We start from the raw sequence: 115,343 nt of genomic DNA, 5'->3' as shown, positions 1-115,343 counted from the left end.
GGCTCTTCGCCAAGCTGGAAGAAGAACGGAAGGCGCTCCAGGGCAAGGTCTTCGACGTGCTCGGGCAGGCGTTCGAGGACCGCCCGCTCAAGGAGATGCTCATCGAGGCCATCCGGTACGGCGACAGGCCAGAGGTGCGCGCGAAGCTGTTTGAGAAGGTCGAAGGCGCTCTCGATCGGAAGCACCTCCAGGACATCATCGACCGCAACGCCCTCACGGCCGATGTCTTCGACCAGTCGCGCCTCTACGCCGTGAAGGAGGCGATGGAGAAGGCCGAGGCGAAGAAGCTTCAGCCCTTCTACTTGCGGCGGTTCGTGAGCGAGTCGCTCTCGCGGTTCGGCGGCGAGCTGAAGGAGCGCGAGTCCGGCCGGTACGAGATCAAGCACGTGCCGGCGACCGTTCGCCGCAAGCACGCCATCGACGGAAGCCGGAAGCCGGTCCTCGAGCGCTACGAGCGCATCACCTTCGACCGCGGCCTGATGCGCATCCTGCACAAGCCCGTCGCCGATCTGGTGCATCCCGCGCATCCGCTGATGTCGGCACTGATCGACATCGTCCTCGACACCGACGAGAAGTCGCTCCACGCGGGCACCGTGCTCGTCGACCCCACCGATCCGAGCACGACGCCGCGCCTCATGTTCATGCTCGACCACGGCATCCGCGAGGGGACGAGCATGACGCGGCTCGTGTCGCGGAAGATGCAGTTCGTTGAGATCGACGCCGAGGGGCGGGCCCGCCACGCGGGCGCTGCGCCATACCTCAGCTACGACGCCCCGTGGCCCGAGTACCGCGCCGTCGTCGACCGCGTGCTCGCCCAGCCGTGGCTCAAGCGAGATCTGTCGAGCGTCGCCCTCACCTGGGCGAGCGCTCATCTCGTGAAGGAGCACTACGACGAGGTCACCGTGCGCCGGAAGGCCGTCGTACGAAAGACCCTCGAGGCGGTTCACGAGCGGCTCACGCGCGAGATCAATCACTGGTCGAAGCGCGCCCTGGAGCTCACCGCCGAAGTGAAGGCGGGCAAGCAACCCCGGATGCAGCCCGAGAATGCGAAGAAGCGGGTAGAAGACCTGAAGGCGCGGCTCGAGGCGCGGCGGCGAGATCTCGAAGGGCAGCTCGAGCTCGCGAGCAATCCGCCGACCGTCGCCGGCTGCGCGCTCATCATACCCCAGGGGCTCATCGACGAGGCGCAAGGCAAGGCGCCTGCCCCGGAGGCCGACGCGGAAGTGCGCCGGCGGGTCGAGCTCATCGCGATGAACGCCGTGATGGAGGCCGAGAAGAAGCTCGGCAACCTGGTGAAAGACGTCAGCGCGGACAAGTGCGGCTGGGACGTCACCGCCATCACCCCCGCCGGAGAGAGCCGGCACATCGAGGTGAAGGGTCGCTACATCGACGCGGACACCTTCGTGGTCACCGCGAACGAGGTCCTCGAGGCGCTGAACCAGGGCGACAAGTTCTTCCTCGCGATCGTGCGCGTCGACGGCGACACGGTCGACGGCCCGCACTACATCCGCGCGCCCTTCACGAAGGAGCTCGAAGGCAGCGTCGTGAGCGTGAACGTCGCGATGAAGACCCTCTTGAAGCGGGCGAAGGCCCCGCACCTCGCGTGATGATGGAGGATGCTCTCGACAGACTCGAAGCGGCGCTCTCGACACCGCTGGCATCACTGGCCCTGCCGGCCAGGCTCGCGAACTTCGTCGAGCGCCGGGGATATCAGTCCGTTGCGGACCTCGCGCGCCTGTCGCCCGAGGAACTTCTCGTCGAGCGGAACCTTGGGAGAAAGAGCGTCTCCGACGCACGTCTCGCCATTCAGGGTGCCCTCGGCGCGAGCTGGGAGGAAGCGCGCCGAGAGCTCCTGCGACGGGAACCGGGACAGGCGAGTCTCGTCCCAGCCTCGGTCGAGCCGATCGGCGCGCCCGAGGGAGGCAAGGCCACGCGCTGGGAGAGCTACCGCACGCGCTTTGCTGGCGTGGGCCATGCACCGCTGACCGACTTCGAGTTCCCGGCGCGCGTCCACACGTTCGCGAGTACGCGACGGCTAAGGACGCTCGGCGAGCTCCTCGCCGTCCCGTGGGAGGACTTTTCGAAAGCCAAGAACGTCGGCCGAGGGACGGTCGCGGCGACGCTCGCCGTCCTGGAGTCCGCACTCGAGCGCCTGGGCATTCCGCCGCTGGAGTCCGCGAAGACGCTCGGGACCGACGCGGACGTTCCACCCCCGAGCCTGAGCCCCGTCATCCCAGACGGCGCCCGCTGGACGTCGCTCCTGCGCGAGGGCCTTTCCCAGCTCGAGGGGAAGGAGCGGATCATCGCGACGCAGCGCTCGGGGCTCGCCGGCACGATCCCCACCCTTCACGAGCTCGGAGAGTGCTTCGGCGTCTCCCGTGAACGCATCCGCCAGCTCGAGTCGCGGGCGATCGACCGGCTCCGCCGACGCGTTGCGCGCACCGAGGCGTCCCGCCGCCTCTCCGCCGCATGCGAACTTCTCGTGTCCGAACCCGAGTCCGTCGCGACGCGCGACGCGCTCTTCGCCTTCGACGCCGAGGAGGTCCCGAGCCTCCTCTTCTTCGTGAACGAGCTCCTCGCGGGCGACACCCACGCGCTCCTCCTGAACGATCGGCTCGTCTACTCGCGCGCAGAGCAGGCGGCCCTCGCCACGCACCTGCGTCGTGCTCGGACGCTGGTGGAAGCGGCGACCTTCCCCATCGAGGAGGACGAGCTCGCGCGGTCAGTCGCGTCGGCGCTCGACATCGGGGTAGCCGACGCGCGGGCGCTCTTCGGGTACCTGGACCAGCCCGTGCTCAAGGAGGGCACGCGCATCGTCGGCTTCGGCCGAACGCGTGAAGATGCCATCCTCGCCACGCTCCGTGCCGCCGAGGGCCCGCTCGAGCGGTCGGCGATCGAGGCGCAGCACGGTCGCGGGCGCTTGCCGCCGGAGGCCATCTTCGTCGACCACGGGCTCGTTTCCGTCCCGGAGAAGATCGAGGGTTGGGAGCGCTGGGCGCGGCGCCTGCCCCCGCTCGCGCGACGGGCGATCGAGCGCGAAGGACCGGAGCGCCAGTGGTCCACGGCCGAGCTCGTCGAGGTCCTCGCGACCGAATGCGATCTGCCCGAGTGGATGAACGCGTGGACGCTCGGCTCGCTCCTCAAGCGATCGCCGGAGCTCGTGTACCTCGGGCGCAATGTCGTGGCGCTTGCCTCTCGAGAGGGGACGGAGGTTGTGGAGGACGTCGAGAGCAAAAGGGTGCACATCGGGCCGGCGCTCGAAGAGATCCTCCGAGCGCACGGCGGCCCGATGCCGGACGATGAGGCCCGTGAAGCCCTGGCGAAGGTCCGCGGGGTCTCGGACAACACCTGGAACATGATGCGCATGAAGCGCCCCTTCCTCCTGCTCGACGGCGGAACGCTCGGCCTCTATCCCCGCGACGTGCCGGGGGGCGAAGCGCGCTCGGACCGTGTGCTGGGAGCGCTCTACGAGTGGCTCCATGCGGAGCAGCGAGGCATGCCCGGCCCGGAAGTGGGCCGCTTCGTCACGGAGCTCGGCGACGTCGCCGAAGGCATCACGCCGCGCATGCTTCGATCGCTCGCGCGCATCGACGGACGCTTCCGCCTCAGCGTCTCCGGCGCCATCGGGCTCGCCGAGTGGGACTCCGTGCGCGTGCCGACGCAGGCCGAGGCGCTCGAGGCGTTGCTCGACGAGGGCAGTGGGAGCGTCGCCGTCGAGACTGTCCGCGCCAACATCTGCACGGCGACGGGCGAGCCTCTTCCCCGGTCGCAGCTCGTGAACCTCGCGATCTCCGTTGGCGCGCGTGTCGCGGGCGACGTCGTCGTGAGGAAGACCGAGACCGCGAAGGTCACCCGTTCCGAGCTGGTGACGCGAGCCGTGACGGCGCTGCCGGAGCGCACGGCGCAGGTGTTCGAGCGCCTGCTCGACGAGGTCCTCGCGCAGCCGACTCCGCCAAGCGCTGCGAGCGTCGAGGCGGAGCTCGAGGCGTGGGCAGCGAACCTTCGCAGCCACGCAGCGACGGACTGCCCCCACATCGAACTGGACCAAGTCGCCGGCATCGTGAAAGGCGCACGCGTTCTTCTCCGCATGCTCGACGCGCTCGAGGGTGACGCGAAGGCCCTCGCGCGGACGGCGATTGCCTACGTCCTCTGCACCGACGACGCGGACACGGACCTCGCCGTCGGAGGACTCGATGACGACGAGGCCGTGCTTGCGCGTGTCTCCGCCGCGCTCGGCGTTCCCGACTCGAATCTCGGACAGGAAGACTCGCCCCGATCATGACGCTGCCGAAGATCATTGCCCCGAAGAAGCTCATCGAGGTCGCGCTCCCGCTCGACGAGATCAACAAGGCCGCCGCGCGCGAGAAGTCGATCCGCCACGGTCACCCGTCGACGCTGCACCTCTGGTGGGCGCGCCGGCCTCTGGCGGCGGCGCGCGCGGTGCTCTTCGCCCAGCTCGTGAACGATCCGTCGTGGAAGTACACGGACGAAGAACTGAAGAAGAACCAGATCAAGGGCGCGATCACGAAGAAGAGGAACGAGCTCTTCAAGCTGATCACCGAGCTCGTACAGTGGGAGAACACGACGAACGAGGACGTCCTCGAGCGCGCGCGCAAGGAGATCCGCGCGTCGTGGAAGGAGACGTGCGAGGCGAACAAGAACCACCCGAACGCCAAGACGCTCTTCGACCCGAACAAGCTCCCGGCCTTCCATGATCCTTTCGCGGGTGGCGGAGCGATCCCGCTGGAGGCCCAGCGCCTCGGGCTCGAAGCGCATGCCAGCGACTTGAACCCGGTGGCCGTCCTCATCAACAAGGCGATGATCGAGATCCCGCCGAAGTTCGCTGGACGCCCGCCGGTGGGGCCCATTCCGAAGGGCGAGAAGCAGACGAAGGCAAAGGCTGCCGAGGACTGGTCGGGCGCCAAGGGGCTCGCAGAGGACGTCCGGCGCTACGGCGCCTGGATGCGTGAGGAGGCCGAGAAGCGGATCGGACACCTCTATCCGAAGGTCGAGATCACGAAGGAGATGGCCAAGGACCGGCCGGACCTGAAGCCGCTCGTGGGCCAGAAGTTTACGGTCATCGCGTGGCTCTGGGCGAGGACAGTGAAGAGCCCGAACCCGGCGTACGGAGAAGTCGAGGTGCCGCTCGCATCGTGCTTCGTGCTCGCATCGCAAGCGGGCAACTCGGCGTATGTGGAGCCCGTTGTTGAGAAGAAGTCCTACCGCTTCGCTGTCCACGCCGGTCCAGCACCAGCGTGGGCGCAAGTGGGGACGAAGCTCGGTCGCGGCGCGAACTTCCGCTGCATCATGTCCGACGTGCCGATCACGCCCGAACATGTGAAGTCCGAAGCGTCAGCCGGGAGGATGAAGGAACGGCTAATGGCGGTGGTCGCGGAAGGCGACCACGGACGGGTCTATCTCTCGCCAACCGACGAGATTGAATGCCTCGCGCGGAGTGCAACGCCGTCTTGGCGTCCTGGTCAAGAGCTGCCGAAGAATCCTCGTTGGTTCTCGCCTCCCGACTACGGCCTCCGTACATATGGCGAGCTCTTCACCGCACGCCAAGTTGTGGCGCTCAGTACCTTCGCCGACTTGGTCCAAGATGTGGTTGGGAGATGCCGTGCTGATGGCGTAAGTGCTGGCTTCGAGGACGACGACCGGCCCCTCGAAGCGGGCGGACGCGGTGCGCGAGCGTATGGCGAGGCGGTTGCGCTGCTGCTCGGCTTTACGGTAAGTCGACTCGCCGACCGTTCCTCAAACATCTGTACGTGGGACATCAGAGACGGGCAGGGTAGGAAGCCCGGAGTTCGGAATGTGTTCTCGCGGCAAGCGATCCCCATGTCGTGGGACTTTGCCGAGGCCAACCCTTTCTCTGGGATAGCTGCAAGTTCGGACAGTGCAGTCGACCGAGTCGTGGACGTCTTGAAGCGCCTCACACCCGGCCCGGCTGGAGAAGCGGTCCTCGCTGACGCTCAGTCTCAGGAGCGTACAAAGCTGAAGGTTTGCTCCACGGATCCACCCTATTACGACAATATCGGGTACGCGGATCTGTCGGACTTCTTCTACGTGTGGCTTCGGAAGGGTCTGAGCCCTGTGTTCCCCGAGCTGTTCGCGACGCTCGCTGTTCCGAAGGCCGAAGAACTTGTCGCGACGCCATACCGCCACGGCGGGAAGAAGGAAGCGGAAGCGTTCTTTCTCGCCGGAATGACGCGTGCGCTCCACAACCTGGCGGAGAGTGGTCGGCCGGACTTCCCGACCACCATCTATTACGCTTTCAAGCAGTCGGACACGAAGGGGGACGAGGGAACATCGAGCACCGGCTGGGAGACGTTTCTTCAGGCCCTCCTTGATGCTGGGTTCGGTCTCACGGGGACATGGCCGATGCGCACGGAGCTCTCGAATCGCCTCGTCGGCTCCGGCACGAACGCGTTGGCTTCGAGCATCGTTCTGGTGTGCCGGCCGCGCGCCGCTGCAGCCACAACGGTGGCTCGCAAAGACTTCCTCCGCCAGCTCGAGCGCGAGCTGCCGAAGCACCTCGCGGAGATGACCGCCGACCCGGAAGCCGCCGTCGCACCTGTCGATCTCCCGCAAGCAGTCATCGGTCCCGGAATGGCGATCTTCTCGAGGTACAAGGCCGTCCTCGAAGCCGATGGTTCGCCGATGAGCGTGCATAGTGCCCTCATCCACATCAACAAGGCAGTCGACGCCTACTTCGGGGAGGACGACGATCTCGACCCAGACACGCGATTCTGCGTCCATTGGTTCGGGTTGTTCGGGTTCAGCGCCGGACTCTTCGGGGATGCGGACAAGCTCGCGCGCGCGAAGGGGACCGCCGTTGATGGTGTCGTTGAAGCCGGTGTCCTCGACGCAACAAAAGGCAAGGTTCGCCTCCTTCGCATCAAGGAGTACCCGAAGAAGTGGGACCCCACGAAGGACGACCGCGTTCCCGTCTGGGAAGCCTGCCACCAGATGTGCCGCGCGCTCGGTGAGAGCGAGCACGAGGCCGGCACGCTCCTCGCGCGCATGCCCGAGAAGCAGGACGCCATCCGCCAGCTCGCCTATCGCCTCTACACGCTCTGCGAACGGAACAAGTGGGCGGAAGAAGCCCGCCCCTACAACGAGCTCATCACGTCGTGGCCTGCGATCGTCGAAGAGAGCCACAAGGTCGGCCACAAGGGCACCCAGCTCGGCCTTCTCGGAGGCGACGCGTGAGCTTCCGCAGATGGCCGCGAACAAGCGCTTCGGCCGAGCAAACGTTCAGTCACTCCCATCGGCTCGACCTGATCGGAGCGGCCTCGATGGGAGCATGCGGGGAGGAGTAGCCATGCGGAAAACCGTTCTCATCGCCCTTTCGTTCTCGGTTCTCGCTGCGGGTGCGTCCTGCGGAGCTGAAGGTCCGCCCGGGCCTCCAGGCCCGCAAGGGCCTGCGGGCGACCCCGGTGGAAGTGGTGCGGCCGGCACCAACGGCGCGAACGGTGCCGATGGCGCGAACGTCACCGATCCGAGCGACGCCGGCGTCGTGGATGCGAGCCTGCCGCCGCCGAAGGACGGCACCCGGGTCAAGGCGCGCAAGAGCACGGTGACCACGACCACGACGACCTCCGACGGGGCGGAGACGGTGACGTCCTATCAGCTGAGTGGCTGGTTCGACACGTCGCGAAACGAGCCCTGTACCTTCACGATGGCGGCAGACGACAAGACGCGCTGCCTGCCTACGACGCTTGCCGTGCGCGACTACTCGAACGGCTCCTACTTCAACGACGCGTCGTGCACGCAGCCCCTCGCGTTCACATCGAAGCCAAGTACCTCGTCCTGCGGTCCGACCACCGTCCCCGGTCCCCCATCGCCGAAGTACATGCTCTTCTCGAAGACAGGCAGTTCCTGCGGTGGCAGCGGGATCCGCCTCCTCGGGACGCCCGTGGTTCCCGGCGCGAACATCTACTTGAAGAGCGGGGCGAACTGCTTCGGAACCTCGCCCTCAGGCTCGTACGACTACTACACCGTGACGTCCGAGATCTCGCCGACAGAGTTCGTCGAGTCTTCCACCACGACCGTGATCACCAACTGACTCGAGAGACGAGCAGCATGCCCCTTCTCCCCTGGCGCGAAGTCATCACCCCGCATCCCGACGTGCTCGAAGGCAGCTTCCAAGAGGCATCCTTCGCGGCCGACCTCACGAAGGTCGCGCTCGGCGTCGCGTCGCCCGAGTACCAGGATCCCGAGAAGTTCTTCGAGCGCACGGTCATCACCGAGGGCATGAGCCTTCTTCTTCAGTCTGTCCTCAAGCGCCTGACGGGGAAGGGGGGCGATCCCGTGGTGCAGCTCCAGACCGCATTCGGCGGTGGCAAGACGCACACGATGATGGCGGTGATGCACGTCGCCGGCGGCAAGGTCCCGGCGAAGAAGATGCTCGGCATCCCCGAGCTCCTCGACAAAGCGCGTGTGAAGGAGCTCGTGAAGGCGCACATCGCGATCCTCGACGGCAACGCGCTATCGCCGTCGCACCCCCAAGAGCACGGGAAGGTGAAGGCGAACACCCTCTGGGGCGAGCTCGCCTGGCAGCTCGGCGGCGAGGACGGCTACGAGCTCGTCGCCGCGTCGGACAAGGACGGGACGTCGCCCGGTAAAGACGTCTTGAGCAAGTTGTTCGAGAAGTTTGGGCCCTCGATCGTCCTTATGGACGAGACCGTCGCCTACATCCGCCAGCTCGAGCCGAACAAGAGCTACAAGGGCGGCACCTACAACTCGAACCTCTCCTTCCTCCAGGCCCTCACGGAGGCGGCGTCCCGCGTCCCGAACGCGATGGTGCTGGCCTCGCTTCCCGAGAGCGACATGGAGATCGGCGATCAGCGTGCCGAGAACGTGCTCGCCGCCGTGCAGAAGTACTTCGGCCGCATCGAGGCGGTCTGGAAGCCCGTGGGCACGGACGAGGCCTTCGAGATCGTGCGCCGCCGCCTGTTCGGTCCAGTGCAGAGCGACAAGGCGCGCGACGAGGTCTGCCGGGCCTTCGCCGACGTCTACGCGCAGGATGCGGAGAAGTTCCCGGCCGAGGCCCGCGACGGCGCGTACCTCCGGCGGTTGAAGGCGAGCTTTCCGATCCATCCCGAGGTCTTCGCGCGCCTCTACGAGGACTGGTCGACGCTCCCGAAGTTCCAGCGCACGCGCGGCGTGCTCCGGCTCATGGCCAGGCTCGTTCACTCCCTCTGGCGCGGCGACAACCGCGACCTCCTGATCCTTCCCGGATCCATCCCGCTCGACGACCTCAACGTCCGCAACGAGCTCGTGAAGTACTTGCCGGCCGGATGGGACCCGATCGTCGACAAGGATATCGACGGCGCGAACGCCGAGCCGCGCCTCATCGACGACAGCACACCGGCCCTCGGCAGCATGCAGGCGTGCCGCCGCGCCGCTCGGACCATCTTCCTCGGAAGCGCGCCGTCGGTCTCCGGACAGAAGGTGCGCGGCATCGGCATCGAACGCGTGCGGCTCGGGTGTGTTCAGCCGGGTCACTCCGTCTCGAAGTACGACGACGCCCTCCGCCGGTTGAACGATCGCCTCCACTACATGTACTCGGGCAACGACCGCTTCTGGTTCGACCAGCGCCCGAACCTCCGCCGCGAGATGGAGGACCGCATGCAGCGCTACGACAACAAGCTGCACGTCTACCCGGAGGTGCAAGAGCGCCTCGAGAAGGTGGTGAAGAGCGGTCTCTGCTCGGCGGTGCACGTCTTCCGCGAGGCGAAGGACATCCCTGACAAGGTCGATCTCCGCCTCGTCGTCCTCGACCCCGACCAGGGCCACAAGCGCAAGGACCCCGAGAGCCGCGCGGTGAAGAGCGCCGAGGCGATCCTCTCGAAGCACGGCGACAAGCCGCGCGAGTTCCAGAACCGCGTCCTCTTCCTCGCGCCTGATGCGAACTCCACGCAGACGCTCCGCGACCAGGTTCGCCGGTTCCTCGCCTGGCAGTCGATCGTCGAAGACGCCGACCAGCTCAACCTCGACAAGCACCACGAGAAGGAGGCGAAGAAGAATCGCGACGAGGCCGCGGCGCGCGTCGACGCGAGCATCCGCGAGACCTACCGCCTGCTCCTCGTCCCCATGCAGGACCCGGAGGCGGAGAACGGCCTCTCGACCATTCACTGGGAGGACGAAGCCCTCCAGCTTTCGGGCTCGTCCTACGACAAGGCCATCGAGACCACCACGCGCGAGCGCGAGTGGGTGATCAGAGGATGGGCGCCGCCGCACCTCGCCGCCCTTCTGTCGAAGTGGTTCTGGAAAGACGATCGCCCGACCGTCTCGATGAACAAGGTGTGGTTCGACACCTGCCGCTACCTCTACATGCCGCGCCTCTCGTCGGCCGACGTCTTCACGAAGACGGTGACGGACGGCATCGCCCACAAGGACTGGTTCGCCTACGCGGGCGCCGAGAAGGACGGGAACCTCGAAGGCCTGCTCTTCGGCACGTCCGCCGGCGGCGTCTACCTCAACGACACCGCCGTGCTCGTCCGCTCCGACGCCGCCGAGGCAGCCATCGCCAAGGCGCAGCCGGCACCCCGCAGAACGCCTGCGCCGTTTCCGGCGGCCGGCGGCAGCGGCACGAGCGGGAGCAGCGACCGCCCCCCGCCTTCAACTTCAACAGGTACGGCGAGGACCCCATCGAAGCCCGCCGCCTCGGCGACCTTCAGCAGGTTCCACGGCTCGATCGACGTGAAGACAGACGACCCCATCGGCCACTTCGCCGAGGTCGTCCAGAACGTCATCGAGCACTTCACCGCGCAGTACGGCACGGAGGTCACAATCTCGATCGACGTTTCCGCGAAGAGCCGCAGCGGCTTCGACGTGAAGACCGTGCGCGTCGTTCGGGAGAACGCCTCGACGTTGAAGTTCAAGATCGCCGACTTCGAGGTGGAGTGATGTCGATGGTCACGTTGGAGTGCATGAATCTGGCGCTCGGCGACCCCGAGAACAAGCGGAACTTCCTCGACGTCAGCGCCGACATCATGGAGCGGGTCGACCCGATCTTCTTCGGCGACGCGAAGACCGCCGCGATGAAGGTCCTGGGGGCCTGACGATGACCGCAACGAAGCCTCCTGCCTACGCCAATCTCCCTGCGGCCAAGCCGCGCGCCGCGCGTGGCGGGCCTGAGCTGCGTGAGCTGCGCGTTCGGCTGGAGGTCGTCACGCCGATCATGGGTGGCAGCCACCAGACACGCGCCATCGACGATGTCGACGTGATCCGCGTGCCGTCGGTGCGCGGGCACCTGCGCTTCTGGTGGCGGGCCCTGTACGCCGCGCAGTACGCGAATCCGACCGCCTTGTACGAGCGCGAGAGTGTCTTGTGGGGTCGCGCAGCGAACGATGATGGTGGGCGGTCGGCGGTGGAGATCCGCGGCAACGTCGAGCGGGTCGGAGGCACGGACAGCAGCGAGGTCCGACTGTTCTCGAGCCGAGACCAGCAGGCGACGCCGGGCGCCTACGCGCTCTGGCCTGCGCGCGCGGAGACGGCACCTCGTCGCCGACCCGGCACCCAATTCCAGCTCACGCTCAAGGTGCCCGCCGCCGACGAGGCCGAGGTCAAGAACGCCCTGCGCGCGTGGATTCTCTTTGGCGGCTACGGCGGGCGTACGCGACGCGGGCTCGGAAGCCTCAAGGTGCTGGAGGACGCAAGCTCGTGGTTGCCGTCTGCCGGGACGCGCCAAGCGCTGACGGGCCTGTTCGGGCGCGACGTCTTCGAGCCCTCCACGAGGACGCCATGCGATGTGCCGTGGTTCGGAGGGGCCGCCATCCATGTGGGCCGCACGGATCGCAACGCGCAGACGGCGTGGACGACGGCGCTCGACTGGCTGAAGGAGTTCCGCCAAGGCACGACTGGCCAGCAAGGGAGCCGCGCCCGCGAACCCGGAACCGGCAAGGCCCAGCCGCAACGCCCTTCGATCTCGAACTGGCCCGAGGCAGACAAGATTCGGCTCATCAAGAACAAGACGACCGCGCACGCGCCTCGGCACAACGCGACGGCCGCATGGCCGCGCGCTGGGTTTGGGCTGCCGATCATCGGTCAGTTCCAGAAGACCGACCGCAACAACAATCGCAACGGCTACGACGAGCCGGGCCCTTTCGAGCTGCGCTGGCGCGCGGGCAACGTCGAGCACGATCGCCTCGCGAGCCCGCTCATCGTGAAGGCGCTGCCGCTCGACGACGGGACCTTCGCGCCGTGCGCGCTGTGGCTGAACCGCGCGCATCCCACGAACGGCGAGGTGGTGCTGCGCAACACGAACAATTCGCAGGCCCCGTTTGATCGCTTGGTGGCCAGCGGTGATACCGCGCGCTTCTCGGCGCTCGCGAACAAGACCAGCCTTCGCCAAGCGTTCCTCGATTGGCTCCACAGCAAGTACCAGACGACGGTGGTGGCCCCATGACCGCGCATCTGCTCCTCGTCACGCTCGGTCCGGTGCAGGACTTCATCGCGCAGGCACGACGCACGCGCGATCTCTGGTACGGCAGCTACCTGCTCTCGGAGCTAGGGCGAGCCGCTGCGCGGGCTCTCGTCGATGGCGGCGCGAAGCTCGTCTTCCCGTCGCTCGCTACCGGGGACCCGCAGCTCGTCACGTGCCTCGCGCCGCTGCGCGACGACAACACACCGCCGCAGAACATCGCGAACAAGCTCCTGGCCGAGGTGCCGGAGGGCATCGAGCCGCAGCAGCTCGCGAAGGCCGCTCGTAAGGCCGTGGCGGACTGCTGGCGTGACCAGGTCGCAGCCCCCGTGAAGAGGAAGTGCTCGGGGCTCCTCGCCCAGAACATCGACCCGGTGTGGAACGAGCAGATCGACAGCTTCCTCGAGTTCGCCGCGAGCTGGCTACCGCTCGGCGGGTACGCAGCGACGCGCCGTCAGCTCGAGCAGGCCGTCGCTGGCCGCAAGCTGCTGCGCGACTTCGACCCTTGGACGCAGGGGCGCGGCAACGTGCCAAAGTCGAGCCTCGACGGCGCGCGCGAGTCGGTCCTCCTGCCTCCTCGCCAACGCGCGATCGACAACGCTGGACGCTACCGCATCGCCGACGGCGAGCAGCTCGACGCGGTGGGGCTGGTGAAGCGCGCAGGTGGTGAGCCGGACCAGTTCGTGCCCGTGGTGAACGTCACGCTGGCCTCGTGGCTCTCGCGCGCGAGCCAGGTGGCATCGACCGAGCTCGCTGCCCTCGAGACGGCGTGCCGAAACGCAGGCGTCTCGCGTGTCGCGCGCACGGATCTGCCGTGCGTGTCGCCCTTCGCCTTCGACGGTAGCGTCTTGCTCCAGAGCCGTTGGCGCTCCGTCTTCGACGAGCAGGGACTTCAAGGTGACCCGGAAGCGTGGGGCCGTCGGCACGTCAGGCCTCTCTTCCGAAAGCTCGACGAACCGTATCCCTACGTCGCCTGCCTCGTCGCCGACGGCGATCGCATGGGGCGCGCCATCGACAGCCTCGGCTCCGCAGACGCGCACCGTGCGTTCTCCAAGGCTCTCGCGGGCTTCGCCGACGCGGCGCGCAAGGTGGTCGAACAGCAGCATCGCGGCGCGCTCGTCTACGCAGGTGGCGACGACGTGCTCGCCTTCGTGTCGCTGCCCGAAGCGCTCGCTTGCTCCGACGCGCTGCGCACAGCCTTCGAGAGCGCGATGGACACGGCGTGCGGCTCGCTCGCGCCGGACAAACGCCCGACCTTGTCGGTGGGCCTCGGGATCGGCCACGTCATGGAGAGCATGGGCGACCTGCTCACGCTCGGACGTCAGGCCGAACGCGAGGCGAAGCGTGATCGCAACGCCCTCGCGGTGCTCGTCGACAAGCGCTCCGGCGGCTCGCGCGTGTGGCACGCGCAGTGGAGCACCCACCCCGTCCGCAAGCTGAACGAGGCGGCCATGCTGCTCCGCGACCGCATCCCCGCACGCAAGGTCTACGAGATCGCCAGCATCCTCAGGCGCCTGCCCAAGCCCGACGACGCGAGCGGTGACGGCTGGCCGCGTGTGCTCGCGCTCGACGTCAAACGCTCGCTCTCTCGGATCGAAGGCGCGGACCTGCGCCCCGAAGGCGTCGGGCTCTCCCTCGACCCCAACACCGGTTACGCGGCCCTGTACGCGCAGATCGAGGCGTGGGTCGCGCGGCTGCTCATTGCGCGCACATTCGAGCGCGCTGCGATCCGCGAACGCCGCAGCCCTGAGGGCGCAGCATGACGACGACCACGACACGCCTCGCGCTCGTCCCTCGTGACGGCTTCTTCGCCAAGGATGGTCGGGGCTGGCACACGAGCGCGTCTGGACGCGGCCACGGGCTCGACTGGCCCTGGCCTTCTACGGTACTGGGGGCGCTCCGCTCGCTGTGGGGGCGCGGCGAGGAGACGCGGTCGAACACCACCTTCACGCCGGACGACTGGCGAAGCCGCACGCAGCCCATTCACCTCGGACGAACCCTGGTGCTTCGTCGCGAGCATGGTGCGGCTTGGCGCGTGGAGGACGCGACCTGGCCCGTGCCTCTCGATGCGCTCTGGCTCGAAGGTCGACAGGAAGTGCATCGCCTCGATCCTGTGAAGCCCATTGCGCCGACGCTTGGACGGGACGACGACGAAGTTCGCGAGTCACTCTGGCGTCCAGTGCCCGACGACGCGCAGAAGCCGCTCGCCGCTCCTCGCTGGTGGAGCACTGAAGAGTTCGTCTCCTGGCTCGCTGGCAAGTCCGTGAGCGTGCGCCGTGAGGCGCTCACGACGACGAGACGCGTTCAGGTCCACGTCGGCATCCGCCCAGAGGAGCTGACCTCCGACGACGGAGTCCTCTTCTCGCACGACGTCGTCGAGACCCTCGACCCCGGAGGCGAATGGGCACTCGGCGTCGAGGTCGCGTTGCCTGCAGGCGAACTGCCCAAGGTCGCCACGCTTGGCTCTGACTCGCGGCTCTCGCGCGTCGAGCCTTTACCCACGACGCTGTTCGATCCTCCGGCGCGCGTGCTCGAGGCGTTCCGTGCGTCGAGCGTGGGACTTCGCCTCGTCGCGACCTCGCCGATCAGCTTCGAGAAGGGCTGGCTGCCCGATGGCTTCGTGAACACCAATGGTGAGTATCGCGGCCGGCTCGCCGGGCTGAACGTCGTCCTGCGCGCGGCGTTCGTGCCACGTCCAATCCATGTGTCGGGCTGGGACATGGCTAAGGGCGAGCCCAAGCCGACCTCACGCATGGTGCCCCCGGGCGCCGTTTACTTCTTCGAGCGCACCGACGGTCAGCCCTTCGGCGACGCGGAGGCCAAAGCGCTCTGGCTTACCGCGCTCGGCACGCGCACCGACGAGGGCTTTGGCCGCGTCGTCCCCGGCGTCTGGCGCCCCACAAGGAACAACCCATGAACACGAGACCCTTCCTCCTCCACGCGCTGTCGCCTCTTCACGCTGGCACCGGGCACACGCCGGACATCATCGACCTGCCGACGGCGCGCATGAAGGCGACGGGCATCCCGTTCCTGCCCGGCTCGTCGATCAAGGGCGTGCTGCGCGACGCGCGACGCGCGACCGATCGCGAGAAGACGGAGGCGGTGTTCGGGCCGTGGGACGATCCCGCCGCGCACGCTGGTGCGCTGGTCGTCGGCGATGCCCGCCTGCTCGCGTTGCCGGTGAGGAGCTTCCGGGGCACGTTCGCCTGGGTCACGTCGCCGCTCCTGCTGACGCTCGCCAAGCGTGACCTCGAAGACGCGAGCCTTGCCATCCCGAGCATCGACGGTCGCGGCGCGCGCCTCGCGCAGGGAACCGTCTGCGTCCACAACGACAGGCTCTACCTCGAAGACCTCGACCTGGCAGCCACCGTGGCCGCTGAGGCGACCGCGTGGGCGCAGCGCCTTCAGCCGCTCGCCTTCCCCGGCGACGACATCTTCACCAAGCGGTTCGCCATCGTCGACGACGACACGATGGCGTTCCTCTGGGAGACCGCGACGCAGGTCGACGCGCGCGTTCGTGTCGATGAGCGGACGCGCACCGTAGCGAAGGGCGCGCTGTGGCTCGAGGAGAGCCTGCCGCCCGAGACGTTGCTTATCGGGCTGCTGGCGGCGGACCGAAGCCGTCGCCGCGACGTGAAGATGACGCCCGAGGAGGTCCTCGGCTTCGCGCTCTCGGGCGAAGAGGTCCACCAGCTCGGAGGCAAGGCGACGACCGGGCGTGGTCGCTGCCGCATCGTGCCCTTCATGAGAAACGGAGCTACTCATGCCGCTCCGTGATCAACAACGCGCGCTGCACGCCTACAACGCGGTCGCTGCGGTTCAACGCGGACAGCAGGCGGACTACGTGATTGCCGTCAACGATCTCGGCGCCAACATCCTGCGGAGTGGCCTCTGCGCGGCGATCGCCTCGTTGCAGCGGCGGGACCGGGGGAATGTTCTCCTCGGTCATCTCGCGAACGCGGGCGTGCCGGGGCTGGAGGGCGCGACGGCGCGGGACCTGGCGCAGCGCGTGCGTGGGCTCGACGCCGACAGCTACATGATGGCCACCCGCGAGCTGCTGGAGGTCGCGACCTGGCTCAAGCGCGCCGTGCAGGCGACCTTCGAGGAGACCTGACGATGCGCCAGGTCCTGAGGGATTCGATCGGCCGCGATGTCCCAGACCATCTTGGTCTCGCGTACGACGCGTGGGCGCCCACGGAAGTTGCCGATGGCAAGATCAGCGATGTCAACCGACGTCCGTGGCTGGACAAGCTCGCCGAGCTTGCAGTGTCGCCCGACTACGCAAGCAGCTTCGAGCGCTGGAAGGCGAGCTTCTCGGCGGCCGGAGATCGCCTCGCCGAGCTCACCCTCGCGAGCCGCCTGCTCATCGGACACGGCAACGCGAGTGCGATGGATGTCGGCCTCACGGTGCATCACACGTGGGGCGTACCGGTCATCCCCGGCTCAGCGCTGAAGGGCCTCGTCGCGCACTACGTCGACGCGACCTACGGGCCTGCCGAGCCCAACAAGAAGCCCTGGGAGCAGCAAGGCGACGAACGCGCACGAGCCGACTACCAGGGCGTGACGTGGAACCGGCGACGCATCGAGCGCGGGCCCGGCGCTGTCTACAGGGCGCTCTTCGGCGCGCCCGACGCACGTGAAGACGAAGCGATGCGGGAAAACGGCTTCGCTGCGGGGGCGGCGGCTGGGCTCGTGACGTTTCACGACGCCCTCTACGTGCCCGGCAGCCTCGCCGACAACAAGCCCTTCGCGACCGACGTGCTCACGGTGCATCAGAAGGGCTTCTACGACTCCTCGGGCCAGAACCTGCCGAACGACTACGATAGCCCGACCCCGGTCGCATTCCTCACGGTGCGGCCCAAGTGCCGCCTCCTGCTCGCCCTGGGTGGGCCGAGCGAGTGGACGGAGCTTGCCGCGCAGCTCCTCGCCGATGCGCTCAAGAACTGGGGCGTCGGCGGCAAGACTGCCGCTGGCTACGGGCTCGGCACGGTGGGTGACTGGAAGGCCCCTGAGCCGCGGCGTTCGAGGGCCGAGCAGGCCGTTGCCGACATGGCGAAGTACGGCAAGGACGCCCTGAGCGGCGACATCGAGAAGTGGCTGAGAGGCGAAGCCGCCACGGGGCCCATGCGTGAGCTGCTCTCCGCTGCACCCGACGCTACGACCAAGGAGCACCTGCACGTCGTTCGAGCGATCGGCGCGAAGTTCGACCTGCGCGCCGCGTGGACCAACCGCCTCACGAACAAGAAGGCCGACGAGCAGAAGAAGGCTCGGGCGCGTGCCCTCATCGAGGCGTGGGACAAGCTGTTCTCGGCAGGAGGGCGGACGTGAGCGGCTCGACCCTGTTGATCTGCACCGTCGGAGGCAGCCCGGAGCCGATCGTCGCGGCGCTCAAGCAGTGGCGCCCCGTGCGCGTCAGGTTCGTTCACACTCCTGCCACCAAGGGGAAGATCGCCGAGATCCTCCCCAAGGCGCGTGAGGAGGGCGTGGACCTCGACGCTGGGCGGTACGACCTGCTCGAACTCCCGGACGAACAGGACTTTACGAGCTGCGTCGAGCACCTCCGAGCGCTCACCGACGAGGTGCGTGCGTGGGCAGCACGCGGCGACGGTTGCCAGGTCGTCGTGGACATCACGGGTGGTACGAAGTGCATGACCGCAGCGATGGCCATCCAGGCGAGTCACTGGCCGTGCTTGTTCTCATACGTCGGCGGCAAAGAGCGCACGAAGGACGGGGTGGGCATCGCGGTCTCCGGATCGGAGATCGTCCGTCACGCTCAGAACCCGTGGGACGCACTCGGCCACCAAGCCGTGGACGAGTTCGTCGTGCTGTTCGACCAGCACGCTTACCTCGCGGCGGCAAACGTCGCGGCCGCAACGATGCGGCGCGTGAGCCGCCCCGACCGCAAGCGCGAGCTGTCGTCCCTCGAGCAGCTCGCGAAGGCGCTTGAGGCGTGGGATCGCTTCGATCACATGACCAGCAAGAACCTGCTCGAGAGCGTCAGCAAGTCGGCGAACGATCTGCGTGCCGCGCTCGGCCCCACGAGAGGCGATCGTGTGCTCGCGGGCGCTGCTCAGCTTGTGACGCATCTCGGGCAACTGGGACTGGCGCAGCCTCCGAGTCGTCACCACGTGCTCGACCTCCTGGCCAACGCGAAACGCCGGAGCGACGAGGGCCGTTTTGATGATGCGGTGGCGAGGCTGTACCGCGCCACCGAAGCCATTGCGCAGGTAGCGCTCAAGGAAGGCCACGGGGTCGAAAGTACCGAGAAGGTCCCGCTGGAGCGGATCCCTGAGTCACTGCGCATCACCTGGGCGCCGCGGGCGGACAACGGCCTCATCCCGCTCGGCCTTCAAGACGCTTATGCGCTGCTCGCGGTCCTGAACGATCCCCTTGGGACCACGTTCCAGGGCGTTGGGCTGAGCGGTACGAAGTCGCCACTCGTTGCGCGCAACCGCTCGATCCTCGCCCACGGCTTCGAGCGCGTGTCCGACGCCGTCTTCGACAAGCTCTGGACCTCCGCGCTCTCGCTCGCGAATGTCGACGTTGCGAGCCTGCCATCCTTCCCCACGCTCGTGGATGCCGAGGGCAAGTCATGATCGAGCGCCCGCTGCTGATTTCCACCTGGGGGAAGAGCTCGCTCACGAGCGGCGCGAGCGCACACGACCGTGCGTGGCTGACGTCGCCCAAGGTCACGGCGACTCACTCACGACGTGGCGATGGCGACGGTGCGGCTCGGCCGACAGGGATGGGAAGGGTGCGTGACGAGACGTCGCGTCAGCGGGGTGCCCGAGCGAAGCCGAACCGAGAAACCAAGTCGTCTCCGGTCAAGAGGCGACCGTGAGGCCGTGACGAAGCGCTCGCGCAAGAGGCCCGCGATGGCGCGCACGACGAAGACGCCGACGGCGACTCGTCCGGTCATGCTCACGCGTGCGCCTGCCGGGTACGGGGAATGGCTCGCCGATCTGAAGGCGCGCATCCACGCGGCGCAGCAGCGAGCGGCGCTTGCCGTGAACCGTGAGCTGCTCACGTTGTACTGGCAGCTCGGGCGAGACATCCTCGATCGGCAACAACGTGCAGGTTGGGGCGCGGGGATCGTTGACCGTGTGTCCGCCGATCTCCGAGCGGCGTTCCCTGCGATACGCGGCTTCTCGCGCGCGAACCTCATGTACATGCGGGCGTTCGCGGAGGCGTGGCCGGAGGTTGGAGCAATCGTCCAACAGCCTGTTGGACAACTTCCATGGGGCCACAACCTCGTGCTTCTGGCCAAGCTGAAGACGAGGTCGGCGCGCCTCTCCTACGCGGCGAGCGCCTTGGAGCGCGGCTGGTCGCGCGCGGTGCTCGTGCACCACATCGAGATGCGGACCGTGGAGCGACAGGGCAAGGCGCTCACGAACTTCGCCGAGCGCCTGCCCAAGCCGCAGTCCGACCTCGCGCGCGAGACGCTGAAGGATCCGTACCGCTTCGACTTCCTCGGCATCGGCGCCGAAGCGAACGAGAACGAGCTCGAGGGCGCGCTCGTGCAACACATCACGAGATTCCTCCTCGAACTCGGCGCAGGCTTCGCCTACGTCGGTCGGCAAGTACACCTTCAGGTAGGCGAAGAGGACTTCTTCCTCGACCTCCTCTTCTACCACTTGAAGCTTCGCGCCTACGTCGTCATCGAGCTCAAGGCGACCAAGTTCAAGCCCGAGTACGTCGGCCAGCTCGGGTTCTACATGACGGCGGTCGACCGGCAGGTGAAGGCGCCGGAGGACGCTCCGACGATCGGCCTGTTGTTGTGCAAGAGCAAGGACAAGGTCGTCGCCGAGTACGCGCTTCGCGACTCGAGCAAGCCGATGGGCGTCGCCGAGTACCAGCTCGTGCAAGCGCTCCCGGCGCAGCTCGAGGCGAATCTCCCGAGCATCGACCAGATCGAGTCCGAACTCGGTGCCACACCAGTGTCCCTCGCAGACGCCTCGTCGCTGCCTATTGCATCGAAGGCGAAACCGAAGGGACGCAAGCAGTGACAAGCCGCAAAGGCGCGCTGACGTCCCTGGTTTCCGAGCACCGTCCGCGGCTAGTTCAAGCCGCACGAAGCTCAGTAGCAGGTGAGCTCCTTCTCGAGCAGAGACTTCGCAATGTTCATGGCCCTCGACATGTCGAGGTCACCGCCGCGATCGGGATGATGACGGAGCGCCGCCTCGCGGTAGGCGCGCTTCAACTCGTCGAGCGTGCACGGGTATGATCGCTCGACCTTGGACGCCGAGAACGTCTTCTACAACCCCGGCGACGCGGGAGGGAAGTTCGACTACGGCTACCGGGGCTCCCCGAGCATCGTTGAACTCGGATTCGATGCTTCCGAATCCGCTCACCGATTCGCTATCGAGTGGGGGCCCGACGCGATCCGTTGGCTCGTCGATGACCGGCTTGTCCACGAACGGGTCAACTGGAATCGCGCGCGCGGAGCAGGAGGCCCTTGCGTTTGTGCAGACTGGGCCGCGTCTGCGGGCAATCAGCTCCGGTTCTCGGAACGCCCGTGGTGGCGCCGGGCCGCCAAAGGCATCTGCGGCGAGGGGTATCCCCAGAGGGGTCGACGTGCTCGGTCGAGAGCCAACGCGGCTGCTGCCGATGGACGGGTCAACTTGCGAGGTAGAGCCCCCAGAGTTGGTGCGGTGGCCCAGTCCGATCGCTCACGGTCCAACGTGCCGTTCGGGACGCGCTCGGAGTCGCCGACCATGACGAAGTCGTCCGACGAAACGCCCAAGGGCGAGCTCATCGTCTACCAGACCGAGGATGGCCGCACGCGCGTCGAATGTCGCTTTGAGGGCGAGACAGTCTGGCTCACGCAGGCGCTGATGGCCGAGCTGTTCCAGACGACGCCGCAGAACATCACGCAGCACCTCCGCGAGATCTACGCGGAGGGCGAGCTCGACGAGGCGGCAACCTGTAAGCCGTTCTTACAAGTTCGCACCGAGGGCGCGCGTCAGGTCTCTCGCAACCTCCGCTTCTACAACCTCGAAGCGATCCTCGCCGTCGGCTTCCGCGTGCGGAGTCATCGGGGCACCCAGTTCCGCAAGTGGGCGAACGCGCGCGTGTCGGAGTACCTGGTCAAGGGCTTCACGATGGACGACGAGCGGCTCAAGAACCCGCCCGGGCCGGGCCAGACCGACTACTTCGACGAGCTGCTCGAGCGGATTCGCGACATCCGTGCGTCGGAGCGGCGCTTCTACCAGAAGGTCCTCGACATCTACGCGACGAGCGTCGACTACGAGCCGGACGCCGCGCTCTCGCAGCAGTTCTTCGCGACCGTGCAGAACAAGATGCACTGGGCCGCGCACGGGCACACGGCCGCCGAGATCGTCCACGAGCGCGCCGACAGCGACAAGCCCTTCATGGGCATGCAGACGACGCGGCCGGGAGGCGTGGTCCGCAAGGCGGACGCCGCGATCGCCAAGAACTACCTGACCGAGCCCGAGCTGCAGGTCCTCAATCGGATCGTGAACCTGTACATCGAGTTCGCCGAGCTCCAGGCGCTCGAGCGCAGGCCGATGACGATGCGGGACTGGGTCGACAAGCTCGACGACTTTCTCAAGGCGTCGGGCCGCAAGCTGCTCGACCACGCCGGGACGATCTCGGCCGAGGTCGCGAAGGCGAAGGCCGATCGCGAGTACGACCGCTACCGGGCCCTTCAGGACGCGAAGCCCCGCATGATCGACGCGGCCTTCGAGGCGACCGCCAAGCAGCTCAAGAAGCCCGAGCCGCAGCGAAGGCCGAAGAAGGAGCGCGGTCGGTGATGAGCACGAGCGTTCGCGCCGATGAAGGTTCGGGGCCAGGCCCTTCCACGGGCGCGCAACTCACACGGCCACCCTCATCACGACGACGGGCCAGACGTCCTCGAGGTCGACGACGCTCGGGAGCCACGGCGAGCGCGCCGGGCCCAGGGGCACGAGGCCTCCAGCCTCCGTACGTTCCGCTCCCCCTTGGGGACGCCCAACGAATCGCGGAAGTGGTCCTGATTCCGTGAGCTTAGCTAGAACGGTTTTCGCGATTCTCGGCCGAAAAGCCGAAACTCCGCCAAACCCTCGGGCGCTTCCTCGGCCACGTCTTCGCCCAAGAGCGAGGCCGGTAGCGGCGGGTGCGGCTGGCCAAACTTCGCGGACAGGGACGACGCGGCGGCCAGGTAGCGGCGCACTCGGCCGTCGCGGAGCATGACCGGCGAGGTGCAGCGGCACGTGGCGAGGAGCGGGGTCATGTGTTGCTCCGCCACTTCCTTCTGCCAGGTCGAGCTCGCCGAGGACGACCCGTCCGATGAGACCGAACGGGCGCCTTCCTCCGTGGCGAGGGGCGTGACGGGTGAGTGGCCACTCCACGGACCAGAGAGGTTTGGTCCTTCGACGCGCCCGGCGTCAGGACAGCGGACTACACACCGTCGATGCGCCGGCGGAGCTCGGTGCGGTCGTGGACGTCGAGGCGGCGATACACCTCGCGAAGGTGCACGCGCGCCGTCGCGAGGGAGATGCCGAGCTCCTTCGCGACGCTCGGCAACGATGCCCCTCTGGCGGCCCGCGAGGCGACCGCGCGCTGGGCGGGCGTCAGGAGGAGGAGGAGATCCTCGTTGCGAGCGTCGGGTGGCGATGGGCAAAGCGCGAAGAACGTCCGCGACGCGACTTCGCCTCGCGGCTTCGGACCGGAGCGCTTCGGATCGACGCGCGCGGCCTCGAGACGAACCTGCGCGTTGAGAGGAAGCGGGCGCGGCGGGCCCGGCGAATCCGCGCCGGCATCGAGACGTCGCGCGCGCTGGACGAGCAGCGTACGGAATCGACGTCGTTCCGCGGCGCTCTCGACGCCGAGATGCGTCGCGACGAACGCTTCGATCCCCGGCGCGAGGTGGACGGACTCGCTCGGCAGATCGACCCATCCCACGGGCACCGGTCCGTTCTCACCTTCACTCGCGAACGCGGCGCGCGGCAGCGCGGTCGCAAACGCAGCGCTGAGATGCGGATGCAGCAGCTTGAGGAGCACCGCGTCGTCGTCGTCGAACTCGCGTGCGCCGCGCGCGCGATAGAAGGCCATGAAGTGCGGCGCGCCGATCGCGTGAACGAGCGAGATCGCGGCGTCCTCGAAGTAGAACTCTCCGAGCCCGCGGAAGAGCGGGCTGCGACGCTCCTCCTCCGACGAATGCGTCTTCACGCGGAACGGCGCCCCGCGCGACGTCGCGAGGAAAGCCGGGGAGCGATCCCACGCGATGTTGCGCGTGTGGTGCGCGCGCCAGGCGTCCTCGACGTTCTCGACGTGCGCGAGCGGCGAGAAGCCGAAGCCCGGACCGAACGAGAGCGCCTGCACGTCGAGCGTCTTCATCAGCAGGCTGGCGAGCTCCGCCACGTCGCGTTCGTCAACGAGCCCCCGGTCGAGCAGGGCGAGCAGCGCGCGCAGCGCCGGCCGATCCATGACGTCGAGGCTATCGGACATGCGCGCCCTTGCTCTACTCCGTTGAGGTATTCCGCCCGCACGGCGGTACGGGCTTCGATCGTGCGATGAGCCGTGACGGTCTGAGCCGCCGAGGATGGAGCAACGGACCGCCTTGCCACAGGCTGGACGAGCGTCCGGCCGAATAGAGAGGGAATCGTATGTCCAAAATTGCTTTCATCGTCTTCCACGGACTCGTGGTCAGTCGCTTGCTCCGGAGATGTACGCACACGTTCGGGCGAAGCCCCTTGCGCCTTCGTCCGCTCACGGGGGCCATGGTGGGGAGCCTTTCGCGCGGGCGTCGGCTGGCTTCTGTTCTCGGATCGCTCCTCGTGGCGACGACGCTGGCGCGTAGCGCGAGCGCTGCGCCGCCGCTTCGCGTCGTGGCGATCGCCGACGGCAAGCACACGTACGAGGGCCATACGAGTCCGCTCTATACGATCAAGTATCCGATCCTTCTCGGCGCGGATGGGGAGGTGGCGTTCGACTCGGAGCCTGCGTTCGGCACGCCGATTATGGAGAAGGGCGGCAAGCTCGTCACCGTCGACACCGTCACGAGCGGCACTGGGAGCCTCCTCTCCCGCTTTGGCGATCTCGTATTCTTCCAGCACTTCGAAGGGAAGAACTACATCCAGGCGCGCGATCCGGACGGGACCGTGTCGACGCTCCTGGAGGAGGGCGAGGCCATCGAAGGGCAGGTCGTCGGACTCTTTTCCAACATTCGCACCAACGAGCGCGGCGACGTCATCGTCGCCGACGGCAACGCGGGCGTCTTCTCCAGAGCCTACAAGGGGCCCAAGAAGGCCCTTTCGATGCCCCCGAACATTGGCGGCGGCGCACACTGGCTCGACAAAACGGGCAAGTACTACGCGGTCCTGAACAACGACACGCCGATTCCGCCCGCGCCCGCCCTGGCCCCCAACGGGATCGCTGTGTGGACCGGCATGAGCGGCGCGGCTGGCACGAAGCAGCTCTGGTGGGAGGAGGCCTATCCCGGGAGCCCTCCGAACGCGCCGTCGTATCCGACGCCCATCGGGGTCGGGCGGACGGGCATCGTCGTCGCGTGGGCCAGGGCCCAGGCGGGAGACGGCTCGACCGTCAACCACGTCCTTACCGGCTCGGTCGGCGCTCCGGCGAAGGTCTTCGAGCGCCCGGGGCCATTGACGCTGAAGGCGGCCGATCCATACGCGGGCGGCCACAGCGTTTGCATGATGCGAAACAACGACTTCGCCTCCGACGAGTCGAATGCGGAGGGCGAAACTCAGGTCATGATCGTGGAGGGTGGCTCCCCCCGCGTCCTTGCAGGCAAGGACACGACGGTCGACGGGTACCACTTCGTGAGCAGGCACACCGCCGGCTGGGCGTCGAACGACGTCGGACAGCTCGCATTCGTGCACGACGTGACGAACGGCAGCGAGACGGTGCTCGGCCTCTTCCTCTACACGCCAGGCAAGGGCATCGAGACCATCCTCCGCGTGGGCCAAGAGGTCGAAATCGAGCCCGGGAAGAAGGTGACCGTCCACGGTATCGCCATCTCGAGCGCATGCAACGGCGGCGAAGCGATCACGCTCGACGACCAGGGGCGGATCGCGGCCGGGATCGACTTCAACGGAGATACGGGCGCGAGCGCGAACGCCGTCGTCGTCTCGGGGGCAACCTCTGCGCTCGGCACCGCCGACCTAGAGCTCGGCGAGCCGCGAAACCTAGTCGCGAAGACCAAACGGTACCAGATGGGTGTTGGATACCAATCTTGGGTGGATCTCGAGTTCGACATCCCGGCGAAGAACTTGGGCCCGGAGGCGGCGTCCACGACCTCGCTCGACGTCGTCCTCGGCGACGAGACCGGTCCCGACGGGAAACAAGTCGTCTCCCGCACCGAGTTCAGCTCCGTAAGCGAGGGAAACGCTCCGGTCTGCGAGCGTAAGGTGGGCGGCGGATACTCCAACCGCGACATGTCCTGTGCGCTCAAAGCCTTCGAACCTTCGCGCGAGCGTTTGATCCACCTCGTGATGTTGGTGGTCGTGTCGTCCAACAGCCACGTCGGAAAGGAGGTCTCGTTCGAGCTCGTCCTGAATTCGCCGAACGAGGGCCGATTCGACAACAACACACGCCGCGTGACGTTCAAGGTGCCGCCCGACCAGAACGCGCTGGGAAGCAGCGAGGCCGGCTGCTCGACGCTCGCGCCGCCGCACACCGACGGCTTTGGCCTCGGAGCTGGCCTCGCCGCCCTCGGCCTTCTCTGGGGTGTTCGGCGCCGGCGCCGAACACCCTGAAAGCAGTGCGCCCGTAAGATTCGAACTTACGATATCCGGCTTCGAAGAACGACTCGTTCCGCCATTTCGTCAGGGGTTTCTTGGGATTCGTGACAACACTACGACCACGTGTCCCAACCACGCCGCTTGCGCTTTACGAGCTACGCCACGAGCTCCACGACCGGCCTGAGCTCGAGGCACGCGCGGGTGACCTCGTCGCGTGGACAACCGTCGTCGTCTCCTTGGGGACGCTGACGGCTGTCCGCAACGAGCGGCGGACCCCCGTGCGGGGTTCTGGCCGGGTCTCGGGCGGCACGGCCGCGCCCAAGAGCGAGGCCGGCAACGGCGGGTGCGGCGTGCCGAACTTGGCCGAGAGCGACGACGTGGCCACGTCCGTGTGACCTGCGACCGTTAGGCGCCCGGTCGAAATTAACATATAGGCGATTGCACGTCGGCCGCCACTCGCGGCGGCCGACGTGCAATCGCCTATATGTTAGCTTCCCGTCGTAGTCGACGTTCCACGGCGCGACCGATGCGGCCGAACGGTTCGTCGCCGGTGCATTCCCATCGCAATGCGGCGACGCCGTCAGGTTCCTGCTGCTCTCCGGCCGGCGGCGTCGGTACCACTCACAGGCGCCCAGTCGGCGGATGACGCTCGATCGTCGCTCGAAAGCACTCACGCGCGGCGCGTCGGAGCCCTAGACGATGGGATCCAACGGAGATACGCGCACCTGGGCGTCATCCATCGGCAGCCGTGCCGGCGCTCTCCACGACCCCGACGCAAGATACGTCAGCCTCGTGTGGCGGCAGCACCACGTGCACCGGCCAACTCAGTTTGAGCTGGTCGAATGGATCAACTTGCAGGTGAAGAAGGCCCACGCAGCTACGACCGTGCGCTCGCGAGTGGTTGCCGTCGTCCTTCCGATCGACTTCGTGCCACGGTCGGACGACGCGGGCGCGGCGCGCCGCCGATGATCGCGTCGTCTCGCTGCCATTCCTGGCGACGCCCCTCGAAGGTGGCGGGGTCATCTCTGGCGAATCACTCGGGGCTGCGACGGTACTTCGCCGTGTCCTCGGTGATCCCGTCTTCCGACGCCATGAGGTATTCACCGTCTTCGTCGGTGCCGAGGACGTACTGCTCCTCCCAGCCTGGGGTGGATGCCCAGTCACTCCAGGTTTCCCCCCTGTCGTTGCTGGTCTGGGAGAGGACGTCCGAGTAGAAGATTCGACCGCTCTCGGCCCGGTAGCTGCCCTTCATCGTGCGGTCGCTGTTGGCTATCGTGCCGCGGACCACCACGACGGTCAGCCAAGTGCTGTTGTCGTAGTAGTGCGTGATGATGGAGACGCCGCCCCCTACGAGGGACCAACTGCCCACGAGCTGCGGGTCGATCGCCCCGGGGGTCGTCGGCGGAGCCGTGGCGCCATCGCCCCCCTCCGTGGCGCCATCGCCCCCTTCCGTGGCGTTGCCCGCATCGCTCCGGCTGTTGGTCGCGCTCTCGTTCGACGTCGTCGAGCTGCAGCCGATGGTGGCGGTCCCCGCCGCCGCGGCCGAGGCTGCGATTGCCACCGTGAACAGAACGAGCTTCTTCGGATTCATCAGCTTCTACTCCGCGGGTACACGCTCGTTGGCAGAGAGGGCCATCGTTCGATGGCCACGCCTCCCCTAGGGATTCTTTCGTGCACCCGTCCGAATGTCTCTGACGAAGTTGTTTACGTTTACGGTGCATCTGAGCCAGCGCGGCGCCGTGGAGGCCGCCGTCCGCGTCGGCGTCGAGGACGAACGCCGCGTAGTACTCGGCGCCGTAGCTGGGCCGCGGACCCGGCGGTCCGTTGTCCGTCCCGCCGTTGGCCAGCGCCGCCTCGAAGAATGCGCGTACAGCTCCCTCGTCACTGGCCACGAAGGCGAGATGGACTTGGCTCGGAGCCTCGGCGACGCCGAAGTAGAGGACGGGGCTGCCAGGCTTGTCGAAGCCGACCTCGTAGAATGTCCGTGTGGCGGTGGTGTCGGCGATAGGAATGCTGATGTGGTCCATGATCGGTCCGTCGAGCGTCGTGTCTCCGCTAAGGGGAGTGTCAAGACTCGACTTCAATCTCGGCGCGGCCGGCGAGGTAACGGCGTGTCTCGACGAGGCGACGGACCTGCGTTTCCAGCTTCTTGGATTCTCGCGGTGGATGGAATTGCTGCCAGTGGCTTCGCGGAGCTCGCCGCGATCCGTTCGCCCGGCTCCTCGTCGCTCCTCACGCGCGCCTTGGCTGTCCGGGCCTCTTGGGGCAGCTCGTCCTCCCGACGGGCTCGGTCGTGGCGATCGATCCGATGCACCTCCAGAACGAGGACGTCGCGCCGTTTGCGCGTGCCGTTCCACCAGCCAAGTATGACGTCGAGCTCGCCGTCGCCGGCGGCCGCGTCTGCGCAGTGAGCATCATCGTCCGCGCGAAAGCGGTCGATCGGTGGGAAGTCGCCCTCCCCCGCGGCATGTCGTCGCTCGTCCCGCCGAGCCGCCGCAAGGTCACGGCCAAGCCCGCGTATGGCTACCCCGTCGACGTCGCCATGGGCTCATTCATGGACGCGAAGGCGCTTGAGCTCCTCAAAGAAGAAGACGAGCACGAGCTCGATCTCGCTTCGAGGACCAAGGCACTCGGCATCCATGACGTCGGCGAAGGCGGTACCGCCGCCGTGTTCGAGACGGCTACGGCGACGGATACTACGGCACCTACTACGGGTTCGCTGGCAACGAGCTCGTGTGCCTTACGACCGACTTCCTCGTTGGGCGTAGATCGTCAACCTCGCTCGAGACCCGAGCGACGAGTGCAGCTACTTCGGGCACGGTGGCGGTGAGGGGCACGCGCCCGCCGCGGGCTTTGGGAACGTCTGATTGCAGCGCGAGACCGCGACGAACTCGTTCGTTCCCAGGAAGTCGACTGGCTCGCCCGTCCAGCCGCGCACGATGCCGTCTTGGGCGCTGTTCTCGATGCGCGTGTGGGCGATGAACGGCGCCGCGGCCGGGCCGCCGAAGATGATGACGGCGCCGCGGTTCGAGAAGCCGCGCTCGTCGGGGGTGACGAAGCAGTCGTAGCTCGAGATGCCGGAGTCGCCGCCGGCGTAGGCGATCGTCGCGTGCTCGATGCGGTTGTTCGGCGACGGCGTGCCCTTGAACGTGATGCCGACCCAGTCCCCCGGCGCCGGCGTCGCGGAGTCGGACGTGAACACGATCGGCTTGTCGGACGTGCCGATCGCGCGCAGCGTCCCCGTGGCGCTCTCGCTCGTCGTGTACGCTTCGACGTTCACGCCCGACCCCGGCTGGAAGCGGAGGGTAACGCCAGGCTCCACGACGAGCGTGCCGGGCTTCTTGTCGTTGTCGGTGCCGCCGACGCGCAGCGGGGAGCTGATCACGTGGTACGAGAGACCACGATCGCGCAGCGTGACCTCGCCCACGATCGGGGAGCCGCCCGCCTCGAGCAGGATCTGATCGTCCTGGTTGCCGGCGTACGCGCCCGTGGGCAGGCTCGAGGCGGCGCTCAACCAGGTGCGGATCGGCGCCGAGCCGCTGCCGGTCACGGTGAGGTCGAGCGAGTCGTCGGTGAAGGCGCCGTTCTCGGTCAAGAGCACGCCGAGCGTCTGCGACCCCTCGATGGTGACGTGGTCCACGCGTACGAGCGGCTGGGCGCCCGTAGGCGAGCGCAAGTCGCCGCCGACGTAGAGCGTCGCCGTCTCGTTCGGACGGTTGTTGCTCAGGTGCCCGCCACCCGCGAGCGTCGCGTAGGCGAAGCGTGCGCGCCCGGTGTCGGAGACGCGGACGTACTCCCACGGCTCGGCCCCCGCGCGCTCGAGCGAGATCCGCTGGTCGGCCGCGCCGTCGGCGATCAGCTCGCCGTCGACGAGCACGCTCATTTTGGCCTCGAGGCGGACCACGGCGCACGGCTCGATCGTGAGCTTCTGTCCGGCGCGGATCGTGACCGGAACCGTGACGACGTGCGGGCTGCCCGCGGCGGTCCACACCTCGACGTCCGAGGCGAGAGCGGACGAGGAGTGGACCGTCCCTTCACCCGTCGGAGCGACGCACTTCGGCTCCACCGATCCTGCGTCTGCGTCTGGAGCCACGGGGGCTGGCCCCGCGGAGCTGCTCTCGCAAGCTGCAAGCCCGGCCACGCAGAGCGCAACCATCCGCACCAAATCGTTCCGTGTCATGTGAACCTCGCCGTCGCGACTCTGTCACAGGCCGACGGGAAGCACGTCCTAGTGGTTGTAAACGTAAACAATTTCGTCGAGCCCGCGGCTCGAGGAGCGGCGCGTCTATCCGCCGCGCGCGGCTCGTTCGGAGTAGGCTCGCGCGCGTTCACACTCCGCTTCGAGGGCGGTGGCGAGGGCCTCTGCGTCGTCGACGACGACGACGGGCCCTCCGAGCTCGTCTTCGAGCTGCTGTGCTCTGGCGAGCGTCTCCTTGCTCGTAACGAGCCCATCGCCGCTGTCCGGGAGGATCGCCATCTGCCCCGCCTGCGCCAACTCGAACAAGACATGACACGCGACGCGGAGGTCTCCGATCACCTTGACGAGATCGCCCTCCGCGTCGAACCCGGAGAACTGGAGCGCTCCCCCTTCGAGACGAACGAGACCGCCGCCGTCCTCGTCGAGCCGTCCGCCGTGTCGGGCGAGAACGGCCAGGCAGGCTCGCAGCTCGGTTTCGGTCATCACGAGGGGAGTCTCCATCTGGAGCTGGCCCGTGAACGGGCTTCGGACCTCCCTCGGTGACGCGCGACGTGTGGCTCGAAGCAAGAGCTCGAATCCCATCGCCGCCACCCTATCACGTGGGTTTTTCCTCTCAGAGGAAGAGCGCGTTGACGAGCTTGCGGTAGGCGGCGGCGACGAGAGGGAAGGGGGACACGAGGCTCGACGAGAAGTCGTAGAAGTCGAGCAGGTCGCTGACACGGTCTTCCCCGGCGCGGACGCGGCACACGCTCGCCATCGGCGTCACGAACTCGGGGCCGACGACCATGCCGAGCCGCATGACGTACGTGAGCGTGAAGGCGCGGTCGTCTCCGTCGATCCGAAAGCTGTCGAAGGCGACCGTTGGGTACTGCTTGAACATCCGCACGAAGAGCTCGCGGAACGCCGGCATGCCGTGCGTCTCGCGGAAAGGATCGCGGAAGTGGATGTCGTCGGTGAAGTGCTCGCCCAGCCGATGGAGCGCGCTCTCGCGCTCGCTCGCGAACCCCTCGTAGTACTTCTGCAGGCGCGTGGCCACGGCCGCGGATTTGGAGGGCAAGCCCATGCGCGATCGACTCTACCCTCGGCGTTCGAGCGGCGCGCCGGGGGAAGAGCTTACGTAAACTCCGTCGGCGCGCCGAGCCCCGACGCCCAGCGCGCTCCGCCAGTACGGCGTGAGGAAGACGTCGCTGGGGTCGAGCCGCGCGCGAAGGTCGAGGAAGTCGTCCCAGCGCGGCGTCTGACGGCGCAGGTAGCGCCAGCCGAGCTCGGGATCGGCGGGCAGGTGCTTTCCCCAGTGCAGCCTGTACCCGAACGGACGAAGCAGCTCCCAGAACTGCACGAACCAGCCGCGGGTGGGATCGCCGGGGTTCCGAGCGAACCAGAACAGGTCGATCCTGAGCGAGTCGCGCTCGTACCCCGGATGCATCCACGATCGCGTCGCGCGGGCGGCGTAGATCTCGCAGATGAACGCGCCGGTCGCGGCGTACCCGTGGCGGTCGTAGTGGGCGCGCAGCGCGCGGAGCACCTCACCCGTACGATCGAGCGGGACCCAGATCTCGGTGAACTCCGTCGGCAGGCTCGACTCGGACATCTGGTTGTCCATCGGCAGTCCGTGGCAGCCGCGATCCCAGAACTGCTGCGCGCCGACGGGCACGAACGGACGAAGCACCGCCGGGAGCACGCGCCTCGTGAACGCCTCCCCCGCGATCTCCTTCGCGCGACGTCCGATCGGCGAGGAGATCGCTCGCCGCGCGCCGGGGACGGTCGCCGCCCAGGCTCTCGCGCGTGAGGTCGGCGAAGCGAGCGCGACGGAGTCGTAGAACAGGCCTCCGAGCATCTGCCCGCCGGCGTTGGCGACGCGCGACAGGCGCGCGCTCTCGATGGCGTCGCCGAGGACCGAGTACGGCTTCGGTCGAAACGCGCTCGGCGGACCGGTGCGTGTGTCGTAGTCCTGCGGTCGCATCCGGCGCGCCTGCCAGGTCACGACGCGCCGCACGTGCTCCTGCGGCCACCACATGAGGCGCGCGTACTCCGTCCGGCGAAGGAATCCCTCGAGGCCGCGCTCGCCGTCACCGAACAGCTCGTACGCGCAGTCGGGCTCGTCGGTGACGTCTTCCCGGCCGAGGATGTCGTAGGCGCGGACGCACTGGAACGTGATCGTCGAGACGACGCCGAGCAGGCCCATCGAACAGAGCGCGGCGAAGAACGGCGGATCGTCCTCGCGCTCGAGCGTGTGGACCGTGCCCGTGCCGTCGATCAGGCGGAGCGCGACGACCGACTCCTCGATGGAGTGGACCACCGAACCTCCGCACGAGCCCGTCATCAGGAAACCCGAGACGGTCTGGTGGGTAACCCCGCCGAGATCGGGGAGCGCCCACCCTCGCGCCTCGAGCTGCGCCAGGAGCGACGTCTCCCACGTCGAAGAGCGCGTCGGATCGCGCGGGTCGAGGCCGAGGTGACACCCCGCCTGCACCGTCACCCGCATCCGCGGATCGTTCAGCTCGACGACCTTCGCGTAGCGATCGAGCATCACGTCGACGTGAGGACCTCCACCCCCCTCCCCGGCGACGGAGGGATCGGTGTAGATGGCGCGGGCGATGGAGTGCGCCGAGCCGCGAACGCGCAGTCGCACGCCGGCGCGACGAGCATGGCGCACGAGCGCGCGGAGCTCGTCTTCGGTCGACGGATGGAAGAAGCCATCACGCCCCCGCATCGCGTGCACATTCATCGCGTCGTCGATATTCGACTTGGGCTCTGCGATCGGTGTGACGAAAAGGGTTTACGTAAACCCGTCGATCGAACGAGCGCTCGTGCAGTCGTATTACCGTCGACGTCACGTTGGTCGCTCCCATGCTCCGCGCCGGAATGGGCCGCGCGGATATCACCGTCTACGAACGCGGGATGTGCATGTTCGGCTGGGGCCAGCCGGAGAACGTCGCGCTGGGCGTCGCGCTGCCGCTCTACGCACGGGCGCTCGTCGTCGAGTGTCCGAACACGAGGCGCCGCGTCGGCTACGTCTGCGCGGACCTCGGCTTCATCTCGCAGCATCTCCGGCAGAAGGTGCTCGAGCGCATCGCCGAGCGAGGCGTGATGCTCGACGAGCACGACGTCATGATCACGGCGACGCACACGCATAGTGGTCCGAACGGCTATTCGACGTACCTCTTCTACAGCGTCACCGGTCCCGGCTTCGCGCCGCGCGTCGTCGACGGGTTGGCGCGCGGGATCGTTCGCGCCCTCGAGCGGGCCATCGCGACGCTCGCCCCGGCGCGGCTCACCCTCCACACGACCTCCGTGCCGCTCGTCGAGACCGTCAGCTTCAATCGATCGATCGCCGCCTACAACCTCAACGACGACGTCCGGCCGCTGCCGCCCGACCGGAGCGACGAGGCCGTCGACCGCGCGCTCACGCTGCTGCGCGTCGACGACGCTTCGTCCGGCAGGGCGCGCGGATTTCTGTGCTGGTTCCCGGTGCACGGCACCAGCATCCACTTCGAGAACACGCTCCTCCACCCGGACAACAAGGGCGTCGCGGCGCGCGACTGCGAAGAGCGCGCCGCGCGTGTCGAGCCGCGCTCCGGCAGCGACGAGCGGGACTCCTTCGTCGCGATCTTCGCGCAGGAGTCGGCGGGCGACGTGACGCCCAATTTCCGCTGGAGCCCGAAGCGCCGGCTCCTCGTGGGCAAGCACGACGACGACTTCGAGAGCGCGGAGCACGCCGGGCGGGTGCAGGCGCGGCACGCATGGGACGCGTTCCGCGAGGCGCCGTCCCGCGGCGTGGAGCTGCGCGGCGCGCTCTCGGGGCAAATTCGATATCGGGACTTCGCCTCGATCGCGGTCGATCCGGATTTCGCGAGGGGCCGCGAGGGACGGGCGACCTCGGTCGCGTGCCTCGGCCTCGGCTTCGCTTACGGGACGCTGGAAGGCCCGGGCCCCGCGTTTGCGCTGCGCGCCGTCAACCCCGTCCTCTCGAAGCTCGTCGCGTGGTGCAGGCGGCGTCGAGGTCGCGACTGGCGAAGCATGCACGGCTCGAAGGTCCGCTTCTTCGATCTCGGGTACGGCGCCCGCGGCAACGTCATGACCTCGCTCTCGACGCGGCCGCCAGGCTTCCAGCTCCTCCCCGATTCACGTGTTGCCTATTACTGCCGCGTCCTCGACAGCGGGCGGCTCGGGGACCATCCGTGGGTGCCGCAGGTCTTGCCGACTCAGATCCTGCTCGTGGGGTCGCTCGCGATCGTCGGCATCCCCGCCGAGCCGACCACCGTCAGCGGCCGGCGCATGCGCTCCACCGTCGCGTCGGCGCTCGCGCCGATCGGAGTCGATCGCGTCGTCGTCAACGGGTACGCCAACGCGTACGCCGCGTACGTGACGACGGAGGAAGAGTATCGACTCCAACACTACGAGGCGGCCTCGACGCTGTTCGGCCGATGGACGCTGGCGGCGTGGCGCACGGAGCTTCGGAGGCTCGCCGGCGACATGGTTCATCGCCGGCAGAGATCTCCCAAATTCGATTCGCTGCGACCTGCGCTGGGAGACGAGCCGCTCCGCTTTCGCGATCACGAGCTGCTTCCCTCCGTTTGAGCCGTCGCCGGCGCGTATTTGCCATACCAGGGCGCGTCGGCGCCGGCCTCCACGAGCACGACGGGCCGGCCGTCGAAGCGAACGCGCCGCCCCGGGAACACGTACGTCCGGAACAGATAGGCCGGCAACGACGGCTCGATCAATCGAGGATCGGTGTGCGGCACGACGAGCCGCTCGTGGGCGGCAGGGAGCAAGCTCCAATGCAGACCAGGCCGCAGGTGATGGACGGCGTGAAAACCGTTATTGAACGTCAACCAGTTGACCGTTTTGCCAATGAAGCTCCGCGAGTGATTGTGCGGCGAGTCGGTGTCGGCGCCGTCGTGCTGGAGGAGGTTCATCGTCACGACGCCCCACGCCGCGTACACGTGAGGGATGACGACGCACCACAATAGCCGCTTGTAGTCGACCGCCGCGAGCGCGAGCGCCGCCACGACGAGGACGCACGACTCGAGGACGAGCTGCCGCCGCCAGCGCGCACGACGTCGCCACGCGAAGCGAACGTAGCCGATCTCCGAGCGCAACATGGCTCCGCTGATGGAAGGGAAGAACGTCACGATGTTGATCAGGTTCCAACGCGCGCGCGCCTTGCTCGTCCGCATGACGTCGGCGCGGGTCTCGAGGTGACGGTGATGCGAGAGGTTGTGGCCGGGGACGAAGGAGCCGATCGGGTGCCCGTAGGCGAGGGTGAGGACGCACTTCCACAGCGCCTCGAGCGTGCGTGAATGGAACACCGGGCAGTGAATCGTGTTGTGCGTCGCGACCGCGGCGAGGAACGCGCCCACGCACGCCGCCGAGAACAGGCCCGCGGTGAGCCATGGATGACCGTCGATGCTCCAGAGCGCGGCCTCCACGACGAACCAGGAGCCGACGATCGCGAGGGTCCGTCGGTCGGCCGAGTATCGCAGCAGGCCCACGACGCGAGCCTACCGCGCGGTCCTCGCGACGCAGAGCGAGCTCGGGTTTACGCGTTTACGCGTCGTCGCCCGGAACGCTTCGCTTCACGAGCTCGTCGAAGCGCGCGATCGCGTCCTCCCGGGTCGGCGCTCCGAGCTTCCGTGCCGCACGGTGGAGGAGCACGCGGACGGTCGACGCGGAGAGCCCGAGCTCGTACGCGATCACCTTGTTGGTGTGTCCGAGGTGGGCCTGGGTCATGATCTGATGCTCGCGCTCGCTCAGGTCCCGGCGGGGCGCCCGCGTCGGCGGTCGGTTCTCGACGGCGACGAAGACGCGCCGTCCGTCCGAGTCGAACTCGTCGAGCACCGACCAGCGCGAGAGCACGAGAGGCCTCCACGCGCGCGTCGCTCGGTCCACGTCCCGGCGCCCTTCCTGCGAGCGCGCTCGGTCGAGCGCCTTCGCCGCGCGACGCAGCATGGAGCGCGCGTCCTCTCCGACACCCTCGGTGCGTAGCGTGTCGCCGTCGGCCGAGAGCACGTCGCCGTCGGTCGAGAGGAGCACGTCCGATCGCCCCCGAGCCGGCTGGCCGTTGCGCCGCAAGCGGCACGCCGCGCGGAGATGCGCCGCGACTCGCTCGAAGAGCATCACGAGATCGCCGGGCTCCTTCTCGATCCGCGGCCACGGTGCGCCGAGCCAGAGGCCGTAGCCGCTCGCGTCGAGGGCGTTCAGCGCGAACACGTCGCGAGCGCCGCCGAAGTGTTTGAAGAGCGGAAGGAACGCTCGCATCTTCGGGATGGTGCTCACCTGCGCGCAGGTGAGGTTGGACCACGCACGAAATCCGGTCGGGTGCTTGCTGCTCGCCTGATCGAGCTGAGCGGCCTCGACGGACCGATAGAACGCTTGGAGCCACGCTGGATCGAAGCGGTTCGAGAGCCCCACGTCCCCCACGACGGGGCGCGCCGCGTCGCGAGCGTCGTACGTGTACGCGACGACGCCCAACCCGCGATCGAGCAGCGGCACCGCGTGCTCGACGAGGTTGCGACGTACTCCCGATCGCCGAGCTCCAGCCGATAGCTTGCGGTGAGGAAGTCGAGGAGGAGGGCCGCCTGCTTCATCGTCCCCGCATCTTCGTGCCGCGCGGCGCACGTTGCAATCGTCGACGCTACGGTGCTCGCGGGCGCCCTGCATCGTCCGCGCAGGGCTCACAGCCGCTGCTGCCCGGCTGCCTGAATCCCGTGCAGAGCGCCTAGACGGGAGTCACCATTGCAATTGCAAATCACCCGCAGCGCGGCCCCGCACGAGACTCCTCGACGGGGTCGACATTGACGAGTGACCGCTTCGACATCAAATAGTCGATTGTCACTGCCGCGTACAACCCCACGCTACTGCGGGCAGGGCACGGGACTGGGGCAGCTTCCGTTGACGTCGGCGCCGCGTGGGTGGGTTTGCCAGCAGCTCGCGACGTTGGCGAACTCGTTCGTCGCCAAGAAGTCGATCGGGTCGCCTCGCCATCCGCGCGTGATGCCGAATTTCGCGCTGTGCTCGATGCGCGTGTTCGCGACGAACGCGGACGGCGGGCCGGCGGCGCTGGTGGCGAAGACGATCGCGGCGTCGTCTCCGCTCGTCGTCTCTCCCGGAGCGACGCAGTCGTAGCTCGAGTACGTCGAGCCGCCGCCCGCGTAGGCGATCTTCGCGTGCTCGATGCGGTTGTTCGGAGAAGGTGCACCCTTGAAGATGATCCCGACCCAGTCGCCTGCCGCCGGCGTCGCCGAGGCGGAGGTGAAGACGATGGGCTTGTCGGCCGTGCCGACGGCGCGGAGGGTGCCGGTGGCCGCCTCGCCGGTGGACTTGGCCCACACGTGGAGCGACAGCTTCGGATCGAAGCGGAGGGTGACCCCAGGCTCGATCGTGAGCGTACCCGCGCTCTCCGAGCTGCCGACGCGCAGGCTCGCGTACGTCACGCGGTAGGGCAGCCCGCGATCGTGCAGCGTGACGTCGCCGACGATCTCGTAGTCGCCGAAGTCGCCGCCGTCGATCAGGAGCTCGTCGTTCTGGTTGCCCGTATACGTGCCCGTGGGGAGGCTCGACACCGCGCGCTGCCAGAGGCGGACGGGCGCCGATTGGCTGCCGGTGATGGTCAGATCGCGCGAGTCGTCGGAGAAGCTGCCGTTCTCGACGAGGAGCGCGCCGAGCGTCTCCGAGCCTTCGATGGTGAGGTGGTCCACCCGTACGAGCGGCTGCACTCCGACCGGCGAGTGAGGATCGCCGTCGACGATGAGCGTCGCGGTCCGGTCGGGCTGCGAGGTGCTGATCAAGCCGCCGCCCACGAGCTTCGCGAAGGCGAAGCGCGCGCGCCCCTCGTCCTGGACGCGGATCCTCCCCCACGCCGTGTCGGCGGCGCGCTCGAACACGATCGGACGATCTTGCTCGCCGTCGGCGACGAGCTCGCCCGACACGCCGATGTCGACCCCGCGTTTGAGCTGCACGACCGCGCACGGCTCGACGGTGAGCTTCTGGCCCTCTCGGATCGTCAGGCTGAAGTCGATCACGTGTGGGCTTCCGGCGGCGGTCCACACCTCGTCGTCCGACTCGAGGGCTTGTAGCTTGTGGATCGTCCCGTCGCCGGTCGGTGCCACGCACTTCGGCGCCACCGGCCCTGCGTCTGGCTCCGCCGGATCCTCCGTGGAGCTGCTGCTCTTGCAAGCAACGAGTCCGACCAAGCAAAGCGCAACCATCCGCACCGCGTCGTTCCGTGTCATGGCCTCGGAACTTTGTCACAGGCCGACCGGAGGCACGCCCAAGTGCCTGTAAACGTAAACACTTTCTAAGGTTCGGGCTCTTCGCGATCGTGAGCCGACGCGAGCGCGGCGAAGCGCGCGAGCGCGTCTTCGCGCGTGGACGCACCGAGCTTTCGCGCGGCTCGATGGAGAAGCACGCGGACGGTCGAGTCCGAGAGGCCGAGCTCGTACGCGATGCTCTTGGTCGAGCGACCCATGTGCGCTTGGGTCAAGACCTGGTGCTCACGCTCGCTGAGGTCGTTGCGTGGCGGCCGCGTCGGCGGCGGGTTGGCGACGGCCACGACGAAACGTCGTCCGTCCGAGTCGAAGTCGTCCAAGAGCGACCAGCGCGAGAGGACGAGCGGACGCCAACGACGCGTCGCGAGATCGACGTCGTCACGCATCTTCTTCGTGCGCGCCTCGTCGAACGCGAGGGCCGCGCGCCGGAGATCCTCGCGCGCGTCGACGACACCTTCCTCGCCTTCCTCGGCATGGAGCAGCGCTCCGCTCGGCGCGAGGATGGCCGCCGGTCTCGGCTTCGTGGCGCTCCTGCGGAGGCGCACGGCCGACGTGAGGTGCGCCGCGAATCGGGTAAAGAGGGTGAATTGCTCGCGCGGCTCCCTCACCGTGGATGGCAAGGGAGCGCCGAGCCAGAGCCCCTGACCGCTCGCGTCCAGCGCGTTGACGGCGAAGGCGTCGCGCGCGCCGCCGAGGTGCGCGAAGAGCGGGAGGAAGGAGCGCATCTTCGGGACCGCGCTCGCCTGCCCGCACAACATGTGCTCCCACACGTGGAAGCCCGCCGGATGCGATGGGCTCCCGACGTCGAGCGCCGCGGCTTCGATGGCCGCGTCGAACGACGGGAGCCAGCTCGGATCGAAGCGCTTCGAGACCGCGAAGTGGTCGATCGTGGGGCGCGCGCGATCGCGCGCGTCGTACGTGTAGGCGATGACGCCGAGCCCGCGATCGAGCAACGACGCCGCCGCTTCGGCGAGCTGGGCCACGTACTCCGCGCCGTCGAGGTCGAGCCGGTAGCTCGTCGCGAGGCAGTCGAGAAGGCAGGCCGCGTCCTTCATCCACGAAGATCGCATGATGGAGCGCCCAGACACCCACCGCAACGCGGCCCACGTGCGCATGCGAAGGCCCCTGGGGGGGTGGAGCATTCGTACCACAGCAGAACCCAATGTAGGCATCAGCGAGCACCAGAATTCGCGCACTTAGCTGACTTTTGGAGGACGCGAGGCGCGGCACGGAGCTTGTTTGAAGAGCCCACATGGTGCGCATCGGTCTCGTGGTTGCGGCTGTCGCGGCGCTCGTCGGGTGCGGCGCTCTGAGCAACACGGCCGAGAGCCCTGCGTTCAGCGGCCGCGCGTCGGGCAAGGCGGCGGTGCTCACGGTGGAGTGCGACCGCGGAGCGCCGGCGTCGTCGGCGGCGTCGGCGAGCGTGAGCGGCGACAAGATGAAGGCGCTCCTCGAGTCGCGTCGCATCGATGTGGTCGCGCCGTCGGATCCCGCGCTCGTCTGCACGACGTATGGGCGCGGCGCCGGCGGCATCGACGGGTTCGACGTTCCTGCGAGCGTCGCGTCGATGATCCGCGAGACGGCGAAGGCGTCGCGCGCGGAGACGGTCCTCGTCAACGTCGCGACGTACGAGCGTCACTGCAGCGACAGCGAGCCGAAGTGTGACAAGAGGATCGTCGGCGCGACGGTCCGTGACTTCCTCTTCTCCGCCGACGGCGTGATGCTCTGGAAGAAGTGGGACTTCGCTCCGGAGAGCGCGGACGGGGCGGAGCGCGCGTTCGCGACGATGTTCGCCGACGTCCCGGTCGACAAGCTCGTCACCGCATCGGCCGCGCCCGCCGTGAACGGCGACGCGAAGCCGGCGGCCGCCCCGCTGGTCGCCGCGGCGCTCCCGTCGCCGGAGCCCGCTCCGGCCCCCGAGACGCCGGCCACGCTGCTGGCGCAGGTGAGCTCCAGCGCGGACAGCACGTGCGTGGGCTACGCGAAGCTGACCTGCGACCGGACCACGCTCGACGCGTGCCGCGACGCGGTCGCCTTCGTGAACACGCGACCCTCCGCCGCGAAGTGCAAGGTGCTCGCGAAGCGCGTCAAGGCGCGCAAGGTCGCGACGCGCTGAGCGAGTGAGTTCGGGCGAACGAACATTCGTTGACGCGCTCGCGGGGCGGTAGGGTACCGTCGAGAGTTCATGCTCTCGAGTTCGGAACCACCCGAGTGGTTCGCGTCGGGGGCGGCCTCCGCTGAATAGGGCGTATTATCCCGTGGCGTTTCTATACGATTTTGGCGTTTCTCCCGTCCAGCGCTTGAAGGCGCGGAAGAACGCGGCGGGCTCCGAATAGCCGAGTAGGAACGCGAGCTCGCTGGCGCTGAGGGCGGGGTCGGCGATGAGGAGGAGGGCGCGCTCGCGGCGGGCTTCGTCGACGAGGGACGCGAAGTTGGTCGACTCTCCTTCGAGCCGGCGATGGAGCGTCCGCTCGGAGACGCCGAGGCGCTTCGCGACGTCGGGCAGGCGAGGCTCGCCCTCCGCCAAGAGGAGCCCGATCTCACGGCGCGCGCGCGCGGCCCAGCTCGCCTCCGGCGGCAGCGCGGCGTGGAGGTCGGCGGCGCGGCGCGCGAGGTAGCCGAAGAGCTGCGCGTCGGAGCGCGGGAGCGGAGCGTCGAGCAGCGCCGCGTCGAACGCCACCTCGAGCGCGCTCGCGCTCCACGCCACCGGGCACTGGAAGAACTTCTCCTGCCGCGACGGCTCGGCGGGACGGGACAACGGCAGCGCGACGAACGCAGGTCGGAGCGGATCGCCGATGAGCCGGCGCATCATCGCGACGATCGCGGAGGCCTGCGCCTCGACCGGCTCGCGGAGCATGATGAACGGCGGCGCGATCCTCCGCGTGAACACGACCCGCGATCCGTTCGCGTCGTCGCGGCGCTCGAAGGTGGGGACGACGTCGGGGTGGAGCACCGCGCGGTAGCGGCGCTGGAACGCGAGCGCGTCGCCGACGGTCGCGCCGTGCTGCATCGCGTAGCCGATCACGCCCATGCCCGCGATGCCGAGGCGCGCGCCGAGCTCGAGCCCGATGGGCTTCTTCGACAAGAGCTCCCACATCCGGAAATGGGCCTGGAGCGGCACGCGGCCGTCGGGATCGGCGAGCACCGCGGAGTCGAGGCCCGCGTCCTTCACGATGCCCTCGGTGTCCACGCCGAGCGCGCTAGCCGCGATCAGGACCTCCTGCGTGAGCGCGGCAAGGACCGTGTGACCGTCCATCGCGCGCAGTATCCCCTGGTTCGCGCCCTGGTCACAATCGGGAGCCCTGGCGGGCAACGTCACAACGCTGGCGGCGCCGGTCATCACCGGCGTCGTCGGCCGATGCCATGGTGAGGGCATGAACATCGAGGCACTCCACGTCATCGTCGTCGGCGGGGCGATCGCCGGCACCGCCGCTTCCATCCTCCTCGCGCGCGCCGGCGCCAGGGTCACGCTCCTCGAGCGCGTCGCCGATCCCAAGGGGGTCGGCGCCGGGATCGGCATCGCCGAGAACGGGCTCGCCGTGCTCGAGTCGATCGGCCTCGGCCCCGCGCTCGCGGCGGTCGCGGTCCGCGTCCCCGCCCCGCGGATCGTCGACGGAGCTGGACGCGTGCTGTTCGTTCCACCGGGCACGACGCCCAAGGTGATGATGGTCCGGCGGGCCGACCTGCAGCAACTGCTGCTCGACGCGGTCCTCGCCGAGCCGAACATCGAGCGCCTCTTCGGCGCCGAGGTCATCAGCAGCGATCGGACCGGCGGGATCACGGTGCGCATGGACGGAGGCGCTCGCACGCGCCGGCTGCGCGGCGACTTCGTGATCGGGGCCGACGGCGTGCACTCGCGCGTTCGTGAAGCGGGCGATCACGAGGCGAGCGTGAGCCGGCCGGGCCTGAGCTACGTCCGCGCGGTCGTCGCGGGGGTGGAGCCGCGCGGCGAGGAGGCCTGGACCAGCGCCGGTCTCTTCGGGAGCTTCGCCGTCCCCGGCGGCGCGTACGTCTACGCGTCGGCGGGCGGCCGTGACGTTCGCCGCGCGCTCGCGGACCGCGACCTCGAGCGATTCCGTTCGGCCTGGGCGCGCGCGTATCCGCCGGCCGCGTCGATCCTCGCGCGCCTCGAGCGCTGGGAGGACCTCCTCGTCAACCCGGTCCTCTCGGTCCATTGTCTATGGTGGTGGAGCGAGCGTCAGGTGCTGGTCGGCGACGCCGCGCACGCGATGGCACCGAACCTGGGGCAGGGGGCCAACAGCGCGCTCGTCGACGTCGCGGTCTTGCTCGACGAGCTGCGTCGTGCGACCAGGCTGGAGAGCGCGTTCGCGAGCTACCAGGCGCGCCGGCAGAGCGCGGTCGGGCGGGTGGCCCGGATGTCGGCCCGCCTCGGCGCCCTGGCCGAGATCACGAACCCGCTCGGCCGCTTCCTTCGCGATCGCATGTTGATGCCCGCGCTGTCGCTCGCCGCTCGCACGTCGACGCCGACCGACGTGCTCCAGGAGCCAACGGCGAAGCTCCTCGCCATCGGCCGCGCATAGCGCGTGAGCGCTCCGGCTGCGCTTTGTACCGTTCGCTCTGCGCGGTAGCGTTTCGTGTGATGCAATCGCGCTTTTTCATGAAATTGACACTTACACTCATGCTCGCCGGGGCGTGCAGCGATCGGTCCGCGCCGGACGCGAGCGCCGCGATCGACGGAGGCGGACTGACGGACGTCACGTCGCCGCCGAGCGCCGACGATCCGGCGGCGCGCTTTCGGAGCCCGGCGCGCCTGCGGCACGAGCAGTCGAGCTTCGGTTCTCTCACGCAGTGCCCCGGGTCGGCGTACGACGCGAGATCGATGACGGTCGACTTCGCCGCGAAGACGATGCTGGTCGACGCATGCGAGAGCCTCGTGGACGCCGGCGCCGATGCGGGAGACGCGCGGACCACCTTCACGGTCACGCTCACCGACGACGACGCGGCGGCGCTGCGCGCGCTCGTCGAGGCGCTCCGGGAAGACCTCGCCGCGGCCGACGCCGGCTGCGCGGGGTACGACGGCTCGAGCCTGTCGATGGAGCTGACGGTGGCGGACGCTTCGGCCCCGTTCACGTTGCGGGCGGAGCACTCCTGCTCCGCTCCGCGTCCCGACGTCATCGTCGAGCGCGCCGGCTTCCTCGCGCTGCGAGAGAAGCTCAACGTGCTCGCCGGGCTGAACCCCGCCGTTCCGCCGACCTGACCGCCGGCGCGGTCTTCTCCGCGACGGGGTGACCGGGTATGGTCTCTCTTCGTGATGGGGCGGCGGCGAGCCAGCGGCACGGTCGCGGCCTTCGTGGGGCGCCGGCAAGAGCTCCGGCGGATCGCGCTCCTCGCGAAGGAGCAGCGCACCGCGCTCGTATGGGTGCACGGGCCCGGCGGGATCGGCAAGACGTCCTTGCTGCGCGAGGCGGAGCGGCACCTCGTGGCGGCCGGGCGCCCGGTCGCGCTCGTGCGCGTCGACCAGCTCGAGCCGAGCCCGGCGCAGCTCGTCTGCGCCTTCGCGACCGCGCTCGGCGTGCGTCCTCCGGCGCGGCTGCGAGCGCTCCTCGGCCACCGCGCGCGGCCCATCCTCATGCTCGACGCCTTCGAGGTGGCGGCGGCGCTCGAGGGATGGCTCGCGGACGAGATGAGCGCGGCGGGGGAGAGCGGCGGGCTCGTCGTCGTCGCGTCGCGCGATGCGCCTTCGCGTGAGTGGCGCGGCCCCGGCCTCGCCGAGCGCGTGCACGCGATGCCGCTCGAGAACTTCAATCCCGCCGAGTGCGAGACCTTCTTGCGCGGCTCCGGGATCGCGCGGCGACACCACGCGCGCCTCGCGTCGTTCACCGGCGGACACCCGCTCGCGCTCGCCGTCGTGGCGGAGGATCCCGACGGCGCGCTCCCCACCTCCGCCGGGGCGCCGAAGCCCGACCTCCTCCGCGCGCTGCTCGACGGGCTCGTGGAGCGATCGCTCACGGAGCGTCAACGGCGCGCGCTCGAGTCCGCCACCGTCGTCCCCGCGCTCACGCAGTCGATGCTCCAGCACCTGACGAGCGACGGGGAGGCGCTCGCGACGTTCCGCTGGCTCCAGCGACGGCCCTACGTCCGGTGCAGCCCCGAGGGGATCGTCGTGCACGATCTCGTCCGCGACGTCGTCGAGTCGGAGCTCCGATGGCGAGAGCCCGATCGTCACGCCGCCCTCTCTGCCCGCGCCGTCGAGCGATATTGCGACGAGCTCGGTCGCGGCGAGCTCGCGTCGCGGATGCGCGCGAGCGTGAGCGCCCTCGCGTGGATGTTCTGCCGCCAGCCGTCCATTCGTCGCACCTTCGAGGCCGCCGCGCACGACCTCTACGTCGACGAGCTCCGCGACGACGACGTGCCGGTGCTCGCGCGGCTCGTCGACGAGGTCGACGGCGCCGGCGCACGACGGGCGTGGGAGCGCTCGCTCGCGTGGCAGCGGGGAGCGACGACGGTCGCGCGCGACGCGAGGCGGCGCCCGCGCGGCATGTGGGTCGAGCTCGTGCTCGCTCCAGGAGAGATCCCCGCCGACCACGAGTGCGATCCCGCGATCGCGATCGCGCACGCCGAGATGAGCCGCCTCGGGCTCGCGCCGCACGAGCGCGGTTCGCTCCAGCGCCTGCAGCTCGACTGCGCCACGCGTCGCGACATCGGACCGACGATCCAGCTCCGCGTCGCGCACGACGCGCGTGTCCTGCTCACGACGCCGAACCTCGCCGTGCGCTGGATCGTCGCGCCGAGCGGCTTCCGGTGGGCGCGCGTCTGGGAGTCGCGCGGCTACGTAGAGCTCCCTCGGCCCTTCGAGATGAGCGGCAAGGCGTTCTCGCTGTGGCAGCTCGATCTGCGCGGCACCCGCACCGCGCAGTACGTCTGCGCGGCGTACGCCGGCGCGGGCGCGGTGAGGAGCCTGCCGTCGAACACGGAGATCGCGACCGTCGGGCTCGGCGATCTCCGCGCGGCGCTCCGAGCGGCACGCGATCCGAAGGCGTTCGCGCGCACCTCGTTCGCCGCGCGCTTCACGGGACACGGCGCGCCGGGTGAGGTCGCCTTTCGCCGGACGGTGGAGCGAGAGCTCGCCGCGATGGCGACCACCTCCCGCGGCGCGAGGTGGAAGAGCGCCATCGAGGCGACCTACCTCGCGCCGCGAGGCGACAAGCAGGAGGCGATCGCCGAGGCCCTCGGCTTGCCGTTCCGCACGTACCGAGACAACCTCACGCACGGCCTCGCGGAGCTCGCGCGCCGGCTGTCGGAAGATGCGCCGAGGGCGGCCGCCGCGACCGGAGCTACATGAGCTTGGACTCGTATCGCTGCGTGGTGGGGCGCTCCGGGACGGGCGTCGGGGAGAGCTTCGGGAGCTTGAACGGGTCGGTGCGCGGCGGGCCGCTGCCTGCGCCCCCGCTCTTGACGCTGAGGCTCGTCGGCTCGATGCGCACCGTGAGGATCGCGCCCATCTTGAACATCTCCGGCTTGAGCTTGAGCGAGAGGCTGTGCGTGCGGACGCGATAGTCCGGCCCCCACTCGAACAGCGCGGTCTGCTCGTGTTCGCTCGTCCCCGTCTTCGACTCCACGACGAGCTTGCCGCTCGGGAAGCCGCACGGCGTGGTCCCCGCGTTCTCTCTCCGGTCCTCCCACGAGAGCACGATGGCCACGGTGCCCTCTTCTCCCACGGTGATCTCGGGCGGGTTCGCCGCGAGCTCGAACTTGGTGAATTTGAGCACGCCGCGGTCGTGGCATACGCGCCCGAGCGTCGACGGGAACGGTCGCGGCGCTCGGCTCTGGAGCGGAACAGGCTCGCGATCGCTGCCATGCACGAGCACGGGCACCGAGATCATCACGAACACGAGAGCCGCGAACTTGTACTTGCTCGACATGGCGCTTCCTCCGTCCCAGAGGATCGAGCGCGCGACGGTGCATCGCCAGACGGATCGATGATGGCTCGATGATGGCTCGCTTCCATCAACGTTCCATCATCGGACCGTCTGGAGATCCTGTCGGGATGCACGACGATCGACCGCATGTCCCGTCGCGTCGCGTTCCTCTTCGCCTTCGTCCTCATGCTCGTCCATGGCTGCGCGAGCGACGACGACCCGGGCGGAGGTCCCGCAGGCGACGCCGGCGTGACGGACACGGGGCCCGCGCCGCTCCCGGACGGAGGCCCGACCCCCGAGCGTGACTCCGGCGCGGACGCGGACGCCGAAGAGGAGGGCGGCGTCACCGGCGCGGCGAGCTTCGACGTGACCTTCACCACGTCCCCCGAGGGGTACATGGAGTTCGGGACGTGGTCGTGCGGAGCCGCGAGGCCGCCGGCGCAGACGGTCACGGTGACGAACTCGGGTCCCGTGGCCGGCGCCTTCGACGTGACGAAGGGCCCCTTCTACGGCGACTGGTTCGAGCTCGGCGGATCGGCGGGAGGGACGCTCGCGCCGGGCGCCTCGACGACGTTCACCGTGCGTCCGATCGACCCGGGGATCCCGACCAACGCGAACCCCATCTCCGAGCGGATCGACGTCGTGCCGCTCGGCACCGCGACGGGCGGGGTCACGATCTCCGCGCGGTTCGCGCGGAGCGGTCCGGCTGTGATCGTGCAGGGCGCGATCGACTTCGGGGACCGCCCGATCGGCTCCACCGCGGGCTTCCCCTTCGGGGTCTCCAACGTCGGCAACGAGCCGGTGACGCTCGCGATCCACACGGTCGCTCATGGTCCGTTCGACGTGTCGATCCCCGGCGCGTCGGGCGGCACGCTCACGCTCGCGGCAGGAGCGTCCATCACGGGCACGGTCACGTTCGCGCCCGTCGTGAACGCGTCGGGCGACTTCTCGGGCTCGACGACCTTCGCGCCGACGGGGACATGCAGCGCGGCCGGCGGTGTGGTCACCTACTCGGGGAGCACGCGCACGGGGTCGCTGCAGGTCTCGGGAGATCTCGACTTCGGCGAGACGAGGTGCCACGACACGGCGGTCGCCAAGACGGTCACGCTCTCCAACAGCGGTGGCTCCTCGCTGTCCTGGACCGCCGCGCTCGGACGCGGCGCGACCTCGTCGTTCTCGATCACGCCTGCGTCCGGGACGCTCGCGGCCGGTGGGACCGCGTCGATCACGGTCACACCGAAGGCGATCCCGTCCAACCTCACCACGCTCCCTGCGGACTACGGCGACCTGCTCACGATCACGAGCACCGTCCCCGGCGACGCGGACCGCACGATCGCGCTCCGCCAGCGCGCGGGCGGCGCGGTCCTCCGCTGGGTCGACTCGCGCCACGCGGAGCTCACCGCGGTCGCCGGCGTCACGACGGCGTCGGAGACGTTCACGCTCGAGAACCGAGGTAACGCGGCGATCCCCATCACGTTCGCGACCTCGTCGTCGACCGCGGTGACCATCGACGGCAACCCGAGCGGCACCCTCGCGCCGGGCGGGCGGGCCACCGTTCGCGTCAAGTACGCGCCCGCCGCCGGCGCCACGCCGGAGCGCGTCGACGTGCGCGTGCAGGCCGCCGGCGCGTGCAGCATGCCCGACATCGCGACCGATCCCGCCGTGCTCGCGCGCTCCGTCTCGGACGCGGATCTCATCGTGTCCACCGATCGCATCGTCATGGAGACGGGCTGCGGGACCGATCCCGTCCCCCAGTATCTGTCGCTCACGAACACGAGCGGCACGCCGATGACGATGGATTACACCCGCGCGGGGCCGTTCTCGTTCGGCCTGACGCTCGATGACGTCCCGCTCACGATCGATCCGACGACGCTCCGGGGCACGCTGACCATCCCGCCTGCCACCACGAAGCTCGTTCGCGTGGCGGCGCCGCCGCGCGCGGGGAGCGGCTACGAGTACCAGCACGAGAACCTCTTCCTGATGCGCCCCGGCGCGACCGAGTGGAGCCGGATCTTCCTCTTCTCGTATCGCGGCGGGGGCATCCTGAGCGCGACGGGCGGCTCGGTCGGCGATCGCACGGCAGGTGCTCGGGTCCAGGAGGTCGTCTACCTGACGAACGGCGGGAACCAGGCGGTCGAGGTGTTCGCGGAGCACCTCCAGACCGGCGAGTTTGTCTCGGTGACGGTGCCGCGCGGCACGAGCGTCCCGGTGCGGTTCTGGCGCACCGTCCCGTCCGGCGCGTTCACCGACACGATCCGCTTTCATTCAGGCGCGACCGGGACCCTATGCGGCGGCGTACCCGCCGACGTCACGGTCACGGGAGAAGGCAAGGTGCTGCCGCTCTCCGTCGACGTCGCGAGCGTCGAGCTCGACGACGCGACGTGCGGCAGCGCTCTGCCGCAGGGCCGCACGTTCCAGCTGACCAACCACTCGGCCGTCGCGGTCCCGTTCAGCGTGTCGGTCGAGGCCACGACGCCGCTGTTCGACGTCAACCCGCCGTCCGGCACCCTCGCGCCCGGAGAGTCGGTCACCGTCCGCGTCTTGCCGAAGCTCTCCTTCGATTCCACGATCGGCTACTTCGCCGCGCCCGGCGAGCATCGACAGCTCATCGCGATCACCGCCGCGTCCGCGAACACGTTCCTCGCGATCCCGGCGCAGATCAACGTGCGCGGGATGGTCGTCACCGGGAACGCCGGGACCTACGACCTCGGCGCGATCCCGGTCGGCGAGACGCGAGATTTCTGGCTCGTGAGCACCGTCGTTCAAGGCAACGACATCCATCCGCTCTCGCTCACGAGGGTTCAAGACCCATCGAACGAGGTCCGCGTGGAGCAGTTCCCGAACGGCTTCGGCAATGACATCTGGCAGCACGCAGCGTGGTTCACGCCGGCTCTGGCGGGGCCGCGGAGCGCTCAGGTCAAGCTCTCGGCGCCGCCGGGCACACCCCTCTGCGCGCCGCTCGCGAGCGGGAACCTCACGTTTCTGGCGCAAGGCACGGGGGCGCTATCGATGGACGTGTACCCGCGAGAGATCGATTTCGGCGAGGTCGATTGCGGAACGACCCCGTCGCCGCGAGGGTTCGTCATCAAGAACACCGGAACGGCGCCGCTCCCCTTCACCGTCGAGGCGGCCGAGAGCGGCAGCTGGCTGACCCCGAGCCCAGCGAGCGGCACGATCGCGGTGGGCGCGAGCCAGACGATCACGCTGAGCTCCGCGCCTGTACCTCGGGCCTACTTTGGTGAAGCTCGGGTCGACTTCCGGCGTACGCACGCCGAGCTCCTCTACGTGCATAGCGGGAACATGACGCACTCCGTCGCCACGAGGACCACGGCGACGGGCGTCGTCTATGGAGGCATCGCCACCCTGGCTCCCAGAACGCAAGCGGGGACCGTCGACCTGCGGTACTGGAGCGCTCTCGCGCCGAACGGTGGTTTTACGTTCCCGGCGACGATCGATCCCTCGTGTACCCGGCTCGAGGATCATCCGGTCCCCGACGCCTCCTTCCCCAGCGATCGCGCTCGGCATCACGTCGTGTGTCCGTCTGGCACCGCTTCGATGCTGTCCGTCTCCGCGCAGGTCGTCCCCGGCCGCGCTGCGTGCTCTCCGACCGGCGTAGTCTTCACCTACCCGTAGCTCGGCAGCCAATTTGGGTGTCGCCGTCCGGCTCGCTACACTCTCGAGTAGCGACGGAAGAGGCGCGAGTGAAGCTGTCGGACGAGGAGAAGCGGGCATTTTACGGAGGTGGGTTCGTCGTTCGGCGCGGGGTCTTCCGCGAGGACGAGGTCCGCGCGGCGCGGGCGGCGCTCGAGCGGCTCTACGCGACCGCGCAGACGCTGCGCGCGACGGGGGACCACGACGGCGCGTTCTTCGCGCTCGGCGTCCCGGAGGAGGGCGGGCCGGTCGTGGTGCAGCGCGTCGTGTGGGCCGGCGGGGCGGAGCCGGTGCTCCTTCGCCTGAGCGAGGACCCGCGCCTCGTCGAGCCGGCGCTCGAGCTGCTCGGCGCTCGCCGCTGCGAGCAGCTCCTCTGCCAGGCGCACTACAAGATGCCGAACGACGGCGTCGCCTTCGACTGGCATCAGGACATCCAGCACCGCGACAAGGGCGGCGACACGTGGCGCGACGTGAACGGCCGCGGCTCGTTCGTGCAGACGATCCTCCTCGTCGACGACATGACGGAGGAGAACGGGCCGCTCGAGTTCCTCCCCCGGGACGCGGCGGCGCTCGACGCCTCCGGTCGCCTCGTGAAGGACGGCGGCGTGCGCGTCGACGCGTCGCGCGCGGTCTCCGTGACCGGCCGCGCGGGCGACGTGCTCCTCTTCGGCCCTTACGCCGTCCACGGCAGCACGCCCAACCACTCGTCGTCTCCGCGCCGCGTGCTGATCAACGGATACGCCGCGCCGGGAGCGAACAAGCGCTACTACCCCGGCCGTGGCGCCTGCCGCGTGCTCCCGCTCTCCGACGCGGCCGCGGCGGCGGAATAGCGATTACGGAATAGCGATTACGACGGCAACCCGAGGTCGCGCCAGGCGACCATGCCGCCCGCGAGATTGGCCACTTTGGTGACCCCCGCTTTGCCGAGGATCTGCGTGGCGATCCCGGAGCGGCGGCCTGTTTGGCATACGACGACGACGGGGCGATCGGATTTGACCTCGGCCGCGCGCGCGCGGAGCTCCTCGAGCGGGATGTGCTGCGCACCCATGATGTGACCGAGCTCCCCCGTCAGCTCGACGGCGGAGCGGACGTCGAGGAGGTGGACGTCGTCGCGGTGGGCGGCGACCCAGTCGGGCTTGATCTCGAGGATGCCGGCGTAGGTCGTCACGAGCGGCGCCCACGCCGGCGGAGCGGGGGCCTTGCCGTCCTCCGGCTGCCCGCCGCGCATGTTGGCGGGGACCGCGATGTCGAGCTGCTTCGGATGCGGCAGCGCGAGGTTCATCATGTAGCCGACGAAGTCCTCCTCGCGCGCGTTGCCGCCGATGCGCGCGTTGAAGCGGCGCTCCTCGCCGATCGTGCTCGACGTGCGGCCGTCGTAGTCGTGCGCGGGATACACCACGCAGTCGTCGGGCAACGAGAAGAGCTGCTTCTGGATCGACTGGTAGAGGAGGGAAGGATCGCCCTGCTGGAAGTCGGTGCGGCCCGCGCCGCGGACGAGGAGCGCGTCGCCGGTGAAGACCATCGTCCGATCGGGCGTCACGAAGGAGAGGCAGCCGTCGGTGTGGCCCGGGGTGGCGCGGACCTCGAGCGACTCGCCGCCGAAGCGGATGACGTCGCCGTCCGCGAGCGGAAGATCGACGTTGGTCGCGCCGTATTCGCGGGCGAGGGCGGACTTGCTGCCGAAGGCGTCTCTCATGAGCCACGCGCCGGTGACGTGATCGGCGTGGCAATGGGTGTCGATCGTGTAGAGGAGCGAGAGGCCGAGCTCGCGGACGAGCGCGGCGTCGCGCACGTGGCGCTCGAAGACGGGATCGATCAGGACCGCTTCGCGCGTCTGCTCGTCGGCGAGGAGATAGCTGTAGGTGCTCGAGACCTGGTCGAACAACTGGCGGAAGATCATGCGCAGAGCGCCAGCTTACGACGCTTCGGCTATTTGCCAATCGTGACGGTGAGCGGCGCGACGGGGGCGGCGCCGAGCGGGAAGCGGAGCGCGGCGACGGCCTTGCGGACGCAGTCGTCGGGCTCCTTCTTCCCGGCGACGTTCGCGATCCGCGCTTGCCCGAGCTCCGTGCTCTCGATCGTGATCTCGATCTCGGTCTTCCCGCCGGCGCACTTGTCGAGCGCTTCGAGCTGACGTCCGAGCATCGCTTGCGCCGCCGCGGCCGGGATCGGATCGCCGCGGTCGTACCCGCTCGTCTGGTCCGACGCGACCCACGCCTTCGTGTTCGCGACGGAGTCGATCTCCTCGAAGATCGTGCCCGGTGCGTCGAGCCGCGTCGTCACGCCCTTGCGCCGCCGCACCACGAACGCGCTCGGACGATCGGGCGCCGCCGGGTGCTTCGACGGCGCCGGCCGCAGCGCGTCGACGCGCTTGTAGAGTGCAGCTACCTCCTCGCGCGGAACGGTCGCGAACGCGTAGCCGAGCTTCTTCGTGAACAGCTCGCCGAAGAAGTGCACGTTGCCGTTGCTGGTGATGCCGACGGAGTAGATCGGGCAGCGGCCCTGGCACGCCGTGCGCTGGAGGATCACCGCGTCGGTGTCGTCGGGTGCGCTCGGGTACACCGGCGGCGGCTCGACGACCGGCGCGCCGGCGTCTTCTACGACTTCTTCCACCGCCGCGACCGGCGCGGCGGCCGGCGGCGGCGGCGGCGGCGCGACAGGCGGTGGCGTCGCACAAGCGCCGAGCAACAGCACGAGGACGTGACGCTTCATCGGCCCCAACGATACGCGTCGGGCGCGCCGAGCTGGGCGATCATGCCCGATGGTGGGTAGAATTTCGGCATGCGGCGGGTCCTCGTCACCCTCGCGGCGCTCGCGGCGTGGTCCGCCGGCTGCGCCGTGTTCGTCGACACGGACGGCTTCACGAGCGGAGGTCCCGGCGCAGGCGACGCCGGGACCGCGCCGGCGGACGCGGACGCGAGCGATGCCGCGCCCGAGCCTGGGCCCGCGCTGAACGACGGCGTCGACGGCGCCGCGCCCGACGGGACCGCGCCGGAGGGCTTCGTCGACATGTTCGATCGCGCCGACGGCGTCGTCGGGAACGGCTGGATCGAGAACGAGTCCGGCGTCTTCTCCATCTCCGGCGGCCGCGTCGTCGCGAAGTCCGGGAACTGGGTGACGCGTTATCTGTACCGGCCCGCGAACGAGGACGTTCGTGACGTCGAGACCTCGGTCGAGATCGCGTGGGCGACGACGCCGCCGGAGAACTGCGACGCGACGCTGATCCTCCGCGCCCAGCGCGCCGACGGGAAGCTCAGCGCCTACGCGACGTTCATCAATGATCGCAAGGAGATCTCGATCTCCCGCATCGACCGCGGAGTGGAGCAGTATTTCGGCAGTCGATCGCTGCCGGAGCCGATCAACACGACCGACACCTACCGCCTCCGCTTCCGCGTGGAGGGGACGATGCCGGTCGTGCTCGTCTCGACGTTCGAGCGGAGCACGACCTCCGGCTGGACGACGATGGCCACGTACAGCCTGACCGACGACGACACGAAGCGGATCGAAGCGGCGGGGAGCGTCGGCGTCACGTCGGATCAGTACGCGACGTTCTCCTACGACACGTTCACCCGCACGAACCTTTGACGCCCGCGTGATTCGCGGAAGGAACTTTTCCGGATGAGCGTTTTCTGCCGCTGAATGCAAGCAGCAGAAGGGGAGAAGCCCACCTCGCCGGGCACGGAAGTCGACTCGGGGGCGATGCCGTCCCTCGCCAAGCCGTTCGCGGCGTTCGGCGCGGCGGCCGGGTTGTTCGCGGTCCTCGCGATCGGCTCGTTTCGCGAGGCCGCGCGCGACGTGTCGCCCCTCGCGCCGATGATCATGACCGCCGGCGTCGGCGCGGCGGCGGGGGAGGTGCTGCGGCGATGGCGCCGCCTCCACGAGCCGCTGCTCACGCGCGACGCCGTCGTCCTGTGGGTCGCTGTCGTCACCGCGATCGCCGGCGCGGTGAGCGGCGGGCTCGTCGGCTTCGTGACGTGGGGAACCGACGGGGTCCCGCGCTTCCTGGTGGGAGGGGCCGCGGTCGCGCTCGCGTTCGTGCCGTCGTGCCTCGTCGTGTTCGACGCCGCGAAGCGCGCCGCTCGCGCGCGGCACGGCTCGCTCGTCGCCGACACCGATCGCCGCACCGTCTCGTCGACCGTGCTCGCCGGCATCGCCTTCGCGGGCGCGACGCAGGTGCCCGCGCTGCTCTCCGCGAACGGCTCGAAGGCGCTCCCGCCGCTCGCCCAGGTCGCGCTCTCGTTCGCGGTCTGCCTCGGCGCGACGATCGCGATCGTCGTCCTCCAGCGAAAGGACCTCCGCTCGCGCGCGTCGCTCGAAGCGCTCGCGCGTGACGCGGCGTGGCTCGAGCGCGCGCCGAGCGACGAGGAGACGGCGCCGAACGCGCCGAGCGCGGTGGACCTCGGGCTCGGCGCCGACCGCTGGGCGCGCACGACCGACGCGAACTATCGCCAGAGCGGCCGCCCCGACGTCGTCCTCCGCGGATCGGTCGAACGTGCGACGGCCGCCTTCGACGAGTGCGCGCGGCGTCGCCACCACTCGCTCATCGTGGCCGCGTGTGGGCTCTCCGCCGTGACGGTGTCCTTTGCTCTTCGCGTGGGGGTGTACCTGTGATGACGAAGCCGAGCTGGAAGTGGTTCTTCGAGGCGCCCCTCGCCCCCGCCTGGCGCCGCCGGCTCGAGCTCTCGCTCGGCGTCGTCATGAGCGCCGCCGCGGTCGTCGCGCTCTCGAGCTCGATCCGTCCCGACCCGTCGAAGCTGGTCCGCGGCGCCCCGCTCCAGTCGTCGGCGGTCGCCCAGACGACGGAGCCTCCCGCGCCGCCGTCGCCGCCGTCGATCTACGAATTCTCGGAGGCCGTGCGCGCAGGTGACACCCGCGCGATGGCGAAGGCCTACACGCCGGGCATGCCGCTGCACGGGATGCTCTCCCTCGCGGCGGGCTCGGGAAAGAAGGCGGCCGTCGTCTGGCTCCTCGATCACGGCGCGGACGTGCACGAGGGTGAGGGCTCGCCGTTCGGTCCGGTCCTCGCCGCGGACGAGCACCCCGACATCGTCGCGCTCTTGCACGAACGAGGGGCGAAGGACCCTTCGCTCGAAGCGGCCGCGAGCGCGAACGCGGTCAACGCCGTGTTCCGGATCCTCGAGACGCACCCGAACCTGAACGAGAAGGACAGCTACCCGCTGCAGGCCGCCGCCCACTCCGTCGCCGGCACGCCGGCGAACAAGTGGCGGATCGTGACGACGCTCCTCGCGCACGGCGCGGACCCGAACCGCGAGTGGAGCAGGAACACCGCGCTCGGCGGCGTCGTCGCCGACTGCGATCGGACCGGCGCGGAGGACTGCATGCCGGTCGTGCAGATGCTCCTCGATCACGGCGCGCGCGTGACGGGGGACGCGCTCGGCGCCGCGCTCTCGCTCGACGACGCGAAGCGCGCCGCGCCGCTCGACGCGCTCCTCGCCGCGCCGATCGACAAGGGCGTGGCCGCCGGCGCGCTCGCCCACGCGACGCGCGCCGACCCGAGCGACCTCAAGCGCGTCCTCGCGAACGGGATCGACTGGGCCTGGCGCGACGGCGAAGAGGACGCGGCGTTGCCGGTCCTCGCCGCGGTCCACAACGGCGATCGCGACTACGTCCGCGCGCTCCTCGACGCGGGCGCGCCGGTGGACATGCACTACAAGGACGCGACCTGCGCGCTCGCGGAGGCGATCGACGCCTCCGCGAACAACGCGGAGCAAGCGCGGATCGTCGAGCTCCTCGTGAGCCGCGGCGCGAACGTGAACCGTCGCTTCCCCGACGGACGCACGCCGCTCTTCGCCGCCGCCGAGAGCGGCAACCTCCGCGTCGTGAACTTCCTCCTCGCGCGCGGCGCGCGCGTGAACGACCGCGTCCTCGACGACATGCCGCTCGACGCCGCCGATCAGAACGGTCACATCGCCGTCGCGCGCGTGCTCCACGCCCACGGCGCCCACCGCGCGCGCCCCCAGTACTACCCTTCGGGAGGTTAAAAATTCTTGAGCCGTCTGGCTCGACCGTGGCGACGGGGGGGGCATGCAGCGAACAAGGACGGCGCTCTCGGCGGTCGTGGGGTTGATGATGGGCGCGTGTGCGCAAGGAGACGTGGCGGACCTCGATGGCCCGAGCGTGTCGAGTCAGCAGGCGGCGGCGGAGGAGGTGCGGCCCGAGGCCTTGAAGGCCACGCTCACGATCGACGGCAAGGAGTGCGCCGACGCGACGAACGAGAACGCGTGGCTCAATCGAGCGCCCGGCGATCGGCGGTGGATCCTCTACCTCGACGGACCGCTCTGCGACGTCACCGTTCAGATCGGCGGCGTGAACGACGCGCCCTATCCGCAGAAGGGCGTGCTCGCGTTCGAGGGGCAGGAGACCATCAAGGTCTTCGCGCGCGAGCCGGCGAGCCCGTACCTCGATTCGTTCCTCCTCTCCCACGTCAGCGCGCCGGGCGTGGAGGGGACCGTGCTGAGCGGTCCGATCGGCGACGAACGCCCACACCACATCGTCGCGTTCGGGACGGTCTCGATCTGGGAGGGCCGCGAGGAGAGCGAGCGCGTCGGCCTGCCGGAGACGCGCGACGTCGTCGTGAACGTCGCGCTCCCCTGACGTCGGGCGAGCGCGCGTATGCTGGGGCGGTGAAGATCGATCGAAGCCGCTTCCTCGCGTTGACCGCCGGCATCGCGGCCGTGACCGCGTGCGCGGCGCCGGAGCATCCCGTCGTGCGCGTCGAGGTGCCGCCGCCGAGGCCGGAGAGCGCGCCGACCGACGCCGGAGGGCTGGCGGAGGTCGAGTATCGCGAGCCACCGCCTCCTCCTCCCGCGCCTCCGCCCGCGCCGGCGGCGTGCCCCGAGAACGCGATCGGCTCGCTCGCCGCGTGCACCGCGTGGACGGTCGATCCGTCCTGCGAGAGCGGCGGGCCGCGCAGCGAGTGCACCTCGCTCCTCGACATGGGCGGGAAGTCGTCGCGCGGCGAGCCGGAGGGGTTCCAGCCGCGCGTCGCCGAGAAGATCGCGGCGTGCATGACGGCGAAGCCCGTCGTCCGCGCGACGGGCTGCAAGCGCCCCGACATGCACAAGTGCGTCCGCGCCGGCGTCGACGCCGTGTGCATCGAGCCCGAGATGAAGGAGGCGTGCGAGAAGATCGTCGAGTCGTGCAAGACGCGCCGCGCGCCGCCGACCTTCACGGTGGAGCAATGCGCCAAGATCGCATCGGCGACGCGCGGCTCGCTCCGCGACTGGGCGCTCGAGAAGATGGCGGGAAGACACTCCGACGGCACGCCGATGGCCGAAGGCTGCACGCTCGAGTACGTCACGGTCTACCAGCCGTGGCCGCGCAACTGGTGGACCGGCAAGTGACCGCAGCGACGAGGACGCGCGCGTCATGAGAGAGGGCGCGCCGAGCTTGACCGCGATGGTCGTCGCGGCCGCGCGCGCGGCGGCGGGGATCGACGCCGTCGCCGAGCGCCTCGTCCCGCGCGGCGTGCTCGTCGCGACGGCGGTGGCGTCGTTCGGGCTCGTCGCGCACCTGCGCCTGCGCACGCGCGCGATCGACGACGTCGTCCGCGAAGGCGCCGAGCGCGACGTCGTCCAGATCGTGGTCCTCGGCGCCGGCCTCGACGCCCGCGCGTGGCGGCTCGAGGCCACGCAGGGCGCCGTCGTCTACGAGATCGACCACCCCGCGACGCAGGCGTTCAAGCGGCGGCGCCTCGGCGACGAACGCATGCTCGCGCGCGACGTCGTGTTCGTCGGCGTCGACTTCGAGAAGGACGACCTCGCGGTGCAGCTCGAGCGCGCAGGCCACGACGCCGCGCGCCCGACGACGTGGCTCTGGGAAGGCGTCACGCCGTACCTCACGCCGGCCGCGATCGACGCGACGCTCGCGATCGTGGGGCGTCGCAGCGCGCCCGGGAGCGCGCTCGCGATGACGTACGTGACGCCCGAGTACGGCGAGGTCCCGCGCGTGCTCGCGCCGCTCGTGCGCCCCGCGTTCCGGCTCCTCGGCGAGCCGCTGCGAGGGACGATGACGACCGAGGCGGCCGCCGCCGCGCTCGAGCGCCACGGCCTCACGCCGGTCCGCGACGACGCGATCGCGGACCTCTCCGCGCGGCTCTCCGCGCCGCGGCCCTGGCGCGCGCTCGCGGAGCACCTCGTCGTCGCGACCCCTGCTACTTCGGGACGACGCTCATCCAGTTGAGCATCGTGTACTCGTCTTTCTGGCCGACCTCGAGCGTCACGTTGCCGTCGGAGACGTCGACGACGGCGGAGCGGACGGCGTAGGGCGCGGCGGGCGTGGTCTCCACGTCGTCGAAGAGGAGGTTGCCTTCGACGACGACGCGCTGCTTCGAATACGTCTTTCCGTGCCAGCCGATCGAGACCGTGACTTCGTATTTGCCATTCTCGATGTCGAGGTTGAACGTGTCGGTGCGGCCGTAGTCGTTGTAGATGATGCTCTTTTGAAGCTCGTCGACCGGCGCGCTCGCGAGGTACTGGTACTTCATGATGTTCGCGTCGCCGATGTGCGGACCCGACCAGCCGTGCCCGCGCTTCGCGTCGTAGGCGTCCCAGCCGATTTTCAGCCAGTCGTGGCCGTCGACGCGGAGCGGGTCCGCCTTCGGGTCCCCGGCCGGGTCCTGGAAGTTCACGTAGACCTCGCCGCGCGGGCGCGCGCCGGGGCCGGTGCTCGTGAGCGTGGGGCAGCCGTTCACCTTGCCCTCGAGGCGGAGGCCGAGCTGGTTCCGCAGGTGCTGCAGCGCCGACGGATCGCGCGTGTACGACGTCGGCGACGAGGCGGCGCTCGCGGCGCTGTCGTCGCAGCCCGATTTCTCGTCCGGCGTCCTGGGCAGCGCGCCGCCGGCGAGGAGGAGGAGGTACTCGTAGTCCTCTTCGCCTTCGCGGAGGAGCTCCCAGCGGATGCTCGACACGAGCTCGCCGTCGCGCGGCGGATAAAGCAAGAAGCCGTCGCCGTTCTGGTCGGTCCCCTCCGGCCGCGGGTTCGTATACGGATCGCTGCCCCAGCCCGTCACCGAGTAATAGGCAAAGCCGCGAATTCGGTATTTGTACGCGGCGAAGAACGCGACGCGCGACTCGACGCCGTCGTGGTCGATCGTGATCGGGTTGAAATACGGCGGGCGGTCGCCGTAGAGGAAATACCACCACACCGACTCGCCCGCGGCCTGGCGCGTCTTCGCGTAGCCGGGCTCGAAGTGCGAGAGGTCGGCCCACCAGAGGTCGTAGCTCTTCCCCTGCGCGCGCGGGTTCTCGACGATCTCCTCCTTCGGCTCCTCGCTGATCGCGATTCGCAAATGCGGAGCGGCGGTCTTCGCGAGGGCGGCGAGCGCGGCGGCGACGTCGTAATCGGCGGGGCCCTGCGGCTCGTTCTGGACGTAATAGAAGGCCTTGTCGGTCCAGGAGCGCGCGACGACCTCGGCGTCGATCGCGGCGAGGAGCTTCGACCACTCCGCGTTGTAGGCCGCGGTCCCGAAGTGGTCGGGCCCGCGATCGACGCCGCAGAAATTCTGCGGGCGCGGGGTCGAGTTGTTCACGAACTGCATCACCTGGAAGGAGGGAAAGCCCACTCCGTTCCAGCCGGCGCCGTCGATGTATTTCGGTCCCAGGCGCGAGAAGTCGTAGTCGTTCGCCTCGCTCTCGAACTTGCCTGTCGCGCAGTCGTATTCGATGCCGCCGTTGTAGTTGAGGCCCGCCGGCCAGGCGACGCCGTTCGGGACGAGGCGATGCTCGTAGAGCCAGGTCTTCAGGCTCTCCACCTTCGCGAGGCTCTCGGAGCCGCCGAGCGCCTGGAAGCTCAGGTTCCAGTTTCCGTCGAAGCCGATCCTGTCGGGAATCGCGAAATCGAAGACGTGCAGCTTCACCGGGATCGCCTGCGGAGTGCCGCCCACCGTCGCGGTCAGCGTCGTCGTGTAGTCGCCGGGCTTCGCGTCCTTCGGCACGTAGACCGTGATCCAGAAAGGCTGGTTCTCCGCCGCCTTCACGGGCTCGCTCTTGCCGAAGCTGCTCGGCCAGAGCGGATCGGGGACGAAGCCGCTCTTGAGCGAGCTCGCGTCGGACGGCTTGTCGATCTTCACGTACTCGACGCGGCGCACCTCGATGCGCGGGATCGCGCCCGGCCCCGTGAAGGCCGGCATCTCGAGCTTCACGTCGCCGTCGGCGTCGGCGCGCACGACGATCTGGAACGGCTCGAACTCGTTCCGCGCGGCGTAGAGCTGGATCGCGTCGCCTGCGTTCTCCGGCGGCGCCGCCTCGCGCAGCACCTTCGCCATCGTCGGCGCGGTCCACAGCGTCGCGCCGGCGGGGGAGGGGAGCTTGAACGTCATCGGCCCCGCGGGCGTGCAGTCGGTGCAGACCGGGCCGGGCGGCGTGGTCGCGCCGTCGCCCGCGCCGCCGTCGGCGTTCGGATCGGCCGGACCTCCGGCGCCCCCGCCGTCGTCGCTCCCGCACGCCGCGAAGACCCCGAACAACGCGATCGCGATCGCAACGTGCCGCATCCCGCGATCCTAGCTTCAACGAAGCCAGGGCGCCTCGCCGACGAGGGCTCGCTGCCGGCGCCAGGACGCCTGCGCGAGCGGCGTCTCGATCGCGATCGCGCCCGGCTACTGGGTCGAGAGCGCCGACGAGATGAGCGCCGTGCTCGCGCGCTCCGACGTGAAGGCGCTCGTGCGCGCCGTTGGCGCGGCGCACCGTCGAGGCGCGACGGTGGGCTCGTCGTGCGGCGGGGCGTTCCTCCTCGCCGAGGCGGGCATCCTCGAGGGCCACACCGCCACGACGACCTGGTGGCTCGCGCCCGAGCTCCAGCAGCGCTGTCCTGGCGCGCGGATCGAGGCGGAGCGAGCCCTCGTCGTCGAGGAGCGGCTCGTGACGGCCGGCGCCGTCTTCGCGCAGGCCGACCTCGCCCTCCACGTCGTCGCGCGCGTGTGTGGTCCCACGCTCTCGCGGAGGGTGGCGCGCTTGCTTCTCCTGGAGACGCACGCGTCGCGGGCGGCGTTCATGGCCGTCCAGCACCTCGCCGCGAACGACGAGACGGTGCGGCGCGCAGTGAGGTGGGCTCGAGCGCGCCTCGGCGACACGTTCCGCGTGGCCGACATGGCGCGCGCGGCGGGCACGAGCCCACGCACGCTCGCGCGCCGGCTCGTCGAGGCGGTCGGCACGACACCGATCGGCTTCGTCCAGCGGCTCCGCGTCGAGCAGGCGGTGCACGTGCTCGAGACGACCGCGCTCTCGCTCGACGAGGTGAGCTCGCGCGTCGGTCACGGCGACGCGAACGCGCTCCGCCGCGTCATGCGCCGGCACGTCCACGCGTCGCCGCGCGACCTACGCCGGTGACGGCCCGCCGAGGTACGATCCGGCGGCATGGACGGCCGCGAGCTGCTCGACGCGATCGTGGCCCATCCCGACGACGACGACGCGCGCCTCGTCTACGCCGACTGGCTCGAGGCGCAGGGCGACACGCGCGGCGAGCTCATTCAGCTCCAGGTGCAGCTCGCGCGGCTCGCGGCGGACGATCCGAAGCGCGCCGACCTCGAGGCCCGCGTCGAGCTCATCGACGCGCTCCACGCGAAGGACTGGCTCGCCGATCTCTGGGCCCTCTCGCTGCCGCAGACCAAGTTCGGATTCCGCCGCGGCTTCGTCGAGACGATCGCGACGTCGATGAGCGTCGCGACGACGCGCGCGGACGACCTCCTCGCGCGCGCCCCGCTCCTCTCGGTCCTCGAGCTCTTCGTCGAGGGACAGCGCGAGCGCATGGCCCTCGCCGACCCGGCGAGCACGCGCCTCCTCGCGCGCGCGACCGAGCTCACGATCTACGGCCGCCGCGCCGGCAACACGTGGATGCGCCGCGGTCCGATCGCCCGCCTCGACCGCCTCGCCGCGACGCCGTTCACGCGCCTTCGCTCGCTCCGCCTCGCGAGCCTCCGCGTGCGCCCCGGCGCGCTGGGGCGCTTCCTCGCCTCGCCGCACCTCGCGACGCTCGAGGTGCTCGCGCTCGACCTCGCCCTCGAGAGCGCCGGCGCGCTCGCCGGCGTGTTCGCGTCGCCCGCGTGCCCGCGCCTCCGCGTGCTCGACCTCGCCGGCACGTGGCTCCATGACGACGCGCTCGCCTGGCTCGCCGGCTGGAGCTTCCTCGACCAGCTCGAGGTGCTCGACCTGTCGCGCGGCAACGTGAGCGCCGATCGCGCCCGCCCGATCGCGTTGCGCCATCGTCACCTTCGCGTGATGACGTAAGGTGAAGAAGCGCGAGCGCCACGTGATGACGTAAGGTGAAGAAGTGCGAGTCCCACGTGATGACGTAAGGTGAAGAAGTGCGAGCGCCACGTGATGGCGTAAGGTGAAGGGAGCATGAGCGACAACGTGCTCGTCGTCGACGCGCGGGCCGCGCCGGGGAGCCCGACCGACAGCGGCGGAACGGCGGTCGCGCCGATCGCGCTCCCCGTCCTCGCCGCGGGTCTGCTCGCGAAGCTCGTCGCCCCCGCGGCCGGCCTCGCCGCGCTCGGCGCCGGCGCCGCGCTCTTCGTCCTGCGCTGGAAGCCGAACCGCGGACGCTTCGTGCTGCGCGTGACCGACGGCGTGCTCGAGGTCGCGCGCGAGCGCGGAAGAGACGCGCCGCTCCGGCTCCCGATCGCCGACGTGCTCGCCGTCGTCGTTCATCGCACGAAGACTCCCGCCGCCGGCGGACCGGCCGAGCGCGTGCAAATCGCGTTCGATCGCGCCGCTCCCGCGGAGCCGATCGTGCTGCCGGAGTCCACGCTCACGCCGCTCGAGTCAGAGGAGTGGGTCGGGAAGATCCGCGTGTTCCTCCGGAAGCACGGCTGGCTCCCGAAGGCGGAGCGTCAGTAGACGAGGAGGTTCGCGTGGTGCCGGAGGTGCTCCGGCATGAACGTCGCGATGAAGTAGTAGCTGTGGTCGTAGCCGTCGTGACGGCGGAGGCGGAGCGACTGGTTCGCCGCGCCGCACGCCGCCTCGAAGCGCTCGGGCGTGAGCTCGCGCTCGAGGAACTTGTCGGCGTTGCCCTGGTCCACGAGGACCTCGAACGGCAGCTGCGTCTTCGCGACGAGCGCGCAGGCGTCGTGCGCTTCCCACGCGGCGCGGTCTTCGCCGAGGTAGCCGCGGAACGCCTTCTGCCCCCACGGCACCTGCGACGGCGCGACGATCGGCGCGAACGCCGACACGCTCGCGTAGCGCTGCGGATGACGGAGCGCGAGCGTGAGCGCGCCGTGCCCGCCCATCGAGTGGCCGAAGACCCCGCGCCGCCGCGGATCGATCGGGAACGACGCCTCGACCCACGCCGGGAGCTCCTCCACGACGTGCGTCTCCATCTTGTAGCTCTCGGACCACGGCGCGGCGGTCGCGTCGAGGTAGAACCCCGCGCCCTGACCGAAGTCCCAGTCCTCGTCGTCGCCGGGGTAGCGCTTCGCGCGCGGGCTCGTGTCGCACGCGACGAGGGCGAGCCCGAGCTCCGCCGCGATCGCGAGCGCGCCGCCCTTGGTCGGGAGGTGCTCCTCGTTGCAGGTGAGGCCCGCGAGGTAGTAGAGCGCGGGCGCGCGCGTGCCGGCGAGGGCCGACGGCGGGAGGAACACGGAGAAGCGCATCGGACCGGCGCACGCCGCGCTCTCCGCCTCGTAGAAGCCGAGCCGGCCGCCGAACGCGCGATGCTCCGAACGGGTGACGAGGGAGACGCTCATGCCTCCGGCATACCACGCGCGTCAGAGATAGGTGAGGCACGTCTCGAAGCGGCAGAACTCGGTGATGCAGGAGATGAACTTCTTGCGCCGCGCGTCGGCGATGCCGGACACGCCCGCCTCGCAGGAGTCGCGCGCCATCTTCGCCGCGCCGCCGCACGCCTTCATCACGCCGTCGCACGCCTGCTTCGCGTACGGCTCGATGCACGCCTGCCCCAACGCCTCGTAGGCGCAGATGCTCGACACGTTGAACTCGCAGATGTCCTTCGTCCCGCTGCGGCGCTTCAGGCACTCGATCGCCGCCTGCGCGACGCGCGGCTTCAGCAGCGTGTTGAGCGTGGGGCACTCCTTCTTCGTGTCGTTGATGCTCTCGCACGCCGGTCCTGGCGGCGGCGCGAGCTTGCACGCGGGCGCGGCGCCGACCTTGTTCTGCGTGGGATCGCAGGTCTGACCCTTCACCGGCGTGCCCTCGTAGAGGTTGGGCGGCGCGCTCGTCGTCGCGACCGGCTCGGGCGGCTCGGGCGCGTCGCGCGGCTCGGGCGTCGCCGCGTAGGCGACGGGCAACGGCGGCGCGACGGGCGCGACGACGAGCGGCTCCTGCGGTGGAGGAGGCGGCGGCTCGGGCGGCGGGTACGCCGGCGAGGTCCCGCAGGCGGGCGCGCACACGCCGGTCGCGAGCGCCGCCGCGAGGAGGAGGAAACGCTCGCGATCGACCTTCATGCGAAGAAGAAGGTAGCACGCGGGTGAGTCGTGTTTTCATGCGGGCGTCATGCCGACGAAGCCGAACACGGTGCCCGAGGGCGCAGTCTGGGACGAGGGCGACAACGAGTGGGTGCTCGCCGAGCGCAACGAGGACGGCGACAAACACGGGCTCGTGAAATACTACCGGCCCGACGGCACGCTCTGCTGCGAGACGGAGTACGTCGACGGCACACCCCACGGCCGCTTCACGCGCTACCACGAGAACGGCGAGCCCTCGCGGACCGGCACCTTCGTGGACGGCAGCATCGAGGGGACGGACGTCCGCACCCGATCGACCGCCCCGACGACGGAGGTCTTCTACGACGTCGATGCGAGGGTGTGGCGGGTGGAGACGGACTACGTCGACGGCGAGATCGTCGCGATGCGCGCGTTCGATCGCGACGGGGCCGCGATCGGCGCGGAGGACCAGGCCGCCTCGTTCGCCGCGCGCATGGAGCAGCTGCGGCGCGATCATGAGGAGAACCCGAGCGAGGCGTGGGCGCCCGAGCTGCCGGAGCCCGCGCGTCCGGCAGGCGTCCCCGCGAACGCGACGTGGAACGACGACGGGTGGCGCTGGGAGGTCGGCCCCGTCGACGCGAACGGCGTCCGCCGCGGAGCGTGGCGCTTCTGGGGGATGAACGGGAAGCTCATCGCGGAGAAGAAATACGAGGGCGGCGTGGAGCTCGCGCACGTCGCGCACCACCCGAACGGGAACCTCGCCGCGCGCACGCTATGGCAGAGCGACGGCACGACGACGCACGACTGCTGGTGGCCGAACGGAAAGCCGTGGTGCCTGGCGCGCTACCGCACCCAGGTCAAGGACAACACCGCGCCGGCCGAAGACGTGATGAGCGAGAAGCTCTTCGACGAGAAGGGCACGCTCCGCCGCGACGTCGTGAACGAGCGCGACGCCGACGGCCTCGTCCGTCACGTCGAGAAGCGCGCCGATGGGACGCTCCGCTTCGAGAACACGCGCACCGCGAACGGCCGCGAGCTCGTGTTCTACGACGAGCGCGGCGCGCGCGAGCTCACGCTTCGTGTCGCGCACGGGGCGAAGACGGGGACCGCGACGCTCCATCGCGACGGCGATCGCGACGTCGCGGTCGATCTCCCGCGCGCGCTCGACGACGTGCGGCGGACGGACATCGAGGGCAGGATCGGAGGGATCCTCTTCGGCGCCACGATCGAGGAGATGCGACGGCCCGACGTCGTCACCGCGTGGGCTTCGAGCAACGAGTGGGCTACGAAGGTCGACGCCAGGGCGCCGTTTTCGCACGCGTCGGTCGTGAACTTCCTCACCGCGCTCGCGTCGCCGCATTTGAACGTCCCCGCGCTCGCGACGTTGGGGCTGCAGAACCTCGTGAAGGAGAAGCAGATCCCGAAGCTCGTGGAGTGCCTCGAGGAGCTCGCGACGGTCGAGGGGTACGGCCCGAAGGTGAAGGAGATCCTCGCCCAGCTGTCCGGCGACGACGAGGAAGAGGACGAGGACGACGACGGGGACGAGGACGGGGACGAGGACGACGACGACGACGACGACGACGAGCGCGCGCCGACCAAGGAGCACGTGATCGGCAAGGTCTCGCTCCCGAGCGGGGACCTCGTGCTCGTCGACTTCGGCGCGATGGGGCAGTGGAGCCACGACAAGCCGCACCACGCCGATCACTCCGGCAGCACGTGGGCGGGCGCGATGAACGCGAAGCGCGAGGACTTCGGCGACTTCGTCGCGGTCGGGCCGGACGCGAGCAAGGCCGTCGCCGCGTTCATGAAGGAGCACGAGGGGACGTGGTCGTTCTTCGACTCGCGGGTCGATCAGCTCGAGGAGTCGCAGGAACATTTCAAGGAGCACATCGGCGGCCTCGACGCGAAGCTCGAGCTCGCGCCGGTCCGCCTCGGTCACGGGCAGCGCATCGCGATGCTCAAGGAGGCGGGGGTCCCGCACGGCGACTTCTCGTTCGCGCACGTCAACGTCGTCTGCGTCTTCGGGTTGCCGAGGACGCGCGAATTCGAGGTCGTGGGCAAGCGCGACGACGACGGGCGCTGGGACTCGGTCTCGCTCGTCATCAAGAAGACGCCGGCCGCCTCCGAGGAGCACATCAACACGATCAGCGTCGAGGAGGCGCGCTTCATGTTCGCGGATCTGGAGGCGCTCCGGCACTGGGACCACCGGCGCTCTCTCGACGGGCTGCGCGATCTCGTCTTCTGGGGCGGCGCGGAGGACGAGCTCGCCGAGGCGCTCGCCGCTCCCCAGCCCTACGCCGAGATCGACTACTACGGCTGGATCGATCTGCCGCCCGGGACGCTGCCGCCCCATTTCTTCCAGCGCATCCTGGACGCCAACGAGGCGGGCGGGCTCAGCGTCGAGCTCCGCCCGCACTCGAGCGACTACGCCGTCCTCCGCGGGACGTGGAACGATCCCGAGGAGGTCGGCACCGCGACGATCGGCGGCGCGAAGGTCTGCGGTCTCTTCACGTCCGTCGGCGACGGCGGCTTTCCGGTGTACCTCGAGCGCGACGCGGACGGCGAGATCTGCCGCGTCACGGTGAAGATCACCGGCGCGCCGGAGGACGAGGACGAGGACGAGGACGAGGACGAGGACGACGAAGAAGAGGAGGAGGACGACGAGGACGAGGAAGAGGAGGACGACGACGCGGGGGCCGAGGAAGAGGAGGCCGCGCCGCCGGACGTCGCGACGTGGAACGAGCGCGGGCGTGCGAAGAACGCTGCGGTGTGCGCGGCGTTCAACGAGATCATCGAGAACGAAGGCGAGAGCGACGAGGACCTCACCGCGGACGAGCGGACGGAGGCCGAGGCGGAGCTCGTGCTGAAGGAGGTCGTCGCGCTGAACGCGGCGGGCAAGTGGGAGGAGGCGCGCGCGAAATTCGACCCGGCGTTCGCGCCCTTCCTTCCGCAGATGGAAAAGACGGAAGAGTGGCTCACCGCCGTCGTCATCCTCGGACCGGACCGCTTCCTCGTGCGCCGCGGCGACGACAGCGAAGAGGGCCCCGTCCTCCACATCGACGGAGGGGAGATCGAGGAGGTCGAGGGCGCGCTCGGCTTCGGGATCGCGCGGAACCGCCGCTGGCTCGCGCTCGCGACGGAGGAGGGCGTCGTCGTCGCGGAGGGCTTCCGCGGCGCGAACGCGCGGACGATCGCGTGGCCGGAGGAGGACGCGATCCGTCCCTCGTACCTCGGCGTCTCCGACGACGGCGCGACGCTCCTCGTCGCGAGCGAGACGGACGGCATCTGGCTCGCGAAGGGCGAGGCGTGGACGAAGGTCATGCCGCGCGAGGGCGTGGGCGACGAGGAGGAGCCGGACGTCATCAACGCCGTGCTCTCACCCGACGGCAAGTACATCGCGTACGGCTGGCAGGACGCGCCGGGCCACTTCGTGGATGACGTGTCAGGCGATGAAATCGAGCATATCGGGATGATCGGTACGGTGAGCGACTACCCCTACAACGTGCTCTTCACCGCCGACTCGAAGCGCATCCTCTCGAACACGCGTCACATGGAGTCGGGCGTCACGGTGTGCGTGACGATCGAGAGCATCCGCGGCGTCGAGGAGCACGAGGACCTCCCGGAGGGCACGCCGCAGACGGACGAGTACCTCCGCGCGTACGGCATGGTCATCCTCCCCGCCGCCGACGTCGGCGCGAGCGAGGACGTCGTGTGGATCGGCGGCGCGGGTTGGTCGCACGCGGCGCCGCTCTCCGGCGGCAAGCCACATTTCACGCAGCTGCTCGGCTCGATGCTGAACGCGTTCGACTACGATCCGGTGTCGAAGCGGGCGGTGGTGGCGAGCGCGTCGAACGTGCTCCACGTCATCGACGTGACGGCGCCGGCGGAGACGGGGCGCGAGCGCGGCTATCGCCCGCGACGCGAGCTCTATCGCTGGATCTTCTGGGACACCCTCGACGAGCCGATCCGCTGGTGACGCTCAGGGGCGCGTGCCGACGACGATGTACTGGTCGGGCAGGCGCGTCGGCGACACGCTCGCGGTGAGGCCGCCCGCCGCGAGCTCGCGCACGACCTTCTCGGGCTCGAGGCGGTGGTGCTTCGGCGGGCCGTGCGACGCGTCGAGCGTGAAGTCCACGATGACGACGCGTCCGCCCGGCTTGAGCGCGTTGCGGAGGCGCGTCGCGTAGGCCTCGCGGTTCGGGATGTGATGCCACACGTCCACGAACAAGATGCGATCGAGATCGACGACGCCGAGGTCGTCCGCCGGCACGACCGTGGGTTGCACGTTCGTGAGCTTCTCGCGCGCGACGCGCTCCTTCATGTAGCGGACCATGTCGGGCTCGACGTCGAGCGCGTAGACGACGCCCTTTTCGCCGACGGCGCGCGAGAGGTGGGGGATGAAGTAGCCGGTGCCGGCGCCGACGTCGGCGACCTTCATCCCGGGCTGGAGCTCGAGCGCGGCGACGACGTCTTGCGGCTTCTGCCACTCGTCGCGCGCGGGATCGTCGAACTTCGGCGCCCACTCGTCCGCCTTCTCGAAGCGGTGGACGAGCGTGTGGTGTCCGCCGTGGTGGTCCTCGGCCTTCGGCGGTGACGCCGTGGGCGCCGCGGGCGGCGGCGGCGAAGAAGAGCAGGCGACGAGGAGAGCGGAGAGGGCGAGGAGCTTTTCGGAGGTCACGGAGGCATGCAGCCTAGATCAGTCCGCGCCCGCGTCCTTCACCTTCTTCACGGGCGGGTCGAGCGCGAGCTCGGGCGTGGAGGCGCATTCCCCGCCCCGCGGGTGCGAGGCGGGGATGCGGGGTGAGCGTCACGCGCGCGCGAGGATCGAGCGGGCGACGGAGGCGGGCACCGGTTCGTAGCCGGCGAGCTCCATCACCGCGGAGCCGCGTCCGCTCGTGAGGTCTCCGTCACCTCTTCGCGTTGCTCGGCGTGGAGGCGGAACATCCGGCTCACGCGCTCACGGACGTCGCGCGGCATGAGGCGGACCTCGTCGCCGGCGCGGAGGACGCCGGCGTAGACGCGCACGAACGTGAGGAGCCCGGCGTTCTTGTCGGCGACCGACTCGAAGGCGAGGGCGGTGAGCGGCTCGTCGCTCCGGTCCGCGGGCGCGGGCAGGTACGCGACGACGGCGTCGAGGAGCTGCTGGATCCCGCGGTTCGCGAGCGCGGAGCCGCGGAGGACGACGAGGAGCTCGCGCTCGAGCGTGCCCTTGCGGAGCGCGCGTTCGAGGGCGAGGGGCTCCACCGGCGCTCCCTTGCAGAAGGCGGCGAGCACCTCTTCGTCGACGTCGGCGCACGCCTCGACGAGACGCGCGTGCGCCTCCTCGAGCCGAGCGCGATCGACGGCGGCGACCTCGCGGGTGCGGAAGGCGCGCCCGTCGTCGCTCTCGAAGACGATGCTCGTCTCGCGGACGACGTCGAGGAGGACGCCGTCTTCGCCGGGCATCGTGACGAGCACCGGCCGCGCGCCGAGGCGCTCGCGGACGTCGGCGAAGCACATCTCGACGTCGGCGCCGGCTTGTCGATCTTGTTGATGAAGGCGAGGCGCGGCACGCGGTGACGATCGGCCTGCCGCCAGACCGTCTCGGACTGGCACTCGACCCCGGCGCTCGCGTCGAGCACGAACACCGCGCCGTCGAGGACGCGGAGGCTCCGCTCGACCTCGATCGTGAAGTCGATGTGCCCCGGTGTGTCGATGAGCTGGACGCGGTGCGCGACGCCTTCGTTCGCGCCGCAGCCCGGCGTCCACGACACGGAGGTCGCGGCGGCGGTGATGGTGATGCCCTTGTCGCGCTCTTGCGCGAGGTGATCGAGCACGGTGTTGCCTTCGTGCACCTCGCCCGGCGCGCGGATGCGCCCGGTGAAGAACATGATGCGCTCGGCGCAGGTCGTCTTCCCCGCGTCGATATGGGCCATGATGCCGATATTACGGATTCGTGTAATCGGGATATCTCGAAGCATGGACGTGTCCTCACGTCAGGGGCTTTCGCCCCCGACACCCCACCCCAGAACACGCTGTCGCGGCCGCGTTCTGAGGCCTCGGGAACCGAAGGAACGCGCCTACGCGCCTTTCGAGCGCGAGCGCGAAAACCGGCTGTGAGCGAAGCCGGCCTCTTCGGGAAGACGTAGCGATACGTCGACGCTCAGGGACCAGCTCCGCGGTCGGTCAAATGCGGTGATCACCGGCGCGAACATGGTCTCGAGACTATGATCGCCGGACGCGCTCGGCAAGGCGTCACTCGGTTACGTCGCGATGGAACGTGATGCCGCGCGCGATCATGACCCACTCGGTGCCGGACTTCTTCGGCGGCTGGGTGACCGCGATCGTGAAGTCGATGCCGAGCCGGACGAGGATGTCGTCGCCCTTGAACGCGGCGATCGGCGCGGTGAGCTCCTGCTTCGAGCCGCCCTCGTCCTGCTTGAAGTGGATCCCCCCGTCGGCGGCGATGTCGAGCGCGCTCTTGCCGCTCGTGCTCCGCCACGCGCCGACGTAGTCCTTCTTCGGACCGGCGAGCTCGCTCACGACCTCGGGCGGCGACACGAGGACGAGCCCGCCTTCGGCGATGTTCTCCTTCACGTCCTTCACTTTGTGGCCGACCCAGATGCCGGCCGCGGCGCACGTGCCGAGGAGGAGGAGGAAGACGACGCCGACGACGATGAGCACGATCGCGGTCGTGCTGAGCCCCTTCTTCTTCGCCGGCGCCTGGTTCATCGCGCGAGCATACCGCGCCCCTCACCAGTCGATACGCTCCTCGTCGCGGAAGAACCCGCCGGTCGGCCCGCCGCTTCCGTCTCCGGTCGGCCGGTCGCTTCCGTTTCCGCTCTCGCTCTCCCTCTCGCTTCCGCGCGGGAGCAGCGCGAGCCATGACGGCGTGCGAGCGCCTTCGGCGGGGGACCGCGGCGCGCTCGCTCCGCCCATGTCGGTGCGGACCCAGCCGGGGCACGCGGCGTTGACGAGGATGCGGCGCGGATCGTTCGCGAGGTCGCGCGCGAGGATGCGGACGTACGCGTTCATCGCGACCTTCGAGACGCTGTACGCGTTGCCTGGCCAGCCGCGCTTGCGGTAGTCGCCGGACGCGACGTCGGCGACGAAGCGATCCGCGAACGCGACGAGCTTCGCGCGGTCGAGGGAGGGGCTCATCACCTCGTCGCGGAGCGCGGGTCCGAGGCAGTCGACCGTGCCCATGCCGCTCGAGACCATCACGACGCGCGCGTCGCGCCGGAGGACCGGGAGCAGCTCGTCCGTGAGCCGCATCGTTCCGACGAAGTTCGCGTCGAGCGTCTTCCGCGCGACGTTCGCGTCGAACCCATCGAACGAGGCGCCCGCGTTGTTCACGAGGACGTCGAGGCCGCTGCCCTTCAGCGCGGCAGCGACCAACCCGACGTCGCGCTCGGAGGTGACATCGAGCACCACGAGCTCGCTCCGCCCACCACGCTCGCGGATCGCCCGCACGACGCGCTCCCCGCGCCCCCGATCGCGTCCAGCGACGACGACGTGCACCCCATGCTTCGCGAGCTCGTACGCGATCGCTTCCCCGATCCCACGCGTCGCCCCGGTAACGAGCCCCGTCCTGTGCCCCGCCGCCATCTCCATCACCACCGACTACTGTAGCGATCGCGCTTCCCCGCGGCATCGTCTGTCGACGGTGCCGCCTCGCCGGCAGCGTGTCGACCGTGCTGTCTCTTCGGGGCAGTGTCTGTCGACGGTGCAGGCTCGGTGTTGACGGCGCGACTCGGTGGTAGGTGTCTGTCGATGGTGCGGGCTTGACGGTTGGTGACCGGGCTCAGTGGCAGGTGTCGACGGTCGCGATGTCGTAGCGGCCGCCCCACACGGGGCAGGCGTCGTTTGGCTGCGCGAGGATGGGGGCGCCGTCGAGGTTCTTCGCGAGCGCGCGTGGCGTGCCGCCGGTGAGGGGGAGCGCGAAGACCATTGCGTCTTTCCGGCCCGGCGGGCTCGCGGACCAGTCGAAGGTCTGCGATTGCGCCCAGTAGAGTGACTTCGAATCGGAGACGAGCGAGTAAGGCTGCACGTCGTTGGACTCGCCGAGCGTCGCGACGTCGCGGACCGCGCCGCCGGTCGTCTTCACCGCGTGGATGGTCCAGGCCGCGGGTGAGCCGCCTTTGTCGGCCCAGAAGATCTCGTCGCCCGAGAGCGTGATGTCGCGCGCGGCGCCGGCCATCTGCGCGAGCTCGGTCACCGCGCCGTGCGGCTTCGCCTCGACGCGAATGAGGAAGCTGCCTTTTTGCCCTTCGGGCAGCGAGCGGTCGCTCCCGTGGAAGTAGACGAAGCCGTCCTTCACGATGATGCCGCTCCCGCCGCGCGGGCCGTCGTAGACGGTCTCGGGCGCGCCGCCCGTCTTGGCGACGCGCTTGATGAGGGCGCGGTCGACGTTGCCCGACGTCCAGTAGACGTGGGTGGCGTCGACGTCGATGTCGCCCGGAAAGTCCACGCGCTCGCGGACGAGGATGTCCCAGCGCCCACCTTCCTGCGGGATGCGGAGGATCTGTCCATCCTCCACGAAAAAGACATATTTATCGTCGAGCGCGATATCGCCGAGCTGGTCCATCGGCTGAGCGCGCCCCTTCCACAGGACCTTGGAGGTTCCCCCCGCGAGGGGGATTGAGCGAAGCTCGATGTTCTGGAAGTCGGTGAAGAAGATGGTGTCGCCGCTGCGCGCGATGGCAGCGGCGCTGTTGGTAAGCGACTGCAAGCTACGAACGGGCGACGCTGCATGGACCTCGTCGCTCGAAGAAGGATCGGAAGAAGAAGCGTCAGGCGAAGAGGAAGCGGAGCAAGCGACGGCAAGGGAAAGGAAGGCGACCAGCGCAGTCCGACTCGTCATGCCGACCCTCATCGCACATCGCGTTCCAAGGCTCCAATGTCCCACGTCGTCCCACATTCCCGAAAGATGCGCGAAAACACTCGCGATTCCATTGCGCAAACTGGATCCTCCGAGACCCAGAGCGGATCCGGACAAGTGACACGCCCCCGGCGCGCATTGCGCAACTCCTCGCTCGCCACATCCCCCACCGAGCCCCAACGCCGGTCACCGCACCCTCCCACCACTCCGCGCGCCCCAGGTCGGCGCCATCGCTCCGCGGCCCACGCCGTCGCCATCCCTCGTCGCAGCCTCGCCGTCGTGATCGCTCGTCGCGGCCTCGCTTCATCGCTCCGCGGCCTCGCTTCATCGCGCCGGTGCCGCGGTCTCGCTTCATCGCTCCGCGGCCACACCGGCTTCATCGCTCGTCGCGGCCTCGCTTCATCGCTCCGCGGGCTTGCGTCATCGCGCCGGTGCCGCGGTCTCGCTTCATCGCTCCGCGGCCACGCCGTCGTGAACGCTCGTCGCGACTTCGCCGTCGTGAACGCTCGTCGCGGCCACGCCGTCGTCATCGCGTCGCGGGCTTGCGTCATCGCGCCGGTGCCGCGGTCTCGCTTCATCGCGTCGCGACTTCGCCGTCGTGATCGCGTCGCGGCCTCGCCGTCATCTCGCTTCATCGCGGCCGCCCTCCCCGCGCCACGTGCTCCTTGTCACTCCGCGTTCTCCTTCATCGCGCGGCCCACCGCTTTCCGCTCCGCGCTACGCTGGGTGCATGTTGATCCGGAGGCTGACGCCGAACGATGTTGCAGTGCTCGAGCGACTCGCGGAGGAGGATCCGGACGACGATGACGATGACGACGACGCGCCCGCGCCCGGGTCGGCGGCGGCGTTGCTCGCCGATCCGAGCGTGCTCGTCTGGGGGGCCTTCGACGGCGAGGTGCCGATCGGAATGCTTCACTGCGTGACGATCCGTAAGCATGCAGCGCGTCCGCTCGAGCTCCTCCTCTACGACGTCGGCGTGCGGGAGCGCGATCGACGACGCGGCGTCGGGCGTGCGCTCCTCGATGCGATGCGCGCGTGGATGAAGGAGCACGCGGTGAGCGAGGTCTGGGTCCTCGCGGACAACGCGGGCGCCGTCGCGTTCTACGAGTCGTGCGGCTTCGCTCGCGGCGACGCCGAGCGTGCAGTGTACATGACGCGTGAGAACTGACCGCTCGCGCTCGCGCTCGCGCCCCAGCACCGTGCGCCGACGCCGCGCCCGCATCATGTCTCTCCTACGTTCGAGCTCGCGTCGCTCTCGATCGGCGGAGCTGCCCGCGCGAGGACGGCGATCCGAGGCGTGCGTGCGCTCGAGCTCGCGCGTGAAGCGGCTTGTTTTCAGGGCTCTCCTCACGTTCGCGCGACGGAACGATGAATGCAGCAAGAATCTGCATGTATCGTTCGATCGTCATCATCGCTGCGGTCGCGCTGCTCGGCGCATGCCGCAAGGAATCAGAGCCACAAGTCACGACCACGACGGCAGCCACCACGACCGCGCCGGGGGCCGCATCCGAGAGCGCCTTCGCGCGTCAGGATGCGACGACCCCGCGTGGGGGCGTCATCAGCGGCGTCGGCGGTATGGAGCCCGAGTACCCCGCGCCGGCTGCGCTGGACGACGGTCCTGCTGCGACTGTTCCTGGTCCGCCGCGCGCTCCGAGCGGACCGATGCAAGGCATGGCTCCACCCAAGCTCGCACCAGTGCCCGGTGAGTCGGCCGCGGCGGGTGGCGCAGCGGGGACGCGCGGCGACCAGCGCGAATACCCGACCGGGCCGCGCCCCACGCGCGACAATCCCTCGCACGGCGGCAGCTCCGACGTCGGCAACCAGAGCACCGGCGCAGGCGCCTCACAGTCAGGCGGCTCACAGAGCGGCGGCTCCCAAGGCACCACCGGCCCCCGTCCCGGCAACATTCCCACCGGTGGCACACAGAACAGCAGCGGCAACGGCGCAGAAGGCAGCGCCGGCGCAGGCGCAGGCGGCAGCGGCGCGGGTGGCAGCGGCGGAGCAGGCGGCAGCGGCGCGGGTGGCAGCGGCGTGGGCGGTGGCGGTGGAAGCTGAGCGCCGGCGCTGAACGTGAAGACCCGATGTGCCCAGCGAGCTGGACGCGCCGGGTTCCTCAACCGCGCGGAAGCGTCGTGCCTGATCGCAAGACTCGACGCGCGCGAGGCGGGCCGGCGGAAGCTGAGCGGTCGAGTCTGAGCGCACGTGGCCCGAAGCTGCTTGCGCCTCGAAACGTGAAGACACGAAGACCCGACGCGTCGAGATGGACGCGTCGGGTCTCCTCACGATGCGGTGACGTCGTGTGTCGCCGTTACCAGATCTTCACGCGCTTCTCCGGCGCGAGGTAGAGCGCGTCGCTCTCCTTCACGTCGAAGGCCTTGTACCAGGCGTCGTGGTTGCGGACGATGCCGTTGGTTCGGTACATCGCGGGCGAGTGCGGGTCGGTCGTGACCTGATTCTTGAGCGCCTCGTCACGATAGACGGAGCGCCAGACCTGCGCGTAGCCGAGGAAGAAGCGCTGATCGCCGGTGAACCCATCGATCGTCCCCGCCGGCTTGCCGTCGAGCGAGAGCTGGTACGCCTTGTACGCGACGTTGCTGCCGCCGAGGTCGCCGATGTTCTCGCCGAGCGTGAGACGGCCGTTGACCTTCACCCCCGGGAGCGGCTCGTACTGCGAGTACTGATCGGCGAGCGCGTCGGTGCGCTTCTTGAACGCCTCGAGGTCCGCGGGCGCCCACCAGTTGCGGAGCACGCCCTTCGCGTCGGACTTCGAGCCCTGATCGTCGAAGCCGTGGCCCATCTCGTGGCCGATGACGCTGCCGATGCCGCCGTAGTTCACCGCCGCGTCGGCCTCCGGATCGAAGAACGGAGCCTGGAGGATCGCGGCCGGGAACACGATCTCGTTGAAGACCGGGTTGTAGTATGCATTGACCGTCTGCGGGGTCATGCTCCACTCGTCCTTGTCGGTGGGCTTGCCGAGCTTCGCCTTCTTGTATTCGTGGTGCCAGAGGCTCGCCTTCCGGTCGTTGCCCCACGCGTCGCCCGCGACGACCTCGAGCGACGAGTAGTTCTTCCACTTCACCGGGAACGCGATCTTCGGACGGAACGCGGCGAGCTTCTCGAGCGCCGCCTTCTTCGTCTCCGCCGTCATCCAGTCGTTGCCCTCGATCCGGATGCCGTAGGCCTTGCGGATGTTCTCGATGAGGCGGTCCATCTCCGCCTTCGCCTTGGGCTGGAAGTAGCGCTGGACGTAGATCTCGCCGACCGCCTCCCCGAGCGCGCCGTTCGTCGAGGAGACGGCGCGCTTCCAGCGCTCACGCTGCTGCGGCTGACCGGAGAGCACCTTGCTGAACTCGAAGACCTCCTGATCGAGCGCCTTCGGCAGCACGTCCGCGCTCGCGCGCAGGAAGTGGAACGTGAGGTACGCCTTCCACGTCGCCACCGGCGTCGAGGCGAAGAGGTCCGCGAGCTTCGGGATCGCGTCGAGCTCGCCGACGATCACGTCCTTCTGATCGCCGTAGCCGATCGTGTCCATGTACAGCTTCCACGGGAACTTCGCGGCGTCCTTCTGGAGGTCGGCGACGCTCTTCGGGTTGTACATCTTCTCCTTCTCGCGACGAGCCGCGCGCGCCCAGTGGAGCTCCGCGATCTTCGTCTCGAGCGCCATCACCGCCTTCGCGTCGGCGGCGTCCTTCTTCGCGTCCTTCTTCTTCTCGTGCGAGAAGGCGAGGACGTTCGCGATGTGCTGCTCGTACTTCTCGCGCGCGGTCTTGAACTTCTCGTTCGAGTAGTACTCCTTGTCGGGCATGCCGAGGCCGCCCGCGCCGACGTGCACGACGCAGCGATCGGGGTTCTTCTGATCGAGCGTGACGCCCATGCCGATCGGGCCCGGGAGCGGGAGGTCGGGGCGCGCCATGAGCTTGGCGATGTCGTTGATGTTCTTCGCCGCCGCGATCGCGTCGAGGCCGGGCTTGGCGGGCGCGAGGCCCTTCTTCTCGATCGCGTCGGTGTCGAGGTAGGTGGCGTAGTAGTCGCCGATCTTCTGCGCGTTCGAGCCCTTCTCGTTCTTCGCCTTCGCGATCTCTTCGAGGATCTTGTGGACGTTCCCGTCCGACTCCTCGCGGAGCTGATCGAACATGCCCCACTTCGACTTGTCGGCGGGGATCTGGTTCTCCTTCATCCAGGTGCCGCCGGCGTACTGGTAGAAGTCGGCGCCGGGCTTGACCGAGGTGTCCATGCCCGCGGTGTCGACGCCGAACTTCCCGAGCTTCGGCTTGCCGTTGTAGGTCGAGACCGGAGGCTGCGCGGCCTTCGCCTCGGCGGCCGAGTTGTTCTCGGGCGTGACCGGCGGCGGAGTGGAGTCGCCGCACGCGACGGCGGCGAGGATGAGGACGGACGAGACGGCAGAACTGCGAATCATGAGGCACCCGTTAGTGAGGTCGTCGGAAGGCCGCAAGCGAGGACGCGGACGATGGAGGATCACCGCCGAGGCGGAAAGGTTCGCGGGCTGGGTGGAAAAAGCTCCACCCGATGCATGCATGATGCACACAATTGCGGTCGATTTTCGCCCCCTCCTGATGGCTGGAGGCGTCAATGTAGGTGGATCGGCGCCTAGCCACGCACGATTGCGCTACCCGTCGTTTCGACGGCATTTCCGGGGTATCGCCAAGTGAAGCGACAATGTGGGCGCACGTACACAAACAGGTGTTTCAGTAGCAAAAACACGCATATCTGCAGGTTTGAGACGCGCTTGTAAGGTGGTGAATGCCCCCGGACAGGGGAAGGTGCCCGCGCATGAAGGCCCCTCTCCTCGTTGCGACGTGCGCTGCGATCGCCCTCGCGGCGATCGGCTGCGCGGCCGAGGGTGAGAGGGAGCAGTCCGAAGACGTCGCGACGAGCACCGACGCCGTCGTCGGCGGGGCGGCGGAGACCGGGCACGCGTACGTGGTCGGGGTCGGCAGCGCGGCGCGGGCGTCGTGCAGCGGGACGGTCATCGGGAAGCGCACCGTGCTCACCGCCGGTCATTGCTACGGCTTCAACGGTTCGGGCACGAAGGCCATCTACATCGGCAACAAGACGAGCGGCGCGGACGTCGTGAAGATCGCCGTCGTCGAGGCGATCCGTCACCCCGGGTACGCCGTCGTCGATCGCAAGCTCACGAACGACATCGCGATCCTGAAGCTCGCGTCGGACGCGCCGATGCAGCCCGCGCCGCTCTTCCGCGGGACGATGGACAACTCCCCGCGCTTCGTCGGCCCCAAGCTCACGTGGGTCGGCTTCGGCGACGACGTCTCGAGCACGAGCGCGTTCGGCACGACGGGCTTCGGCACGAAGCGCATCGCGCGCTTCCCGATCGACGTCGTCGGCGCGGCGCAGGTCGGCGGCACGCCCGGCACCATCGACGACACGATGTTCTGGTACCACGTGCCCGGCCTCAGCATGTGCCACGGCGACTCGGGTGGTCCCGCGTTCCTCGTCGAGAACGGCGTCGAGCACCTCATCGGCGTCACGTCGTTCGGCGATCCCGGCTGCCGGAGCGACGGCGTGCAGGCGCGCGCGGACGCTCCGCAGATCGCGGCGTTCATCCAGCCGCACCTCGACGCGTTCGAGGCCGACGACGCGTGCCGCTCCGATGGCGTGTGCAACGAGTCGTGCAACGCGGAGGGGCAGGTCGTCGATCCGGACTGCCACGAAGCGCACGCGGCCGCGGACGGCGTCTGCTCCGAGGCGGCCGAGGACGATCCCGACTGCGCCGCGCGCTGAGCGAAGCCGACCGAACCTCACCGAGCGCGATCGCCGCTACGCCTCCGCGGCCGTGGCGACGGCGACGGGGCGCGAGAGGACGCGCACGTTCGCGCCGCGCGCGGTCAGCGTCTCCGCTGCCGAGAGCGCCTGCTCGAGGGTGGGGAAGCGTTCGGGGGCGCTCCCGATCGCACGTACGATCCAAGTCTCGCCGACCGGGACGACGTAGTAGAGGGTGTCGCGTCGCATCGCGCGTCCTCCGGCAAGGTCGATACCAATTCGGATTCGTCGAACGAATCACGACCACGTGAACCTCACGCCACGCCGCCGACGTGACGAATGTCATCGCCGGCGCCGCTACCAGGACGAATTGCCACGATCGCGAGGCGCCAAGTGCGCGGAACCTGGCCTGGGGATAACTCGTGCATCGCGCGAGGAGTGGCGGCAACCGATCACGGCGTGGAGGGCGCGCTCGAGGAGCTCTACGCGAGCGATCCGGCGCAGTTCACGAAGACGCGCGATCGGCTCGCGAAGGACCTCGCGGCCGCGGGCGACGCGGAGGGCGCCGCGGCGATCAAGTCGCGTCGCAAGCCGACGCAGATCGCGTGGGTCCTCAACACGCTCACGCGCAAGCATCCGGACGACATCGCAGACCTCGTCGACATCGGCCGCGAGCTCGCGCGCGAGCAGCGCAAGGCGCTCCGCGGCGAAGCCGCGACGGGCCTGCGCGCCTCCATCGAGCGGCAGCGCAAGGCGATCCTCGCGCTCGCGCAGAAGACGAGCGCGCTGATGAAGGATCTCGGCGTCGACCCCGGCCACCTGGACGAGGTGACGAGCGCGCTGCACGCCGCGGTCGCCGACCCGATCGTCGGCGCGCAGGTAGAGGAGGCCCGCCTCGACCGAGCGCCAGAGGCCGCCGTCGGCTTCGGCGCACCGATGGCCTCGCCGCCCGCGGCTGCGAAGAAGGAGGCGCGCGAGGAGAAGGAGCGCGAAGCGAGAGCTGCCGCGAAGGACGGGGCTGCGGCGAAGAAGGCCGCCGCGAAGGTGGCGCGTGAGGAGAAGCGCGAGCGCGAAGCGAGAACCGCCGCGAAGGAGGCCGCGGCGAAGGCGGCGCGTGAGGAGAAGGCTGCGGCGGCGAAGGCGCGTGAGGAGGAGAAGGCTGCTGCGGCGAAGGTGGCGCGTGAGGAGAAGGTTGCTGCCGCGAGGGAGATGGCGGCGAAGGTGCGGGCGGGGAAGGAGCGTGCGGCGCACGCGAAGGCGCTCGCTGTCGCGAAGGCCGAGGCGAACGTCGCGGCCGCGGCGGCGACGAAGGCGCAGCGCGCCGCGGAGCGCGCGGAGAAGGAGGCGCGTGCCGCGATCGAGCGCGCGAAGGAGCTCGCGAGCAAGGCCGCCGACCTCGGCGCCGCGGCCGAAGCCTCAGCTAAGGCGGTCACGCGTCTCGAAGCGAACGCGCCGACATGAGCGGCTCGCCGCCGCGGCGGCGTCTTGTGGGAAGCTCCGGCGTGCTCTTCGCCCGACGCCTCGCACACGCGCAAGGACGACGGCTTGGCGAGACGTTGCTTCTCTTCGTCGTGTGGCGATCGTCGGCTGCACGGGCATCGTCGTCGACGCAAAGGATGCCTCGGCGCATGTTCTTGCCGATCGCCACGGCACGCGCCGCCGTGTTCGAGCCCGCCGCGAAGAAGGGCGCTTGTGCTCAGCTCTTCGTGAGCGGCGCGTTCTCCGTGAATGCGCAGGTGTAGCCGGTGGGGGAGCCGCTCTTTTCGCGCTCGTCGAAGGTTGCTTGCAGGTTGAACGTCGCGGTCTTGCCGTCGGGGCCGAGCTCGAAGGTGCTCGCGCCCGAGAACGTGTACGCGTGATCGTATTTGTCGTTGAACGCGACCTTGCACGTGTTGCCGGAGACGAGGGTGGCCTTCTTGTCTGCGACCTTCGCCTTCAAGGTGCAATCGGCCAGGCTGTTGCTCGTGAGCACGACGTCAGCGCTCGCGTCGGGGGACTTCGCGACCGTCCAGGTCAGCGCGACGTTCTGCTTGTCGCCGATCTGATCGGCGATGAGGCATTCGCTCACCGTCTGCGTCGCCGTCGTCGTCGTCCACGTGCCGATGAACGCCGTCGCGGCGGGATTTTCGTCGCCGTCGTCGCCGCCGCACCCCGCGAGCAGACCGAGCAGAAAGGAAAGAAGAAGAGCTCGCATCCCCACGAGCGTACCGCGACCCGCACAACCCGCGGAACCTCGAGTCGCTCGAGCTCGTCCTCGGCATCGAGCGGCCGGTCGACGGCCCGGGGGCTCTTCACGTCATCGCTGTAGTTCAGAGCGCTCAGGCATGCGAATGAAGGGGCGCTCGCGTGCGCGCCCAAGGCGTGAGGAGGAAGGGGCGAGGGCCCAGGCGTGAGGAAGAAGGGCCAAGGGCCCAGGCGTGAGGAAGAAGGGTGAGGGGCCCAGGCGTGAGGAAGAAGGGCGACGGGCCTCGGGCCGGATTGAAGCGCGGCGTGGGGTCAGCGGGCCATCGCGACGCCGACCGCTGCAGCGCCTGCGCCGGCGGCGAGGCCCGCGGCGTCTGTCGGAAGGACGCCGATCGATGTCAGGAAGCCGACAGCGACGAAGCCCGCGCCAGCGAGGTACGTCACCAGCCAACGCCGGCGCGCGTCGCGGGCGCCTTCCTCGAGGCCCTCGAGATACGAGGACACGCGATACTCCGCCGGACATGCCTCGTTCGCGATGATCTCTTCGCGGCTCATGGCTCCGCGAAGTGCATCGCGCGTGCCTACGCCGGGCCGAGGAAGCGCGCCCGGACTTCGAGCTTCGTGCCAGCGCCCGTCTGCACGATGATGCTCTGCGGATCGACGCCGAGGCCCGTCTGGACGACCTCCACCGTCTCCCCCTGCGCGAGCGGCGTCGGGATCGCGTTCGCGCTCGTGCGTAGCTCGCCCTTCTTCACCTCGGTCGACCAACCGATGCAGTCCTCGAGCACGCGCCGCTGTTCCGCCATGCCCCGCAGCGTAGCAAGCCTCCGTCGCACGCCGCGCTGTTCTCTTCCCATTGGCACCGTCCACCTTTCGACGCGCCGCGCCGAGGCAGCCGATCCCGACCTCGCGCGAGACCGAGCCGGCGGTAGCCGAGCTCCGTCTCCGGAGCCTCCGCGCTCGTGCACCCCGCGACGCCGGCGCCCGCGCCGCTGATGTCGACCCTCGCGCGCGCGTTGCACGCGGGATCGAACACGCACGACGTCGAGTGCATCGGCCAGGCGCCCGAGTCGATCTGCCAGATGCCACGATCGACGCTGCCGTCGCCGTTGTCGTGCACCGCGAGCACGACTCGCGCGCACGGGACCCCCGCACGCGCGAGCGCCCTCATCCGCCGCACACGTCGTTGAGGCCGTTCGGCATGCGACGGCATCCGTTCGCGCACCGTTCGACGGGGGTGATGACGCCATTTCGGCAATCGAAGAGGACATTCGAGCTCCCCGACACCCCATTACCTCCGCAGTAATGCCCATTACCAAGTGGGCAATGGGCGTTCGTGCGGCAGCGGTCGTTCTGGCCGTCCGGCATCCACTCGCAGCCCATCGAACAGCGCTGCTCCAGCGTCGGGCGGCCTCCGGTGCAACGATACAGCGCGCCCTTGTCCGTGCCGGCGCCGTTGCCCCCGCAGTAGAGACCGTCGCCGAGCCCGCACGTACCCGTCGCGCTCGACGTTCCTCCCGAAGAGCCGCCGGAGCCCGAGCCCGAGCCCGTGTTCGCGTTCGCGCTGATGAAACACGCGGCGCCGCCGTTGCCGGTCAGCGTGCGCGTGCCGTTCGCCGACCACGCGCCGTTCTGCTCGACGATCTCGAGGCCGCCCGGCACCACGCGCTTGATCACCGCGACGTGTCCCCACGTGTTCGTGCGCCACACGACGAGGTCGCCGCGCTTCGGCTGATAGCCGTCGCCGACCCAGTGCGTCTTCGTCCCCGCCGGGTTCGAGGCGCACATCTGCGCGGCGTACGCGACCGGCCACACGGGCGTGATCCCGTAGACCTGATTCATGTAGCGCTGCGCGTACTCGACGCACTGGTAGCGCAGCGTGCCGAGCGCCGTCACGCCCGCGCACGACTGGCCCGTCCCCTCCGCCCAGCCGTTCGAGTACGCCCACACCCCGTCGATCTCGTTGAGCGGCGTCCCGCACGCGGGCATCACGATCGCCGCGCTCGTCGAGCCGGCCTCCTCGTCCGTCGGCGCCGCACAGGCCGCCGCGAGCGGCACGACACACCCGATCATCAACCCAAGGATTCGTTTCATCATCAGCCTCCGCCCACACGCACATCAAGCTGCGTACCTGTGCGTGAGCGCGGAGATCTGCGCAGCGAGAGGCGCCGCGGACGTAGGAAATGACGGATCGCGCGGGTGACGGCTGTCCGCCACCCGGCGTCGCGCGTCAGCCCTCGTCGCGGAGGCCGTGCCGCTTGAGCAGATCGCGCAAGCTCTGTCGCTCGATCCCCGCGAGCGCCGCCGCGCGCGACACGTTCGTGCCCGAGCGCGCGAGGAGCCGCGCGAGGTAGTCGCGCTCGAACTCGTCGACGATCGTGCGCTTCGCCTCCTTGAACGGCTCGATCGGCGCGTCGATCATGCGCTCGAACGCGACGTCGTCCGCCGTCACGCTCCCGCCCTCCGCGAGGCGCGCCGCGCGCTCGACGATGTGGCGCAGCTCGCGCACGTTGCCGGCGTAGTTGCGGCGCACGAGCGTGTCGAGCGCGCCGGCGTCGATCGCGCGGACGACCTCCTCGCCCTCCGGGATGAGCGTGAGGAAGTGCTGCACGAGCGGCTTGATGTCCTCCGCGTGCTCGCGCAGCGCCGGCAGCTTCACGCGCGCCTTCGCGAGCTGGAGGTACAGGTCTTCGCTGAACCCACCGCCGTTGACGAGCTCGCGCAGGCGGCGCGACGTCGAGCAGAGGAACCGCACGTCCTCCTCGTGCTCCGCGATCGCGACGCGCAGCTTCTCTTGCAGGTCCGGCGAGAGGACCGCGATCTCGTCGAAGAACATCGTGCCGCCCGCCGCGGCGGTGAACACGCCGTCCGGGCCGCGCGCGAACAACGCCGCGGCGACGTTCGGCGCGAGCGCGACGCAGTCGACGACGATGAACGCCTTGTCCTTCCGCGGGCCGTTCTCGTGCAACGCGCGCGCCGCGATGCTCTTGCCGGTGCCGGGCTCGCCCTCGAGCAGCACCGGATCGTGCGACGCCGCGAGCCGCTCGAGGTGCGCATAGGTCTCGCGCATCACCGCCGACGCGCCGACGAGCGGGCCGAACGCCGTCGCCTTCGAGCGCCGCGGCGGCGCGGGCGGACCGAGGTCCACCACCAGCGTCGTGTCGCCGATGCGGAGCTGCGACCCCGCCGGCACCACCGCGCGCTCGACCGCGACCTCGCCGAGCCAGGTCCCGTTCGTGCTCCCGAGGTCCTTGACGATCACGCCTTCGTCGGTCGCGTCGAGCTCGGCGTGGAACTGCGAGACCTTCGGATCGGCGACGCGGATCTCGACGCCGTCGGCGCGTCCGATCACGACCGGCCCCGCCGCGCTCTCCTCGCTCTTCGCTCCTCCGGGACCGGCCTCGATCCGTACGACGAGCCCGCGTCGTACCGAGGTCGAAGGGTCCGTCTTTCGTGCCGCGATCGTGCGGGTGCTCATGGGCGGAGCATACCTGCATGGCGCGAGCCAACGGCGGCGAGAAGCGAGCTACGCTCCGCTGCGCGTGAAGCGCTATCGCATCGAACGACTCCTCGCGAGCGGCGGGATGGCCGACCTCTACCTCGCGCGCGACGGCGCAGGTCAGGAGGTCGCGATCAAGCGCGTGAAGGAGCACCTCCAGGACGAGGCCGATCTCCTCGAGATGTTCCTGCGCGAGGCGGAGATCGCCGCGCGCCTCCGTCATCCCAACATCGTCGAGGTCTGCGAGGTCGGCGAGGAGGACGGCCTCCCGTACATCGTGATGCCGCGCCTCTTCGGCCGCGATCTCCGCTCCGCCTCGGGGCTGGGTCCGCGCGAGGCGTGTCTCGTCGGCGCGGGCGTCGCGCGCGGCCTCGCGTACGCGCACGGCCTCCGCGACGAAGCGGACCAGCCGTACGGCATCGTCCATCGCGACGTCTCGCCGACGAACATCTTCGTCACGCGCGGCGGAGAGGTGAGGCTCCTCGACTTCGGCATCGCGAAGACGAACCGCTTCGCGACGGCGACGGGTCTCATCCGCGGCAAGGCGGGCTACATGGCGCCGGAGCAGCTCTCGGGCCTCGCGGTCGACGCGCGCACGGACCTCTTCGCGCTCGGCGTCGTGCTGTGGGAGCTCCTCGCGAGCCGCCCGCTCTGGCGCGCCGCGACGGAGACCGGCGTCGCGCGCGCGGTGATGGAGGAGTCGGCGCCGCCGATCGAGCAGCTCTGTCCCGCCGCGGCGGGTGACCTCGCGCGTCTCGTCGCCCGCCTCGTCGCCAAGTTCCCGGCCGCGCGCCCGACCTCGGTCGACCGCGTCGCCGACACGCTCGAGGAGCTCGCGAAGCGGCACGGCTCGGTCGACCCCGGCGCCGAGCTCGCGCACGCGCTCTTCACACACCACTCACATCACTCACACCGCGGCTGAGCGATGCACGCGGAGGACCGTCTCCTCCGCCGGCACGCCGAGGCGGAGCGGGAATCCATAATGGCCAGTCCCGCTGTGCACGTACATCCGATCGGTGCCGCGCGCCCAGAAGCCATGATCGGGAATCCGAATGCCAAATAGGCGCAAGAACGTCCACGAGAGCCCGAGGCTCACGAGCCCAACCTGTCCGCCGTGCGTGTGACCGGAGAGGACGAGGTCCCCTTCGCCTTCGGGGAGGTGCTTGAAGGCGCCGGGATCGTGCAAGAGGATGACGCGCGTGGCGCCCGTCACGCGCGGATGACGCGCGCAGACCTCGCGCATGTGCTCTTCGCGGTCGCGCCACACGAAGTCCATTCCGAGGATCTGGACCGGCCCTGCTTCGGTGTCGACGACGACGCTCTCGTCGACGAGGAGCGGAATGCCGTTCTCCGCCATCGCGCGTTTCACGATCGCGGGCGCCTCGTGATCGTGATTCCCATTGCACGCGAACACGCGGCCCGGCAGCGCGCGGAGCGGCTCGAGCGCATTGAGCAGGAGGTCGGGATCGCTCTGCGACTCCATCGTGAGGAAGTCGCCGGTGAGGAGCACGAGGTCCGGCTTGGCCGCGACCGCGCGCTCCGCGATGCGCCGCAGTCGCTTCACCGACATGAACGGCCCGAGGTGTGGGTCGGAGATCTGGACGATGCGGAGCGGCCGCTCTTCCCGCGCGCCGCCGTGCGGGTGCGGGCGCACGGTCTCGACGCGCATCCCGTCGAGCGACACGTCGACCTCGCGCCGCTTCGTGGTGAGCGACTGCAGGAGGCCGACGCCGGCGAGCGCGTAGGGGATCCACGGCCCCCACGGCTCGAAGCCGAGCCCGCGAAGGACCGCCCACGGCATGCCGAGCAGCGTGCCGCCGATCATGAACGCGGCCGGCCAGCTCACGAGCACCCGATACGCGAGCCCCCGCATCCGCGGCCGCACGAGCCCGAGGAAGTTGAGGTATGCGGTGACGTGGAACGCGCCGAACACGACGAGCCCATACGGCAACTTCGCGAACGCCCCCGCGAGCCCGAGCGCGCTCAGCGAGTAGATGCCGCCGAGCACGCCGACGAACGTCGCGAACAGCCGGTTGCGGACGACCCACGCCGCCAGCACGACCGTGGCCCACGCAGCCGCGGTAAGTCCGCCGAAGAGACCCATTCCGAGCAATGTACCCCGCTCACTCCGATGCCGCGTCCTACGGGTTGGTCGCGCTCACGCGCGGCTCAGCCTCGCGTGCCCTTCCCGAGGCGAGCGAACGCGTAGGAGGTAGAAGCCGCGTAGCGTGGAGGAGCGGTGTCGTTGGCCTCGCCGCGTACCAGCGCCGCATGTTTGAAGAGCATGCCTGGCCCCTCGACCCGGATTCTCCTCGCGCCCTGACATCCGGCGCGAGGTCTCCCATGAGCAAGAGCAGCGAGACGCACCTCGTGGCGGCGTTCCCGTCGGCAGCTTCGGCTTCGCCTGCTGCCCACGCATCGTAGATCCTGTCGCCGTAGGGCTCGTCCTGCGGCGCGGCGCCGATCAGAACGACGTGCAGCTGCGGGCCGCCCGCGGAAATCGAAGGCAATCGTGGAGCCCGTGTATACTGCTCGGGAGATGGTTGACGAGGCGCGTGTCGAGGGCGACGGCGAGGGATTCGCGCCGAACCAGCGGCTGCCGGGGACCAAATACGTCATCGTGCGCGTCGTCGGCGAGGGCGCGATGGGCGTCGTCTACGAGTGCATCAAGCACCCGGGCATCCGCTGCGTCGTCAAGGTGATGCGCTCGTACCTGACCAAAGACGCGGATCAACTGCGACGCTTCCGCAGTGAGGTCCGTGCGCTCGCGGAGCTCGATCATCCCAACATCGTGCGCGTGTTCGATTACGACGTGCTGGCGGACGGGACGCCGTTCTTCGCGATGGAGCTCCTCCACGGCCGGTCGCTGCGCGAGGTCCTGGCCGAGCGCAACACGCTTCCGCCGCGCGTCGCGGCGAAGATCATCCGCCAGCTCCTCTCGGCGCTCGACTGCGCGCATCTTCACACGCCTCCGCTCGTGCATCGGGACGTGAAGCCGGACAACGTGTTCCTCCACTCGCCGAAGAACGACGAGTCGACGGTGAAGCTCCTCGACTTCGGCGTCGCGACGGTCTCGCTGCGCAACACCTCGATGGCGGGGACGTGGGGCTACATGGCGCCGGAGCAGTTGCTCGGTCAGCCGGTGACGGCCCGGACCGACGTCTACGCGGCCGCGGTGCTGCTCTTCGAGATGCTGGCGGGGAAGCTCCCGTTTCACACGAACGACCTCGACGCGATGGCGCAGGCCACGCTCCACGCGGTCCCGCCGCGCCTGTCGGAGCTGTTGCCGTGGGTGCCTCGCGCGGTCGACGACGCGGTCGCGTCGGCGTTGGAGAAGGACCCTGCGAGACGTCCACCGAGCGCGGCGGCGTTCGCGCGTGAGCTCGCGGAGCTGGACCGCGACGACCTCGACGCCTCGAACGCATCCCTCGCGCTCGGCGGCGTCGTGCCGTTGAACGCGCGCACCGAGGCGTCGCTCACCGCCATCGTCAAGGCGGTGGAGGTCGGCGCCCCGGAGCCGAGCGCTGCGCACGACCGTGCTCCTCGTGAGCCGAGCGCGCCGTTCTCGTCGTCGGTGCTCCCGCGGACGGTGTGGTTTCGGAAGAGCACGACGGCTGCGATCGTGGCGGGCTCGGTCATCGGGCTCGGTGGCGCGGCGCTGATCGTGGCATTCGTGCCTCGGCCAGCACCGGCGACGCGCACGTCGGCTGCGCCGTCGCCGTCGCCTTCGCCTTCGCTTGCGCCCGAGCCTCCGTCGGCTCTGCCTCTCGCCGCCATCGCCGATGGTGGCTCCGAGCAAGTCCCGAGCGGAGAGGAGCCGCACGTCGTTTCGAGCGCCTCCGCGCCTGCTGCCTCGGTCGTCGCGCCCCCCTCCACGTCCGTGCGGCGACCGGCGGCGCCACCGGCCAGCGCGTCGAGCTCGAACGCGCGTTTCGAACCCAGCATCGGAGACTGAGCGTGTCGCGACTTGGAGCCTATTTGCTTGTCGCCGCCCTGGTGGGCGCGCATGTTTCGTCCGCGGGTATCGCCGGTGCGGACGAGGACCCGCGGCGGGTCGAGGCGGAGACGTTGATGAAGGAGGGTCGCGCGCTCGCAGACCAGAAGCGCGAGGCCGACGCCTTCGAGCGATTCAAGAAGGCCTATTCGGTTTATCCGACCGCGAACATCCTGTTTGCGATGGCGACGTCCGAGCAGGTGCTCGGAAAATCCGTCGACGCGATTCGCCATTTCCGCCAGGCGATGAAGATGCCGACTCTTCATCCGAACAACCTCCAAAAAGGCAAGTCGTACGTCGCCGAGCTCGAAGCCAAGCTCGCGCGTCTCTCCGTGAAGGCGCCGGCCGGCGCCGCGTTGAGCATCGACGGAGCTCGGTACGAGGGCGCGCTCGACGAGCCGATCGACGTCGAGCCCGGCAATCACACGCTCGAGGCGACGCTCGGGGAGAAGCACGCGACGACGAAGGTGGCCGCGGTTGCGGGCAAGGAGGAGAGCGTCACGATCACGTTCCCGACCGACGCGCCCGCGCCGCCGCCGCCTCCTCCTTCCACGACGCTGCCACCCTCCGAACCGGAGCCGCGCTCCGACCGCGCGCTCTATTTCGTCGCGGGCGGCCTCGGCCTCGGCGCGATCGCGGGGGCGGTAGTGGGCGTCGTGTTTCACGGCCAGGCAACGAGCGCCGTCGACGATGCGCGGGCGCTTCCTGCCCTCGACTGCCGCTCGTCCGCGAGCCCCGACTGCGAGCGTGCGAGGCAGCTGCGTGACGATCGCGACAGCGCCGGCAACCTCGCGGGCGCCTCCTTCATCGCGGCGGGGGCGCTCGCGGCGGGAGCGGGAGTCGTCTTGTTCTTGGCGCTACGCGGTCATCGCGACGCGGCGACCCTATCTCCGCGCATCGCGCCGGGACTCGGCGGCGGAGCGCTTCGCTTGAGCTTCTGAAGGAGGGATTCGATGCGTCACGCGCGTCTCATCGGGTGCAGCTCTGTTGTCATCGTCGTCGGATTCCTCGGCTCATGCCGACCGGGCGACGACTGCGACTTCCGGCTCTGCGCCGTCGACACGACGGACGGCGGCGGAGATGGAGACGGAGACGGAGCGGGGGACGCCCGCGACGACGTCGTGGCCCCTCCGGGCTGCGACGAGGCCGCGGACGCCAATGCGCCGGCGGCTGTCCCGTGCGTAGAAAACTCCTTCGCCGTGTTCGTGAACGCAGCGACGGGCACCGATACGCCGGACGCGGGGACGAAAGAGAAGCCACTGAAGTCGCTGAACACGGCCGTCACGCGAGCCGCGGGCGCCGGGAAGCGTCGGGTCTACGCCTGCAACGCCGCCCCGTTCGAGGAAAACGTGAAGCTCACCACCGGAGTGAGCATCTACGGCGGTTTCTCGTGCGGAACCTGGAGCTACGAAGTAACTCCAACCCGCATCGCCCCGACGAACCCGGGATATGCGCTCCACGTCGACAACGTGGCTACGCGATTGGTTGTCTCGGATGTTGAGCTGACGGCGAAAGATGCAGTTGCGGATGGCGCATCGAGCATTGCGGTTTTCGTCAATGCATCGAGCAACGTCACACTCTTGCGGAGTACGCTCATTGCAGGTGCTGGCAAAGCCGGAGCGAAGGGCGAGGATGGTGTTGCGGGAAAGCTGCTCTCGACGAGCAAAGGCGGCGTCGCGGATACGCCGCCGTTTAGCCTTGAAGGAAACGCTGCAGCGGGTGCAGCCGCAGGAGCTGCGAAGGAATGCACCTGCGAGGGAACAGAGACGAAGACACTCGGAGCTCTTGGTGGTGGTGCACCAAACGGACCAGGGGCAACCGGAGAACCAAGAAGTCTTGGTTTGGGAGCTGGTGGGCAGTCCGGCGGCACGTGCCAGGAAATAGGTGCGGGTCGGGATGGTGCTCCTTCGCCGGCCGCGTCGCCCGCTCCTGGCTTGACCAAACTTGGAAAGCTCGAGGCGAATGGCTGGATGGGCGAGCGGGGACTGGATGGCGCGAATGTTGGAGGCCCTGGTCAAGGGGGTGGTGGTGGCAGAGGAGCCAATCCCCAAACCGGTGGTGGTGGCGGTTGTGGCGGATGTGGGGGCCTTCCGGGAATGGGCGGGCAAGCCGGCGGAGCAAGCCTATCCGTCATGCTGCGAAGCAGTCAGTTCACGATGATCGCGTCAAAAATATCCGCGGGTGGTGGCGGTAGGGGCGGTGACGGCGGCGCGGGAGGCGCTGGAGTCGATGGCGGACCGGGGGGCAACGGCGGGGGCGGTAGCGCATGCAGCGGAGGAACCGGCGGTCGTGGCGGTGACGGGAGCGCTGGCGGCGGCGGTGCGGGCGGCATCGTCGCGGGCGTGCTCTATCAAGGCATGCGTCCAACGCTCGACGCGGCAACGGAGAGCTCGATCTTCCACGGCGAGGCTGGGGCCGGCGGCACGGGGGGAGCGCCGGGAACCAACAATGGGCCGACGGGGCAGACTGGCGCCATTCTCGACGCGGAGGCACTCTAGATATTCGTCGTCGGGGCAAGGATCGCAGTGAGCGTCCGACCGGCCGATACGTGGGGCGACGTCGTCACGTCCTTACAGTAGTCTCGAAGCTCGATGCGAGCACGATTCAGACTTGGAAGCTACGTGGGGTGTGCGTTGCTCGCGGCGGTGTGGCTCGCGTGCGGGGCTGACGAGGAAGATGCCCGCGCCGGCGAACGTCATGCTGCCTGCTATCCGAACGGCACCTGTAATGCGGGCCTTCGGTGCGTTGATTCCGTTTGCGTCAACGACGTTATTGTCGACACTTCTGGGATGCATGATGCCGACGGTGCAGTCTTGCCTCCGCCAGGATGTGACGAAAGTGCAGACGCACGTTCGGTGGAAGCGGTCGCGTGCATCGTCGACTCCTTCGCCGTGTTCGTGAACGCAGCGACGGGCACCGATACGCCGGACGCGGGGACGAAAGAGAAGCCACTGAAGTCGCTGAACACGGCCGTCACGCGAGCCGCGGGCGCCGGGAAGCGTCGGGTCTACGCCTGCAACGCCGCCCCGTTCGAGGAAAACGTGAAGCTCACCACCGGAGTGAGCATCTACGGCGGTTTCTCGTGCGGAACCTGGAGCTACGAAGTAACGCCAACCCGCATCGCCCCGACGAACCCGGGATATGCGCTCCACGTCGACAACGTGGCTACGCGATTGGTTGTCTCGGATGTTGAGCTGACGGCGAAAGATGCAGTTGCGGATGGCGCATCGAGCATTGCGGTTTTCGTCAATGCATCTCAGGTGAGCTTCGTGCGAGCGAAGCTTGCGGCCGGAGCGGGGAAGCGGGGGCAGGACGGAGCTGGGGGAGTGGCGGGTGAGCTTGTCACTGTTGCACGCGTAGGCGGTGGCGAGAATGGTCCGCTCGTTCTCGATGGCTATGTCGGGGTCACGACCTCTGGTGGCAGTCCGAAGGAATGCACATGCCTCGGCAGTACGGGGAAGTCACGCGGCGGTGGCGGCGGCGCCGCGGGGAGTGTCGGCTCTCCCGGTACGCCTCCGCTGGGTGGAGGTGCTGGAGGCGCGTCGGCTGGGGGAGATAGCTGCTTACCGTCCCATGACGGCAAGGACGGCAACGGTGCTTCGGCGGCGGCGCCAGCGCCAAAGCTGACCAAGCTTGGAACGTTCGAAGCCGACGGATGGCTGCCAGCCGTTGGCCTTGAGGGGATCGGCTTCGGTGCCGTCGGACAGGGAGGAGGAGGGGCCGCAGGCAATGACAACGTCGGCGGTGGCGGTGGCGGGTGTGGCGGTTGCGGCGGAGGTCCTGGCAGTGGCGGTGGCGGTGGCGGTGCGAGCATTGCTCTCGCTTCCCGTGCGAGTCAGCTTCAATTGTTGGACTCGACGCTGTCGGCTGCGACGAGCGGAGACGGCGGGACGGGCGGAGCAGGCGGAGGCGGAAAGCTGGGGGGGGCTGGTGGGAATAGTGGAGGGGCGGCAGGGTGCGTTGGCGGGCGCGGCGGCAAAGGTGGTGACGGGAGCGCTGGAGGCGGTGGCGCGGGCGGAATCGTCGCGGGCGTGCTCTATCAAGGCGCGCGTCCGACGCTCGACGCGGCGACGGAGAGCTCGATCACCCACGGCGCGGCCGGGGCTGGCGGCACTGGTGGAGCGCCGGGGAGCAACGATGGCCCGGAGGGGCAGGCCGGCGCCGTCCTCGACGCGGAGGCGCTTTAGCGTTCGTCCCGAGCGATCCTACGGACCGGCGTTGCGCTGCTGGCCCGTGGAACGCGGCTCGGGCTCGGCTTCGCGGAGGATGCGGGCGATGTCGCTGGCGACCAAGTCTACGCGGCCGAGGACCTCGATGCCGTTCGCGCCGCCGGAGTTGACCGCGACGATCTTTCGCGTGCCGGGGCGCTTCTCGTAGACCGGGCCGCCCGAGTCGCCGTTTTCGGCGACCTGGTCTGCGACGTAGCTGTTCGGGTAGCCGTAGAGCACGCCTCGTTCGAGCGTGACCTCGCGGCCGATGAAGAGGGCGGTGTTCGAGACGACGCCGTTTCGGACGCGGCCGACGTTGCGGACCTTCGTGTTCGGGCGCGCCATCTCCGTCGCGATGGTGGGGTACACGTCGAGCTCGATCGGGGAATCGAGCGTGAGCGCCGCGACGTCGATCGCGCGCGGGTTGATCACGCCCGCGCCCGTGTACTTCGTCCACGCCTTCGTGCTCCGCGCGCGCTGGCCGCCCGCGTACGGCGCCGTCACCGTCCACCGCGTCGCGCTCGTCACGCAGTGGCCGGCGGTGAGCACGACGCGCGGCGCGATGACGGTCCCCGAGCACGCCCCGCGATCGCTGTCGACCAGCACCGCCTCGGGGTAGTCGCGCGCGAGCTGGCCGCCGATGATCTCCTGCGCGTCGCTCGCGGGCTCGCTCGCGTCTGCGACGCAGCCGACGAGAGCGAAGAGAGCGAAAGGAGTAAGGAGAGCAAAGAGCGAATACCGCACGGCGGCGCCAGCCTGGCACGCGCCGGCCGCCGCGCTACCCCGTAATCCTGAAAAGACGGCTACGCTCGAGGCGTGAGCGGCCGGGAGTATTTCGTTTATACGGACGGCTCGGCGAAGGCCGGTGAAGGCGGGCCCGGGGGCTGGGGATTCCACGTCCGCGCGCCGGATGGCGGGGAGCCGCGCGAGGGGTGGGGCAAGGCGATCGGCACGCTCGCGAAGGCGATGGAGTATCGCGCCGTCGCGGAGGCGCTCGCCGCGCTGCCGGACGGCGCGAGCGCGCTCGTGTTCTCCGACAACATGTCGCTCGTCGAGAACATGACCAAGAAGCTCGACGTCTGGCGCCACAACGACTTCGCGAAGGTCGACCCCGTCGTCGTCGCCGACGTCCGCCGCATCGCCGCGCTCGTCGTCGAGAAGGGCCTCAAGCTCCGCTGGCAATGGCTCAAGGGCCACAACGGCAACGCCGGCAACGAACGCGCCGACGCGCTCGCGGCGCAAGGGGCGCGCGAAGCCAAGAGCGACCTCGCGCGCGGACGTCGATGACACGCACCGGCGCGCGATGACGCGGGTCAGCGCTCGGCCTGGATCGCGTCGCGGTCGTTGCAGCGAGCGACGTGGCCGCGGAGGAACGTCGAGAGCGCCGCGGCGACCGGGCGGAGCGAGGGGCAGCTCGTCGTGATCTCGCTCGCGTCGCGGACGAAGCTCGCCTTCTCCGCCGGCAGGAGCGAGCGCGCGTCGTCGTCGACGCCGTAGAAGTTCGCGACCGCGTCGATGCCGATCGCGTGCGCGTCCGCCGGCGCGCGCCAGTACGGGCTCGTGCGCTCGCCGCCGAGCGTGTGCCAGCGGCGCTCGGGCGGGAGTGCGCGCATGCCCGGCGCGTGAGAGAGGAGCGTGAGCACGAAGAGCGGCACGTCGTTCTGCGACCATGCGTGGCCGTCGAGCGCGGCGTCGAGCTCGCGCACGAGGGCGCGGAGCGCGTCGGGGCGCGCCGCGTTCGCGACGAGCGGCTCCGGGAGCAGGATGGCGAAGGGGATGCGCGCGTGCGCGGCCTCGACGTTGCGGCTCGGGTTGCGCCAGGTGAAAGGATCGCCGGTCGAGTGGTCCGCGCCGAGCACGAAGATGGTGCGGTCGTGGCGCGGCCGCAGACGGTCGACGAGCTCGCCGAGCGCGTGGTCGGCGTACGCGAACGTGCGGACGCGCGCGGCGTCGTCGTTCGAGCCGATGAAGCTCGGTGAGCTGCGCAGCGCCGCCGCGCGCGCCTCGACCTCGGGCGTCACGTCGTCGGGCCGCATGTACGGGATGTGGTTCGAGGCCGACATCACGAGCGTGTAGCGCGCGTGCTCCGGCGCGGAGGCGAGGACGCGGTCCGCCGCGTGCGCGTACACCGCGCGATCGGTCACGCCCTCCTGGCCGATCGGCGCGTCGCGAGGGAGCTGCATCGCGCCGGTGACCTCCGCGATGCCGTGACGACGAAGGAACGGATCCATGTCGTCGAAGCTCGGGTTGCCGCCGTACCAGAAGGAGCCTTCGAGCTTCGCGTCGGCGAGCAGGTCGGGGAGACAGCGCAGCGGGATCGAGCCGAAGTCGCGCGCGACCGAGAGGCCGTACGGCATCGTGCCGAGCCCGCACAGGTACGCGGAGAGGCCCTGCGACGTGCGCGCGCCCGCTTGCCACATGTTTCGCACGGCGATCACGGTGCCGTCGCCGCGCGCGGCCGCTTCGTAGAGGCCGTTCATGAACGGCGCGACGTCGCGCGGGGCGGTCGGCTCGAGCGCGTGGACGTCGTCGCCGCGGAAGCTCTCGAGCATCACCTGCCAGACGTCGATCGGGAGCGCGCGTCCCTCGTAGAGCTCCGCCGAGATCCGGTCGAGGAGCCGGAGCACGCGCGCCGCCTCGGGCGCGAGCGGGCGATGTCCGTTCGCGCCTTCGCGCGGCGGCTCTGCTCCGTCCTCGACGAACGATCGCGCGAAGGGATGACTGCTGCAGCGGATCGATCCCGCCGCGGCGGGCAGGCCGACGATCGCGGCGCCCTCGGGGGCAGGGGCGAACGTCGTCGTCTCGATGAGGCCGCGCATGCCGAGGCGCACGTTCTCTTGCGAGCGGCCGAAGCTCGAGAACAGGTTCACGAACGGCTCGCCGACGATGTGGCGATCGCTCACCGTCCGGAAGACGCGGACGTGCGGATCGAGCGGGGCCAGCGCGAGGAGCCACCCGAGCGTCGTCGCGCCCGCGAAGCCGCCGAGCACCGCGAGCTGGTTTTCCATCGGCCACGAGCGCGCACGCCTCCGCGCGACGAGCACGAGGGCGGCGACGGCGCTCGATATGAGGAGGGCTGGCACGTAGTGGCGGCGGCACTTGAGGAAGCCGATGAAGGTGCCGCCCGGCGTCGAGGCGTGGGTCGCGATCTGCACGTCGAACCAGGTCGCGTCGACGCCGCGCTGCACCTTGAACTCGGCCGCGGCCGCGGATGTGAACCAGACGAGGACAGCCAGGACGGCGAGGGCAGGGAGGAGGACCCTCATCGCACGCGCGTGGCGGACGAACAGGGCTCCTGCGAGGACGAGCAGCATCAGGACGCCGACGGGCCGTGCGAGATCGGAGACGTCACGCAGCGTTCCCGCGATCGTCACCTCGAGCGCGGAGTAGCCGAGCTGCGCTTGGTGCCGAGCGATCGCGATCCGGCCTGGCAGCACGGCCAGCGCTTCGATCGCGAGGGTCAAAGTGCCCAACGCGACTCCGGTTTTCGCCGACGAGCCCATCGGCAGGAAGTCTACGGCCGCGCTCGGGTAGCCCGTCGCGCAATACTACATAGCTCGAGCGTGTTTTATTTTGCTGCAGTGGAGCCGCAGGCGCAGCGCCGCTGGGGCGGGCGCGTATGCAATGAGATGTGCCAGTTCCCTTCTTCCCCCCACGTGGAAGAGAGACGCGAATGATCCAGCCCATTGCCGCGCGGGAAACGGAAGGTTTCCGTTTCGACATGGTTTTTCGGTTTGACGACGAGGCGTTCATACCGCAGACCATGAAGGTGCGGTTGATGTCGGATAAGGTGGGTCGCTGTGGGGTTGCCGTGGTGCTCGGCGCGGCGCTCGTCGCGGCGGCCACCCAGGCATGTACGCCGAAGTCGAAGGACGAGGCAGGTCCGACGCGCTCCGAGAGCGCGCTCGGCGAGACGACGTCGACGGTGGGGTCGGGCCTGGTCATCAGCCAGATCTACGGCGGCGCCGGCACGCGGGGAGCGCCGATGAACCGCGCCTACGTCGAGCTGTTCAATCGCACGAGGGAGCCGATACCGCTGCAGGGCCTCTCGATCCACTACGCCGGTCCGATCTCCGAGTTCGGCCTCGCCGGGCACCTCCCGCAGGACGCGGTCATCCCGCCGGGCGGCTACTACCTCGTCGGCTTCATCGCGGGCCAGGCCGGTCTCGATGTCCGCCCCGACGCCGCCGGACTCTCCGTGAGCATCCTCCCCGTCAACGGGAAGGTCGCGCTCGTGAAGACGCTCGTCGAAGACAGCGGCGACGCGCAGGCGCAGAAGATGGGTTGCGGCAGCGCGGACGCGGGCACCTGCGTCGGCAACGCGCGCGTGCTCGACGTCGTCGGCTACGGCGTCACGACCGACCACGAAGGCCCCACCACCGCGGACCCGCCGACGTTCAAGACCGCCCTCTATCGCAAGGGCGACGGCTGCATCGACACCGGCAGCAACAACGACGACTTCGAGGTCGGCGAGCCGAAGCCGCGCACGGCCGCGAGCCCGGTCCACGTCTGCGAGGGGACTCCGTGAAGCTCTCCCTGACGGCTCTCGTTTGCCTCGCGATCGCGGCGGCTGCGTGCGCGACCGCGCGCGAGCCCGACGTCGTCGGCGCGTCGGAGGAGGCGCTCCGCGAGCTCGCGCCGGAGGAGATCCTCGGCGAGATCAAGTACGGCGAGGCGAAGGAGGTCGAGCTCACCCCCGCCCCGAAGTTTCGCGCGTTCTGGTTCAACGGCGAGCGCGGCGATCAGATCCAGATCACCGCGGCGGCGACCGACGCGACGGACCCGATCCTGTGGTTCACCGACGAGCAGTTCAACACGCTCGCGGTGAACAACGACGCGCGCGTGACCGACACGAGCTCGATCATCAGCGGCCGCTACCTCCCGAAGACCGGGAAGTACTACGTCGTCTTCCGCGAGGTCTACGGCGCCCCGCGCGCGAGCTTCGTGGTCTCGCTCCGCAAGCTCGGCGTCCTCCCGGCCCACTGCGATCCCGACGGCGAGGGCACGTGGGACTCGGCCTGCACCGATCCGCTCGGCTACGACCCGTTCGACCCGGCGAGCTGCGCCGGCACCGCGCTCACCCCCGCCGAGGCGAAGACGCTCTTCGGCGTCAACGGCGGCTTCAGGCCCTCGCTCGCGCGCGTCTTCTATCGCACGCGCCAGTGCGTCGATCTTCCGTCGGGCAAGGACTGCAGCCCGTGGGCCTACGCCTTCGCGATGGACATCCGGCTCGTGACGGTCGCGCCGAAGGAGAACGCGCCCGGCGTGTACACCTTCTCCACCGACACGACCCGCAAGACCAAGATCGACTTCGAGCTCGCGGGCTCCGATCCGGTCCTCACCTCCGCCTGCGTCGACGGCCCCTTCGCGGCCGGTCCGCTCTCCGCCACCTTCGGCGAGGAGTGGTCGCAGTTCGCCGACGGCACCGCCGGCGTCTGCGCCGACGAGTCCGTCGTCCGCACCCGCTCCTCGATCAACGCCAAGATGACACGCACCTGCGCCCGCTTCGAGATGCCCACGATCAAGCTCGGCTCCGGTGAAGCCGCCCACTACACCGAGCTCTACCCCGTCCTTCACGCCAAGTTCTGAGAACCCATCCCATGACGCTCCTCGACAACAAGACGATGCGCCGTGTCCTCTCGGTGGGTCTCGCGCCGATCTCGCTCGCCGTCGTCCTCGGCGCGTGCGCGCTCGCCGCCTCCGACACCGCCTCCAAGAACACGCCGGCCGAGGCCGCCCGCGACGAGAGCTCCCCCGCGGACGACGTCGACGTCGGCGCGCCGAACGACCTCGATCTCCCGAAGACCCCGACCGGCCCCGGCGGCGAGGTGACGATCCCGACGACGAAGGGCGATCCGATCAGCTTCAAGTACATGGAGGTCGGCGACATCCGGCTCGCCGAGGGCGACATCGTGATCCCCGATCAGATCACGAGCGCGACGTCGCTCGGCCGCGCGTGGCCGGGCGGCATCGTCCCCTACGTCATCGACGCGTCGCTCCCGTCCAGCAACCGCGTCACCGACGCGATCGCGCACTGGGAAGCGAAGACGAAGATCCGCTTCGTGCCGCGCACGAAGGAGCGCGACTACCTGCACTTCCGCTCCGGCGGCGGCTGCTCGTCGATGATCGGCCATCAGGGCAATCGCCAGTTCGTGAACCTCAACACCGGCGAGGCGCCCTCGTCCGTCGCGGCGGTCGGCATCGACCGCACCGGCACGAGCGACCGCGTCTTCTGGTTCTACAAGCGCGGCTACGCGACGGCGGGCTCGCTGACGCGCACCGACTCGGCGTCGTCCCACTTCCGCTTCATCATGCCGCCGGGCAAGGCGCTCGCGGCGCTCATCGACGTCGCGATCGACCAGCGCGGTCACCTCTTCGCGTACTTCGACGACAGCACGGTCAGCGAAGGCACGCCGGAGGACTTCTCGGCGTACGCGCTCCCGAAGCCGTACGCGCTCGCGGCCGGCAAGGTCCCCTCCGACGTCGCGGGCTTCGCGATCGACCAGCAGAACGTCGCCTACGCCTATTACAAGGACGGCACGTTCAGCACCGGCGACGCGCTCGACCTCGCGAAGAACGACTCCGACACGACGTACACCCTCGCGGCGGGCAAGACGCCGGAGAACGTGCACAAGGTGGAAGTCGGGCGAAACGGCTTCGTCGTCTTCTACAACCTGATGGAGGACCACCCCGACGGCGGCGCTCCGTTCGTGAGGACGCTCGAGCACACGGTCGGCACGCGCGACGCGCTCGCGGTGACGGTGAGCACGATCGGCAAGACGACCTTCACCGGCAACTGCCCCACCGGCGCGACGATCCACGAGATCGGCCACGCGATGGGTCTCTTCCACGAGCAGACGCGGCACGACCGCGACGAGTGGGTGAAGATCATGTGGGAGAACATCCAGCCCGAGAACCGCTTCAACTTCGAGAAGCACTCGCTCGTCGTCGGCGCGGACATCGGACCCTACGACTTCCAGTCGATCATGCACTACGGCCCGAGGGCGTTCAGCTCGAACGGCAAGGACACGATCGTGGCGCTCGACGGCACGCAGTTCGTCGAGCAGCGCCAAGGCCTGAGCGACGGCGACCTCGCCGGCATCCGCGCGATGTACGGCGACTGAGCTGGGTCAGCGCTTCACGGTCAGCTTGTTGTGGACGTCGATGACGCCGGCGACGGCGTCGACGACGTTCTCCGCGAGGCGCTTCACGTCGCGGTGATCGACGGTGCCGGCGAGCGTGACCTCGCCGTCCGTCACCGTGACCTCGACGTCGCTCGCGTCGATGTCGTGATGATCGGCGAGCGCCTCCGAGACGAGCTCGCGGATGCGCTCGTCGGAGCGCTTGAAGCCCTTCGGTCCCTTGCCGCGGTGGCTCGCGCGCCGTTCGTCGCGCACGAAGCTCCGCGTCCCTTCGATCGAGAAGTCGCTCGAGAGCCCTTCGTTCGGGTACTGCCGCGGCACGACGGGCGGGACCATCGGCGGGCTGTAGGCCGTGCGGCCGCGCCAGCCGTCCTCGATGCCGCGGCGTGCGTCGCTTCGCCACTCGTCTTGTCCGCGGCGTCCGCGGTCGCGGTCGAGCTCGTCCTGGAGCTCGGCGTTGTGACGACCGAATTGCTGGCGCTCGTACTGCTCATCCCGGCGGCTGTTCATCTGGAGCTCCTCGAGCGATCGCGGCAGCAACGAGCGTTCCGCCTCGATTCGCGGCCGATCGCGCGGTCGAGCCCGCGCCACGACGGGGCGTGAGGGCCCCGACCGTGGCGCATCGGCTCGGGGCGGTCAGTGCGAGCGTGTCTGCTGGGCCTGGGGTGCGTTGCGTCCGTTGCCGCCCGTGGTCGCGGTCCCGCTCGTTTGCTGCTGCTCGCGGCGGACGCGGATCTGGTTCTGCACCTCGACGACGCCGCTGACCTCGTCGACGACGTCCTCGGCGACGCGCTTGAGATGACGCTCGCCGACGGTTCCGGAGAGCGTGACCTCGCCGTCTTTCACCGTGACCTCGATCTCGCTCGCGTCGATGTCGTGATGATCGGCGAGGGCCTCGCAGACCATCTCGCGGATGCGCTCGTCGGAGCGCTTGAAGCCTTTCGGCCCTTTGCCGCGGTGGCTCGTCAGCCCGCCGCCGCGCATGCTGCCGCCGAGGCCCTCGACGCGCCAGTCGCCGCCGTAGCCTTCGCGGCCGCGCACTCCGGCGTGCTCGTCGTAGCCGTAGCCGCGCCAGCCGCCTCCGACGAGCTCGTCGTAGCCGTAGCCGCGCCAGCCGCCGCTGCGCATGCCTTCGCCGTAGCCGCCCGCGCCGCGCCAGTCTTCGCCGTACCCTTCGCGGCCGCGCATCCCGAAGCGCTCGTCGTCGCGATACCCGCGCATGCCTTCGTACGTACCGCCGAAGCCGCGCATCTCCGTGTGGCCGCCGTATGCACCGTATGCGTCGCGGCCTCGCATCTCCGCGCGGTCGCCGTATGCACCGTATGCGTCGCGGCCGCGCATCTCCGCGTGTGCGTCGCGGCCGCGCATCTCCTCGCGGCCGTAGGTGCCGTGGCTGCCCATGGATCCGCGCGTGCTTTCGCCGCGGTAGTCGTCGCCGCGGGTCCAGCCGCCGCGCATGTTCATGCCGCGCGATTCGTCGTCGCGGCCGAAGCTGCGCTCGTCACGGTCGCGCAGCTCGTCTCCGAGCTCGGTGTTGTGCCGGCCGAGCTGCTCGCGTCCGTACTGCTCATCACGACGGTTGTTCATTCAGACCTCTCTTTCGGTCGCCGCCGAGAGCAATCGACGCGCCGTCGCGCATGCGTTCTCCACAACGCCGATCCGCCGACGAACGGGCGATGTCGTCGTCGCGCGTTCACGAACGCGACGCGCGCACGTGTCGAGTGCGCCCACGCCGACCGCGCGCGAGCGCACAGCGTCTCGATGCTGCGTCGCGCAGACCGACCGCCCGATCTACGCCGTGTGGATGGCATCCACGAAGCAACGCGCCGCCGCGAAGAAGAACATCAAGAAGGCCGCCGACGCCGCGAAGAAGAAGAGAACGATCGCGAAGCTCCCGAAGAAGACACGCACCTCCCTCGGTAAACAGATAAACAGGGTAAAGCGAGAAAATGTGGGCGCGTGAACGGCGTCCCCACTCTACGCGCCTCGCGCCTCGGCGGCGCCGGTTCGCGAGGGCAGAGTGGTGTCCCGCTCGGGCGCCTTGTCCCATTCTCGCGCGTCGCGTCACCACGTTTCGCGTGGCGCGCCTTGTCCCCTCCGTCACGCGTCGGAGGTGCCAGTTCCGCGAGGGCGGAGTGGTGCCTGCGCATTGCGGCGCACGGTGCGCCTTGTCCCCGCCCCCGCGCGTTGCGTCGCCGGTTCGGAGGGCAGAGTCGTGCCCTGCACGGCGCGCCTTGTCCCCGCCCTCGCGCGTCGCGTCGCCGGTTTCGCGAGGGCGGAGTGTCCCCGCGCGGTGCCGCGCTCGTGCGTCGGCGGCGCCGGTTTCGCGGCGGTTGCGCGACTGCGTCCCCCTACGCGCGCGCATCAGGCGCGGGGCCCTGGTGACCAGGGGTGCGAAAACACTCGGGATCGTGGTGCAAATGAAAATTTGCGAATTGAGACGCAATGGATGCGCACAATGTCGGTCTCTGGCGTTTGCTTCCTCACAGTTTCAGGGTACACGGCGGCCCATGAAGACCGCGCTCAAGCTCGCCCTGGCGTCCACCGGCATCCTCTTCTCCTTCGTCGCGTGCTCCGCGCCCGACGAGGACGTCGCGCAGGACCAAGCCGCCGCCAACGATCCGTGCGGGAACGGCACGCGCGATCCCGGCGAGCAGTGCGACGACGGCAACCGCTCGAACCTCGACGGCTGCAGCTCGACCTGCCAGTTCGAGCAGACCCACCGCCTCAACACCATCTCGATGATGTTCCAGACGGACGGCTTCTGTACCTCGAACGCGATCGGCGGCGCGATCAAGAGCGTGGCGCAGGGCCAGATCGGCGAGGCGCTCGGCGGCGCGATCGCGGACGGCACCATCAACGTGATGCTCGGCGCGGCGGGGCTCGCGGATCCGACCGGCGCCGGCAGCGGCTCCCTCTCGCTCTCGAGCTTCATGGGCGCGCCCTCCGGCACCGCGCTCGGGCTCGACGCGCTCTTCACCGCGAGCGAGGCGTCGCTCGACGCCGACCTCACGCCGCTCGTCTCGATGAACGCCTCCGTCTCCGGCGGTCAGCTCGCCGCCTCGGGCAACGTCGCCTTCTCGCTCGCGCTCGGCGCCGCTCCGGCCGACGTCAGCCTCTCCGGCGCGAAGCTCAAGGCCACCGTCGGCGCCGCGAGCGCGCCGGGCAACGTCCCCGCGAGCGTCGGCCTCGACCCGAGCCTCAAGACGTTCGCGACGCTCACGAACGGTCAGGTCTGCGGCAACGTCAGCGCCGCGTCGCTCGCCGCGGTCCCGGTGCCGGAGCAGCTCACGACCGGCAGCACGAGCTGCTCGCAGGGCTACACCACCTCGAACTCCATGCTCGACGTCATCGTCGGCGGCTGCCGCGTCTTCATCATCACCGCCCTCGGCGCGACCCAGCCGGACAAGGCCGACCCGACCGTGCCGGCCGCGGGCGCGGGCGCTCCCTACAAGCTCACGCAGACGGGCAACCGCGTCACCGGCTGCCGCGACAAGAACAACGCGAGCGTCCCGCTCGACGCGTGCCTCAAGTCGGCCGCGTTCTCGGCGGGGTTCAAGTTCACGAGCCAGCGCGCGAACGTCCGCGGCACGAGCGAATAGCGAATAGAGAGCGAGTAAAGAGCGAACGAAGAACGAGCGATCGAGCCGGGCGCTCAGCGTCGCGGCTCGACCTTCGCCTTCTCGTTCAGCTGGACCTCCACGCGGCGATCGGTGGACCACTTCTCGGGGTCTCCGCTCGCCGCGGCTTCGCCTGCCGTCTGCGTCGTCACGCGATCGGCGGCGATGCCCTGATCGATGAGGTAGCGGCGCACCTCCTCGGCGCGCTCGTGCCCGAGCTTCATGTTGTACTCCTCGGAGCCGCGCGGATCGGTGTGGCCGATGAGCACGATCGATTTGCCCTTCAACGGTCCGTCGATCATGCAGCTGGCGAGCATCTGCATCGTCGGCGTGGACTGCGACTTCGCCGTCGGCGACGCGACGTCGAAGTACGGCGCCGGCCCCGCGCAGACGCTGCCGATCCCTTCGCCGAGGAACACACGGTAGCGCTGCTCCGTCTCGAGCCGCGCCGCGCCGCGGCCGAGGTCCGGGCTCCGCGGCGGCGCGACCGCCTCGGTGAGCCCCACGTCCTTTTGATACGGCGCTGGGCTGTGGCATCCGAGCACGAGCGCACTCGGCGCGATCAGGAAACCCGCGGCAATGAGACGAAGTGTGGTCGCCATGCCTGCTCTACAGCAGGAGGCGTGCCTAGTTCTTCACGCACTGCGACAGGCCGGATGGGGCGATCGGCATCGGCGTGCACGTGCCGTCGAGGCAGTCGCCCGTCTGCGTGTTGCAGAGCTGTCCGCGGTCCGACTGGATCGGGCACGTCGTCGCGCACTGCGAAGACACGATGCTGTTGCCGTCCTTGAGGATGAAGCAGCAATCGCTGCCGGGCTGACAGTCCGAGGCGTCGTCGCAGAAGATCGGGTTCTTGTCCTCGCACGAGGGCGCGCACGTCGCGTCGGCCCAGCCGTCGCTCCCGCAGCAATACTCGTCCGCGCGGCACGTCTTGCCGTTGCACGCGACGGTGCGTGTCGTGCCGCCGGTGCCGACGTCGACCTCCTCCGGCTCGTCGTCACCGCACGCGCCAAGGACCAACACACCGACGAAGAAGAACGAAGAAGCGCGATGCACGGGTCGATCGTACCTCATCGCCCGCGCGCGAGAGAGGGCGGACGAGAGGGCGCGCGAGAGTGATGCTCGAGTTTCTCCTTCACGCGATCGAGGAGGAACCCGGCGGTGGGGCTGATCTCGAGCGCGAGCGCGAGCTCCCACGCGTCGATCTCCGGCGCATGGCGTCCGGTCGCGACGAGGCGCACGAGCGTCGCGTCGATGAGCGTCTTCGGCTTCGGCATCTCGTCGCACGCGCCGCCGAACCACGTGCGGTCCGGCGCGACGCGAAGACCCCAGCCGAGCGCGACGGCGGCGTGCGCCGCGCGGCCGGCGGGGAACGCGCCGTACCCGCCGCCGAGGCGGAGATCGAACATGCCCGCGGGGACGATCTCGACGAGCCGCATCAGGTCGTCGTCGTTCGTGCCGAAGTGCGCCGTCACCCCTGCCTCCGCGATCGCGCCGTCGCCGCCGCGCGTCTCCGCGTAGCCCCAAGGTCCGACGCGGAGCTCCGCGCGGTACCGCGTCGTCTTCGTCGCGCCCGCCGCGAGCGGAAAGGCGGACCACTCGAGCACGCCCGCCGTCAGCTCGAGCCCGACGCCGGCCCCGAGGAGGGTGCGATCGCCGAAGCCGATCGCGCCGCTCACCCATGGCGCCCACTCCAGCGTCGCGGGTTGGCAGTAGCGATTGAGCGACGCGACGCACGCGTGGAGCGGGCCGCTCAGCTCGATCTCCTGCGCGTTCGCGGGCGCGGAGACCGCGAGCAGCGAGACGCCGAGGAGCCACGCGGCTCGCATCGCTCAGTCCTCCGGGAGGAGCTGGGTCGCGCCGGCCCGCTGCTTCAAGAAGACGACGGTCGGACTGATCTCGATCGAGAGCGCGATCTCCCACGCGTCGATCGCCGGCGCGTGGCGCGCGGTCGTGACGAGGCGGACGACGGTGGCGTCGAGGAGCGTCCGCGGCTCGGGCCGTGGCGCGCCGCAGTCGACGGAGGTCGTTCGATCGGGCGCGACGCGGTAGCCCCACCCCAGCGCGAGCGCGTAGTGCGCCGCGCGGCCGGCGGGGAACGCGCCGTAGCCGCCGCCGGCGCGGAGGTCGAACATCCCGGCCGGGAGGAGCTCCGTCACCTTGTCGAGGTAGTCGTGGGTCGAGCCGACGTGGAGCGTGAGCCCGCCCTCTGCCACCGCGCCCTCGCGTCCGCGCGTCTCCGCGTAGACCCAGGGGCCGGCGCGGAGCTCGGCGCGATAGCCGCTGTCGCCGCGGAGGGGTGTCCAGCCCGCGTCGGCGACGAGTGGGGGACCCTTCCACGTGACGATCCCGCTCGTCAGCTCGAGGCCGAACCCCGCTGCCGCCGCCGCTCGTTCGCCGATCCCGAACGCGACGCCGCCGGCGATCCAGGGCGTCCATTCGAAGAGCGCGGGGGTGCACTGGCGCTCGGCGCTGCAGGTTTTCTGAGCCTCCTCCGCCTCCGCGACCGCGGGGGCGGCGAGGCAGGCGATCCCGAGGAGCCACGCGGAGCTTCGCATCGACCCAAGCGGGACCTTAGCCGGGGGTCGGACGTAAATGGGTCGAATTCCGACGATGACGGTGCTGGCGGTCCTCCTCGTGGCGTGCGGGCACGTGAACGCGAGCCGATACGAGAAGAACGGGGCCTATACGGTTTGCACATGTGAGGGCAACGAGCGGCAGCCGACGCCGAGCGAGGCGGATTCCATCCCCGACGACGAGCGCGTCGACGTCGTGTGCGAAGGGAAGGTTACAGCGTGTCATCCCGGGGATTTGCGCGACCCGCTCGACCCCCGGAAGAAGCAGCGCTCGGCGCTCGACTGAGCCCGTTCCCTCGACTACAAGGCGTCGCCATGAGCAAGACGATCGCCGAGTACGTGACCTTTTCGGATCGGAACCTCGCAGACCGCTGGTCGGGCAAGAAGGTCCCGATGTCCGACGTCTACGAGGCGTACATCGACGGTCGGCTCGACATCGAGAACGAGAAGTGGGACGCGTTCTTCGAGAGCCGCCACGACACGATGAGCTTCCGCCTCACGGACTCGCACGTGAAGTGGGCGGTCACGAACTTCATCCCCGAGGTGCTCATCCACTCGCGCTCGCAGGACAAGCGCATCGTCGGCGAGCACTACAACCGCGGGAACGACTTCTTCGGCTGGTTCCTCGGCGAGTCGATGGTCTACACCGCCGGCTGGTGGGGCGACGAGAACGTCCTCTCGCCCGAGAACCTCGAGCAGGCGCAGTACAAGAAGATCGATCGCTGCTGCGAGAAGCTCCACCTCAAGAAGGGCGAGACGCTCCTCGACATCGGCTGCGGCTGGGGCACGTTCGTCGCGCGCGCGGCGAAGCAGACCGGCGCGAACACGCTCGGCGTCTGCCTCGCCGAGGAGCAGGTCGCGTTCGGCACGCAGCGCATCGCCGACTACGGCGTGAAGGACAACGCGAAGGTCGAGGTCTGCGACTACCGCGAGGTGAAGGGGCAGTTCGACAAGATCGTCTCGCTCGAGATGGTCGAGCACGTCGGCATCAAGAACCTCGATCAGTACTTCGAGAAGGTGCACGCGCTCCTCAAGGACGACGGCATCTTCGTCCTCCAGTGGACGGGCATCCGCAACCTCTACAACCCGCAGAACCCGCTCAGCGCGGTGACGCTCAAGCCGGAGGACCTCATCTGGGGCCTCTTCATGAACCGCTACATCTTCCCCGGCGCCGACGCGAGCCTCCCGCTCTCGAGCATGCTGCGCGCGGCGGAGAACGCGGGCTTCGAGACGGCGGACGTCGAGAACATGAGCACGCACTACGTGAAGACGCTCCGCGCGTGGTGCGACCTCTGGGTCGCGAACCGCACCGAGGTCATCAAGGCCTACGGCGAGCGCTGGTACCGCCTCTGGAAGTTCTTCCTCCACTGGTCCGCCCTCATCGGCGAGCAGGGCACCGGCTTCACGTACCAGGTCACGTTCACGAAGAACGGCAACAACATCGACCGCCTCAAGCTCCGCACCCCGCGCTGAGCGGGAGCGGGCGCCGGCCTCAGAACGCGCAGGGCGACGGGAGCTGCGGGAACGTCGCGTAGTCCGCGCAGCTCACGGCGACGCTGTTGCAGTTCTGGAAGCGCTGGCACTGGTTGTTGATCTGCGTCTGGTGCCCGTCGAAGTCGGGCACGCGGTAGCAGCGCTGCACGTCGCGCCGCGCGTTGATGCAGTTGCGCGCGACCTTCATCACTCGCTCCACCGCCGAGCAGTCCATGCTGAAGTCGCAGCGCCCGCCCTCGGCGCAGAGCGTCTTCTGCAGCGAGTAGCGGCGATCGAGCTCGTCGCAGTCGCAGCCGTCGGCGAGGTCGGCCTCGTTGCACGTCCGCGTCTTGGTTCCGGTGCCGGTCTGCGCGGACTCGGAAGCGTGGACCTCGCTCGTCGTCGCGGCGCCCGTCGCGCTCCTGCAGGTGAGCCACATGACGGCGCCGGCCCCGAGCGCAGCGACCCACGACGCGGCCGCGCCGGCTGCGGGCGCGAGGCACGCCGCCTCGCCCGCGACGGTGACCGCCATCGCGACGCCGCAAGCGCCGGTGGTGTACGAGAGCGACACGGCGGCCCCGACCGCCGCGCCGCTCGCGACGGCGGCGATCGTGCAGATCTCGTCGCTCGAGATGTGCGAGGTCGTCTCGGACATCTCCTCCTCCTCCGCCGGCGGCTCCGCACACCCCACCGCGGTCGTCGTCACGAGAATCGTGCAGCATGCAAGGAGCGCCTTGACCATGCGACGACGATGAGCGAGCGGCGTGCCTCACGGATCACGCGCGAAACCCACGCATTTCAGACAAGCACACCTTTCCTCCGAGCCACGAGCACGCCCCCACGCGGATCCGGGGGTGATCTCAACCGGCCGCCAGCTTCGTCTCCTGGTAGAGCCACGCCGGCATCGGCCGTTCGAGGTGCCACTCGATCGCCATCGGCCTCGCGCCTTCGTGTTTTACGTACCGGCAAGGGCCGAGGAAGGCGTACGGCGCGGTGACGCCGGGACGGGTCTCGCGACGCTGCCGGAGGAAGAGCAGGATCGCCTGATCGCGCCGCACATGCTCGATGTAGCGGCGGCCCGTTTCGGTGTCGGCGTGGATGCCGCTCTGCGACTCCCAATGAAAGCGTTGCGGCGCCATGACGAAGTCACGGTACATCGTGCTCGGTGAGTATTCGGCTTCGCTCTTCTCGAGCGTCACGAAGAGGAGATCGGCGCGATGGTTCTTCGAGTGGAAGATGCCCTCACGCAAGCGCCGCACCGATCCGGTTTTCGTTCGCTCGCCGATCGCGGCCATGACCTCATCGAGCCCGTACGTCGCGTGGACGCGCAGGGGCAGGGCGGCGAGCCGACCTTCCAGCGGATGCGTGGAACCGCGACGGTCGTCGAGGAGCGCGAACAGCTCGGTGAGCTCTTTCATCACGGAGGGAAACGCGCGCAGCTCGTCCCACGCGCTCGCCATCTCGTCCAGCGAGCGCTTCGTCCAACCGAGCGCGACGAAGAGCATGCGCGCGACGGCGTCGCTGGCATTCGCCGCGCGTTCGAGGTGGAGGGCGTGCAGTCGGTCGGGATCGTCGATGTGAAGGAGTCGCGCGAACCTCCGCTCGATGGCGAGGAGCCCCTCGGTCTCCGGTGTGGCGTCGAGCTTCGCGCGGCGGCGCAGACGTGAGAAGGAGCGACCGGCTCGCACGTAGACGTCCTCGAGCTCGAGCCCGGTCTCCTGGAGAAAGGTCGCGAGCGACACGTCGCCGAGCGCTTGCAGGTCTTCGACGAGCCCGTCATCTCCGCGCCCGACCGACTCGCGGATGTTCGTGAGGATGGTGTCCGCGGCGACGCGATCGAGCTGAATGGAGCAGCCGGCGGGAAGGTTGGGGAACCCGCGCTCGATCTGCCTCACGATCTGTTGCCGCGTGCCGCCGACGAGCGCTCGGAACCGAGCGTCGAACCGGAAGCGACGGTGCGCGGTCCCGACGAAGTCGAGGACGGTGAGGCAGTCCTTGTCGCGTGTCAGGCGCAGTCCGCGCCCCAGCTGCTGGAGAAAGACGGTGGCGCTCTCGGTCGGGCGAAGGAAGAGGACGGTGTCGACATCGGGAACGTCCACGCCTTCGTTGAGGAGGTCGACGCTGAAGATGCAGCGCAGCTCGCCGGCCTGCAGCCTCGCGAGCGCCTCCGCGCGCTCCGACGTGGTGCTGTGGCGCGACAGCACCATGGATGCGAGCCCTGCTTCGCCGAAGCGACGAGCACAAAACCTCGCATGCTCGATGTCGACGCAGAATCCCAGCGCGCGCATCTGCATTGGATCGGTCACCCGGCGATGCACCTCCTGCAACACGCGCCGGATCCAAAGGTCGTTTGCGGTGTAGAGGTTTCGCAGCTCCGAAGGGTCGTAACCGGTGGAGGTCCATCGGAGTCCGCGGAGGTCGGTGTTGTCGCTCGTGGCGAAGTACTGGAAGGGCGAGAGCAGCCCCTGGTCGAGCGCCCTCCAGAGTCGCAGCTCCGCCGCGATCCGACCGTCGAACCAGTGCAGCACGCTCCGGCCGTCGTTTCGCTCCGGGGTCGCGGTCAGCCCGATGAGGTACTTCGGTCGAAGGTGGCGAAGGAGCGCGTCGTATGTGTCGCTCGCGGCGTGGTGGAACTCGTCGACGATGACGACGTCGTACGCGTCGGGCGCGAGCGCCTCGAGCCTCTCGCGGTGAAGTGACTGGATGTTCGCGAACACGTGCTCGTCGCGCCGCGGCGTCTCGCCGTTGCCGAGGCGCGCTCCGAAGCTCGCCTTCTGCAGGACGACGCGAAAGACGGTCAGGCTCTGCTCGAGGAGCTCGTGCCGGTGCGCGACGAAGAGGAGGCTCGCCTTGCCGCCGAGCTCGTCGCGGAGCCGGCGGTAGTCGAACGCAGAGATGAACGTCTTGCCGGTGCCTGTCGCGGCGACGATCAAGTTGCGTGTGTGGCCGCGTTCGCGCTCGGCGGCGACGCGCTCGAGCACCTCCGCTTGATGTGGCTTCGGCTCGACGTGAATCGCGAGGAGGAGGCGCGCCCGGTCGTCGGTCTGACGATCGACGACGGCGTCCCAGCGCTCCGGCAGGTACTCCTCGAACGTAGCGTTGGTCGTCCAGTAGTGCTCGAAGACTTGCTCGAAGCGGCGCAGGATCGGCTCGTTATCGACGCGCGAGAGACGCACGTTCCACTCGAGGCCATCGAGCATCGCGGCGTGAGAGAGGTTCGAGGAGCCTACGAAGCCGGTCGTGAACCCGCTCTCACGGTGAAAGAGCCACGCCTTCGCGTGGAGGCGCGTGCGGTCGGTGTCGTACGAGACCTTGAGCCGCGCCCCCATCGAGACGAGCGCGTCGAGCGCGCGCCGATCGGTCGCGCCCATGTACGCGGTCGTCAAGATACGCAGTCCGCCCGGCCGACGGGCGAGGAAGTCTCGCACCGCGTCCTCGATCACGCGTACGCCGCTGTGTTTGAGGAACGAGCAGAGCATGTCGACCTGGTCGGCCGACGCGAGCTCGCGCACGAGCTCGGTGCCGATCCGCACGTCGCGATGCGCGTTCACGAGGAGGTCGCTCGTACCGAGCGGGATCTCCGGGCGCTCCGGTGGGTGTGGCTCGGCCAGGCCTGCAGCGGTCGCTTCCACGATCGCGAGGAGCTTCCGCGCAGGCACGAGGACCTGATCCGTCGTCTCGTCGCCGGTGGCGGTCGCGAGGCACAGGAGGAGCTCGTTCGTCAGCCGGACTTGTTGCTCGACGCGCGACGAGTCCTCGCGATCCGGGAGCGAGCGGAGCGTGGCGAGTAGACGATCATGGACGATTCGTGCGAGCGCGACCGCCGTAGCGGCGTCGTCGTGACCGACCTCGGCGGAGAACGGTGTCCGAGTCGCCGGGAGGCGGGCGAGCTCACCATCGAGCGCGCGGTCGATCAGCTCGTCGTAGATTCCAGGGACGAGCCGCGCACCGCGCACAGAGCCAGCTTACTCCTTCGGCTCGCGCTCCGGGGTCGTCTGGTGGCGTTGCATCAGGCGGTAGAGGCTCATGCGGTCGATGCGGGCTTTGCGGGCGGCCTTCGTTACGTTGCCGCCGGCCCATTCGAGGAGCTCGCGGAGGTAGCGGCGCTCGTAGTCGACGATGACGTCCTCCTTGCCGTCGCGGAAGCTCTTCTCGAGGTCGATCGTGGGGTCGCCCGCCGGCGCCGCCGCGGCGGCGGGGGGCGCGTCCTGGCGGAGGCCGCCCATCACGATCGTGCGCTCGACGAAGTTGCGGAGCTCGCGCACGTTGCCGGGCCAGTCGTAGCGGCGCATGTCGGCGAAGAGGGCGGGCGTGAAGAGGGGCATGCGCTCGGCGGCGTCGAGGCTCTCGAGGATCGCGGCGACGAGGAGCTCGAGGTCGTCGAGGCGCTCGCGGAGCGGGGGGACGCGGAGCGTGACGACCGAGAGGCGGAAATAGAGGTCCTCGCGGAAGCGCGCGTGGTTCACCTCGCGCTCGAGGCAGCGGTTCGTCGCCGCGACGACGCGGACGTCGATCTTGCGCGTGCGCGTCTCGCCGACGCGGCGGATCTCGCCGGCCTCGAGCGCGCGGAGGAGCTTCGGCTGCATGTCGAGCGGGAGCTCGCCGATCTCGTCGAGGAAGATCGTGCCGTGCTGCGCCGCCTCGAAGGCGCCGACGCGGTCACGCTCGGCGCCGGTGAAGGCGCCCCGCACGTGGCCGAAGAGCTCGCTCTCGAGGACACTCGGCGCGATCGCGCTGCAGTCGACGATGACGAACGGGCCCTTGCGGCGCGGACCGCGGCGCACGATCTCCGTCGCGACGAGCTCCTTGCCCGTGCCGCTCGCGCCCTCGATGAGCACGTTCGCTTCGCTCGCGCAGACGCGGTCGAGCATCGCGAAGAGGCGGCGCATCGGGAGGGAGGAGCCGTAGAGATCGCCGAAGCTCGCCTGATCGAGGGTCTCGATCTTGGTCGGGACGGCGGCGTCCTCCTCGCCGACGACGATGAGGGAGTCGCCGAGCTCCAGCTTGCACTGTGGGAGCGGCAGATCGCCGTCGCGCATCGTCACTCCGTCGACGCGCGTGCCGTTCATCGACTCCTGATCGACGAGGCGCCACGAGCGCGGGGTGCGCTCGATGCGGGCGTGGAAGCGCGACACGGTCGGGTCCGCGAGGACGACGTCGTTCGTCTCGTTCGCGCCGATGCGGATCACGTCGCCCGGCGCGACGAACGTGCGCGAGACCTCGATGCCCGCTTCGCGCACGACGTGGAACACGAGGCGCGTGCTCGTCGTCGCGGCGCTGCGCGCGAAGCGTGGAGTCGTGCCTGCTTCCTTCACCGTCCCTGACATCATCGCCGTCATGACAAACCCTATTCCACGATCTTTTGGCCTTCAAACGCGTCCCCGGAGACACGTCGCGTCCGCGCGACGGTCGGGGAGCGGCCGCCGGCGCGGAAAATCCGAGGTGGCGGGCGGGGGTGTCGCGCCGGCGCGACGGTGTTCGGCTATTGCGGAGACGGAAAATCGTCGAGGCGATCGACGTCGAGGAACATCGTGGGGTCCGTCTCGGCCGGGGCGCAGCGGAGCCAGATCGGCTCCAGCGTCTCCGCGACGATCGGCGCCCTGACCCACGTGAGGCGGACGTTGCCGACGCGCATGCACGGCGCGTTCGCGGGCTCCACCTCGACGCGGCGATGCTCGGCGTCCTCCTGCGTGATGGTGGGGCGGACGACGAGCACGCGAAGGACGGCGCTGAACGGGCCCTCGAAGTCGTCGTCGATCGCGCTCACGCGGATCCAGTACCGGCCCGGTCCCGGCGTCTTGCCTTCGAAGCGCTTCGTCGCGACGGGGACCTTCTCGTCGACGACGAGCTCGCGGAAGAGGTCGTCCTTGCCGACCTGCACGTGCCACTCGGTCGGGTGTTGCTTCGCGTCCGCGGGCTCGTCGTACTCGCCGATGATCGAGGGCGTCGAAGACGCGCGCGCGAGGAGGACGCGCTGCGGAGCCTTCGTCCACACCGGCGCGGGCGGGAGCGGCTTCGGCACCGTGGGCGCCTTGCCGAGCTCCGCCTTCGAGCCGAACCCCGGCACCACGTCGCGCGTCGTGCCCTGCGCGGAGATGGAGGAGCGGCCGGCGTAGACCGCGAGGCGCGCGGCCTTCTTGTCGTCGGAGCCGACCTGCGCTTCGCCCTCGCGGACCCTCACCGCCGCGGCCGGGGTCTCTACCGCGATCGGCGCCTTGCTCTTCGGCGAGAGGAACGCGCGGAGGTGGCCGGTGACGAGGGAGGTGGAGGCGGTCGTGGCCTCTTCCTTCGACGCCGTGCGCGCGGCGGAGCGGACGTCGCCGAGGATGACGACGAGCGTGCGCTCGCCGAGCTTCACTTGCGACTCGTCGCGGAACGTCACGTCGGCGGAGGAGGAGGCCTCGGTGGAGACGCGGTTGCCGCGGAAGAGCGGGTCTTTCGGTTTGCCCGGGCGCGTCTCCGGCGTCAGGACGTCGACGCGGTTCCGGACCGTGGTGAGCCGCGCGTCCGGCGCCTCGTTCGAGGTGGGCTTCGGCGGGACGAGGATGACGGTGCCTTCCTTCAAGGTGTGCGGCGGAGGCAGCGCGCCGATGGCGGGGTTCGCCTTGTGCAGCACGTCGACGAGACGCGCGTCGCCGTAGTAGCGCTGCGCGATGCCGGCGCAGGTGTCGCCCGCCTTCACCGTGTGGCGCACCCCTTCTTCGGCGAACGCGGGTGCGGCGACGACCATCAGCGTGAGCATGAGCGCTCGTCGCATCAGAAGAGCCCGTAGACGAAGGGCGCGACGTAGCTGAGGCCGCCCGTGAGGAGGAGGAGGATCGAGGCGAGGAGGAGGATGACGAGGAGCGGCGCGAGGAAGAAGCGCTCGCGCCGCATGAAGTACGCGACGAGCGAGCCGACGGTGCGGAGGCGGGAGACGATCTTCACTCGGGCGATCCTCGTTCGAACAAGAGATCACCGATCAGCATGGCATCGGCGGGGTGCGCTGTGAAGAACGCCAGCGCGTCGGTCGCGTCGGCGACGATCGGCTCGCCCGCGCCGTTGAGCGACGTGTTGAGCACGACCGGCACGTCGGTGCGGCGGCCGACCTCGCGGAGCACGGCGTCGAGGAACGGCGCCGACGCGGCGGTCACGGTCTGGACGCGCGCGGTGCCGTCGACGTGCGTCACCGCGGCGAGGGCCTCGGGGTCGCGGACAGGGCACACCGTCGTCATGAACGGCGTCATGTCGTTCGGCGCGCCGTCGAACCACTCGCTCGCGCGCGTGTCGAGGACCGCGGGAGCGAAGGGGCGAAAGGGCTCGCGTCGCTTGATGACGCGGTTCAGGCGCTCGCGCACGGAGACGTCTCGCGGCAGCGCGAGGAGCGAGCGCTGGCCGAGCGCGCGCGGGCCCCACTCGAAGCGGCCGGTGCACGCCGCGACGATCTTGCCGCGCTCGAGGAGCTCCGCGACCGCGGCGGGCGCGTCGGTCACGCGGCGCGGGGTGAGGCCGAGCGCGCGCGCGGTCGCGGCGGCGTGCGAG

General features: G+C 69.4%; 94 protein-coding genes (1 of these 94 running past the window's edge). 50 read left to right on the top strand and 44 right to left on the bottom strand.

Annotation, left to right across the window (positions count from 1 at the left end; genetic code table 11):
* The 14 genes from KF837_25300 to KF837_25235 all read left to right on the top strand — a co-directional run.
* Window positions 1-1,607, top strand: partial view of a DUF3883 domain-containing protein gene (locus KF837_25300; GenBank protein ID MBX3230660.1) — the final stretch only. The gene continues 1,885 nt to the left of window position 1, outside the view; only the last 1,607 of its 3,492 coding nucleotides appear in the window; its start codon lies beyond the left edge, outside the window; the stop codon is at window positions 1,605-1,607.
* Window positions 1,607-4,282, top strand: coding sequence for a hypothetical protein (locus tag KF837_25295; GenBank protein ID MBX3230659.1), 2,676 nt, complete (start codon window positions 1,607-1,609; stop codon window positions 4,280-4,282). Before KF837_25300 ends, KF837_25295 begins: the two co-directional genes overlap by 1 nt.
* Entirely contained in the window at window positions 4,279-7,212 is a 2,934-nt protein-coding gene (locus KF837_25290) for a DUF1156 domain-containing protein (protein MBX3230658.1), read from the top strand. The genes KF837_25295 and KF837_25290 overlap by 4 nt, the downstream gene beginning before the upstream one ends.
* 10 nt (window positions 7,213-7,222) lie before the next feature.
* Window positions 7,223-8,068, top strand: a complete 846-nt coding sequence (locus KF837_25285) for a hypothetical protein (GenBank protein MBX3230657.1) — start codon at window positions 7,223-7,225, stop codon at window positions 8,066-8,068.
* Window positions 8,069-8,085: 17 nt separating this feature from the next.
* The gene (locus KF837_25280; protein MBX3230656.1) at window positions 8,086-10,914 is read left to right on the top strand and encodes an ATP-binding protein; all 2,829 of its coding nucleotides are present in this window, start codon (window positions 8,086-8,088) and stop codon (window positions 10,912-10,914) included.
* 157 nt (window positions 10,915-11,071) lie between these two features.
* Window positions 11,072-12,415 (top strand): type III-B CRISPR module RAMP protein Cmr1, encoded by a 1,344-nt coding sequence (gene cmr1 / locus KF837_25275; protein ID MBX3230655.1) that lies wholly within the window; start codon window positions 11,072-11,074, stop codon window positions 12,413-12,415.
* Entirely contained in the window at window positions 12,412-14,193 is a 1,782-nt protein-coding gene (cas10, locus tag KF837_25270) for a type III-B CRISPR-associated protein Cas10/Cmr2 (protein MBX3230654.1), read from the top strand. Before cmr1 ends, cas10 begins: the two co-directional genes overlap by 4 nt.
* On the top strand, window positions 14,190-15,347 hold the full coding sequence (locus KF837_25265) for a CRISPR-associated protein Crm3 (protein MBX3230653.1): 1,158 nt from the start codon (window positions 14,190-14,192) through the stop codon (window positions 15,345-15,347). The genes cas10 and KF837_25265 overlap by 4 nt, the downstream gene beginning before the upstream one ends.
* A complete protein-coding gene (gene cmr4 / locus KF837_25260) occupies window positions 15,344-16,207 on the top strand; it encodes a type III-B CRISPR module RAMP protein Cmr4 (protein ID MBX3230652.1) in 864 nt (287 codons plus the stop codon). The genes KF837_25265 and cmr4 overlap by 4 nt, the downstream gene beginning before the upstream one ends.
* The gene (locus tag KF837_25255) at window positions 16,194-16,544 is read left to right on the top strand and encodes a type III-B CRISPR module-associated protein Cmr5 (protein MBX3230651.1); all 351 of its coding nucleotides are present in this window, start codon (window positions 16,194-16,196) and stop codon (window positions 16,542-16,544) included. The genes cmr4 and KF837_25255 overlap by 14 nt, the downstream gene beginning before the upstream one ends.
* A gap of 2 nt (window positions 16,545-16,546) precedes the next feature.
* Window positions 16,547-17,758, top strand: coding sequence for a type III-B CRISPR module RAMP protein Cmr6 (gene cmr6 / locus KF837_25250; protein ID MBX3230650.1), 1,212 nt, complete (start codon window positions 16,547-16,549; stop codon window positions 17,756-17,758).
* The gene (locus KF837_25245; GenBank protein ID MBX3230649.1) at window positions 17,755-19,026 is read left to right on the top strand and encodes a TIGR02710 family CRISPR-associated protein; all 1,272 of its coding nucleotides are present in this window, start codon (window positions 17,755-17,757) and stop codon (window positions 19,024-19,026) included. Before cmr6 ends, KF837_25245 begins: the two co-directional genes overlap by 4 nt.
* A 249-nt stretch (window positions 19,027-19,275) precedes the next feature.
* Window positions 19,276-20,436, top strand: a complete 1,161-nt coding sequence (locus tag KF837_25240) for a DUF1016 family protein (GenBank protein ID MBX3230648.1) — start codon at window positions 19,276-19,278, stop codon at window positions 20,434-20,436.
* Between the two features lie 228 nt (window positions 20,437-20,664).
* Window positions 20,665-22,203: a virulence RhuM family protein gene (locus tag KF837_25235; protein MBX3230647.1), complete on the top strand. Its 1,539-nt coding sequence runs from the start codon at window positions 20,665-20,667 to the stop codon at window positions 22,201-22,203.
* A 625-nt stretch (window positions 22,204-22,828) separates the two neighbouring features.
* On the opposite strand, the gene KF837_25230 is transcribed toward KF837_25235, so the two are convergent.
* Entirely contained in the window at window positions 22,829-23,878 is a 1,050-nt protein-coding gene (locus KF837_25230) for a hypothetical protein (GenBank protein MBX3230646.1), read from the bottom strand.
* A 329-nt stretch (window positions 23,879-24,207) separates the two neighbouring features.
* Here KF837_25230 and KF837_25225 point away from each other — a divergent pair, with 329 nt between their 5' ends.
* Window positions 24,208-26,148: a hypothetical protein gene (locus tag KF837_25225; GenBank protein MBX3230645.1), complete on the top strand. Its 1,941-nt coding sequence runs from the start codon at window positions 24,208-24,210 to the stop codon at window positions 26,146-26,148.
* A 1,018-nt stretch (window positions 26,149-27,166) separates the two neighbouring features.
* Here the strand turns inward: KF837_25225 and KF837_25220 are convergent.
* Window positions 27,167-27,724 (bottom strand): hypothetical protein, encoded by a 558-nt coding sequence (locus KF837_25220; GenBank protein MBX3230644.1) that lies wholly within the window; start codon window positions 27,722-27,724, stop codon window positions 27,167-27,169.
* A gap of 669 nt (window positions 27,725-28,393) precedes the next feature.
* On the opposite strand from KF837_25220, the gene KF837_25215 reads away from it, so the two are divergent.
* Complete coding sequence (locus KF837_25215; protein MBX3230643.1) at window positions 28,394-28,963, top strand: DUF4241 domain-containing protein; 570 nt, start codon at window positions 28,394-28,396, stop codon at window positions 28,961-28,963.
* On the opposite strand, the gene KF837_25210 is transcribed toward KF837_25215, so the two are convergent.
* Window positions 28,940-30,199, bottom strand: a complete 1,260-nt coding sequence (locus tag KF837_25210) for a hypothetical protein (GenBank protein MBX3230642.1) — start codon at window positions 30,197-30,199, stop codon at window positions 28,940-28,942. The genes KF837_25215 and KF837_25210 overlap by 24 nt on opposite strands.
* Before the next feature lie 114 nt (window positions 30,200-30,313).
* Here KF837_25210 and KF837_25205 point away from each other — a divergent pair, with 114 nt between their 5' ends.
* Window positions 30,314-30,874, top strand: coding sequence for a hypothetical protein (locus KF837_25205; GenBank protein ID MBX3230641.1), 561 nt, complete (start codon window positions 30,314-30,316; stop codon window positions 30,872-30,874).
* A 70-nt stretch (window positions 30,875-30,944) separates the two neighbouring features.
* On the opposite strand, the gene KF837_25200 is transcribed toward KF837_25205, so the two are convergent.
* Together KF837_25200 and KF837_25195 are read right to left on the bottom strand one after the other, a co-directional pair.
* Window positions 30,945-31,367, bottom strand: coding sequence for a nuclear transport factor 2 family protein (locus tag KF837_25200; GenBank protein ID MBX3230640.1), 423 nt, complete (start codon window positions 31,365-31,367; stop codon window positions 30,945-30,947).
* A gap of 39 nt (window positions 31,368-31,406) precedes the next feature.
* On the bottom strand, window positions 31,407-33,044 hold the full coding sequence (locus KF837_25195; protein ID MBX3230639.1) for an FAD-binding protein: 1,638 nt from the start codon (window positions 33,042-33,044) through the stop codon (window positions 31,407-31,409).
* Window positions 33,045-33,196: 152 nt separating this feature from the next.
* On the opposite strand from KF837_25195, the gene KF837_25190 reads away from it, so the two are divergent.
* Window positions 33,197-34,912 carry a neutral/alkaline non-lysosomal ceramidase N-terminal domain-containing protein gene (locus tag KF837_25190; GenBank protein ID MBX3230638.1) on the top strand — a complete coding sequence of 572 codons (1,716 nt, stop codon included), beginning with the start codon at window positions 33,197-33,199 and terminating at the stop codon, window positions 34,910-34,912.
* On the opposite strand, the gene KF837_25185 is transcribed toward KF837_25190, so the two are convergent.
* From KF837_25185 to KF837_25170, 4 genes are all read right to left on the bottom strand, one after another.
* A complete protein-coding gene (locus KF837_25185; GenBank protein ID MBX3230637.1) occupies window positions 34,888-35,826 on the bottom strand; it encodes a fatty acid desaturase in 939 nt (312 codons plus the stop codon). The two genes, KF837_25190 and KF837_25185, sit on opposite strands and share 25 nt — an antisense overlap.
* A 55-nt stretch (window positions 35,827-35,881) precedes the next feature.
* Complete coding sequence (locus tag KF837_25180; protein MBX3230636.1) at window positions 35,882-36,826, bottom strand: hypothetical protein; 945 nt, start codon at window positions 36,824-36,826, stop codon at window positions 35,882-35,884.
* Between the two features lie 362 nt (window positions 36,827-37,188).
* A complete protein-coding gene (locus KF837_25175; protein MBX3230635.1) occupies window positions 37,189-38,457 on the bottom strand; it encodes a hypothetical protein in 1,269 nt (422 codons plus the stop codon).
* 173 nt (window positions 38,458-38,630) lie between these two features.
* On the bottom strand, window positions 38,631-39,671 hold the full coding sequence (locus tag KF837_25170; protein MBX3230634.1) for a helix-turn-helix transcriptional regulator: 1,041 nt from the start codon (window positions 39,669-39,671) through the stop codon (window positions 38,631-38,633).
* 200 nt (window positions 39,672-39,871) lie between these two features.
* Between KF837_25170 and KF837_25165 the strand changes: the two genes are divergently transcribed.
* Window positions 39,872-40,717 carry a hypothetical protein gene (locus KF837_25165; GenBank protein MBX3230633.1) on the top strand — a complete coding sequence of 282 codons (846 nt, stop codon included), beginning with the start codon at window positions 39,872-39,874 and terminating at the stop codon, window positions 40,715-40,717.
* A gap of 135 nt (window positions 40,718-40,852) precedes the next feature.
* On the opposite strand, the gene KF837_25160 is transcribed toward KF837_25165, so the two are convergent.
* Entirely contained in the window at window positions 40,853-41,857 is a 1,005-nt protein-coding gene (locus KF837_25160; protein ID MBX3230632.1) for an AraC family transcriptional regulator, read from the bottom strand.
* A gap of 118 nt (window positions 41,858-41,975) precedes the next feature.
* Here KF837_25160 and KF837_25155 point away from each other — a divergent pair, with 118 nt between their 5' ends.
* The 3 genes from KF837_25155 to KF837_25145 all read left to right on the top strand — a co-directional run bounded on the left by KF837_25155 (window position 41,976) and on the right by KF837_25145 (window position 45,904).
* Complete coding sequence (locus KF837_25155; protein MBX3230631.1) at window positions 41,976-43,142, top strand: FAD-dependent monooxygenase; 1,167 nt, start codon at window positions 41,976-41,978, stop codon at window positions 43,140-43,142.
* A gap of 98 nt (window positions 43,143-43,240) precedes the next feature.
* Complete coding sequence (locus tag KF837_25150) at window positions 43,241-43,819, top strand: hypothetical protein (GenBank protein MBX3230630.1); 579 nt, start codon at window positions 43,241-43,243, stop codon at window positions 43,817-43,819.
* Window positions 43,820-43,873: 54 nt separating this feature from the next.
* Window positions 43,874-45,904 carry an ATP-binding protein gene (locus KF837_25145; GenBank protein MBX3230629.1) on the top strand — a complete coding sequence of 677 codons (2,031 nt, stop codon included), beginning with the start codon at window positions 43,874-43,876 and terminating at the stop codon, window positions 45,902-45,904.
* Here the strand turns inward: KF837_25145 and KF837_25140 are convergent.
* Window positions 45,897-46,484, bottom strand: coding sequence for a hypothetical protein (locus KF837_25140; protein MBX3230628.1), 588 nt, complete (start codon window positions 46,482-46,484; stop codon window positions 45,897-45,899). The two genes, KF837_25145 and KF837_25140, sit on opposite strands and share 8 nt — an antisense overlap.
* A 144-nt stretch (window positions 46,485-46,628) precedes the next feature.
* On the opposite strand from KF837_25140, the gene KF837_25135 reads away from it, so the two are divergent.
* Window positions 46,629-50,114 (top strand): choice-of-anchor D domain-containing protein, encoded by a 3,486-nt coding sequence (locus KF837_25135; GenBank protein MBX3230627.1) that lies wholly within the window; start codon window positions 46,629-46,631, stop codon window positions 50,112-50,114.
* Window positions 50,115-50,182: 68 nt separating this feature from the next.
* Complete coding sequence (locus KF837_25130) at window positions 50,183-50,962, top strand: phytanoyl-CoA dioxygenase family protein (GenBank protein ID MBX3230626.1); 780 nt, start codon at window positions 50,183-50,185, stop codon at window positions 50,960-50,962.
* 17 nt (window positions 50,963-50,979) lie between these two features.
* On the opposite strand, the gene KF837_25125 is transcribed toward KF837_25130, so the two are convergent.
* Both KF837_25125 and KF837_25120 read right to left on the bottom strand, forming a co-directional pair.
* A complete protein-coding gene (locus KF837_25125; GenBank protein MBX3230625.1) occupies window positions 50,980-52,032 on the bottom strand; it encodes an MBL fold metallo-hydrolase in 1,053 nt (350 codons plus the stop codon).
* 29 nt (window positions 52,033-52,061) lie between these two features.
* On the bottom strand, window positions 52,062-52,844 hold the full coding sequence (locus KF837_25120) for a hypothetical protein (GenBank protein ID MBX3230624.1): 783 nt from the start codon (window positions 52,842-52,844) through the stop codon (window positions 52,062-52,064).
* A gap of 69 nt (window positions 52,845-52,913) precedes the next feature.
* Here KF837_25120 and KF837_25115 point away from each other — a divergent pair, with 69 nt between their 5' ends.
* The 6 genes from KF837_25115 to KF837_25090 all read left to right on the top strand — a co-directional run bounded on the left by KF837_25115 (window position 52,914) and on the right by KF837_25090 (window position 58,334).
* Window positions 52,914-53,717, top strand: a complete 804-nt coding sequence (locus KF837_25115; protein MBX3230623.1) for a hypothetical protein — start codon at window positions 52,914-52,916, stop codon at window positions 53,715-53,717.
* 114 nt (window positions 53,718-53,831) lie between these two features.
* The gene (locus tag KF837_25110) at window positions 53,832-54,743 is read left to right on the top strand and encodes a hypothetical protein (protein MBX3230622.1); all 912 of its coding nucleotides are present in this window, start codon (window positions 53,832-53,834) and stop codon (window positions 54,741-54,743) included.
* Window positions 54,743-56,134, top strand: coding sequence for an ankyrin repeat domain-containing protein (locus KF837_25105; GenBank protein ID MBX3230621.1), 1,392 nt, complete (start codon window positions 54,743-54,745; stop codon window positions 56,132-56,134). The genes KF837_25110 and KF837_25105 overlap by 1 nt, the downstream gene beginning before the upstream one ends.
* 112 nt (window positions 56,135-56,246) lie before the next feature.
* The gene (locus tag KF837_25100; GenBank protein MBX3230620.1) at window positions 56,247-56,747 is read left to right on the top strand and encodes a hypothetical protein; all 501 of its coding nucleotides are present in this window, start codon (window positions 56,247-56,249) and stop codon (window positions 56,745-56,747) included.
* A 29-nt stretch (window positions 56,748-56,776) separates the two neighbouring features.
* Entirely contained in the window at window positions 56,777-57,496 is a 720-nt protein-coding gene (locus KF837_25095) for a hypothetical protein (protein MBX3230619.1), read from the top strand.
* Between the two features lie 25 nt (window positions 57,497-57,521).
* Window positions 57,522-58,334 (top strand): class I SAM-dependent methyltransferase, encoded by an 813-nt coding sequence (locus KF837_25090; GenBank protein MBX3230618.1) that lies wholly within the window; start codon window positions 57,522-57,524, stop codon window positions 58,332-58,334.
* Here the strand turns inward: KF837_25090 and KF837_25085 are convergent.
* Complete coding sequence (locus tag KF837_25085; GenBank protein ID MBX3230617.1) at window positions 58,306-60,642, bottom strand: DUF4091 domain-containing protein; 2,337 nt, start codon at window positions 60,640-60,642, stop codon at window positions 58,306-58,308. The two genes, KF837_25090 and KF837_25085, sit on opposite strands and share 29 nt — an antisense overlap.
* Window positions 60,643-60,772: 130 nt before the next feature.
* On the opposite strand from KF837_25085, the gene KF837_25080 reads away from it, so the two are divergent.
* The 3 genes from KF837_25080 to KF837_25070 all read left to right on the top strand — a co-directional run bounded on the left by KF837_25080 (window position 60,773) and on the right by KF837_25070 (window position 62,986).
* Window positions 60,773-61,477 (top strand): helix-turn-helix domain-containing protein, encoded by a 705-nt coding sequence (locus tag KF837_25080; protein MBX3230616.1) that lies wholly within the window; start codon window positions 60,773-60,775, stop codon window positions 61,475-61,477.
* Window positions 61,478-61,504: 27 nt separating this feature from the next.
* A complete protein-coding gene (locus KF837_25075; protein MBX3230615.1) occupies window positions 61,505-62,374 on the top strand; it encodes a TIGR02996 domain-containing protein in 870 nt (289 codons plus the stop codon).
* Window positions 62,375-62,488: 114 nt separating this feature from the next.
* Complete coding sequence (locus KF837_25070) at window positions 62,489-62,986, top strand: hypothetical protein (protein ID MBX3230614.1); 498 nt, start codon at window positions 62,489-62,491, stop codon at window positions 62,984-62,986.
* On the opposite strand, the gene fghA is transcribed toward KF837_25070, so the two are convergent.
* Together fghA and KF837_25060 are read right to left on the bottom strand one after the other, a co-directional pair.
* Complete coding sequence (gene fghA, locus KF837_25065) at window positions 62,980-63,831, bottom strand: S-formylglutathione hydrolase (protein ID MBX3230613.1); 852 nt, start codon at window positions 63,829-63,831, stop codon at window positions 62,980-62,982. The two genes, KF837_25070 and fghA, sit on opposite strands and share 7 nt — an antisense overlap.
* 21 nt (window positions 63,832-63,852) lie before the next feature.
* Entirely contained in the window at window positions 63,853-64,548 is a 696-nt protein-coding gene (locus tag KF837_25060; protein MBX3230612.1) for a hypothetical protein, read from the bottom strand.
* Between the two features lie 49 nt (window positions 64,549-64,597).
* Between KF837_25060 and KF837_25055 the strand changes: the two genes are divergently transcribed.
* Window positions 64,598-68,503 (top strand): hypothetical protein, encoded by a 3,906-nt coding sequence (locus KF837_25055; GenBank protein MBX3230611.1) that lies wholly within the window; start codon window positions 64,598-64,600, stop codon window positions 68,501-68,503.
* 3 nt (window positions 68,504-68,506) lie between these two features.
* Here KF837_25055 and KF837_25050 read toward each other — a convergent pair whose 3' ends face one another.
* From KF837_25050 to KF837_25025, 6 genes are all read right to left on the bottom strand, one after another.
* On the bottom strand, window positions 68,507-69,205 hold the full coding sequence (locus tag KF837_25050; protein MBX3230610.1) for a class I SAM-dependent methyltransferase: 699 nt from the start codon (window positions 69,203-69,205) through the stop codon (window positions 68,507-68,509).
* A gap of 194 nt (window positions 69,206-69,399) precedes the next feature.
* On the bottom strand, window positions 69,400-69,552 hold the full coding sequence (locus KF837_25045) for a hypothetical protein (protein MBX3230609.1): 153 nt from the start codon (window positions 69,550-69,552) through the stop codon (window positions 69,400-69,402).
* Window positions 69,477-70,442, bottom strand: coding sequence for a GTP-binding protein (locus tag KF837_25040; GenBank protein MBX3230608.1), 966 nt, complete (start codon window positions 70,440-70,442; stop codon window positions 69,477-69,479). Before KF837_25040 ends, KF837_25045 begins: the two co-directional genes overlap by 76 nt.
* 319 nt (window positions 70,443-70,761) lie before the next feature.
* Window positions 70,762-71,238: a hypothetical protein gene (locus KF837_25035; protein MBX3230607.1), complete on the bottom strand. Its 477-nt coding sequence runs from the start codon at window positions 71,236-71,238 to the stop codon at window positions 70,762-70,764.
* A 21-nt stretch (window positions 71,239-71,259) separates the two neighbouring features.
* On the bottom strand, window positions 71,260-72,114 hold the full coding sequence (locus KF837_25030; protein ID MBX3230606.1) for an SDR family NAD(P)-dependent oxidoreductase: 855 nt from the start codon (window positions 72,112-72,114) through the stop codon (window positions 71,260-71,262).
* 196 nt (window positions 72,115-72,310) lie between these two features.
* On the bottom strand, window positions 72,311-73,237 hold the full coding sequence (locus KF837_25025) for a hypothetical protein (GenBank protein ID MBX3230605.1): 927 nt from the start codon (window positions 73,235-73,237) through the stop codon (window positions 72,311-72,313).
* Between the two features lie 880 nt (window positions 73,238-74,117).
* On the opposite strand from KF837_25025, the gene KF837_25020 reads away from it, so the two are divergent.
* Both KF837_25020 and KF837_25015 read left to right on the top strand, forming a co-directional pair.
* Window positions 74,118-74,555: a GNAT family N-acetyltransferase gene (locus KF837_25020; GenBank protein ID MBX3230604.1), complete on the top strand. Its 438-nt coding sequence runs from the start codon at window positions 74,118-74,120 to the stop codon at window positions 74,553-74,555.
* A gap of 221 nt (window positions 74,556-74,776) precedes the next feature.
* Window positions 74,777-75,442, top strand: coding sequence for a hypothetical protein (locus KF837_25015; protein ID MBX3230603.1), 666 nt, complete (start codon window positions 74,777-74,779; stop codon window positions 75,440-75,442).
* Between the two features lie 253 nt (window positions 75,443-75,695).
* On the opposite strand, the gene KF837_25010 is transcribed toward KF837_25015, so the two are convergent.
* Entirely contained in the window at window positions 75,696-77,804 is a 2,109-nt protein-coding gene (locus KF837_25010; protein ID MBX3230602.1) for a M13 family metallopeptidase, read from the bottom strand.
* 374 nt (window positions 77,805-78,178) lie between these two features.
* On the opposite strand from KF837_25010, the gene KF837_25005 reads away from it, so the two are divergent.
* Window positions 78,179-79,147 carry a trypsin-like serine protease gene (locus tag KF837_25005; GenBank protein MBX3230601.1) on the top strand — a complete coding sequence of 323 codons (969 nt, stop codon included), beginning with the start codon at window positions 78,179-78,181 and terminating at the stop codon, window positions 79,145-79,147.
* A 36-nt stretch (window positions 79,148-79,183) separates the two neighbouring features.
* Here KF837_25005 and KF837_25000 read toward each other — a convergent pair whose 3' ends face one another.
* Complete coding sequence (locus tag KF837_25000; protein MBX3230600.1) at window positions 79,184-79,375, bottom strand: hypothetical protein; 192 nt, start codon at window positions 79,373-79,375, stop codon at window positions 79,184-79,186.
* Between the two features lie 189 nt (window positions 79,376-79,564).
* Between KF837_25000 and KF837_24995 the strand changes: the two genes are divergently transcribed.
* Window positions 79,565-80,587 (top strand): hypothetical protein, encoded by a 1,023-nt coding sequence (locus KF837_24995; protein MBX3230599.1) that lies wholly within the window; start codon window positions 79,565-79,567, stop codon window positions 80,585-80,587.
* 235 nt (window positions 80,588-80,822) lie between these two features.
* Here the strand turns inward: KF837_24995 and KF837_24990 are convergent, their stop codons facing one another.
* The 5 genes from KF837_24990 to KF837_24970 all read right to left on the bottom strand — a co-directional run bounded on the left by KF837_24990 (window position 80,823) and on the right by KF837_24970 (window position 84,788).
* Entirely contained in the window at window positions 80,823-81,320 is a 498-nt protein-coding gene (locus KF837_24990; GenBank protein MBX3230598.1) for a hypothetical protein, read from the bottom strand.
* Between the two features lie 302 nt (window positions 81,321-81,622).
* Window positions 81,623-81,865 carry a hypothetical protein gene (locus tag KF837_24985; protein MBX3230597.1) on the bottom strand — a complete coding sequence of 81 codons (243 nt, stop codon included), beginning with the start codon at window positions 81,863-81,865 and terminating at the stop codon, window positions 81,623-81,625.
* Window positions 81,866-81,891: 26 nt separating this feature from the next.
* Complete coding sequence (locus KF837_24980; GenBank protein ID MBX3230596.1) at window positions 81,892-82,116, bottom strand: hypothetical protein; 225 nt, start codon at window positions 82,114-82,116, stop codon at window positions 81,892-81,894.
* A 361-nt stretch (window positions 82,117-82,477) separates the two neighbouring features.
* Window positions 82,478-83,404: a CHAP domain-containing protein gene (locus tag KF837_24975; GenBank protein ID MBX3230595.1), complete on the bottom strand. Its 927-nt coding sequence runs from the start codon at window positions 83,402-83,404 to the stop codon at window positions 82,478-82,480.
* Window positions 83,405-83,540: 136 nt separating this feature from the next.
* Window positions 83,541-84,788 (bottom strand): sigma 54-interacting transcriptional regulator, encoded by a 1,248-nt coding sequence (locus KF837_24970; protein MBX3230594.1) that lies wholly within the window; start codon window positions 84,786-84,788, stop codon window positions 83,541-83,543.
* A gap of 64 nt (window positions 84,789-84,852) precedes the next feature.
* Between KF837_24970 and KF837_24965 the strand changes: the two genes are divergently transcribed.
* Entirely contained in the window at window positions 84,853-85,731 is an 879-nt protein-coding gene (locus tag KF837_24965) for a serine/threonine protein kinase (GenBank protein MBX3230593.1), read from the top strand.
* Here KF837_24965 and KF837_24960 read toward each other — a convergent pair.
* The gene (locus KF837_24960; protein MBX3230592.1) at window positions 85,717-86,913 is read right to left on the bottom strand and encodes a metallophosphoesterase; all 1,197 of its coding nucleotides are present in this window, start codon (window positions 86,911-86,913) and stop codon (window positions 85,717-85,719) included. The two genes, KF837_24965 and KF837_24960, sit on opposite strands and share 15 nt — an antisense overlap.
* Window positions 86,914-87,348: 435 nt before the next feature.
* Here KF837_24960 and KF837_24955 point away from each other — a divergent pair, with 435 nt between their 5' ends.
* The 3 genes from KF837_24955 (at window position 87,349) to KF837_24945 (ending at window position 92,990) form a co-directional block, all read left to right on the top strand.
* Complete coding sequence (locus KF837_24955; GenBank protein ID MBX3230591.1) at window positions 87,349-88,764, top strand: serine/threonine protein kinase; 1,416 nt, start codon at window positions 87,349-87,351, stop codon at window positions 88,762-88,764.
* Between the two features lie 116 nt (window positions 88,765-88,880).
* The gene (locus KF837_24950; GenBank protein ID MBX3230590.1) at window positions 88,881-89,744 is read left to right on the top strand and encodes a hypothetical protein; all 864 of its coding nucleotides are present in this window, start codon (window positions 88,881-88,883) and stop codon (window positions 89,742-89,744) included.
* 1,914 nt (window positions 89,745-91,658) lie between these two features.
* Window positions 91,659-92,990 (top strand): hypothetical protein, encoded by a 1,332-nt coding sequence (locus tag KF837_24945; protein MBX3230589.1) that lies wholly within the window; start codon window positions 91,659-91,661, stop codon window positions 92,988-92,990.
* Window positions 92,991-93,008: 18 nt separating this feature from the next.
* Here the strand turns inward: KF837_24945 and KF837_24940 are convergent, their stop codons facing one another.
* Entirely contained in the window at window positions 93,009-93,755 is a 747-nt protein-coding gene (locus KF837_24940) for a trypsin-like serine protease (protein MBX3230588.1), read from the bottom strand.
* Window positions 93,756-93,827: 72 nt separating this feature from the next.
* On the opposite strand from KF837_24940, the gene KF837_24935 reads away from it, so the two are divergent.
* Complete coding sequence (locus KF837_24935; protein MBX3230587.1) at window positions 93,828-94,298, top strand: hypothetical protein; 471 nt, start codon at window positions 93,828-93,830, stop codon at window positions 94,296-94,298.
* Between the two features lie 26 nt (window positions 94,299-94,324).
* Here KF837_24935 and KF837_24930 read toward each other — a convergent pair whose 3' ends face one another.
* A complete protein-coding gene (locus KF837_24930) occupies window positions 94,325-96,484 on the bottom strand; it encodes a sulfatase-like hydrolase/transferase (GenBank protein ID MBX3230586.1) in 2,160 nt (719 codons plus the stop codon).
* A 338-nt stretch (window positions 96,485-96,822) separates the two neighbouring features.
* On the opposite strand from KF837_24930, the gene KF837_24925 reads away from it, so the two are divergent.
* The 3 genes from KF837_24925 to KF837_24915 are packed head-to-tail and all read left to right on the top strand — an operon-like array spanning window position 96,823 to window position 100,135.
* Entirely contained in the window at window positions 96,823-97,539 is a 717-nt protein-coding gene (locus tag KF837_24925; GenBank protein ID MBX3230585.1) for a lamin tail domain-containing protein, read from the top strand.
* The gene (locus tag KF837_24920) at window positions 97,536-98,600 is read left to right on the top strand and encodes a hypothetical protein (protein MBX3230584.1); all 1,065 of its coding nucleotides are present in this window, start codon (window positions 97,536-97,538) and stop codon (window positions 98,598-98,600) included. The genes KF837_24925 and KF837_24920 overlap by 4 nt, the downstream gene beginning before the upstream one ends.
* Before the next feature lie 11 nt (window positions 98,601-98,611).
* Window positions 98,612-100,135, top strand: a complete 1,524-nt coding sequence (locus KF837_24915; GenBank protein ID MBX3230583.1) for a hypothetical protein — start codon at window positions 98,612-98,614, stop codon at window positions 100,133-100,135.
* Between the two features lie 6 nt (window positions 100,136-100,141).
* Here the strand turns inward: KF837_24915 and KF837_24910 are convergent, their stop codons facing one another.
* Both KF837_24910 and KF837_24905 read right to left on the bottom strand, forming a co-directional pair.
* Window positions 100,142-100,693 carry a BON domain-containing protein gene (locus tag KF837_24910; protein MBX3230582.1) on the bottom strand — a complete coding sequence of 184 codons (552 nt, stop codon included), beginning with the start codon at window positions 100,691-100,693 and terminating at the stop codon, window positions 100,142-100,144.
* Window positions 100,694-100,789: 96 nt separating this feature from the next.
* The gene (locus KF837_24905) at window positions 100,790-101,740 is read right to left on the bottom strand and encodes a BON domain-containing protein (GenBank protein MBX3230581.1); all 951 of its coding nucleotides are present in this window, start codon (window positions 101,738-101,740) and stop codon (window positions 100,790-100,792) included.
* 217 nt (window positions 101,741-101,957) lie between these two features.
* Between KF837_24905 and KF837_24900 the strand changes: the two genes are divergently transcribed.
* Together KF837_24900 and KF837_24895 are read left to right on the top strand one after the other, a co-directional pair.
* Complete coding sequence (locus KF837_24900; GenBank protein MBX3230580.1) at window positions 101,958-102,116, top strand: hypothetical protein; 159 nt, start codon at window positions 101,958-101,960, stop codon at window positions 102,114-102,116.
* On the top strand, window positions 102,103-103,755 hold the full coding sequence (locus tag KF837_24895; protein MBX3230579.1) for a hypothetical protein: 1,653 nt from the start codon (window positions 102,103-102,105) through the stop codon (window positions 103,753-103,755). Before KF837_24900 ends, KF837_24895 begins: the two co-directional genes overlap by 14 nt.
* 53 nt (window positions 103,756-103,808) lie before the next feature.
* Here KF837_24895 and KF837_24890 read toward each other — a convergent pair whose 3' ends face one another.
* The 4 genes from KF837_24890 to KF837_24875 all read right to left on the bottom strand — a co-directional run bounded on the left by KF837_24890 (window position 103,809) and on the right by KF837_24875 (window position 106,331).
* Window positions 103,809-104,279: an OmpA family protein gene (locus KF837_24890; protein ID MBX3230578.1), complete on the bottom strand. Its 471-nt coding sequence runs from the start codon at window positions 104,277-104,279 to the stop codon at window positions 103,809-103,811.
* Window positions 104,280-104,400: 121 nt separating this feature from the next.
* Window positions 104,401-104,829, bottom strand: a complete 429-nt coding sequence (locus KF837_24885; protein ID MBX3230577.1) for a hypothetical protein — start codon at window positions 104,827-104,829, stop codon at window positions 104,401-104,403.
* A gap of 14 nt (window positions 104,830-104,843) precedes the next feature.
* Window positions 104,844-105,602, bottom strand: a complete 759-nt coding sequence (locus tag KF837_24880) for a hypothetical protein (protein ID MBX3230576.1) — start codon at window positions 105,600-105,602, stop codon at window positions 104,844-104,846.
* Between the two features lie 3 nt (window positions 105,603-105,605).
* Window positions 105,606-106,331, bottom strand: coding sequence for a hypothetical protein (locus KF837_24875; GenBank protein ID MBX3230575.1), 726 nt, complete (start codon window positions 106,329-106,331; stop codon window positions 105,606-105,608).
* A 55-nt stretch (window positions 106,332-106,386) separates the two neighbouring features.
* Here KF837_24875 and KF837_24870 point away from each other — a divergent pair, with 55 nt between their 5' ends.
* Window positions 106,387-106,635 (top strand): hypothetical protein, encoded by a 249-nt coding sequence (locus KF837_24870; GenBank protein MBX3230574.1) that lies wholly within the window; start codon window positions 106,387-106,389, stop codon window positions 106,633-106,635.
* A gap of 29 nt (window positions 106,636-106,664) precedes the next feature.
* Window positions 106,665-107,822 carry a class I SAM-dependent methyltransferase gene (locus KF837_24865; GenBank protein MBX3230573.1) on the top strand — a complete coding sequence of 386 codons (1,158 nt, stop codon included), beginning with the start codon at window positions 106,665-106,667 and terminating at the stop codon, window positions 107,820-107,822.
* A 19-nt stretch (window positions 107,823-107,841) separates the two neighbouring features.
* Here KF837_24865 and KF837_24860 read toward each other — a convergent pair whose 3' ends face one another.
* From KF837_24860 to KF837_24835, 6 genes are all read right to left on the bottom strand, one after another.
* Entirely contained in the window at window positions 107,842-108,564 is a 723-nt protein-coding gene (locus KF837_24860; protein ID MBX3230572.1) for a hypothetical protein, read from the bottom strand.
* Window positions 108,565-108,682: 118 nt separating this feature from the next.
* Entirely contained in the window at window positions 108,683-111,778 is a 3,096-nt protein-coding gene (locus tag KF837_24855; protein MBX3230571.1) for a DUF3427 domain-containing protein, read from the bottom strand.
* A 9-nt stretch (window positions 111,779-111,787) separates the two neighbouring features.
* Window positions 111,788-113,161, bottom strand: a complete 1,374-nt coding sequence (locus KF837_24850) for a sigma 54-interacting transcriptional regulator (GenBank protein ID MBX3230570.1) — start codon at window positions 113,159-113,161, stop codon at window positions 111,788-111,790.
* A gap of 143 nt (window positions 113,162-113,304) precedes the next feature.
* Entirely contained in the window at window positions 113,305-114,579 is a 1,275-nt protein-coding gene (locus tag KF837_24845) for a FecR domain-containing protein (GenBank protein MBX3230569.1), read from the bottom strand.
* Complete coding sequence (locus KF837_24840; protein MBX3230568.1) at window positions 114,579-114,749, bottom strand: hypothetical protein; 171 nt, start codon at window positions 114,747-114,749, stop codon at window positions 114,579-114,581. The genes KF837_24845 and KF837_24840 overlap by 1 nt, the downstream gene beginning before the upstream one ends.
* On the bottom strand, window positions 114,746-115,343 hold a 598-nt coding region (locus tag KF837_24835; protein MBX3230567.1), incomplete at its 5' end, for a hypothetical protein. The genes KF837_24840 and KF837_24835, both read right to left, overlap by 4 nt.

The sequence above is a fragment of the Labilithrix sp. genome (assembly GCA_019637155.1).
Lineage (GTDB): Bacteria > Myxococcota_A > Polyangia > Polyangiales > Polyangiaceae > Labilithrix.
This window is presented reverse-complemented; position numbering and strand designations above follow the sequence as displayed.

Bases quoted from the DNA above. Each gene is read 5' to 3' on its own strand.
- KF837_25195 (MBX3230639.1), bottom strand. From the start codon at position 33,044: ATGCGGGGGCGTGATGGCTTCTTCCATCCGTCGACCGAAGACGAGCTC.
- KF837_25280 (MBX3230656.1), top strand. From the start codon at position 8,086: ATGCCCCTTCTCCCCTGGCGCGAAGTCATCACCCCGCATCCCGACGTG.
- KF837_25290 (MBX3230658.1), top strand. From the start codon at position 4,279: ATGACGCTGCCGAAGATCATTGCCCCGAAGAAGCTCATCGAGGTCGCG.
- KF837_24860 (MBX3230572.1), bottom strand. From the start codon at position 108,564: ATGGTCAAGGCGCTCCTTGCATGCTGCACGATTCTCGTGACGACGACC.
- KF837_25135 (MBX3230627.1), top strand. From the start codon at position 46,629: ATGTCCCGTCGCGTCGCGTTCCTCTTCGCCTTCGTCCTCATGCTCGTC.
- KF837_24985 (MBX3230597.1), bottom strand. From the start codon at position 81,865: ATGAGCCGCGAAGAGATCATCGCGAACGAGGCATGTCCGGCGGAGTAT.
- KF837_25080 (MBX3230616.1), top strand. From the start codon at position 60,773: ATGAGCGCCGTGCTCGCGCGCTCCGACGTGAAGGCGCTCGTGCGCGCC.
- KF837_25120 (MBX3230624.1), bottom strand. From the start codon at position 52,844: ATGAAGCGTCACGTCCTCGTGCTGTTGCTCGGCGCTTGTGCGACGCCA.
- KF837_24915 (MBX3230583.1), top strand. From the start codon at position 98,612: ATGACGCTCCTCGACAACAAGACGATGCGCCGTGTCCTCTCGGTGGGT.
- KF837_25285 (MBX3230657.1), top strand. From the start codon at position 7,223: ATGGCCGCGAACAAGCGCTTCGGCCGAGCAAACGTTCAGTCACTCCCA.
- KF837_25145 (MBX3230629.1), top strand. From the start codon at position 43,874: ATGGGGCGGCGGCGAGCCAGCGGCACGGTCGCGGCCTTCGTGGGGCGC.
- KF837_25030 (MBX3230606.1), bottom strand. From the start codon at position 72,114: ATGGCGGCGGGGCACAGGACGGGGCTCGTTACCGGGGCGACGCGTGGG.
- KF837_25060 (MBX3230612.1), bottom strand. From the start codon at position 64,548: ATGAAGGTCGATCGCGAGCGTTTCCTCCTCCTCGCGGCGGCGCTCGCG.
- KF837_24875 (MBX3230575.1), bottom strand. From the start codon at position 106,331: ATGCGAAGCTCCGCGTGGCTCCTCGGGATCGCCTGCCTCGCCGCCCCC.
- cmr1 (MBX3230655.1), top strand. From the start codon at position 11,072: ATGACCGCAACGAAGCCTCCTGCCTACGCCAATCTCCCTGCGGCCAAG.
- KF837_25190 (MBX3230638.1), top strand. From the start codon at position 33,197: ATGGGCCGCGCGGATATCACCGTCTACGAACGCGGGATGTGCATGTTC.
- cmr6 (MBX3230650.1), top strand. From the start codon at position 16,547: ATGCGCCAGGTCCTGAGGGATTCGATCGGCCGCGATGTCCCAGACCAT.
- KF837_25295 (MBX3230659.1), top strand. From the start codon at position 1,607: ATGATGGAGGATGCTCTCGACAGACTCGAAGCGGCGCTCTCGACACCG.
- KF837_25005 (MBX3230601.1), top strand. From the start codon at position 78,179: ATGAAGGCCCCTCTCCTCGTTGCGACGTGCGCTGCGATCGCCCTCGCG.
- KF837_25085 (MBX3230617.1), bottom strand. From the start codon at position 60,642: ATGCGGCACGTTGCGATCGCGATCGCGTTGTTCGGGGTCTTCGCGGCG.
- KF837_24865 (MBX3230573.1), top strand. From the start codon at position 106,665: ATGAGCAAGACGATCGCCGAGTACGTGACCTTTTCGGATCGGAACCTC.
- KF837_25010 (MBX3230602.1), bottom strand. From the start codon at position 77,804: ATGATTCGCAGTTCTGCCGTCTCGTCCGTCCTCATCCTCGCCGCCGTC.
- KF837_24870 (MBX3230574.1), top strand. From the start codon at position 106,387: ATGACGGTGCTGGCGGTCCTCCTCGTGGCGTGCGGGCACGTGAACGCG.
- KF837_25265 (MBX3230653.1), top strand. From the start codon at position 14,190: ATGACGACGACCACGACACGCCTCGCGCTCGTCCCTCGTGACGGCTTC.
- fghA (MBX3230613.1), bottom strand. From the start codon at position 63,831: ATGAGCGTCTCCCTCGTCACCCGTTCGGAGCATCGCGCGTTCGGCGGC.
- KF837_24980 (MBX3230596.1), bottom strand. From the start codon at position 82,116: ATGGCGGAACAGCGGCGCGTGCTCGAGGACTGCATCGGTTGGTCGACC.
- KF837_24845 (MBX3230569.1), bottom strand. From the start codon at position 114,579: ATGCGACGAGCGCTCATGCTCACGCTGATGGTCGTCGCCGCACCCGCG.
- KF837_24975 (MBX3230595.1), bottom strand. From the start codon at position 83,404: ATGAAACGAATCCTTGGGTTGATGATCGGGTGTGTCGTGCCGCTCGCG.
- KF837_25150 (MBX3230630.1), top strand. From the start codon at position 43,241: ATGCTCGCCGGGGCGTGCAGCGATCGGTCCGCGCCGGACGCGAGCGCC.
- KF837_25015 (MBX3230603.1), top strand. From the start codon at position 74,777: ATGTATCGTTCGATCGTCATCATCGCTGCGGTCGCGCTGCTCGGCGCA.
- cmr4 (MBX3230652.1), top strand. From the start codon at position 15,344: ATGAACACGAGACCCTTCCTCCTCCACGCGCTGTCGCCTCTTCACGCT.
- KF837_25110 (MBX3230622.1), top strand. From the start codon at position 53,832: ATGCCGTCCCTCGCCAAGCCGTTCGCGGCGTTCGGCGCGGCGGCCGGG.
- KF837_25020 (MBX3230604.1), top strand. From the start codon at position 74,118: ATGTTGATCCGGAGGCTGACGCCGAACGATGTTGCAGTGCTCGAGCGA.
- KF837_25055 (MBX3230611.1), top strand. From the start codon at position 64,598: ATGCCGACGAAGCCGAACACGGTGCCCGAGGGCGCAGTCTGGGACGAG.
- KF837_24990 (MBX3230598.1), bottom strand. From the start codon at position 81,320: ATGCGAGCTCTTCTTCTTTCCTTTCTGCTCGGTCTGCTCGCGGGGTGC.
- KF837_24880 (MBX3230576.1), bottom strand. From the start codon at position 105,602: ATGCGAGCCGCGTGGCTCCTCGGCGTCTCGCTGCTCGCGGTCTCCGCG.
- KF837_25220 (MBX3230644.1), bottom strand. From the start codon at position 27,724: ATGAATCCGAAGAAGCTCGTTCTGTTCACGGTGGCAATCGCAGCCTCG.
- KF837_25160 (MBX3230632.1), bottom strand. From the start codon at position 41,857: ATGGACGGTCACACGGTCCTTGCCGCGCTCACGCAGGAGGTCCTGATC.
- KF837_24950 (MBX3230590.1), top strand. From the start codon at position 88,881: ATGAAGGAGGGTCGCGCGCTCGCAGACCAGAAGCGCGAGGCCGACGCC.
- KF837_25070 (MBX3230614.1), top strand. From the start codon at position 62,489: ATGAGCGACAACGTGCTCGTCGTCGACGCGCGGGCCGCGCCGGGGAGC.
- KF837_24955 (MBX3230591.1), top strand. From the start codon at position 87,349: ATGGTTGACGAGGCGCGTGTCGAGGGCGACGGCGAGGGATTCGCGCCG.
- KF837_24895 (MBX3230579.1), top strand. From the start codon at position 102,103: ATGTGGGCGCGTGAACGGCGTCCCCACTCTACGCGCCTCGCGCCTCGG.
- KF837_25000 (MBX3230600.1), bottom strand. From the start codon at position 79,375: ATGCGACGCGACACCCTCTACTACGTCGTCCCGGTCGGCGAGACTTGG.
- cas10 (MBX3230654.1), top strand. From the start codon at position 12,412: ATGACCGCGCATCTGCTCCTCGTCACGCTCGGTCCGGTGCAGGACTTC.
- KF837_25155 (MBX3230631.1), top strand. From the start codon at position 41,976: ATGAACATCGAGGCACTCCACGTCATCGTCGTCGGCGGGGCGATCGCC.
- KF837_25140 (MBX3230628.1), bottom strand. From the start codon at position 46,484: ATGTCGAGCAAGTACAAGTTCGCGGCTCTCGTGTTCGTGATGATCTCG.
- KF837_24970 (MBX3230594.1), bottom strand. From the start codon at position 84,788: ATGAGCACCCGCACGATCGCGGCACGAAAGACGGACCCTTCGACCTCG.
- KF837_24900 (MBX3230580.1), top strand. From the start codon at position 101,958: ATGGCATCCACGAAGCAACGCGCCGCCGCGAAGAAGAACATCAAGAAG.
- KF837_25035 (MBX3230607.1), bottom strand. From the start codon at position 71,238: ATGAACCAGGCGCCGGCGAAGAAGAAGGGGCTCAGCACGACCGCGATC.
- KF837_24850 (MBX3230570.1), bottom strand. From the start codon at position 113,161: ATGACGGCGATGATGTCAGGGACGGTGAAGGAAGCAGGCACGACTCCA.
- KF837_25105 (MBX3230621.1), top strand. From the start codon at position 54,743: ATGACGAAGCCGAGCTGGAAGTGGTTCTTCGAGGCGCCCCTCGCCCCC.
- KF837_25075 (MBX3230615.1), top strand. From the start codon at position 61,505: ATGGACGGCCGCGAGCTGCTCGACGCGATCGTGGCCCATCCCGACGAC.
- KF837_25040 (MBX3230608.1), bottom strand. From the start codon at position 70,442: ATGGCCCATATCGACGCGGGGAAGACGACCTGCGCCGAGCGCATCATG.
- KF837_25125 (MBX3230625.1), bottom strand. From the start codon at position 52,032: ATGATCTTCCGCCAGTTGTTCGACCAGGTCTCGAGCACCTACAGCTAT.
- KF837_25090 (MBX3230618.1), top strand. From the start codon at position 57,522: ATGAGAGAGGGCGCGCCGAGCTTGACCGCGATGGTCGTCGCGGCCGCG.
- KF837_25115 (MBX3230623.1), top strand. From the start codon at position 52,914: ATGCGGCGGGTCCTCGTCACCCTCGCGGCGCTCGCGGCGTGGTCCGCC.
- KF837_25170 (MBX3230634.1), bottom strand. From the start codon at position 39,671: ATGCGATCTTCGTGGATGAAGGACGCGGCCTGCCTTCTCGACTGCCTC.
- KF837_25230 (MBX3230646.1), bottom strand. From the start codon at position 23,878: ATGTCCGATAGCCTCGACGTCATGGATCGGCCGGCGCTGCGCGCGCTG.
- KF837_24960 (MBX3230592.1), bottom strand. From the start codon at position 86,913: ATGGGTCTCTTCGGCGGACTTACCGCGGCTGCGTGGGCCACGGTCGTG.
- KF837_25255 (MBX3230651.1), top strand. From the start codon at position 16,194: ATGCCGCTCCGTGATCAACAACGCGCGCTGCACGCCTACAACGCGGTC.
- KF837_24905 (MBX3230581.1), bottom strand. From the start codon at position 101,740: ATGAACAACCGTCGTGATGAGCAGTACGGACGCGAGCAGCTCGGCCGG.